The following is a 113,149-nucleotide window of genomic DNA, read 5'->3' as shown; positions in this document are numbered from 1 at the left end:
TTGCCCGGCGAGGTCGCGGGTGCGCCGCACGGTCTCCTGGCTGGTGGTGAGGGCCGGGATGAGCTCGACCAGCTGCTGCACGGGCACCGGGTTGAAGAAGTGCATGCCGATGACCTGTGCGGGGCGCTCGGTGGCGACGGCGAGGTCGACGATGGGGATCGAGGAGGTGTTGGTGGCCAGGATCGCCGCGGGGTCTTCGACCGCCTTGTCCAGGGCGCGGATGACGTCGGTCTTGATGTCGCGGTTCTCGGCGACGGCCTCGATGACGAACTGGCGGTCGGCCATGTCGCCGAGGTCGTGGGTGAACGAGAGCCCGGCGAGGGCCTGGTCGCGCTGCTCCTCGCTGAGCTTGCCGTGCCGTACGCCCCGGTCGAGGGAGGCGGTGATACGGCGGCGGCCTGCCTCGGCGGCGTCATGGGTGGACTCGGCGACGCGGACGTCGAGGCCGTTGCGGGCGGCGACTTCGGCGATGCCGGAGCCCATCAGGCCGCAGCCGATGACGCCGAGACGGGTAACGGGATCCATCTGAGGTCCTATCTGATGAAGAGCGCGGTCTTGCTTCCGGCCGGGTGAGGCACGGACGTTGCGGCGGTACCGGCCTCCGGCAACGGCCTTCGGCGGTCGGATGATGGGAAGGGACGCGGGCGGTGTCCTCGAGGCCGGCGCCCGTGGGACCGGGTACAGGTGGCGCGGAAGGCAGACTCCGGAGCGGCTGCCTGCCGAATCGAGCACGTCAAGGCCGAGGTCCGGCGGCACCCCGCTCGTGTGCGGCGGGGTGCGGACCGCAGCCGTTGGCCCGGCGTTGTCAGACGTTGCGGCGGTACTGGCCGCCGACCTCGAAGAACGCCTCGGTGACCTGCTGCAGCGAGCAGACACGGGCGGCATCCATGAGGACCTCGAAGACGTTGTCACCGTTGATCGCGGCTTCCTTGAGCCGGGCGATCGCCTTCGCGGCCTCCTCGCCGTGCGTGGTCTGGAAGTCGTGGACCCGCTTGAGCTGGGACTCCTTCTCCTCCTTGGTGGCGCGGGCGAGTTCGAGTTCCTGGGGCTCGGTGTCGCCGCCGGGCCGGCGGAAGGTGTTCACGCCGATGATGGGCAGCGTGCCGTCGTGCTTGCGCTGCTCGTAGAGCATGGACTCGTCCTGGATGCGGCCACGCTGGTAGCCGGTCTCCATGGCGCCGAGCACGCCACCGCGTTCGTTGATCCGGTCGAACTCGGCGAGCACCGCTTCCTCGACCAGATCGGTGAGCCGGTCGATGACGAACGAGCCCTGCAGCGGGTTCTCGTTCATCGCCAGGCCCCACTCCCGGTTGATGATCAGCTGGATCGCCAGCGCCCGGCGCACCGACTCCTCCGACGGGGTGGTGACGGCCTCGTCGTAGGCGTTGGTGTGCAGCGAGTTGGCGTTGTCGTAGATGGCGATGAGTGCCTGCAGGGTGGTGCGGATGTCGTTGAAGTCCATCTCCTGCGCGTGCAGGGAACGGCCGGAGGTCTGGACGTGGTACTTCAGCTTCTGGGAGCGTTCGTTGGCGCCGTACTTCTCCCGCATCGCGACGGCCCAGATCCGGCGGGCGACCCGGCCCAGGACGGAGTACTCCGGGTCCATGCCGTTGGAGAAGAAGAACGACAGGTTCGGCGCGAAGTCGTCGATGTGCATGCCCCGGGCCAGGTAGGCCTCGACGTAGGTGAAGCCGTTGGCCAGGGTGAAGGCGAGCTGGCTGATCGGGTTCGCGCCGGCCTCGGCGATGTGGTAGCCGGAGATGGACACCGAGTAGAAGTTGCGCACCTGGTGGTCGATGAACCACTCCTGGATGTCGGCCATCATCCGCAGGGAGAACTCGGTGGAGAACAGGCAGGTGTTCTGTCCCTGGTCCTCCTTGAGGATGTCGGCCTGCACGGTGCCGCGCACGTTCGCCAACGCGTGCGCGCGCAGCCCGGCCGCCTCTTCGGGCGAGGGATCGCGGCCCTCGGCGGCGCGGAACTTCTCGACCTGCTGGTCGATGACGGTGTTGAGGAAGAACGCCAGCACGGTGGGTGCCGGACCGTTGATCGTCATCGACACCGAGGTCGTCGGCGCGACCAGGTCGAAGCCGTCGTAGAGCGCCTTCATGTCCTCCAGGGTCGCGACCGACACCCCTGAGGTGCCGACCTTGCCGTAGATGTCGGGACGCTCGTCGGGGTCACGGCCGTACAGGGTGACCGAGTCGAACGCGGTGGACAGCCGGGTGGCCGGCTGGTCCTCGGAGAGCAGCTTGAACCGCCGGTTGGTGCGGAACGGATCACCCTCGCCGGCGAACATCCGGGCCGGGTCCTCGCCGTCGCGCTTGAACGGGAACACCCCGGCGGTGAACGGGAAGTAGCCGGGCAGGTTCTCCCGACGCCAGAACCCCACCAGCTCCCCGTGGTCGGTGAACGTGGGCAGCGCCACGCGGGGGACCTTGTTGCCCGACAGGGACTCGCGGGTCAGCTTGGTGCGGATCTCCCTGTCCCGGACCTTCACGACCTGCTCGTCGCCGGAGTAGGACGCCACGACGGCGGGCCAGTTCGCGATCTGCTCCGTGACCTGGTGGGGGAGCTGCTTGCGGGCCTCTTCCAGCAGCGAGGCCACGTTCCCGGCGTCGGACCCGGCCGCGACGAGCTCGCCCTGGACCAGGTCCAGGCGCTGCACCCGCCGGGCCGCCTCGGCGAGGCGTTCGGTCTCGGCGTGGTAGGTGCGGACCGTGTCGGTGATCTCGGCGAGGTAGCGCACCCGGTCCGCGGGCACCACCTGGCGGATGCCGGAGGAGTGGCGCACGGCGACCGGGGGCAGTGTGCCCTCGGACAGCGGGAGCCCCTTCTCGGCCAGGGCGGTCCTCAGGTGCTGGTAGAGCGCGGTCACCCCGTCGTCATGGAACGTGGCCGCCGAGCTGCCGAACACCGGCATGTCCTCGGGCTTCTTGCCGAACGCCTCCCGGTTGCGGACCAGCTGGCGGGCCACGTCGCGCAGCGCGTCCTTGGCACCGCGCCGCTCGAACTTGTTGATCGCGACGACGTCGGCGAAGTCGAGCATGTCGATCTTCTCCAGCTGCGAGGCGGCGCCGAACTCCGGCGTCATCACATACATCGGGATGTCGACGAACGGCACGATCGCCGCGTCGCCCTGGCCGATGCCCGGCGTCTCCACGATCACCAGGTCGAACCCGGCGGCCTTGACCACGTCGACCACATCGGACAGGTGCTCGGGCAGCTCGCGACTGCCGCGGGTGGCCAGGCTCCGGAAGAAGACCCGCTCCCCGTCCAGGGCGTTCATCCGGATCCGGTCACCGAGCAGTGCGCCGCCGCCGCGGCGGCGGGTCGGGTCGACCGCGATCACCGCGATCCGCAGTTTTTCCTGCTGGTCGACACGGAACCGGCGCACCAACTCGTCGGTCAGTGACGATTTCCCCGAGCCGCCGGTGCCGGTGATGCCGAGAACGGGCGTGACCCGTTCCGCCGCCGCGGCACGCAGCTGTGCCAGGAAGTCCGTGGGCAGCTTGCCCAGTTCCGCACCGGTGATGGCACGAGCGACCGCGAACCGGTCGCCGGCGAGCACGGCGGCGGCGTCGGCCGGCTTGCCGTCCCAGAGGTCGAAGTCGCAATCCCGGATCACCGAGTTGACCATCCCGGCCAGGCCCATCCGCTGGCCGTCCTCCGGGGAGAAGATGGTCACTCCGCTGGTGCGCAGTCGGGTGATCTCCTCGGGCACGATCACGCCGCCGCCGCCGCCCACCACGCGGATGTGCTCCGCTCCCCGCTCGCGCAGCGAGGCGACCAGGTACTCGAAGTACTCCACGTGCCCGCCCTGGTAGGACGAGACCGCCACGCCGTGTACGTCCTCCTCCAGCGCCGCGTCCACGACCTCCCGCACTGACCGGTTGTGTCCGAGGTGGATCACCTCGGCGCCCTGGGACTGGAAGATCCGTCGCATGATGTTGATCGACGCGTCGTGCCCGTCGAACAGGGCCGAGGCGGTGACCAGGCGGACCGGGTGCAGGGGACGGTGCAGATCGCTCATGGAGGCCTTCCCGGACAGGACGGGGGAGTGTGGGCTGGAGGGATACTAGGACGCCCTAGTAAATTGCAGCAGGTGATGGTGGTGTGACTGCAAGCACAGAGAGGTGGCTGGCCACTCCGGCTGTTTCGAGGGATCCCGCTGGAGTGGGTGGCTGGTGGTCCGTGAGGCCGTCACGGGCCGGAGGGCGGTTGGGACCTGGTGATAGCCGTCCGCCGCAAGGGAGTTCCTGATGACCGGGACCGTGCAGACGCACCTCGTCGAGCAGCGTCACGGAGCTGGTCGGTCCTCGCGCGGCAACGGTCCGTTCAGCGGGCCCTCATGGCCCGGGCGTCGAACCCGCCGAGCGCGTCGGCGCCGACCTCGGCGTTGTGGGCGTGCGCCATGTGGTGCAGACCGAAGACGGAGTCCATGCCGGCGCGCATGCCCTGGAGGTCCTCGGCCTGGTTGACTGCCTTCTTGGTCAGGGCCAGGCCGAAGGCCGGCATCTGCGCCATCCGCCCGGCGATGGCGAGAACCGTGCCCTCGAGCTGTTCGCGCGGCACAACGTGGTTCACCATGCCGAGCTCATGCGCCCGCGCGGCGGAGAACCGATCGCCGGTGAAGAGGAACTCCTTGGCTGCCCGGGGGTTCATCATCCAAGGGTGGGCGAAGTACTCCACCCCGGGGATGCCCATCCGGACCACGGGATCGGAGAAGAAGGCGTCGTCGGAGGCGACGATGAAGTCGCACGACCAGGCGAGCATCAGCCCGCCGGCGATGCAGGCCCCGTGAACCATGGCGATGACGGGCTTGGGAATCTCGCGCCAGCGTCGGCACATGCCGAGATAGACCTCGGACTCGCGGGCGTACCTCGCGTCGACGCCCTCGCGGTCGACGTGGTCCCAGTGGATGATGGCGCGACGGTCGAACGACTGGTGGGTATCGCGCCCCGGCGTGCCGATGTCGTGGCCGGCGCAGAAGTGCTGTCCGGCCCCGCGGAGGACGATGACTCGCGCCGAGTCGTCATTCACCGCCCGGGTGAACGCGTCGTCCAGGGCGTACGTCATCGCGGAGTTCTGGGCGTTGCGGTACTCGGGCCTGTTCAAGGTGATCAGCGCGACGGAGTCGCGTTGTTCGTACGTGATCGGGTCGGAGTCGGGGATAGCGTCTGCCATATGTGGACGCTAGCACGAGATCGCTAATTCGTCATGAGGAATAGAGGATGCCGGGGAGGGTTCCGTGTCAACGGCCCGAACTTGTGCTCGCGAGTGGTTTCAGTATGAGGTTGGGGCGAGACCCAGTCGGAAGGATGCGCCAGGTGAGTAGCAGGAACGGGAGTGGCTCGGCGGCGATCCCGATCGCCACAGGTGGGTCGGTCCTCAGGCCCCTCAAGGCCGCAGAGGTGGTTGCTCGCAACGTCGTGCGCGCGATCCGGGCGCAAGGGCTGCAGCCGGGAGACGGCCTGCCCTCGGAGGCCGAGATGGTGAAGCAGTACGGCGTGAGCCGCGAGTCGTTGCGGGAGGGGTTGAGACTCCTCGAGGTCCAGGGAATGATCACCATCCGCCGTGGGCCGGGTGGCGGGCCGCTCGTGGGAACCGTCGACTCCGCCAACCTGGGCCGGATGGAGGCGCTCTACTTCCATCTGGCGGGAGCGACCTACGGCGAGCTGTTCGATGCGTGGCTGTTCGCGGAGCCGACGCTCGCGCGCATGGCTGCCGCGAATCCGGACGCCGCTCTGCGTGAGTCCACGATGGCGCCCTACCTCTCGGGCGACGTCGAGGAGGAGGCGCACGACGATCTTGACATCTACGTGTCCGGGCACGAGGGGTTCCACGGTGCCGTCGCGGCGCTGACGGGGAACAAGGTCTTCCAGTTGACCTTCCGCGCCTACGGGCAGTTGGTGGCTCACCACCTCGCCACCGTCGCGGATGTGCGGACCATCCATCAGGCGCTGGCGCACGACCACGTCAAGCTGGCCCGGGTCATCGTCGACGGCGACACCAAGAAGGCGGAAACCATGATGCGCGCGCACCTGACGAACATCGCCAACCTGCACCGGGCCAATCTGGGCGACCTGCTCGAAGGCGACGTGGAGTGGCTCTAGCCTCCGCGTTTCAGTTGGGCCCCTCGCCAGGGCCTGCGCTCCTTGTCCTCACCGGTCGGTGAAGGAGGCGAGGAGCGCGATGGCCTCCTCACGCCCGACCGCCTCCCCTATCACGCGGGCCTCCTCCCGCCCCATCTGCTCGCGCGGCATGTGCCAGGCGCGCAACAGGCGCTTGGCCTGACCGAGGGCGAACGCCGGTCCGGACGCGAGCCTTTGACCGAGCTCGAGAGCCCGCTCCTGGAGAACCTCGTCGTCCACCACCTCGGTGACCAGCCCCCACAGGTGTGCTTCGGCAGCAGTGAGCGTACGGCCCGTCAGAGCCATCTCGAGGGCACGGACCTGACCGATGGCCCGCGGCAGGAGGTAGGAGGTGCCGCAGTCGGGGGTCAGACCGACCCCCGCGTAGGCCATGAGGAATTTCGTCGAGGCGGCTGAGACGATCACATCGCAGCTGAGCATCAGGGCCAGCCCGGCTCCCGCCACGGACCCCTGCACCGCGGCAACGACGGGCGTGGGCAGGGCGGCCAGGCGCTGCAGGGCTTGGTCAAGGGTCTCGGCCAGCTCCTCCAGGTAGCCCGATCGGTCTGCCGCGGCTGCCATCGCCGCCACATCCCCTCCGGCGCAGAACCGCCGGCCCTCGCCACAGATGAGCACTGCCCGCACGGCGGGATCGTCGGCCGCCCGGTCCACCGCCGCGCCCAAGGCGCGAGCAGTGGGCAGGTCCACCGCGTTCGCCCGGTTCGGCCGGGCCAGCGTGATGCGGGCCAGACCGTCCTGGCATGCGTAGCGGACGAGGTCCTCGGTCCGGTCGTGGTTCTGCGTCATCTGTGTGCTCCTTCCTGGTCGAGGGGGTGCGGACTGGGCGGGCAGTACCGCAGGGGTAGAAGTGGGGGAGAGCGCGGCCGAGGCATGGCCGCCGCCACGCATGGTCACCACGCCCGGCTCCGGGTAACGCCGGACGAGGTCCTTGGCGGGCCGGTCACCGCCAGGGGGCGACTGTGCTCGGTAAGGGCGCCCACGTCAACATCGGACTGATCGTCCCGCACGCACATGGCCCGGACGACGTCTACTGGAGGGCGAGGAGGAGGACCACGCTGCCCACCGCAAGGATCGCGCGTCCGCGCCGGACACTCGTTGCGGTCCGTGCGCATCCTATGGTGCTGAGTTCCCTATGTAAAGGAACTGAGTTTCATTCCTCGAGGTGGTGGTCAGCTCTCGTGGAGAGTGGATTCGATCTTGCGAACCACGTGCCATATCGGCGTCTTGCGCGTGGTGATCAGGACGACGACGTCGTCGCTCTCTCCGCTGTCGCCCGCGGTCGCGGCCCGGCCTTCCGGGCCCCAGGAGTTCTGCACGAACGCGAGAGCGGCGTCCATGCGCGCCGAGACGTCTCCCTGACCTCCGGAACGGAGCCATGCCCGAAGTGCGTTGTTGTGGGCAGCCACCACCGAGGCGGCGATGACATCGGCCCGCAGAGTTCCGTCGGATCGGCTCGCGAAGCGTCGACGCAAGTAGTCGGCGAGGGTGCGCTCGTATCGCCGCACCACGGACAACTCACGGTTGCGAAGCGCCGGCACGCTCTTGGTCAGGCGATACCGCTGGATGGCGAAGGTGGGATTGCCGGCGTACATCCGCATGACGAGGCGAGCGGCGTCACAGACCCGGGCCGCCGGTTCCACTTTCTCGCCGCTGCTGTCCTGGAGGAAGGTGGTCATCTCGGCCAGGCAGCCCTCATGATCGGGGAAGACCACGTCCTCCTTGGACGGGAAGTACCGGAAAAAAGAGCTGCGGCCCACGCCGGCGAGCCGGACGATGTCGTCGATCGTGGTCCGCTCGAAGCCGCGCTCGAGGAACAGTTGGAACGCCGCCGCGATCAGGGCGTCCCGCTTCGATCGCTTCACGGAGTTGCCGACGGCTGCCCTGCCGTGTCCCTGTGCCTCGTCCATGGGGGGAACATAACACCCGCTTGAGTCGATCCCGGCGGGCGCGCTCGGGTGTGCGCGATCGCAGAGAAGGGCTGGAAAGAATGGAACTCAGTGTGCATAATTTCGATACCGAGTTCCATCACTAGGTCATCGCCGGTTTCTGTACGCTCCGGCCGTTTTCACGGCTGGAGCAGAGTTGGGGCGTCCCTGTCATGAGTCAGGACTTCGACCTGTACCGCCCGTCCGAGGAGCACGACATGCTCCGCGACGCCGTCCGCTCGCTGGCCGAGGCGAAGATCGCGCCGTACGCCGCCGCGGTGGACGAGGACGCCCGCTTCCCGCAGGAGGCGCTCGACGCGCTGGTCGCGAACGACCTGCACGCCGTGCACGTGCCCGAACAGTACGGCGGCGCGGGCGCCGACGCGCTCGCCACGGTCATCGTGATCGAGGAGGTGGCCCGGGTCTGCGCGTCCTCCTCGCTCATCCCCGCCGTGAACAAGCTCGGCTCGCTGCCGGTGCTCCTCTCCGGTTCCGAGGCGCTGAAGAAGCAGTACCTGACCCCGCTCGCCCAGGGCGACGGCATGTTCTCCTACTGCCTCTCCGAGCCGGAGGCCGGCTCGGACGCGGCCGGCATGAAGACCCGGGCGGTCCGCGACGGCGACACCTACGTCCTGAACGGCGTCAAGCGCTGGATCACCAACGCCGGCGAGTCGGAGTACTACACGGTGATGGCGGTCACCGACCCCACCAAGCGCTCCAGGGGCATCTCCGCCTTCGTCGTGGAGAGGTCCGACGCGGGCGTCTCCTTCGGCGCCCCGGAGAGGAAGCTCGGCATCAAGGGCTCGCCCACCCGCGAGGTCTACCTCGACGACGTCCGCATCCCCGCCGACCGGATGATCGGCGAGGAGGGCACCGGCTTCGCCACCGCGATGCGGACCCTGGACCACACCCGCATCACCATCGCCGCCCAGGCCCTGGGCATCGCCCAGGGCGCCCTGGACTACGCCCAGGGCTACGTCAAGGAGCGCAAGCAGTTCGGCAAGCCGATCGCCGACTTCCAGGGCGTGCAGTTCATGCTCGCCGACATGGCCATGAAGATCGAGGCCGCCCGCCAGCTGACCTACGCGGCCGCGGCCAGGTCCGAGCGCGGTGATGCGGACCTCACCTTCCAGGGCGCCGCCGCCAAGTGCTTCGCCTCCGACGTCGCCATGGAGGTCACCACGGACGCCGTCCAGCTCCTCGGCGGCTACGGCTACACCCGCGACTACCCGGTGGAGCGGATGATGCGCGACGCGAAGATCACGCAGATCTACGAGGGCACCAACCAGGTCCAGCGGATCGTCATGGCCCGCAACCTGCCGTAGAGGCAAGGCGGCATGCCGGCCGCCTCTCGAGCCCGGCCCGCCGGGAATGACGCAGAAGTGAAGGAGAGATGTTGTGAGCTTGAGGATCGTTGTCACCGTGAAGTATGTGCCCGACGCCACCGGCGACCGGCACTTCGCCGATGACCTGACCGTCGACCGGGACGACGTGGACGGTCTGCTCTCCGAGCTGGACGAGTACGCGGTCGAGCAGGCGCTGCAGATCGCGGAGAACTCCGACGACGACGTGGAGATCACCGTGCTGACGGTGGGCCCGGAGGATGCCAAGGACGCGCTGCGCAAGGCGCTGTCCATGGGCGCGGACAAGGCGATCCACGTCGAGGACGACGACCTGCACGGCACCGACGCGATCGGCACCTCGCTGGTGCTGGCCAGGGCGATCGAGAAGGCCGGCTACGACCTGGTGATCTCCGGCATGGCCTCCACCGACGGCGTCATGGGGGTGGTGCCGGCGCTGCTCGCCGAGCGCCTGGGCGTGCCGCAGGTCACGCTGCTGTCGGAGGTGGCCCTCGAGGACGGCACCGTCAGGGGCCGCCGGGACGGCGACGCCGCGACCGAGCAGCTTCAGGCGTCCCTGCCGGCCATCGTGTCGGTCACCGACCAGTCGGGCGAGGCGCGCTACCCGTCGTTCAAGGGCATCATGGCGGCGAAGAAGAAGCCGGTGACCTCCTGGGACCTGTCCGACCTCGACCTCGAGGCCGACGAGGTCGGCCTGGCCGGCGCCTACACCGTGGTCGAGTCGGCGACCGAGCGCCCGGCCCGCAGCGCGGGCACGATCGTCAAGGACGAGGGCGAGGGCGGCAAGCAGCTCGCCGAGTTCCTCGCGAGCCAGAAGTTCGTCTGAGCCACGCGGCTCGAGCTCGCTTTTCGCCCCTCATCTTTCGCAAGCAGGAGAGAAGAAGTCCCATGGCTGAAGTTCTCGTCTACGTCGACCACGCCGGCGGCGCGGTCCGCAAGCCGACCCTGGAACTGCTGACGCTGGCCCGCCGGATCGGTGAGCCGGTCGCCGTCGCGCTGGGCGCCGGCGCCGCCGACACCGCCGCCGTGCTGGCCGAGCACGGCGCGGCGCGGGTCCTCACCCACGAGGCCGCCGAGTACGCCGACTACCTGGTGGTGCCGCAGGTGGACGCGCTGCAGGCCGCGGCCGCGCAGATCTCCCCGGCCGCCGTGCTGGTCTCCTCGTCCGCCGAGGGCAAGGAGATCGCCGCCCGCCTGGCGCTGCGCCTGGGCTCGGGCGTGATCACCGACGCCGTCGACCTGGAGGCCGGCGAGGCGGGTCCGGTGGCCGTGCAGTCGGTGTTCGCCGCCGCGTTCACCACCCGCTCCCGGGTCTCCCGGGGCACCCCGGTCATCACGGTCAAGCCGAACAGCGCGGCCGTGGAGCCGGCCCCGGCCGCCGGTGCGGTCGAGGCGCTGAACGTCACGTTCTCCGCGCAGGCCACCGGCACCAAGGTCGTCGCGCGGACGCCGCGGGAGTCGACGGGCCGTCCGGAGCTGACCGAGGCGGCGATCGTGGTCTCCGGTGGCCGCGGGGTGGGCGGCGCGGAGAACTTCGCGGTCATCGAGGCGCTGGCCGACTCGCTCGGCGCGGCGGTGGGTGCCTCGCGGGCCGCGGTGGACGCGGGCTGGTACCCGCACACCAGCCAGGTCGGCCAGACCGGCAAGAGTGTCTCGCCGCAGCTGTACGTGGCCGCCGGGATCTCCGGTGCGATCCAGCACCGGGCGGGCATGCAGACCTCGAAGACGATCGTGGCGGTCAACAAGGACGCCGAGGCCCCGATCTTCGACCTGGTCGACTACGGCGTGGTCGGCGACCTGTTCGACGTCGTCCCGCAGCTCACCGAGGAGATCAAGGCCCGCAAGGGCTGAATCCCCCCGGAGGGTCTGTTTTTCGAACGGCCCTGTCTCACATTCGGTGGTAGCGGAGGGTGATGCTCTCCGACCTCGCGTTCCGGTGCCCTTCAGCGTCCTCCCCCCCCACGCGCCGACGGGGGATTGCGTCGTGCGCTCATCGCCGGCGCACAGAGGGCAGGCCGCAGCGCATTTGCCCAGGGTGATTTAAGGTCAGTGATGGATCAGGGGGCGACAGGCGATAGCGTGGCGGGGGTTGACGGCGAGCCCGGGCTGGTTCGTGCTGGTTTTAGAGGCATAGTAGGGGTAAACGTGCAGGTCAGAGCGATTTCATGAAATTGCTGCACACTTCAGACTGGCACCTCGGCCGGTCGTTCCACCGGGTCGGCATGCTCGGTGCCCAGGCCGAGTTCATCGGCCACCTGGTGGCGACCGTGCGCGAGCACGCCGTCGACGCGGTGGTCGTGTCGGGAGACGTGTACGACCGTGCGGTGCCGCCGCTCGCCGCGGTGGAGCTGTTCGACGACGCCCTGCACCGCCTCGCCGAGCTCGGTGTGCCGACGGTGATGATCTCCGGGAACCACGACTCGGCCCGCCGTCTCGGCGTCGGCGCCGGACTCATCGGACGCGCGGGCATCCATCTGCGGACCGACCCCGCGGCGAGCGGCACCCCCGTGCTGCTGTCCGACGCGTACGGGGAGGTCGCCTTCTACGGGCTGCCCTATCTGGAACCGGCACTGGTGAAGGACGAGTTCGGAGTGGAGAAGGCAGGCCACGAGGCGGTGCTCGCGGCCGCCATGGACCGGGTCCGCGCCGACCTCGCCGCCCGCCCGCACGGCACCCGGTCCGTAGTCCTCGCGCATGCCTTCGTCACCGGCGGCGCACCGAGCGACAGTGAGCGGGACATCACCGTCGGCGGGGTCGCCGCCGTGCCCGCCGGAGTGTTCGACGGCGTCGACTACGTGGCGCTCGGCCATCTGCACGGCTGTCAGACCATCACCGAGCGGGTGCGCTACTCCGGCTCTCCGCTGCCGTACTCCTTCTCGGAGGCGGATCACCGCAAGAGCATGTGGCTCGTCGACCTGGCCGCCGACGGAACGGTCACCGCCGAGCGGCTCGACTGCCCGGTGCCGCGTGCCCTCGCCCGGATCCGCGGCACCCTGGAGGAACTGCTCGCCGACCCCGCCCTCGCGCGGCACCGGGAGGCGTGGGTCGAGGCCACGCTCACCGACCCGGTCCGCCCCGCCGACCCCATGGCCCGGCTCATCGAACGCTTCCCGCACACCCTGAGCCTCGTCTTCGCACCCGAACGCGCACCCGACGACCCGTCGGTGTCCTACGCCCGGCGTCTCGCCGGCCGCGACGACCAGCAGATCGCTGAGGACTTCGTCGCCCATGTGCGCGGCACCGGCCCCGACGAGCACGAGCGGGCCGTCCTGCGGGACACCGTCGACGCGGTCCGCGCCGCCGAGGCCGTGAACGAGGTGGCGCGATGAGGCTGCACCGGCTCGACGTCACCGCCTTCGGTCCCTTCGGCGGTTCACTGACCGTCGACTTCGACGAACTCTCCGCCGCAGGCCTCTTCCTGCTGCACGGCCCCACCGGCGCCGGCAAGACCTCGATACTCGACGCCGTCTGCTACGCGCTGTACGGCTCCGTCCCCGGGGCCCGGCAGAGCGGGCAGGGCATGGCGCTGCGCAGCGACCACGCCGCCCCCACCACCCGCACGGGGGTCACCCTCGAACTCACCGTCGCCGGCCGTCGGCTGGAAGTCACCCGGCAGCCGCCCTGGCAGCGCCCGAAGAAGCGCGGCACCGGCACGACCCTGGACAAGGCGCAGAGCCGGCTGCGCGAACACGACCCGGCGAGCCGGTCCTGGAAGGACCTCAGCCGCTCCCACCAGGAGATCGGCGAGGAGATCACCCAGCTCCTCGGCATGAGCCGGGAGCAGTTCTGCCAGGTCGTCCTGCTGCCCCAGGGCGACTTCGCACGTTTCCTGCGCGCCGACGCGGAGGCGCGCGGCAGACTGCTCGGCCGGCTCTTCGACACCCGCCGCTTCGCCGACATGGAGAAGCGCCTCGCCGAACGCCGCCGTGCCACCGAGTCCCGGGTACGGGACGGCGACGCCGAACTGCTCGCCGACGCGCACCGGATGCAGCAGGCCGCGGGCGGGGCCATGGAACCGGCAGACCTCGTGCCGGGCGAACCGGGGCTGGCCGAGAGCGTGCTGAGCGCGGCCGCCGTGGCCCGCAGCACCGCCCGCGAACAGCTCACCGTCGCTCACTGCCGCCTTGCCGCGGCCGAGTCCGCCCAGGCCGCCGCCGACCGGTCACTGGACGAGGTACGCGAACGGGACCGGCTGCAGCGGCGGTTCGCCGAGGCACGGCAGCGTGCGGCACGGCTGGCGGAGCGGGCCGACGCCAGGCAGGAGGCGCAGGCGCGCCTGGACCGGTCCCGGAAGGCCGAGACGGTCGCCCCCGCCCTGGAACTGCGGGAGTCCGCCGACGCCGAACACCGGCGGGCGGCCGACGCCGAGGCGCGTACCCGCGCCCTGCTCCCCTTGGCCCTCGGGGACGCGGGTGCGGCCGGGCTCGCGGCCGCTGCACGCCGGGCCACCGAGGAACTGGGCGGGCTGGAGGCGGCCCGCCGCGCCGAGCGGCGGCTCACGGAACTCCTCGGGGAACGGGCCGACCTGGACCGCCAGGAGCGTGCCGACGACGACGTGCTCGACGAGTCCGAGGCGTGGCTCACCGGCTGGGAGGAGACCCGCACCGGCCTCCAGACCCGTATCGAGTCCGCGCAGGAGGCCGCGACCCGGGCCGGTGAGCTCGCCGTGCAACGCGACCCCGCGCACAAGCGGTTGACCGCCGCCCGGCTGCGGGACCGGCTGGCCGAGGACACCAGGAACGCCGCCGAGCAGGCCCGCGCGGCCCGGGAACGGGCACTCGAGGCCAAACAGCACTGGCTCGACCTCAAGGAACAGCGGTTGACCGGCATCGCCGCCGAACTCGCCGCGGGCCTCACCGACGGCGACCCCTGCGCCGTCTGCGGGGCCACCGAACACCCCGCCCCCGCCCGCAAGGTCGTCGGCCATGTCGATCGCGAGGCGGAGGAGCGGGCCCTGGCCGCCCACCAGAGCGCCGAGGAGCACCGGGCCGACCAGGAAGGCCGCCTCGGTGCCGTACGTGAGGCACTGGCCGCCGCCGGAGCGGAGGCGGGGGATACACCGACCGCCCACATCGCCCAAGAAGTCGAGGAGTTGGAGCGGCGGTACGCGCAGGCCCGGGATGCCGCCTCCGTTCTGCACTCCGTCCGGGAACAGCTGCGACAGGCGGAACACGAGCGTGAACGACGCGTCGCCGCCCAGCGGGAGGCGGCGGTCCGGACCGCCGCCCGGGCGGGCCACCGGGAGCGGTTGGACCATGAACAGGCCGCGCTGGAGAAGGAGTTGACGCAGGCACGGGGCGACGCGGACAGTGTGGCCGCGCGCGCCGCGCAACTGGAGCGGCTCGCCGCACAGTTCACCGACGCCGCCGACGCCGCCCGCGTCGCCGACGACACCGCACAGCGGCTCAAGGAGGCCGACGGCCGGCTCGCCGACGCCGCCTTCCGGGCAGGCTTCGCCACCCCGCGGGCGGCGGCCGAGGCACTCCTCGACGCGGCCGCCCACCGCGAACTGCAGGACCGGCTGGAGGCCTGGCAGCAGGAGGAGGTCACCGTACGCGCGGTGCTCGCCGAACCGGGCACCGCGGCCGCCGCCCAGCAGCCCCCCGCCGACCTCACCGCCGCACAGCGCACCGCCGAGGAAGCGGACCGCGGAACGCGCGAGGCGGCCTCAGCACGCGATGCCGCCGCCCGCCGCTGCGCCGAACTCGACCGGCTCTCCGCGCGGGCCACCGCCTCGGCGCGCAGGCTGGCGCCGCTGCGCGAGGAGTACGACCGGGTGGCCCGCCTGGCAGGTCTCACCGCGGGCACCTCGGCCGACAACGAACGCAGGATGCGCCTGGAGTCCTACGTCCTGGCCGCCCGCCTGGAACAGGTCGCCGCCGCGGCGACCGCCCGGCTGCACCGCATGTCCTCCGGCCGCTACACCCTGGTGCACTCCGACGACCGCACCGGGCGCGGGCGCAGCGGCCTCGGACTGCATGTCGTGGACGCGTGGACCGGCCGGGAGCGGGACACCGCGACCCTCTCGGGCGGCGAGACCTTCTTCGCCTCGCTGGCCCTCGCGCTCGGACTCGCCGACGTCGTCACCGACGAGGCCGGCGGGGTCCGGCTGGACACCCTCTTCATCGACGAGGGCTTCGGCAGCCTCGACGACCAGACGCTCGACGAGGTCCTGGACGTCCTGGACTCCCTGCGGGAACGCGACCGCAGCGTGGGCATCGTCAGCCACGTCGCCGACCTGCGCCGCCGGATCCACGCCCAACTCGAAGTGGTGAAGGGCCGGTCGGGCTCGACGCTGCGGCAGCACGGCGTCACCTGAGCCGAACCCGCGGGTACCCCACCGGAGTCGGCCCTGTCACGTTTCACACATGCCGCGATACACGAAGCCGGGCACGGTGAAGCGGTCGGAACCGGACGGCGACCGTCATCCGTGTGCGCCGCGTCCCACAGCCGCCCATCAGGCGCCGCGCGCTTCCCCGGCGGGCGGTGGGGGATGCCCGACGACCCCGCCCGCCTCATCGCGTGGCTGGCCACGGACGAGGCGATTGGGGTCTCCCCTGCTCGAACGGAGTTGAGAGCTTGGGGAAGGATCACCGGTCAGGTCGTCAACTCCGAAGGGGGTTTCACGCGCTGACCGGGGCCGCCTACAGCGCCGACAGTTCGTCCACCAGGTCGTCCAGGCCCAACGAGCCCTGGGACAGCGCCGCCATGTGCCACGCCTTGGGGTCGAAGGCGTCGCCGTGCCGCTTGCGGGCGTTCTCCCGGCCGAGCAACCAGGCCCGCTCGCCGAGCTTGTAGCCGATGGCCTGGCCGGGGATCGTCAGATAGCGGGTCAGCTCGCTCTCCACGTAGTCCGCGGGACGGCTGCTGTGCGCCCCGAAGAACTCCTCGGCCAGCTCCGGCGTCCAGCGCTCGCCCGGGTGGAACGGCGAGTCCGCCGGGATCTCGAGCTCCAGGTGCATGCCGATGTCCACGATGACCCGGGCGGCCCGCATCATCTGCGCGTCCAGGTAGCCCAGCCGCTCCTCCGCGTCCGCGAGGAACCCGAGCTCGTCCATCAGCCGCTCCGCATACAGCGCCCAGCCCTCCGCGTTGGCGCTCACCATGCCCACGGAGGCCTGGTAGCGGGACAGGTCCTCGGCCACGTGTGCCCACTGCGCCAGCTGGAGGTGATGGCCCGGGACGCCCTCGTGGTACCAGGTCGACACCAGGTCGTAGACCGGGAAGCGGGTCAGTCCCATGGTCGGCAGCCAGGTGCGGCCCGGCCGTGAGAAGTCCTCCGACGGAGGCGTGTAGTACGGTGCCGCCGCGCTGCCCGGCGGGGCGATCCGTGACTCCACCTTCCTTACCCGCTCGGCGAGTTCGAAGTGGGTGCCGTCCAGGGACTCGATCGCCCGGTCCATCACGCCCTGGAGCCACTCGCGGACCTCGTCGACGCCCTCGATGTGCCGGCCGTGCTCGTCGAGGTGCGCGAGCGCCACCCACGGCGTCTCGGCGCCCGGCAGGACCTTCTCGGCCTCCTTCCTCATCTCGCCGAGCAGGCGGTGGTACTCGGCCCAGCCGTAGGCGTACGCCTCGTCCAGGTCGAGGTCTGTGCCGTTGAAGTACCGGGCCCAGCGGGCGTAGCGCTCCCGGCCCACTGTGTCGGGGGAGCCCTCGATCGTCGGCGCGTACACGTCGCGCATCCAGTCCCGCAGCTCCACCACGGCCGCGGTCGCGGTGCGGGCGGCCTCGTCCAGCTCGGCGCGCAGCGCGTCCGGTCCCGCCGAGGCGAAGTCCTCGAACCAGCCGCGGCCCTCGCCGGTGTCCGCCCATTCGGTGAGCTGCCCGACGAACGCGGCGGTCGGACGCGGAGCCGCGTACAGCTTGCGCTCCAGGCCGAGCGTGAGGGACTCCCGGTAGCCCGCCAGCGCGGCCGGCACCGCGCGCAGCCGCTCGGCGACCGCGGCCCAGTCCTCCTCGGTCTGCGTCGGTGTCACGGTGAACACCTCGCGCACCGAGTGGGCGACCGTGCCCAGGTTGCCGACCGAACGCAACCCCTCGTCGGCCTCGTACACGGCGATCTCCGCGGTGAGCCGCTCCCGCAGCAGCCGGGCGCAGCGGCGCTCGATGCCGCTGTCCGCGCCGGGCCGGGCCTCGGCCTCGTCGAGCCGGGCGAGCGTGGCCCGCTGGAGTTCCGCGAGCGCCGCCTGGCCCGCGGGCGAGAGATCGGGCAGACGACTGGAACTCTCCTGCACGCCGAGATACGTACCGGTGACCGGGTCGAGGGCGATGAGCTCGTCGACGTAGGCGTCGGCGACCTCGCGGGGCAGCGGGCTGTTGGTCTGTGACATGCGGACCATCCTGGTACGCGGCCCGCCGCCCGTCACCCTGTTTGAGCCGAGGGCGAAGACGGCAGCAGCGGGCCGCAGTCCCACTGCTGGAAGATCAGCCGGGTCTCCACGCGCGCGACCTCCCGCCGCGATGTGAACCCGTCCAGCACCAGCCGCTGCAGATCCGCCATGTCCGCGACCGCGACATGGATCAGATAGTCGTCCGGTCCGGTCAGATGAAAGACGGTCAGCGACTCCGGCAGCGCCCTGATCCGCTCCACGAACGGTCCCACCAGCTCCCGCCGGTGCGGTCTGACCTGCACCGACAGCAGTGCCTGGAGTCCCCGCCCCAGCTTGGCCGGGTCCAGTTTCAGCCGGTGCCCGAGGATCACGCCGGAGCGGCGCAGCCGGGTCACCCGGTCCAGGCAGGTCGACGGCGCGACCCCGACCTGCGCGGCGAGGTCCCGGTACGTCGTCCGGGCGTCGTTCTGCAGCAACCCCAGCAGACGCAGATCCACCGGATCCAGTACGACGGATTCAGCCATGGGCCGAACGTAACACGGAGATCGCCGCCGACAACCCCTCCTGTGTTCACCCTTCGGTCCATGGACTGGGACAAGGACGTACGCGCGGACACGCGCAGCACCACGAGAGCACTCGCCACCGAGGCCGTGCACGCCGGCCGGGACGACCTCGCCCGGCAGGGACTGCACGCCCCGCCGATCGACCTGTCCACCACCTATCCCTCGTACGACAGCCGCGGCGAGGCCGCCCGCATCGACGCCTTCGCCGCCACCGGCGCGGAACCGGACGGCCCGCCCGTCTACGGACGGCTCGGCAACCCGACCGTCGCCCGTTTCGAAACCGCCCTGGCCCGCCTGGAGGGCACCGAGGCCGCGGTCGCGTTCGCCAGCGGAATGGCCGCGCTCAGCGCCGTCCTGCTGGTGCGCGGCTCCATGGGGCTGCGCCACGTCGTCGCCGTGCGCCCCCTGTACGGGTGCAGCGACCACCTGCTGACCGCCGGGCTGCTCGGCTCCGAGGTGACGTGGACCGACCCGGCCGGGGTCGCCGACGCGCTGCGCCCGGACACCGGTCTGGTCCTGGTGGAGTCGCCGGCCAACCCGACCCTCGCCGAGGTCGATCTGCGGGCCGTCGCCCATGCCTGCGGCTCGGTGCCGCTGCTCGTCGACAACACCTTCGCCACCCCGGTCCTCCAGTGTCCGGCCGGGCACGGGGCGCGACTGGTGCTGCACAGCGCCACCAAGTACCTCGGCGGACACGGCGACGTACTGGCCGGCGTGGTGGCCTGCGACGAGGAGTTCGCGGGGCGGCTGCGGCAGATACGGTTCGCGACCGGCGGCGTGCTGCATCCGCTGGCGGGCTATCTGCTGCTGCGGGGCCTGTCGACGCTTCCGGTACGGGTCCGGGCCGCGTCGGCCAACGCCGCCGAACTCGCCCGCCGGCTCGCCGCCGATCCGCGCGTGGCCCGTGTGCACTACCCGCGCATCGGCGGGGCGATGGTCTCCTTCGAGGTGCACGGGGACCCGCACGAGGTGATCGGCGGGGTACGGCTGATCACCCCGGCGGTGAGCCTCGGCAGCGTGGACACCCTCATCCAGCACCCGGCGTCCATCAGCCACCGCATCGTCGACGCCGACGACCGCAGGGACGCGGGAGTGAGCGACCGGCTGCTGCGGCTGTCGGTCGGCCTGGAGGACGTCGACGACCTGTGGGCGGACCTGAACGAGGCGCTGGGGGAGCGGACCGGGGCACCGGAGGACGGCCGCACGAGTGGGGCGGCCGACCGGCCGGAGGCGCCGGCCCGGAACTGAGGCGCGGGCTGTGCCCCGCGCGGATGCCGAACGGCCCGGCGGACACCGTCGGACTGTTTTGCCCCGTGTCCCGTGCCCCGTGCCCCGTGCTCCGTGCCCCGAGCCCCGTGCCCCGTGCCCCGTGTCGCGGGGCCGGTGGCGCGGTGGTCCGCTACCGGCGGCCGGTCCGTGAGCCGTGCTCCCGCTCCTCCTGCGCGTGGCGGGCCCGTGCCGGGTCCAGGCGCGCGGTGACGACGAGGGTGCTCTCCTCGACCTGGTAGTCGAGGGGCAGGCCCAGCCCGCGCATCGCGGCGACCATCCCGGTGTTGGACGCCTGCGTCACGGCGTAGACGTGGCCGCACCCCGCCTCGGTGGCCATCGACACCAGCCGGGCCAGGAGCTCGGTGCCGATGCCCCGGCGCTGCCAGGCGTCCTCGACGAGCAGTGCCACCTCGGTCTCGTCGCCGTCCCACAGCAGATGACCGAGGCCGACGATGCGGCCGGAGGCGGTCCGTACGGCGAGCGTACGGCCGAAGCGGGGGCCGAGCAGGTGATTCAGGTAGCGGTCCGCGTCGCCGACCGGTCCGTGGTACCGCCGGCGCAGGGTCTCGGGCGAGCACCGCTCGTGCATCGCCCGCGCGGCCTCCAGGTCGCCGGTGTCCGCCCGGCCCACGGTGATGTCGCTGCCCTCGGGCAGGGTGAGGACGTCCTGGCCGCGCGGGACCCGGGGGCCGAGCCGGGCGTCCAGTTCCACCAGGGCCCGTGCTCGGGCGAACTCGGTGGGCGTGAAGGGCGGATGCGGCCGCTCCACGGTGAGCACGCCGCCCTCCGGGGCGCGCAGCCGCATCACGGTGTCCTCCAGGGTCCCCTCCACCGGGACGCCCTCCGGCGCCGGCCGCCCGCCGCCCGGGGCGGCGGGCAGTGAACGGATCGTGCACCGCCCCAGCAACTGCCTTATTGCCAAAGGAAGTTCCGCGCCGTCCAGGGCCGTGCGTGCGGCGAGTTCCAGCACCCGGGTCGGGGCGTCCACCAGATCGTGGGCGTCGGCCCGCTCAATCCAGGTGTCCGCGCCCCCGGCGCCCGTCACCGCCGTCGTGAGGCCGGTGGCGGTCAGGTCGGCCGGGGCACGCAGCAGGAACTCGTCGACCGTGGCCTCGCCCAGCGGGTGCGTCTGCAGGCTCAGGATGTCGACCCGGTGCTCGGCCAGCGCCGTGCACAGTGCGGCCAGCGCGCCCGGCGCGTCCCGTACCGTCGTCCGCATCCGCCACAGGGTGCTCTCCGGCGGCCGGCTTTCCGCGGCCCCGTCGGTATCGGGTGCGGGCGGTGCGTGACCGTGGCGGCGTGCCCACCAACTGTGGAACGCCGCCGTGAAGCGCGTGGTCGGTCCTCCCTCCGGCTGTCCCTGCGCGGGACGGCCGTGCCGGGTGTGCGTCACATCGGACATGTCTCGGCTCATGCGACCACTGTGAAGGAATCGTGTTTCGTGGCCGCCAACACGCCATGACTGACGAGTAAAGAGTTCTCATGGGGCTTATAGCCCGTTTATCGCTTCACTGGCCGACCAGTCCCGGCCGCAGTCGCTTGGTGTGGAGCACGGTGCCGTCCTGCTCCCGCAGCCGTACGGTCAGTTCTCCGCTGCCGCCGTCGATGTCGACCTCGCCGAAGAACTGGTACCCGCCGGCGGGCGAGACGTTCGACGAGGTCGGCGCCTTCACGAACACCCGCTCCGGGCCGAAGGTGCCGTCGAGAGCGCTCGCCGGGAAGGCACCCGCGTTGAGCGGGCCGGAGGCGAACTCCCAGAACGGCTCGAAATCGTCGAACGCGGCTCGTGCGGGCTGGTAGTGCTGGGCAGAGGTGTGGTGCACGTCGGCCGTCAGCCACACCGTGCCGGTGATCCGCCGGTGCTTGATGAACCGCAGCAGCTCCGCGATCTGCAGCTCGCGCCCCAGTGGAGCCCCCGGGTCGCCCTGGGCCACCGCCTCGACGTGCTGCTCGCCCTCGGTGGTGTCGGACACGATCAGGCCGAGCGGCATGTCCGCGGCGATCACCTTCCACACCGCCCGCGACCGCGCCAGTTCCCGCTTGAGCCATTGCAACTGCTCGCGCCCGAGGATGCCCTGCGGGTCCACGGTCTGGTCGCCGGGGGAGTTGGCGTTGCGGTACGTCCGCATGTCCAGCACGAACACGTCCAGCAGCGGCCCCTGCCGCAGCACCCGGTACACCCGTCCCTCGCGGGCGCCCGGTCGCGGCGTGGACATCGGGAAGTACTCACCGAACGCGCGGCGCGCCCGTGCCGCCAGTACGTCGACGCTCTTCTCCGTGTAGCGGGTGTCCGTGATCCGCTGGCCCGGGTACCAGTTGTTGCGCACCTCGTGGTCGTCCCACTGCACGACGGACGGGACCTGGGCGTTGAACCGGCGGAAGTGCTCGTCGAGCAGGTTGTGGCGGAAGTTGCCGCGGAACTCGGCCAGGGTCTCGGCGACCTTGGACTTCTCCTCCGTGGTGATGTTCCGCCAGATGCTGCCGTCCGGCAGCACCGCGGTCGCCGGGATCGGCCCGTCGGCGTAGACGGTGTCGCCGCTGAACAGGAAGAAGTCGGGGTCGAGCCGGGCCATCGACTCGAAGATCCGGTAGCCGCCGAAGTCGGGGTTGATGCCCCAGCCCTGGCCCGCCAGGTCGCCCGACCACAGGAACCGCACGCCGTCGCGCCGCCGCGCGGGCGCCGTCCTGAACGTACCGGTGACCGGCTCGCCGAAGCGGCGCGGGTCGTCGGGGTCGGCGAGCCGCACCCGGTAGTGGATCTGCTCGCCGGCCGGCAGTCCGCGCAGCCGGACTGTCCCGGTGAAGTCCGTGCCGGGTCCGAGCAGCGGGCCGTGCAGGCGGCGCGGGTGCCGGAACGACTCGGTCGCCGACGTCTCGACGATCATCCGGGCCGGGCGGTCGGAGCGCACCCACACCAGCCCGGAGTCGCGCGTCACGTCGCCGGTCTGCACGCCCCACTTCGCCTCCGGGCGCCCGGACCGGGCGAACGCGGGCGCCGCCCCGACGGCGGCGGGCAGGGCCAGGGCGGCCGGGGCCGCGAGCGAGCCGCGCAGAACGGCGCGGCGGCCGGGGAGCGAGGGAGGGGACATGGATGCGCCTCCAGGGGAAGGGAGTTCCGGCCGGTGTGCGCTGCCACACGTACTCGTGCGGCGCGGCTCGCACGCAAACCCCAAGTGAACAACTCACCGCCGCACCGCGCGGGTCGACGCACCGTCAGCACCGCGTCCCGGCACATCCCGTCACCTCACCGCCCCGGTCCGCCCGGCGCGGGGCCGGGCCGGGCGGACAGCGCCGCGCCGTTCAGCGGCTGCCGTCGAGGAGGACGCGGGCGACCAGTGCCGGGTCGTCGTTCATGGGGACGTGACCGCAGCCGGGCAGCCGGATCAGCCGCGCCCGGGGGATCACCCGCTTGGCGCGGACCCCCTGACGGGGGATGAGCAGCCGGTCGCGGGCACCCCAGGCGACGGTGACCGGGACGCCGGGCACGTCGTCGGTGAACCGCACCGCGGTGCCCGCCCGGAGCGTCTCGGTGAAGCCGGTGGCACCGGCCAGCGCGAGCGTCTCGGCGACCACCGCCTCGGGCGAACGGCGTCCCGGGCGGGCGTAGATGGTGCTGGTCAGCGCCGCTCGCCCGGCCGTCGAGCGGGCGAGCCGCTCGACCAGCGGCAGCGGCATCCGCTCCGCGACGCGCCGCATCCCGATCAGTACGCCGAAGGCGTAGCGCCGCTCGGCCTGCGTCCAGAACCCGGCGGGGGACAGCGCGGTGACGGACCGTACGAGGTTCTGGCGGCCGAGCTCCAGCGCCAGAAGTCCGCCGAGCGAGTTGCCCGCGACATGCGGCCGGTCGAGCCCCAGCTCCTCGCACAGGGCGCCCAGGGCGCCGTTGATGGTGGGCAGGTCGTGGGTGAGGCCGTCCGGCAGCGCCGGGGAGGCGCCGAAGCCGGGCAGGTCCACGGCGATCACCTCGCGCTCGGTGGCGAGGATGTCCACGACCGGGTCCCAGGCCTGACGGTGGTGACCGATGCCGTGCAGCAGGAGCAGCGGTTCGCCGCGGCCCACGCGCGCGTAGGACAGGGTCACGGTCTGCGGGCCGTGCGGAGAGGTGACCTCGAACGAGACGGTCGCGGACATGAAGGTGCTCCTCGTCTGGGACTCGCGGTGGGACGCCGCCTGACGCCGTAGACAGCTTGTCAGCAATTACTACCGACGGGTAGCCCTCGGTGGCCAGAACAGGGTTCCGGCTCCGCGACGCGCCCTGATCCGCCTGGACACGGACCGTACGGGTCGGTTGGGATGGAGAGGTGAGCACCGACACCGTGACCGATGCCTTCGAAGAGCACCGTCCCGTCCTCCAGGGGGTCGCCTACCGCATGCTCGGCCGGGTGGCCGACGCCGAGGACGTGGTTCAGGAGGCGTGGCTGCGCTGGGCGGGCGGGGACCGGTCCGATGTCCGCGAGCCGCGCGCCTACCTGGTGCGTGTCACCACCCGCCTCGCCATCGACCGGCTGCGTCAGATCAAGGCGCGGGGCGAGACGTACGTCGGCCCGTGGCTGCCCGAGCCCTGTGCCACCGATTTCGGCGACACCGCCCCGGACACCGCCGAGCAGGCGGTGCTCGCCGACTCGGTCTCGCTCGCCGTCCTGGTCGTCATGGAGTCCCTGTCCCCGCTGGAGCGCGCGGTGTTCGTCCTGCGCGAGGCGTTCGGCTACCCCTACACCGACATCGCCGCCATGCTCGACCGCGGCGAACCTGCGGTGCGCCAGCTCGCCACGCGGGCCCGCAAGCACGTCGAGGACCGGCGTCCGCGCTACGACGTCGACCCCGTCCGGCGCCGCGAACTGACCGAGCGGTTCCTGGCGGCGGCGGCCGGCGGTGATCTGGAGGAACTCCTGGAACTGCTCGCCCCCGACGTGCGTCTCGTCGGCGACAGCGGCGGCAAGGTCCCCGCCACGCTGCGCGTCCTGGAGACCGCCGACAAGGTGGGCCGCTTCGTGCTCGGCGTCGCCCGCAAGAGCCTCCGGGGCGACTTCTCGGCCCGCTTCCTGGAACTCAACGGGGGCCCCGCGGCACTGCTCCTCGCCGGCGGCACGCCCGACTCCGTCGTCCAGCTGGATGTCGCCGACGGGCGCGTCCAGGCGGTCTACATCATCCGCAACCCCGACAAACTGCGTTCGCTGGTGTCGGCCCGGTAGGGGTTCGGCCACCCGGCAACGGGGTCCGCGTCGTCCGGCGTGGCCCCCCTCGTTATGTCCGATTGGTATTGACCAAGGGTGGAGGCCGCCATATGGTCGCAGATAAGTGAAACAACCTTTAATAAACAAGGGCGCGAAAACGCCACCGGACCTGACGATCGCGGAGGACAGGGTGGGGACCACGCAGTTGGACACGGTGCCGGAACCGAAGTACTGGCACCTCAGGACCGTGCTCAGCGAGGCGCTGGACTCGGAGTTCTCCGTAGGCGAGATCCTGCCCAACGAGCGCGACCTCGCCGCCCGCTTCGGCGTGGCCCGTGCCACGCTGCGCCAGGCACTGGAGCAGCTGGAACTGGAAGGCAGGCTGGAGCGCCGCCGCGGTGTGGGCACCACCGTCGCCCCGCCGCGCATGGGTGTGGCCGTCGGTACGGCGCGGCAGGCCTGGCCGGGCGGGCCCGACGACGCCTGGCAGACCCTGGACTGCGCGCTCGAGGCGCCGCCCGCGGCCGTCGCCGAGGCCCTGGTGACCGGCCGGGACGAGCCCGTGCACACCGTTCGGCGGTCCCGAGTGTCCGAGGGCCGGCCCGTCGCCGCCGAACTGCTCCACGTCCCCGCGGCCTCGGTGCCCGGCCTCTCCGCCATCGACGCCCCCTCCGGGGCGGCACGCGCGCGTGCGGTACTGCGGGAACTGCGCCACCTGGAGCTCGAGCGGCACGAGAACGCGGTGGAGCTCGGCTCCGCCCGCGCGGACGAGGCCAGGGAGCTGGACCGCCTGCCGGGCGCGCCCGTCCTCGTCGTCACCACCCGCTTCATCGCCCGGGGCCGGGTCTCCGCGCTCTCCGTGGCCACCTACCGCGCGGACACCTGTCGGCTGACCTTCGGCGACTCCGGAGGCGTGGAGATCGACCACGGCCCCGAACGCCGCGCTTCCTGAGCACAGCGCTTCCCGGACGTTTTGGGCGCGGGGCGGGGCCGGCAGGCGAGACCCGTGGCGGGGCCGCCCGCCCGCCGCCTACCGGCGGGCCGTCACCGTGCCTTCCACGGCGAAGAGTTGCTCTTCCACATGGTCCAGAGCGAGCCGCACCGCGCCCGTCGCCACCGCCGCCTCCCCGAGACGGGACAGAGCGACCTTCGGCGGACGCAGGCAGTAGCGGGCCAGTTCACGCCGCAGCGGCTCCAGGACCCCGTCCAGCCCCGCCGCCCAGCCGCCGATCACGACGAGTTCCGGGTCGAGGGCCAGCACCAGCGCCGCCACGTCGTGGACCAGCCGCTGGATGAAACGGTCCATGGCCGCGAGGGCCCGCTTGTCGCCCTCGCGGGCCTGGGCGAAGACCTCGGCCACCGCCTGCTCGTCGAGCGGGTGCAGCGGCTCGTCCGTGGTGGACAGCAGCTTCTCGGGGGTCGCCCCGCGGCCCAGCAGATGCAGCGCCCCGATCTCGCCGGCTGCCCCGCCGTACCCCCGGTGCAGCCGCCCCCCGATCAGTGAACCGGCGCCGGGACTCAGCCCGGCCAGCACGAACACCACGTCGTCGGTCCCGGTGGCGACGCCCTTCCAGTGTTCGGCCACGACCGCCGCGTTGGCATCGTTCTCGACCAGCACCGGGCACGTGAAGGACCGGCTCAGCCGCTCGCCCAGCCCCAGCCCCGTCCACCCGGGCAGCGCCGTGCCCAGCCGTACCGTGCCGTCCGCCTCGACGATCCCGGGCGTACCCACGCCCACGGCCCGCAGCGAGTCGCGCGGCACCCCGGCCCGGCGCAGCAACTCGGCGACGGCGGCGCGCAGCCGCTCCAACCGCCCGTCGGCGTCGACCCGCTCGCCGACCTCCTTGGCCTGGGCGCCGATCACCCGGCCGTCCAGATCGGCCAGCAGTGCGGCCACCCGGTGCGGCCCGATCTCCAGGCCCAGGAGATGCCCGGCCTCGGCCCGGAACCGGAACCTCCGGGCCGGCCGCCCCTGCCGCCGCGTCGCCCCCTCCTCGGCCGCCGCCTCCACGACGAGACCCGCCGCGATCAGGCCCTCCACGACGCCCTCGACGGTGGGCCGTGACAACCCCGTCACCCTGGTGACCTCGGTCAGCGTCGCGCAGTCCGTGGCCCGCAACGCGTGCAGCACCACCGCGGAGTTGATCCTCCGCAACAGCGAGGGATCCCCGCCGGTCAGCCGACTCACCGTCCGTCCTCCCAGCTCGTGCGCGTGTGGGGCGGATCGTACTCGGCACGACCGCCCCCGGCGACCGACCGGGCGCGATACCCGACCCAGAACCGGAACCCGCCGCTCCCCGGCCCGACTTCGGTGGACCGACCTGCGCACACCCGGCTCACCCGAGCCCCACGAACCCCGACTCGTACGCCACGATCACCGCCTGCGTACGGTCCCGCGCCCCCAACTTCGCCAGCACGGCGCTCACATGCGACTTCACCGTCTCCACCCCCACCACCAGCCGACCGGCGATCTCCGCGTTCGACAGACCCCGCGCCATCAGCCGCAGCACCTCCGCCTCCCGCCCGGTCAGTCCCGCCCGGTCCAGCACGGCCCGTGCCGCACGGTTGCCGCCGCTCTCGCCGTACTCCGCGGCCAACTGCCGGGCCGACGCGGGGAACAGCAGCGACTCGCCCTCGGCGACCAGCCGCACCGCGTGCACGATCTCGGCGGGCCGCGCCCGCTTCAGTAAGAACCCGTCGGCACCCACGCGCAGCGCCTCGTACACGTACTCGTCCTGCTCGAACGTCGTCACCACGATGATCTTCGGCGGGTCCTCGACCGTCCGCAGCACGGCGCGGGTGGCCTCGATGCCGTCCATGAGCGGCATGCGCACGTCCATGGCGACCACATCCGGACGCAGTTGCCGAACCAGCGGAATCACCGCCGCCCCGTCGGCCGCCTCCCCGACCACCTCGATGTCCGGCTGAGCCTCCAACACGGCCCGCAGGCCCGCGCGTACGAGGGGTTCGTCGTCGACGAGCAGAACGGTGATCGGCATCCGGTCAGCCTAGATCAGCACGCCCCTGTGCAGCCCGCACGCCCCTGTTCAGCCCAGCGGCAGCTCGACCCGAACCCGCCAGTCGCCCTCGTCCGGGCCGGTCCGTGCCCGGCCGCCCAACAGCGCGGCGCGCTCGTGCATGCCGCGCAGCCCGCTGCCGCGGCCGGGGCCCGGTACCGCCTCGGCCAGCGGATTGCGGACCTCCAGCAGCAGTGTGCCGTCGGCGACGCACATCCTCGCCCGCACCGGAACCGGCCCCGCGTGCCGCAGCGCGTTGGTCAGGGCCTCCTGGAGGATGCGGTACCCCTCGCGCGAGACCGGACCCGGCACGGTGTCCAGGGGGCCGGTCACCTCGGCGTCGAGCTTCATCCCGGAGGCACGGGCGGACTCCAGCAGACGGTCGGCGTCCACGAGCGTCGGCAGGCTGCTCACGGGTCTCTCCGGCTCGCGCAGGATGCCGAGGACCCGGTCCAGGTCCTCCAGGGCGGTCCGGCCGGTCTCCTCGATGGCCTCCAGCGCCCGGCCGGTGAAGGCGGGGTCACCCGCGGCCCGCGCGGCGCCGGCCTGGACCACGGCGATCGTCAGGGCGTGACCGATGGAGTCGTGCAGCTCGCGCGCGATGCGGGTGCGCTCCAGGAGCTGTTCGGTCCTGGCCTCCAGGGCGGCCAGGCGTTCGGCGGGGGAGGGGCCGAGCAGACGGCGCGCGGCGGCGGTGACCAGCTTGCCGAGCCCCACCATCAGCGGCCCCGCCGCGAGCAGAGGGAGCGGCACCAGCAGGGCGTAGGCCCAGTGCGGCTGCGCATCCTCCAGAAAGGGCAATTCCTCGGGCATGTGTCCCGTGGCGCTCTCACCCAAGAGGTACGCCAGATAGAACGGCCAGACCGTGGCGTACCCCACCAGCCCCATCAGAACCATCCGCACCGCCAACCACAGCACGGTCCGCAGCCGGTCCTGCCACGTGGCCGACGGCTTCTGGGAGATCCCCGGCTCCCGTTCGCCGGGCGTCAGCATCAACTGGGCCTGCGCACCCTCGACTTTGCGCACCGAGGGAATCAGACCCAGCGGGAGCAGCACGAGCGCGGGCGCCCACGGCGCATCCGGGGAGATGAATATCCATATGCTGAACGGCAGCCAGGGCACCCACATGTGCAGCAGGCGCGAGTACGTCTCCGTCCCTGCTGATCCCGTTCATCGTCGTGTCCTTCGTGATCGGCGACGCGGCCGGTCCCGTCGTCGACTTCCTGCCCGACCGGGCCGGACAGTTGGTCTTCCAGCAGACCCACGAGGGACCGCTGGGTCCCTGGTCGGGGCTCGCGGTGACCGCGCTGTGGACCGCGGCCGCCCTGCTGGCGGGGATGTGGAGCCTGCGGCGCCGGGACGCCTGACGACCAGTGGGATGACGCGTCGTCAAGCTCCGGCGGCGGGTTCACTGGATCCACGAGCATCGCACAGCACATCGCCGTCACCGACGGGCCGTGCTCCGCCCCTCCCCGGCGGAGCGCGGCCCGTCGGGCGACGGCGATCACGGAGACGCCACCGCCCTGACGCACGACCGGCCGTGCAACCCGCGTCACATATCAGGCAGGCGGTGAGGAAGCCGGTAGCCCGTCGCAGTTGTGACTTGTAAAGAAAGAGCTGCAAAGAGGGTGATGTGATCCCTGTGAAGTTGGACAGAATGAGCATTCAAGTGTAAACATCTGTTATCTGCCTGGCAGGGCTTGAGGGCGGCCAACCGCGAATCTCGGGTATGACCGAAGATCGCCGCCGCCAGTAGAAGTTGTCGCCCTGCGGCTGGTTTGCGGGCCCAAAGGGCCCGCAGTTTTGTGAGCGCCCCCGGCTCGCGCGATGACGCGTCGGGTGGCGGGGATGGAGCACGCTCTGCGCCCACGGCGCGCGGATGTGTTTGGCATGCCCCGAGCGAGTCTTCGGGTGCCGTCGCCGGCGCCGGGCTCCGCGAGACAAAGGAGGTACGTCTGTTGGACGGCATGGAAACGGCCCAGTTCAGCGCCGTGATTGTCGTTGGCCTACTGGTCCTCTTCTACGGGGGGACCTTTCTCATCTCGACCCGGATCGGCAAGAAGGAAGAGAACGCCGACGGGTACATGACTGCTGGTAACAACATCGGATTCGGCATCTCGGCCGCCAGTATGACGGCGACGTGGATCTGGGCGGCCTCGATGTACGCCTCCGCCACGTCGGGTTACACCTACGGCATCTCGGGCCCCATCCACTACGGGCTCTGGGGCGCCCTGATGATCCTTTTCATCTACCCCTTCGGCAAGCGCATCCGCGCCGTCGCCCCCAAGGCGCACACCCTGGCGGAAGTCATGTACGCCCGCCACGGCCGTTCCAGCCAGCTGATGCTCGCGGGCTCCAATGTCGTCGGCAGCCTCATCAGCCTGATGTCGAACTTCATCGCCGGCGGTGTGCTGATCTCGCTCCTGTCGCCGTTCAACTTCATCCAGGGCGTCCTCTGCGTCGCCGCGGGCGTCCTGCTCTACACCCTGTGGTCCGGGTTCCGCGCCTCCGTCATGACCGACTTCGTGCAGGTCGTGGCGATGCTCGGCGCCGTCGCCGTGATCGTCCCGTTCATCTTCTTCGCGGCCGGCTTCCCGGCGGTCTTCGAGACCGGCGCGGCGAACCTGACCCCGCAGCAGGGGAGCTTCTTCTCCAGCGAGGCCTTCATGGGGCAGGGCGCCCCCTACATCGCCGCGGTGCTGGCCTACGCGATCGGCAACCAGACCATCGCCCAGCGCCTGTTCGCGGTGAAGGAGAGCCTGATCAAGCCCACCTTCATCACCGCGACCATCGGCTACGGCGGCATGGTGATCGGCGTCGGCATGCTCGGCGTGCTCGCCCTCTACCTGGGCTTCGAGCCGACCGGCGGCGACCTGAACAACCTCATCCCCGAGATGGCCGCCACCTATCTGCCGCCCGCGCTGCTGGCCCTCTTCTTCATCATGATCGTCGGCGCGCTGTCCTCCACCGCCGACGCCGACCTCGCCGCCCTCGCGTCGATCACGATGGCCGACATCTACGGCCGGGGCGTGGCCGGCAAGAGGAAGGCCGACCCGAAGACGATGCTGCTGGTCGGCCGGCTCACCATGGTGGTGGCCACCGCACTGGCCGTGACGTTCGCCAGTCTGCGGCTGAGCATCCTCGATCTGCTCGTCTTCGTCGGTGCGCTGTGGGGCGCGCTCGTCTTCCCGGTGCTGGCCAGCTTCTACTGGGAGAAGGTCACCAGCAAGGCGTTCACCACCTCGGTGCTCGCGGCGCTCGCGGTGTTCCTGCCCGTGCGCTTCAGCTGGATCCCCGTGGACGGTGCCTTCGGCATCGTCGTGGACGTGCTGGCCGTCCTCGGCATCGGTGTCGTGCTCGGCCTGATGGTGTTCGGCTTCCTGGGCCTCAAGGCGGCGAAGACCACCGCTGTGCTGGCCGTGCTGGTCTCCGCGCCGTTCGCGATCGGATCCCTGCACGAGTACGCGACGCTGTGCGGTTCGCTCGTCGCCTACTCGGTGAGCACCGTCATCTGCTGGGCCATGTCCGCGCGCCAGGGGAAGAGCTTCGACTTCTCCGTCATCGCGGAACGCACCGGCAACTTCGACGACGGGGGCGCCGCGGCGGTCGCCGGCGGGAACGGTGAGGGGCCCGGTGTCCCGATCCCGGCGCCGGCCCCCTCGGGTGCACCGGGCACACGCGTGCCCGAGCCCGTCGCACACACCAAGTAAGTCACACCGAGCAAGTCAAGAGGAGGCACAGTGACCGCCGCCCTGAGCGTCTACGTCCTGATGTGGCCCGTCGTCGTGGCCGTCATCCTGTTCGTGATCAGCCGTGGGTTCTTCCGGGAGTGGGCCGACGCCCGCCGCAACGGCCGTGACATGATCTGACCTCCGGTCGCGCGCGAGCCGCGTCCTTCGGCACCCCGACGGGGTGCCGAAGGACGCGGCTCGCGTGTCCCGGGCCCGCAGCCCTGGACCGGGCGGGTCAGAGGATCGCCCCCGGGGTGTAACCGGCGGCCTCCGGGTGCTGCTTGACGAGGTCGTCGACACGGCCGACGACGGCGGCGACCTGGGCGCTCGCCGCGCCCGTGAAGGACAGCTTGTCCGCCATCAGCGCGTCGAGTTCGGACCGGTCGAGCGGGAGACGCTCGTCGGCCGCGAGCTTGTCCAGCAGGTCGTTGCGCTCGGCGCCCTGCTCACGCATCGCGAGGGCCGTCGCGACGGCGTTCTCCTTGATCGCCTCGTGCGCGACCTCGCGGCCGACCCCCGCGCGCACCGCGCCCATCAGCACCTTGGTGGTGGCCAGGAACGGCAGGTAGCGGTCCAGCTCCCGGGCGACGACCGCCGGGAACGCGCCGAACTCGTCGAGCACCGTCAGGAACGTCTCCAGCAGACCGTCGAGCGCGAAGAACGCGTCGGGGAGCGCCACCCGGCGCACCACCGAGCAGGACACGTCGCCCTCGTTCCACTGGTCACCCGCCAGCTCCCCGGTCATCGAGGCGTAGCCGCGCAGGATCACCATCAGGCCGTTGACGCGCTCGCAGGAGCGGGTGTTCATCTTGTGCGGCATGGCGGACGAACCGACCTGGCCCGGCTTGAACCCCTCGGTGACCAGCTCGTGCCCGGCCATCAGCCGGATCGTCTTCGCCAGTGACGACGGCGCCGCCGCCAGCTGCACCAGCGCGGTCACCACCTCGTAGTCCAGCGACCGCGGGTAGACCTGACCGACCGAGGTGAACGCCTCCGCGAAACCCAGGTGGCCGGCGGTCCGCCGCTCCAGTTCCTCGAGCTTCGCCGCGTCGCCGCCCAGCAGGTCCAGCATGTCCTGCGCCGTACCGACAGGGCCCTTGACGCCCCGCAGCGGGTAACGGCCCAGCAGCTCCTCCAGCCGGCCGTACGCGACGAGGAGCTCGTCGGCGGCGGTGGCGAACCGCTTGCCGAGGGTGGTGGCCTGCGCCGCCACGTTGTGCGAACGGCCGGCCATGACCAGCTCGCCGTACTCACCGGCCAGCCTGCCGAGCCGGGCCAGCACCGCCACCGTACGGTCGCGCATCAGCTCCAGCGAGAGCCGGATCTGCAACTGCTCGACGTTCTCGGTCAGGTCGCGGGAGGTCATCCCCTTGTGCACGTGCTCGTGCCCGGCGAGGTCGTTGAACTCCTCGATCCGTGCCTTCACGTCATGCCGGGTGACCTTCTCGCGCTCGGCGACGGAGTCCAGGTCGACCTGGTCGAGGACACGCTCGTAGTCGGCGATCGCCGCGTCCGGCACTTCGATGCCGAGGTCCTTCTGGGCCCGCAGCACGGCGAGCCAGAGCTGCCGCTCCAGCCTCACCTTCTGTTCGGGCGACCAGAGCGTGGCGAGCTCGGCGGAGGCGTAACGTCCGGCGAGGACGTTCGGGATACGGGGCTTGGCGGGCGCAGCAGTCACGTGTACGGAGTTTACCCGGCGTCCAAGGAGACACCGAACCGTCCGCGCAGTCCGGAAAGCCCAGGTCGGACGCCTTCCGGCCTGGGCTCTCCACCGGTTCCGTGAGATGTGTGTGAGACGACGGAGGCCCGCCGGAGCACCTTCCGTTCCGGCGGAGGACGCTGATCGCGAGGTTGCGCGGGGCGGGCCGCCGGTGTCGATGACGTACCAGCCGCGCAGCCCCCGCCCGCACCCGCTGATCCAGGGGGAAGCCGGTCGGCCGCAGCACCAGCCAGGTCCACACCACGCGTCGTGTCCGGGCCCATGTGTGCACATGGGCCCGGAATGTCGCATCTTTTCGGCGCCGGCCTTTCCGGATGCCAGCCGGGGCCGGAGCGGAGGCGGCTCACGGGTCTTCCGGCTCTGTTGTCATAGCCGACCGGCATGAGTTTCTAGCCGAGCAGCCGCAGCATCGCGAATGCGGTGAGTCCCACGAGCAGGGTGGACAGCAGACCGAGCAGCAGCGCCCGGGGCCCGGTGCGCAGCAGGGCGCCGATCCGAACCGAGCACCCCAGTCCGAACAGCGCGCCCGCCAGCAGCAGTGTGGTGACGGTTCGCGATGCGTCGAGCACCGGTTCGGGCAGCACGCCCAGCGTACGCACCGCGACCATGGCCAGGAAACCCAGCACGAACAGCGGGACCAGGGGCGGGCGCCGGTCCCGCCGGGGCGGCGCGTTGCGCCGTTCCGCCAGGCTCACCCCGGCCACCATGGGCGCGAGCAGCACCACCCGGCTGAGCTTCACCACCGCGGCGGTGGCCACCGCCGCGGCTCCTGCCGGCGACGCGGCCGCGACGACCTGGGCTACCTCGTGAACGGACAGCCCCGCCCACGCGCCCTGTTCGACGCCGGTCAGTCCGAGGAGCGGCCCGCACAGCGGCACGGCCACGATCGCCAGTCCGCCGTACACGGTCACGAGTGCGATCGCCGTGGCGACGTCTTCGTCCTCACGGCGCACCACGCTCTCCATCGCCGCGATCGCCGAGGCCCCGCATATGGAGAACCCGGTGGCCACCAACACCGCGAGGCCGCGCGACACACCGAGCAGCCTGCCGAGGCCGAGCGTGCCGAGGAAGCCGATCGCCACGGTGAGCGCGACCGCGAGCACGGTGCCTGTGCCCAGGTCGAGCACGTGGTCGACGGCCAGTTGCAGGCCGAGCAGCACCACGCCTGCGCGCAGCAGCCCGCGGGTGGCCCACTGCAGGCCGGGACGCATCGCGGCGGGCAGCACCGGGAGGTTTCCGACACCGGCGCCGAGTACGACAGCCGCGGTCAGCGCACTGAGCCCGGGCAGGAGCAGGGTGACCGCGTATGCCGCGCCGGTGCCTGCGACGGCGCAGGTCAGACCGGGTAGCAGTCTGTGTGCGGCAGATGCCGGTGAGGTCGCGGTCGTCCCGCCGGGGTTCGTCATGATCCCCACCGTCGGCGATGCCCCGGATCGGCGGTAGCCGCGCACTCGGCATGACGTCATACCCTGTGGCTATGAGTGCGGTACCCGATCTGGAGTCCTTGCGACTGCTCGTGCTGATCGGTGAGCGGGGCAGTCTGGGCAAGGCGGCGGCCGAGCTGGGGATGGCCCAGCCCTCGGCGAGCAAGCGTCTGTCCACGTTGGAACGGCGGCTCGGCCTCACCCTTGTCGACCGGACCCCGCGTGGTTCCGCGCTCACCCCGGCGGGCCGGGTCGTGTGGGGGTGGGCACAGCGGGTGCTCGAGGAACTGGACGGCTTGCTGACCGGGGTCGAGGCTCTGCGCAGCGAGCGCGACGCCAAGCTGCGGGTGGGCGCGAGCATGACCATCGCCGAGCACCTGGTGCCGATGTGGATCGGCGAACTGCGCCGGTTTGAGCCGGAGCTCTACGTCGGCCTGCAGGTGACCAACTCGGAGCGGGTGGGAGAGCTGGTGCGTGACGGAGAGATCGATATCGGGTTCGTCGAGTCGCCGAACGCGCCTGCCGGGTTGTCCACCCGCAGGGTCGCGGCGGACCGGCTGCTGGTCGTGGTCGCCCCGGCTCATCCATGGGCGCGCAGACGGCGTTCACTGACCACGGCGGAGCTGGTGACCGTGCCGTTGGTGGTCAGGGAACGGGGATCGGGCACCAGGGAGACCCTGGAACGCGCGCTTCGCCGCGCCGGGGCGGGCGAGGTCATGCCGCTGGTCGAACTCGGGTCGGCGGCCGCGGTCCGGGGCGCGGTGATCGCCGGTACCGGTCCCGCCGTGATGAGCGAGCTCGCCGTGGCCGCGGACCTCGCCGAGGGCAGACTGATCGAGGTGGCGGTGGCCGGGCTGGACCTGCGCCGGATGCTGCGCGCGGTGTGGCCGGCGGGGCGCAAGCTCGTCGGCCCTGCCGCCTCCTTGCTCGCCACCGCGACCAGGGGCCGGTGAGACACGCTGAGCGCCGGTGCGGTCCGGTCGCCGGCGCAGGGGCTCCGCCCGGAAGAGAACCTGACCCGGCGTCCGTTGGGGCGTGTGCCGGCATCGTTCCCGCAGTGAAGCGGAGAAAATCACAGAAGCCGGCTCCCGAATGCCGGGCTGCCGAGGCGGATCAGGAGGTCGGTGCCTCCTGCGGAAACTCCGCTGCAGCACCGACCGCGTCACCGACATCGTGAAGACCGTTCTCGTTCTTCACCACGCGTCGGCGTGAGGTTGGAAAGCGCTCAGTCTGCTGGCGATTCGTGCAGGCCAGCGCCACGGGGTGATGCGGAGGAAGCCACGAGGCGAACCGCGGGGAACGGTGAGTGCCCCCGGTACCCCCGATGTCCTCAGGCCTTCGGTGCCCTCGGTGTCACCGGTCGGAGTACGGCAGCAGTTCGGGGCGCTTCGGCGGCAGGCCGTCGCCCGAGGAGCGGCCGGTGAGGCGGCGGCCGATCCACGGAAGCAGGTGCTGCCGTGCGAACCGGGCGTCCGCCACCCGGCGCGCCGGCCAGCTCGGCGGCAACGCGGCCTCCGGGGGCAACTGCCACTCGGGGTCCTCGGGCGGATACCCCAGCGTCTGCCACACCGCCTCGGCGACCCGGCGGTGCCCGTCGGCGGTCAGGTGCAGCCGGTCCACGTCCCACAGCCGCGGGTCGCCGAGCGAGGGTGCCCCGTACAGGTCGACGACCAGGGCGCCGTGCCGTTCGGCGAGCTCGTCGACGCAGGCGAACAGCGCCTCCATGCGAGGGCGGAAACGCTCCTGCACGGGCCCCTGGCGGGCCGGGCTGCGCATCAGTACCAGTTGCCCGCAGTGCGGGGCCAGCCGCTCCACCGCCTCGGTCAGCAGATCCCGTACCAGGCCCATGTCGCACTTGGGCCGCAAGGTGTCGTTGAGCCCGCCGACCAGGGTGACCACGTCGGCCCGCATGGCCGCCGCCGTGTCCACCTGTTCCTCGACGATCTGCCGGATCAGCTTGCCGCGCACCGCGAGGTTGGCGTACCGGAACCCGGGCGTGACGGCCGCCATCCGCGCGGCGAGGACATCGGCCCAGCCCCGGTACGTGCCGTCGGACAGCAGGTCCGACATGCCCTCGGTGAAGGAGTCGCCGACCGCGACCAGGCTGGTGTGAGTGGGGTTCGTCTGCATGGCGACAGAGATGATATCCCGTGCACATACCCGCCGGTCGGTCGGTGTCCCGCCCCGTTCCACGGTCCGTCGGGGCGGTCCGCCCGGCCCCTCCCGCTCAGGCCCGCTGTCCGAACAGCTCCTGCAGTACGTCCTCCATCGTCACCAGCCCGGCCAGCCGCCCGTCCGCCCCGAGGACGGCCGCCAGATGCGTACGGCTGCCCCGCATGGCGGTGAGGACGTCGTCCATCGTCGTGTTCTCCCGCACCCGGGCGATGGGGCGCATGTCCCGCAGCAGGAACGGCATGTCGCGCGGTGAGGCGTCCAGGGCGTCCTTCACATGCAGATAGCCGACGATCCGCCGTCCCTCGTCCACCACCGGGAAACGGGAGTACCCGGACTGTGCCGACAGCTCCTCCAGTCCCTCCGGGGTGACGCCCACGCGTGCGTAGACCACGCTCTCCAGCGGCAGCGCCACGTCCCGCACCGGTCGGCGGCCCAGCTCCAGCGCGTCGTTCAGACGCTCCTGCGCGCGGTCGTCGATCAGGCCCGCCTCGCCGGAGTCCTTCACCATCTGCGCCAGCTCCGCGTCGGAGAAGGACGCCACGACCTCGTCGCGCACCTCGACCCGCAGCAGCCTCAGCAGCGTGTTGGCGAAGGTGTTGACCGTGAAGATCACCGGGCGCAGCCCCCGGGACAGCGCCACCAGCGGCGGACCCAGTACCAGCGCACTGCGCACCGGCTCCGCGAGCGCGATGTTCTTCGGCACCATCTCGCCGAGCAGCATGTGCAGATACGTCGCGAGCGCCAGAGCGATCACGAAGGACACCGCGTGGCCCGCGCCCTGAGGCACGCCCACCGCGTGGAACACCGGCTCCAGCAGATGTGCGATGGCGGGTTCGGCGACCACGCCGAGGACCAGGGTGCACAGCGTGATGCCGAGCTGCGCCGCCGCCATCAGCGCGGACACGTGCTCGAGGCCCCACAGCACGCTCCTGGCGCGCCGCTCACCCTGTTCGGCGTACGGCTCGATCTGGCTGCGGCGCACCGAGATCAGCGCGAACTCGGCGCCCACGAAGAAGGCGTTGACGACCAGCGTCGCCAGACCGATCAGCAGCTGTACGACCGTCATCGCCGTGCCCCCTTCTCGCGCGCCTTGCCGTTAGACCGGCCGCTCACCCGGCCGTCCGGCGCGCCGGCAGCCTTCTTGTCGTCCTTGCCGATCTTGTCGGCCTTGCCGTCCTCACCGTCCGCCCTCCCGTCCGGCGGGCGCGGGTCGGCGAGTGGCGCGTGCAGCAGGACGCGCGCCGCGCGGCGGCCGCTCGCGTCCAGGACCTTCATCCGCCAGCCGACGACCTCGAGGGTGTCGCCGACGGTGGGGATCCGGCCCAGCTCGGTGGCGACCAGCCCGGCCAGGGTTTCGTACGGCCCGTCCGGCGCGCGCAGGCCGACCCGCGCGAGCTGGTCCACGCGCGCGGAGCCGTCGGCCGAGAACAGGGCGTGGCCCTCCTCGTCCGAACCGGTCTGGGCCAGGTCGGGCGTCTCGTGCGGATCGTGCTCGTCGCGGACCTCGCCGACGACCTCCTCGACGATGTCCTCCAGCGTGGCCACGCCCGCCGTACCGCCGTACTCGTCGATCACCACGGCCATGGTGCGCCCCCCGGAGAGCCGGTCCAGCAGCCGGTCGACGGTGAGCGACTCCGGGACCAGCAGCGGCTCACGCATCATCTCCGACACGGGGACCCGGGCCCGGCGCTCGGCCGGCACCGTCAGCACGTCCTTGATGTGCGCGGTCCCGACCACCGAGTCGAGGGTGCCGCGGTACACCGGGAACCGGGACAGCCCGGTCGCCCGGGTCGCGTTCGCCACGTCCTCGCAGGTCGCCTGGACCTCCAGTGCGACGACCTGCACGCGGGGGGTCATCACGTTCTCCGCGCTGAGGTCGGCGAGGTTCAGGGTGCGGACGAACAGCTCCGCGGTGTCGGCCTCCAGGGCACCCTGCTTGGCGGAGTGCCGGGCGAGAGCCGCCAGTTCCTGGGGGCCGCGCGCGGACGCAAGCTCCTCGGCGGGTTCCACACCGAAGCGGCGCACGATGCGGTTGGCCGTGTTGTTGAGGTGCGTGATGAAGGGGCGGAAGGCGGCGCTGAACCAGCGCTGCGCGTTGCCCACGTTCTTGGCGACGGCCAGCGGAGACGAGATCGCCCAGTTCTTGGGCACCAGTTCGCCGACCACCATCAGGAAGACGGTCGACAGAGCCGTGCCGATCACCAGCGCCAGGGAGCTCGCCACCGAGGCGGAGACACCGATGTCCCTCAACGGGCCGGAGATCAGCGCGGCGATCGACGGTTCGGAGAGCATACCGACCACCAGGTTGGTGACCGTGATGCCGAGCTGTGCCCCGGAGAGCTGGAAGGTCAGGTTCCGTACGGCCTTGAGCGCGCCGGCGGCGCCCCGCTCGCCGCGCTCGACCGCCCGTTCCAGCTCCGCCCGCTCGACCGTGGTGAGGGAGAACTCGGCCGCGACGAACGCGCCGCAGGCGAGGGAGAGCAGGATCGCCACCAGGAGAAGGAGCACTTCTGTCATCGGGCCGCCCCCGTCCCGTGGCCGGGCGGGAAGTGGACTACCGCGCGACGTCGCGTACGGCTCTGTCGGGGACCGCGTTGTCGCGTACTACTGGGAGGCTCGCCCATGGGCGGACGCACACAACCTTTCATGAATGACCGAGTGACCCTCCTAGCGTAAAGGGTCAGCAAAGGTGTCCCGCGGGGTCACCCGATGTCCGCCGTCATACCCGGTCCCTGCCTCCGGCCGTTTTCCTGGAGCGGTTTGACCCAGCGCCGCCAGCGTTCCTCCGGCGCGTATCCGGCGGCGTCCCACGCGCGGTGGGCGGTCTCGTTGCGCTGCAGCACCATCGCGTCCGCGCGGCGCCCGCCGAGCCGCGCGAACCGTTCCTCGGCGGCGGCCAGCAACGCGGACCCTATGCCCTGCCTGCGGTGGTCCGGATGCACCGCGAGCCGGTACAGATGGCAGCGCCAGCCGTCGAAGCCCGCGATCACGGTGCCGACCGGCTCCGTGCCCTTCTCGGCGAGGATCAGCGCCTCGGGGTCGCGCGCGACCAGCCGCTCCACGCCGGCCCGGTCGTCGCTGATGCTCGTACCTTCGGCGGCGGTCTTCCAGAAGGCCAGTACGGTGTCCAGGTCCTCGGGCGTCGCGGCCCGTATGCGCAGCTCGGTCATATGCCGATCCCAGCACGCGGCGCCGCCCGCGACACGGAATTCCACGATCCGGACGCCCGGCACGAAAGTCCCCCCGCGTGTCACTCGTGCGCGATCGCCTCCAGGACGTTCATCCGCGACGCGCGGAGGGCGGGCAGCAGCGCCGCGGCGACGCCGATCACCGCCGCACCGATGACGACCGCCACGATCGTGCCCCAGGGGATCGCGAGCGCGGTCATGCCCTGCAGTGCCAGCACCTGATGCATGCAGACGCCCCACACCAGCCCCAGCACGAGGCCCAGCACCGCGCCGAACACCGCGATCACCATCGACTCCAGCCGGATCATGCGCCGCAGCTGCCGCCGGGCCAGTCCGATGGCCCGCAGCAGCCCGATCTCCCGGGTGCGCTCCACCACCGACAGCGCCAGGGTGTTGACCACGCCGAGCACCGCGATGATGATCGCCAGCCCCAGGAGGGCGTAGACGAGGTACAGCAGGACCGCGATCTGGTCGTGCACCAAGTCCTTGTAGTCGGCCTGGTCACGTGCTTGGACCTGCGGATACGGGGCGAGAGTGGTCTCCAGCCGGTGACGGAGTTCATCCGCGCTCGTGCCGTCGGCGGCGTTCACGTACAGCGCGGAGTCCTGCCCGCCGGGCACGTACTTCTCGACCGCCGCGATACCGAGGAACAGTCCGCCCTGCACGCCGAAGCCCTCGCCGTTCTCCATGTCGGTGAGGGCGCCCACGGTCAGCTCGGTGCGCTGCCTGCCCGGGAACTCGACAGGGATCGTGCTGCCCGTCCGGACGCCGTGGTCCGCGGCGAATCCGGCGTCCATGGCGATACCGCGGTCGGCCAGTGCCGCCGCCGTGTCGCCGCTCGCGTAGGTGAGCCGGGCGACGTCGTCGATCCGGTGGTCGTACCCGGCGGCGGTCGTCTCGATCCTCTCCCCGTCCGGCAGCCGCACCGCCACCGGCGCGAACCGCTGCCGTACGACGACGCCCACGCCCTCCGTGTGCCGCACCTTGTCGGTGACCTCCTGGGAGAACGGCTGGAAGTTGGCGTTCTGGACGACGAAGTCGGCGCCCAGCGTCCTGTCGATCTGCTCGTCGAAGGACCGGGACATGGAGGTGCCGGCCACCGACATGCCGCCGACCAGGGCGATTCCCACCATCAGCGCGGCGGCGGTGGCACCCGTACGGCGGGGATTGCGCAGGGCGTTGCGCTGGCTCATCCTCCCGACCGGTCCGAACAGGGCGGGGAAGGCCCCGCCCAGCACCCGGATCACCGGCCGCACCAGCAACGGACCGGCGACGACGGCCGCGATCAGGGTCAGCACGACACCCAGCCCCAGCAGGGACGCCGCCGACCTCGTTTCGGCGGAGACGGCGCAGCCCGCCAGAGCGGCCGCGCCGAGCGCCCCGACGACGGAACCCACCACCGCGCGGGTCCGCAACGGCCGGCCCACCCCGGCGACCTCGGCGTCGGCGAGGGCGGCCATCGGGGACACCTCTGCCGCGCGGCGGGCCGGAAGGTACGCCGCCACGAAGGTGACCCCGACCCCGACCACATACGCCGTGACGGGCGTGTCCCACCCGATGACCATCTCCGCGGTGTTCAGGTTCATGCCGAAGACGCTCATCAGCCGGATCAGCCCGTGGGCGAGCCCGATACCGGCCGCCATGCCCAGCGTCGAGCCGAACAGGCCGAGCAGCACCGCCTCGGTGAGCACCGACCGGCGCACCTGGCGCCGGTCGGCGCCGATCGCCCGCAGCAGCCCGAGTTCGCGGGTGCGCTGCGCGATCAGCATCGAGAAAGTGTTGACGATCAGGAAGGTGCCGACGAGCACGGCGATTCCGGCGAAGCCGAGCATCACGTACTTGATCACGGAGAGAAACTGGCCCAGCTCGTCGGTGGCCGTCGCGGCCTGTTCGTCGGCCGTCTCCACCCGGTAGGTGCCGGCGCCGAGCGCCTCGGTGACACGGCGGTCGACCTCCTCGGCGGTCGTGCCCGGCCCCGCCTCGACGGCGATGCTCGTGGCCCGGTCCGCCGAGCCCAGCAGTTCGACGGCGGCGACCTCGGGATCGAGGAAGACGAGGGCCGAGCCCGGGTTGGGGGTGGTGAAGGCGGCGATCCCCACGATCTCGACGCGGAAGGTGCCCGGCTGAGCCTGCACCGACAGGGTGTCGCCGATCGCCAGGTCCTCGGCGTCGGCGGTGTCCGCGTCCAGCACGGCCTCTCCGGCACCGCGCGGGGCGCGTCCGGAGGCCAGCTCCACGACGCTGTGTTCGTCGGCGTACCAGGTCACCGCGCGCGCCGGTGCGCCGCTCGTCGGTCCCACCGGCGCGTTGTCGCTGTCGACGACCGTGACGTTCCCGGCCCTGACGACCGGGCGGGCGGACTCGATCCCCTCGATCCCGGCCAGCCGCTCGGCGAGCGAGGCCGGCACGGTCCGGATCTGGCCGGTGGGCACAGCCGCTTTCAGGTCGTCCGGGGGCGACACGGTCACGTCGGCGGAGGTGGAGGCGAAGAGCCGGTCGAAGGTGCGGGCGACGGTGTCGGAGAAGATCAGGCTGCCCGCGACGAACGCCACGGACAGGACGACGGCCAGCGCGGACAGCAGCAGCCGCCCCTTGTGCGAGAGGAAACTCCTGAGCGTCGCCTTCAGCACGGTCTCAGCCCTTGCCGGGGACCGACTCGTCGGACCGCACGGCCCCGTCGCCGACGAGGCCGGAGGCGAGGCCGGGAGCGGGGCCGCCGTCGTCGCTCTGGGCGCGGAGCACGTCGAACCGCTTCATCCGCTCCAGCACCGCCTCCGCCGTGGGCCGCCGCATCTCGTCGACGATCCGGCCGTCCGCCAGGAACAGCACCAGATCGGAGTGGGAGGCGGCGCCCGGGTCGTGCGTGACCATCACCACGGTCTGGTTCAGCCGGTCGACGGCCTCGCGCAGGAAGCCGAGCACCTCCAGACCGGCGCGCGAGTCGAGGTTGCCGGTCGGCTCGTCCGCGAAGATCAGCTCGGGCCGGGAGGCCAGCGCCCGCGCACAGGCCACGCGCTGCTGCTGGCCGCCGGAGAGCTGGGCCGGCCGGTGCTTCAGCCGGTTCCGCAGGCCGAGTGTGTCGATGACCTGGTCCAGCCACTTCTCGTCGGGCTTCTGGCCCGCGATGTCCATCGGGAGGGTGATGTTCTCCAGCGCGTTCAGAGTCGGGATGAGATTGAACGACTGGAACATGAACCCGACCCGGTCCCGGCGCAGACGGGTCAGCTCACGGTCCTTCAATCCGGTGATCTCGGTGTCGCCGAGCCACACCTGTCCGGCCGAAACGGTGTCGAGTCCGGCCAGACAGTGCATCAGTGTCGACTTCCCGGACCCCGAGGGCCCCATCACCGCGGTGAACCGGCCGCGCGCGATGGCCACGTCCACCGCGTCCAGGGCGAGCACGGTCGTCTCGCCGGATCCGTACGCCTTGGTCAGGCCGCGCGCGCGGGCCGCGATTCCGTCCGCCGACGCGAGGCCGGGGGAGTGCTCCGCAGCAGGTGTGGACAAGGCCGCCTCCTCCGTCTGGAGATACAGAGATGTAGAGGTGTGGAGGTGTGGAGGTGTAGAGGTGTAGAGGTGTGGAGATATGAATATGCCGATATATGGGCAGGTGGGGATCTGCTCATGCGGGCGTCGGGCCGCGCCGAGGTGCCTGCCGCGCCCGAGGCTAGTGTGACCCGCTCCACACCAAATATCCCCCGCAGGTGCAAAACCGCCCCATATCGCTGTAAGGGGCACGCTCCATGGCGGCACTTGCCGGTGCTAGCACCTCGGCGCTAGCTTCAAGACATGGCGAAGACCCAGCTGAACGTACGCGTGGACGAGGGCACCGCCCGAGCGGCGCGGGAGCGCGCACTGGCCCGCGGGATGAGCGTGAACCGCTACATCGAGGAACTGGTCCGGCAGGACGCCGGTGAGGTCGGCCACACCTTCGTGGAGGCCGCCGCCGACTTCATGAAGCAGTACGAGAGCGTCTTCGCCGAGGAGTTCGACGGGGCGTCGCCCGCGCGGGCGACGCCGAGAGCGGGGGAGAAGAACCCCGAGGGCCCGCACGAAGGTCACCGCTGATCCCTTGGACGGTCTGCGCATCGACCTCGCCTGGCTGCTGATGCTCGCCGAACAGCAGACTCCGGGGGACCCCCAGGTCACCGACTGGGGAGCCCTCGTCGCCGCCGTCGCCCGTCACGAGGCCGAGATATTCGACGTCCCCGTCTACGGCAGCCCGCAGGCCCGTGCCGCCGCGCTGCTCCAGCTGCTGCTCCACGTGCCCGCGCTGGAGCGCTCCAACGCCCTGTTCGCCTCCGCCGTCGCGTATGCCTATCTCGTCGCCAGCGGTCTGAAGGTCGTCACCTCACCGGAGCAGGTGCGCGATCTGGCCCGGCTGGTCAAGAACGGTGAGGCGTCCGTGGACGACATCGCCGCCGAGCTGCGCCGCTGGAGCGAGTGATCAGCTCCGGCCGGTCGGCGCACCGGACACCGCATCGGTCGCCGGCCGCCACGCGGTGCCCAGCACGCAGTACGACGTCGGCAGCTTCGGGCCGCGCTCCGGCATCAGCGTCCTTTGGTACGGGCCGAGTTCGAACCCCGCCTCCCGCAACGCGCCCACCGGGTCGCGCGCCACATGGCAGCCACCGGCGAGCGGCGGCCACACCGTCCGGTCCAGGGCACGCTGGGTGAGGCGCATGACCCGGCCGCCGCCCCGGCCGTGTTCGAAGAACCGCACCTCGCCGCCCGGCCGCAGCACCCGCCGGAGTTCCGCGAGCGCCCGCGGCAGGTCCCGCACACTGCACAGCACCAGGGAGACCACCGCCGCGTCGAACGCCTCGCTCTTGACCGGCAGCGCCTCCGCCGCACCCGGCGCGACATCCACCGGGACGCGGGCGCGCAGGGCGGCCTCCACGGCCAGCCGGCGCAGCACCCGTTCCGGCTCGATGGCGACGACCTCCGAGACGGTGCCCGGATAGTGCGCGAAGTTGAGGCCGTTGCCGGCACCGACCTCGATCACCCGGCCCGACAGCCCGCCGAGCAGCCTCCGGCGCACCGCGGCCATGCCCCCGCGGGTCTCCGCGGTGACACTGAGCCGGGCGTAGCAGCGGGCGAACAACGGATGGTGGACGGGATCCCGCACCACCTTCGCGGAGCCGGCGGACATGGGGCACCTCCCTGCCGTGAGGAAACCGAGAAGCCGGGGCCGGGGGCCGGGGGCCGAGGACTGTGCCCCCGGACCGGCCTTACCGCGATTCTCCCCCGCGAAGACACCTCGCATCCCTCGACCGGGGGCTCCGCTACGTCCTCCGCCCCCGGCGCGCCTCCCGCACCTGGAACGCCTCCGCGTCCCAGGTGCCGTCCAGCCGGGGTGCCAGCCAGTGCGGTGCCGAGGCCCGGAAGCCGGCCGGGGCGAGGGCGGCCGCCCCGGCCGGCACCGCGCCCAGCAGCGGGACCCCCGTCACGTCCGGCAGGTCCTGCAGGTTGCAGCGCGAGGCCAGATCGGGCTCGGCGGGCCAGCTGCCGATCACCACACCCGCCGGGGCGAGCCCGCGCGAGCGCAGGTGGCAGGCCGTCAGCTCCGCGACGTTCAGGGTGCCCAGGCCCGCCGACACCACCACCAGCACCGGCGCCGCCAGCAGTGCCGCCGCGTCCGCGAGCGTCCCGCCGGCCGCGTCGAACCGTACGAGCAGTCCGCCGGCGCCCTCCACCAGCACCAGGTCGTGCTCGGTGGCCAGCTTGGCGGCCGCCTCGGCCACGTCGTGCGGATGCACCGGCGCCCGGCCGGCCCGGCGGGCGGCGGTGGCGGGCGCCAACGGGTCCGGGTACCGGGCGATCTCGGTGGCCGCGACGGCGCCGGCGAGCCGTGTGATCTCCTCGGCGTCTCCTGGTTCGTCCGGCGCCACACCCGTCTGCGCCGCCTTCAGCACGGCCACCGACCGGCCCGCCGCCAGCGCTGTCGCGGCGACCGCCGCCGTCACCACCGTCTTGCCGACCTCGGTGCCCGTGCCCGTGATCACCAGTACCGGCATGTCATCCTTCCTGAGTGGCCGCAGCCGCAGCGCACACCGCGCGTGCGATCCGGGCCACGTCCGTGTCGCCGGTGACGTACGGCGGCATGGTGTAGATCAGATCGCGGAACGGCCGCAACCACACGCCCTCGCGCACCGCGGCCCGCGTGGCCGCCTCCATGTCCACGGCGTGATCGAGCTGGACGACGCCGATGGCGCCGAGGACCCGCACGTCACGGACGCCCGGCAGGTCCGCCGCCGGGCTCAGCCCGTCCCGCAGGCCCGACTCGATGCGCTTGACCTCCGCGCGCCAGTCCTGTCCGAGCAGCAGCTCGATCGAGGCGCAGGCCACGGCCGCCGCCAGCGGATTGCCCATGAAGGTCGGACCGTGCGCCAGCACCGGTACCTCGCCGCGCGAGATGCCGTCGGCCACCCGTGCGGTGCACAGCGTTGCCGCCATGGTCAGATAGCCGCCGGTCAGCGCCTTGCCGACACACATCACATCCGGGGTCACGGCCGCGTGCTCCGCCGCGAACAGCGCGCCGGTGCGCCCGAACCCGGTCGCGATCTCGTCGAACACCAGCAGCACGTCGTGCGCGTCACACGCCTCGCGCAGCACCCGCAGATACGCGGGGGAGTGGAAGCGCATCCCGCCCGCGCCCTGCACCACCGGCTCCACGATCACCGCGGCCAGTTCCCCGGCGTGCCGCTCGATCAGCTCCCGCAGACGGTCGGCGTAGGCCTCCTCGTACTCGGCGGGCGGGGCCTCGGCGAACACCTGCTCCGGCAGGACCCCGGTCCACAGCTCGTGCATCCCGCCCTCGGGATCGCAGACCGACATCGGCTGCCAGGTGTCGCCGTGGTAGCCGCCCCGCCAGGTCAGCAGCCGACGCTTCTCGGGCCGCCCGAGCGAACGCCAGTACTGCAGGCACATCTTGACGGCGACCTCGACGGAGACCGAGCCGGAGTCGGCGAGGAAGACATGCTCCAGCCCGTCGGGCGACATGTCGACGAGGAGCTTCGCCAGCCGGACGGCGGGTTCGTGCGTGAGCCCGCCGAACATCACATGGCTCATCCGCCCGAGCTGGTCGGTCGCGGCCTCGTTCAGCACCGGGTGGTTGTAGCCGTGGATCGCCGACCACCAGGACGCCATCCCGTCGACCAGCTCGCCCGAGCCGTCGGCGAGCCTGAGCCGCACCCCGGTCGCCGACTCCACGACCAGCGGCTCCCCGCGCCCCGGCATGGGCCCGTACGGATGCCAGACGTGCCGCCGGTCCAGCTCGAGCAACTCGGGGACGGACCGCTCAGGCATTGGGAGCGAGATCCGTTCCGGCGCCCCGGCGGCGGACCGCGACGAGATCGGTACGCGGCCCGTCGGCCCGGCCGGCCCCCTCCGCGGCCGTCTCGGCACCCGCGGGCGCCCCCGTCTCCGCACACCCGCCGGAGGACGACGTCCCCGCGCAGGCACCCGCACCCGCGGGTGCCGTGCCGCAGACCCCGCCGCCGTCGTGCGACCCGCACCCGCCCGCCCGGTGCTCGGGCAGGGTCACCTGGTCGGTGCCCTCCACCTCGAACCCGGCGTCCGCGATCATCTCCAGGTCGGCCCGTCCCGCCTGGCCCTCGCTGGTGAGGTAGTCGCCGAGGAAGATCGAGTTGGCCAGGTGCAGCGCGAGCGGCTGCATCGTGCGCAGGTGCACCTCCCGGCCGCCCGCGATCCGCACCTCGACGTCCGGGCACACGAACCGCACCATCGCCAGGATCCTGAGGCACCGCTGCGGGGTGAGGTTCCACTCCTCGGCGAGCGGCGTGCCCTCGAACGGGATCAGGAAGTTCACCGGCACCGAGTCGGGGTCCAGCTCGCGCAGCGAGAACACCACGTCGACCAGATCCGTGTCGCTCTCACCCATACCGGCGATCAGCCCGGAGCAGGCGGACAGGCCGGCCGCGTGCGCCTTGTGCACGGTGTCCACCCGGTCGGCGTACGTGTGCGTCGTGGTGATGTCCCCGTAGGTGGCCTCGGAGGTGTTCAGGTTGTGGTTGTAGGCGTCCGCCCCCGCCTCGCGCAGCCGCTCCGCCTGGCCGTCGGAGAGCAGACCGAGACAGGCGCACACCTCGACGCCCTCGTTGCCCTCCTTGATCGCCTTGATGGTGTCGGAGACCCGGTCCACGTCACGGTCGGTCGGGCCCCGGCCACTGGCCACCAGGCACACCCGCTTGGCGCCGCCCGCCAGCCCGGCCGCGGCCGCCTCCGACGCCTGCTCCGGCTTGAGCCAGGTGTACTTGAGGATGTCGGCCTTGGAACCGAGCCGCTGGGAACAGTAGGAGCAGTCCTCCGGGCACAGGCCCGACTTGAGGTTGACCAGATAGTTGAGTTTCACCCGTCGGCCGAACCAGTGCCGCCGCACCTTCCCGGCCGCGGTCACCACGTCGAGCAGGTCGTCGTCGGACGTCCCGAGGACGGCCAGCGCTTCCTCGCGGGTCGGCGTCTCGCGCCGAAGCCCCTTGTCCACCAGCGTGTTCAGCAGGTCCATCGGTCTCCTAGCGAGGGAACCACCAGCGTTGGCCGGTGGGAGAATTACTTCCTGAGTCGGTGGTAGGTTCCGTTCGTCCCGCAGGGGGGCGGTTCGGGCTGGACCGCAACCCTCCGGTCGGAAGCCCCCTCCTCAGGTGGGGAGCGGAGTCACGAGAGCCGATCCTGTCCCACGGAGTGTCCCGGGCCAAGGAGAGTCTCCACAAATCCACACGCACTGACGTGTGGATATTGCCACACCATGGGCGGTTGCCTCTGGGGCTAGGGTCTGGGCATTGCCTACGAAGCCCCGGAGGACCCATGGCGTTCGGCTGGATCGATGAGCAGGCGGAGCTGCGGCGCCGGGCCGGACTCGTGCGGGCCCTGCGCCCGCGGGCCGCCGACGCGCCGCTCCTCGATCTGGCGAGCAACGACTACCTGGGCCTGGCCCGCCATCCGGAGGTCACCGAGGGCGCGGCACGGGCCGCGCGGACCTGGGGCGGCGGGGCGACCGGGTCCCGGCTCGTCACCGGCACCACCGAACTGCACACCGCGCTGGAACGTGAACTGGCGGACTTCTGCGGCTTCGAGGCGGCCCTCGTCTTCTCCTCCGGCTACGCGGCCAACCTGGCCGCCGTCACCGCGCTGGCCCCGCACGGCTCACTGATCGTGTCCGACGCGGGCAACCACGCCTCGCTGATCGACGGCTGCCGACTGGCCCGTGGCGGGACGCGGGTCGCGGCGCACGCCGACCCGGACGCCGTGCGCAAGACGCTGGACGGGCACGACGGACCGGCCGTCGTGGTGTCCGACACGGTCTTCTCGGTCGACGGGGACGCCGCCCCGCTCACCGCGCTGGCCGAGGCGTGCCGGGAGCACGGCGCGGGACTGGTGCTCGACGACGCCCACGGCCTCGGGGTGCTCGGCGACGGTGGACGCGGCGCCCCGCAGGCGGCCGGACTCGCCGGCGCCGACGACGTCGTCGCGACGGTCACGCTGTCCAAGTCGCTCGGCAGTCAGGGCGGAGCGGTGCTCGGCCCGGCACGGGTCGTCGAACATCTCGTCAACGTGGCCCGGACGTTCATCTTCGACACGGGCCTCGCCCCCGCGGCCGCCGGTGCCGCACTGTCGGCGCTCCGGCTGCTGCGCCGGGAACCCGGGCGTGCCGCACGGGCGGGCGAGGTGGCGCGCGAACTGCACGGACGTCTGACGGCCGCGGGTCTTCGGGCGGTGCGTCCCGACGCCGCGGTCGTCTCCGTGCGTGTCCCGTCCCCGGAGCAGGCCGTGCGATGGGCGGCCGACTGCCGGGCGGCCGGCCTGTCCGTGGGCTGCTTCCGTCCTCCTTCCGTGCCCGACGGCATCTCACGGCTCAGACTGACCGCCCGCGCGGACCTGTCCGGGGCCGAGGTCGAACGCGCTGTACTGGTGGTCGGCGAGACGCGGCCGTGAGTCGGCGGGGCACGGTCGTGGGTCGCTCGACGACGGACGGTTCGGTCGGTGGTGCCGGACGGGTGGTCGGGCCGGTGGTGCTGCCGGTCAGCGGACCGCGGCCACGAACTTCGTCCAGCTCCCGGGGGAGATGAGCAGCGCGGGTCCGGACGGGTTCTTGGAATCGCGTACGGCGAGCAGCCCGGCACCTGGGCCGGTGGCCGGCCGGGCCGTCTCGACGCAGTTGTTCGCGCCAGTGCTGTAGCTGCTGCGCAGCCACCGCACACCGCGCAGGTCGGTGCTGGAGGGAAGGGTCCGAGGCGGTACGGGCATCGTGCCTCCTTACGCGCCGGCAGCTGTCCCGGCGATGAAATCCAACGAGTCCTCGGGCGAAAGGGCGTGGATCGAAAGGGCGTTGAAAGCCTCCGAGTACACCCGGAGGTCTTCTTTCCGCTCGAGATAGAGGCTACTCGTCAAGTGGTCGAGAACCACAACATCCAGATCGGAAGTGCGCGAAAATGAGAAGATTACGAAAGGGCCGGTGACGCCGATGTGCGCCCCTGCCGTGAACGGCAGGATCTGGAGCCGCACGTGGGGAAGGCGTGCCGCCTCCACGAGCCGGTTCAGCTGCCGGGTCATCACGCCGGGGCCGCCGACCTCCCGGCGCAGCACCGCCTCGTCCAGGACGGCGGCCAGCTCCAGGGGCGGCTCCGTCCGCAGCACGTCCTGCCGGGCCAGCCGCACTTCCACCAGCGTGTCCAGCCGCTCCTTCGAGGCGCCCTCCAGCGCGGCCTCGGTCACCGCCCGCGCGTACTCGGGTGTCTGCAACAGCCCGGGAACCACCGTGGTCTCCAGGGTGCGCATCGCACTGGCCTGGGACTCCAGGCTGATGAAGTCCCGGTAGGTGGGCGGCAGTACCCCCCGGTACGCGTGCCACCAGTGATGCCGTCCACCGCTGTCGTCGGACCCCGCCAACACCATCAGCAACTCACGCAACTGACGATCCGCCAGGCCGTAGGCGTCGAGCAGTAACCGCACATCGGCCGGTTTCACCCCGCTCGTGCCCGTCTCGATCCGGCTCACCTTCGACTGGTGCCAGCCCACCAGGCGGGCGGCCTCACCACTCGTGAACCCCGCCGACGTGCGCAGCGAGCGCAGTTCGGCGCCCAGTTTCCGGCGGCGTACCGCGGGACCGTGTTGCACCGTTTCCCCCTTACTCCCTATGAGCCACCCACATGCGGTCTCTCGTCGCAGAGTTCACCGATTTGAGCGACAGATATATGCATATCCTGGCCGTATCGTCGCCCGCATTCTGCGGTGATGGCAGTCTGGCGACGAAGCACCAGTGCGGGACCGTACTCGAATCAGCCGCTCCGTGCCGGACCGTGGACCCGTGGGAAAGGGAGGACGTCGCCATGGCAGACCATCTGGAAGCATCCATCACTCTGCCGAGCGATCCAGCCTCGGTTCCCGCCGCGCGCACCCATGTGGTGGACACGCTGGCGGAGTGGGGCATGCCGGCGGACACGGAAGTGTCCGACACCGTGCGGCTGATCGTGTCCGAACTGGCCACCAACGCCGTGCAGCACACCCTCGGGCAGTCACCCACGTTCACGGTGTACATCGCCCTCGACCACGACGAGCGGTTGCGCATCGGAGTCACCGACAGTCATCCGAGGTTCCCCAAGCGGCTCCCCGCCGCGGTCCAGCAGGACAACGGCCGGGGGTTGGTCATCATCCGCTGGCTGACCGCGGAACGCGGCGGCAGGATGAGGATCCGCCCCACCAGGGAGGGCGGCAAGACCGTCTTCGTCGTGCTCCCGTGGGCCGTCCCGGCCGAGCCGGTCACGGCGGTGGGACAGCAGGAGCCGTAGGGGCCACGACGGAACAGCGCAGCCCCAGCCGCGTCGGTGACTGTCCGACGGAGTGGCGGGGGCGGCGACAGGGGGGGAATGCCGCCGCCCCCGCGGATCAGCCGACCCGGCCGTACCAGACGCTGCGGGTCCAGATCTTCTGCAGGCGCACCACGTCCCCGGTCTTCGGGGCGTGCCAGATCTTGTTCTGACCCGCGTAGATGCCGACGTGGTAGATGTTTTGGCCCGAGTGGAAGAACACCAGGTCGCCCGCCTTGCGGTTGGAGGCCGCGACCTTGTTTGTCTTGTTGTACTGCTGGGCGGCGGTGCGCGGCAGCTGCTTGCCCGCTTTCTTGAACGAGTAGAGGGTCAGGCCGGAGCAGTCGAAGCGGGACGGTCCGGTGGCGCCCCACCGGTAGGGCGAACCCTTCTTGGATTCCGCGACCTGGAGAGCCTTGGCGGCCGTGCTCGCGGCCGCCGCCTCCGGGGCGGCACCGGGAACCACGAGTGAGCCGCCCACGGCGGCGAGAGTGAGGGCCGAGGCCGTGCCGGCCCGGGCCATGAGAGACGGGACACGATTGAGCGCGGACATGCGCAACCCTTCGTCAGCCGCCTGTGAAGGATGACCTGTCGGATTCGGGCTGGCGAAGTTGCCCGGCCGCACACGTGCGGCTTCACCCCAAGGGATGCTCGGAACGGGAATCCCCGCTCCGGCGACCCGTCGTGCTCGGGTCCTCCACTCCTGCCGATCCACTCCTGTCGACCGGTCATCCGGGCGGCGGCAGGACTCGGCGTCCGCCCGGATCGCCCCGCCGCGGTGGCGGGGGCTTGTCGTCAGTGAGCGATCTTGGCAATGGTTGGCCCGAAATCCCACCGGAGCCGGGGGTTTGTGTTGTTACTCACCACTCATCCGTTCGGGTGGACAGCGCTGTGTTCGGGCTGCCGTCCAGAGCGCCGAGGAGCCCCGGACCAGCATCGGAATACTTGATTCCGAAAGGGGGCGCGCGCGGTGCGCAACCTTGGCGGCCCGAAAAGAAGTCGTGCGTCTACGCCGCTTGGGGGTAAGCCATTTGGTCCGTTTCAACTCCGGTGCGGACGTGTCACCGGCGCACGCCCCGCCCGGGCCGGTAGGGGTGTCAACTGCCGCAGCCCGGCGGCAGGATGACGCGGGCCGTGCGCCGCTCGCCGTCCAGCACCCGCAACGCACGGGCCAGGGTGGCGGTGTGCAGTTCGGTCTCGCCGCGTCTGTGCATCAGGGCCAGCGCGTCGCGCAGGGCGACGGCCTTGCCGACCAGTGCCTGCGCGGCACGCAGTCCCCGGTAGGTGTCGCCGTCGCGGGCCGGGTTGATCCGGCCGAGCAGGTCGACGGCCTCGAGGTAACGGTCGATCAGCTCGGCCTCGGCGCGGGTCAGCGCGGGCAGCGGCGGCAGCTCGGGTGGCAGCATCGGCGGCTCACCCCGTGCCGGAAGTGGGCCGCCGGCCCTCGCGGACGGTCACGATCCGGTCCGCGAGGCCGTAGTCCACCGCCGCCCGGGCGTCGAGGACCGTGTTCCGCTCGATGTCCGACCGTGCCTGCTCCGGGGTGCGGCGGGTGCACCGGACCAGCATCTCCTCGATCCGGGCCCGAACGCGTGTCAGCTCCTCGGCCTGGACGGCTAGGTCGCTCGCCCTGCCCTCCACCGGCTCCGTCAGCGCGGGCTGATGAAGCACCAGTCGCGCCCCGGGCAGGACGTACCGCTTGCCCGGCGTCCCGGCGGCCAGCAGCAGCGCGGCTGTGCCTGCCGCCTGGCCCAGGCAGACCGTCTCCACCTCGCAGGCGATGTAGCGCAGGGTGTCGTGGATCGCCGACATGGCGTGGAAGGAGCCGCCGGGCGAGTTGACGTAGAGGGAGATGTCCCGGTCGGGGTCCCGGTGCTCCAGGTACATGAACTGGGCGATCACGTCGTTCGCGGAGGTCTCGTCGATCGGTGTCCCGAGGAGGACGATCCGCTCCTCCATCAGCTTCGAGTACGGATCCGTGCTCCGGCGCCCGGACACCGTGTGTTCGGTGAACTCGGGCAGGACGTGGCGGACGGACGGTCGGGTCATGGGCCCCTCCTCGTGGCGGCTGTCTGTAAAAAATGTACAGGATGTACGTGACGTTATGATGGGGGCATGGCCTACGAGATTCCGGTGACGCAAGCCAGGGCTGAACTCGCCGACCTGATCAACCGCGTGGTGTACGGCGGTGAGCGCGTTGTCGTGACCCGGCACGGAAAGCCCCTCGTCGCCCTTGTGTCCGCCGATGACCTGCGACGACTCGAGCAGCTCCAGGAACTCGACGCACGACGGGAAGCCACCGGGGATCAGGTGGTCAGCACGGTTTCCGGCGTCCACGAGGCGGCGTCCGCTTCACGCGAACAGCAGCGCTTCGGCATCGCCGCGGAACACCGCGGGACGGCCACTTTGTAAGTCGCCGAGAAGGCCCCGAAAACGGAACCGTGCACCCCGCGGCAGCGGCGGGGTGCACGGTTCCGTTTTCGGACGGGGCCGGTCAGCTCAGCGGCATCCGCGGCAGCCGGCGCTTCTCCGCCGCCTTGCGCTCGGCGTCCTCCGCCTTGGCGACGGCCGCGTACTGGTCGACGTACTCCTGCTCGGACAGGCTCAGGATGGTGTACATGATCTCGTCGGTGACGGCGCGCAGTATCGCCTTCCCGTCCTCCATGCCGGCGTAGCGCGAGAAGTCGAGGGGCTTGCCGAAGCGGATCACCACCGGGTGGATGCGGGGGACGACCTTCCCGGGCGGCTGCGCCTCGAAGGTGCCGATCATCGCGCAGGGAATCACCGGGACGCCGGCCTTGAGGGCCATCACCGCGACTCCGACCTTGCCCTTGTAGAGACGCCCGTCGTGCGACCGGGTGCCCTCCGGGTAGATACCGAGCAGTTCCCCCTTGCTCAGCACTCCGAGGCCCTCCCGGATCGCGGCCTGGCCGGCGTCCTTGCCGGAGCGGTCGACCGGGATCTGCCCCGCGCTGCGGAAGAAGAACGCCGTCAGCCGGCCCTTGATGCCGGGGCCGGTGAAGTATTCGGCCTTGGCGAGGAAGGTGATGCGCCGTTTGAGTATCGAGGGCATCAGGAAGTGGTCCGAGAACGACAGATGATTGCCGGCGACGATGGCGGCACCGGACGACGGCACATGCTCCAGGCCCTCTATTCGAGGCCGGAAGACCAGTCGCAGCAGCGGGCCCAGCAGCACGTATTTGAGCAGGTAGTAGAACAAGGGCGCGCTCCTCGACTCTGGCGGACGGATCAGCGGCGTGCTGCAGCAGGTCGACCGGCACGTCGTGGGGGTGCCAGTCTAGGTCCGGGCGAGGGCGCCCGGCACCCCGTCCGGCGGGACGGGGGCGGGGCCGGACCGGGCGGCTGAGCGCCCGTCAGCGGGGGTACCGGCGGGGACGCGTGCGACGCCCGGCCGCCGCCGGCCGCCGCACGCGCGAGTGGGCTCGCCCATGCGGATCTCCGTCTCCTCCGACATGGACGAACCCGTCGCCCGGGCCCTGCTCGCGGAACTGCGCGAGCGCGGCCACGAGGTGCGCGTACACGGTGCCCTGAGCTCCGGAGGCGAATCGCGGTGGGCGTTCTGCTCCGAGGCGGCCGCCCGCGACGTCGCCGAGGGGACCGCCGACTAGGCGGTGGTGTGCTGCTGGACCGGCACGGGTGCCTCGATCGCGGCCAACAAGGTGCCGGGCGTACGGGCCGCCCTGTGCGCGGACGCCTACACGGCGCGCGCTGCTGGAACGAAGCGAACGTGCTGGCGCTCGGCCTGCGGCTGACGGCCGAGCCGCTGCTGAAGGAGATCCTCGACGCCTGGTTCGCCGGGGGACCGGACAGGCCGCGGACGACCGGCAGAACGTGGACCGGGTGGACCGGCTCGACGACGCCCGGTCCACCGGCCGAGCCGTACCGCCGCCCCGCGGCGGATCACAGCCGGACGACGACCGGCGCGGTGTCGTCGGTGACGCCGCCGGGCGGCAGCAACTCCCGCAGCACGATGTCGGCCGGCGACTCGGGACCCCGTGTCCGGTGGCGGCGCAGCGAATAGGCGAGCCGCAGCAGCCCGGTGTCGATGTCCTCCCGGCGGCGTTCGACCAGACCGTCGGTGGAGAGCACGAGAGTCGCCCCGGGCGTGGACGTGGTCGTCGTCCCGGGTCTGCGCACCGGTTCGAGGCGGGCGTCGAGCGGAGGGCCGGTGGCCCGGCCGAGGAACTCCACCCGCCCGTCCGGGTGGACCGGCACCGGCGGGGGATGACCGGCGCTGCTGTGATCGATGGTGTGCCGGTCGAAGCCGACGACGAAGGTGGTGACCACGGTCGCCGACTCGGCGCCGTCGACCACGAGGGCGTAGCGCGCCACGACGTCCAGCGCCTCGGCGGGTCCCGCCGCGACCCGGGAGGCGGCGGTGAGCGCGCTGCGCAGCCGGCCCATGACGCCGGCCGCCTCCAGTCCGTGCCCGACCGCGTCGCCCACGGACACGCCGGTACGGTGGCCGCGCACCAGGTCGACCAGGTCGTCCCAGTCTCCGCAGACGTCGGGCGCGCCCACCGCCGGCCGACAGCGCACGGCGGCCAGGTGACCCACCTGCCGCGGTGCGGGCAGCATGGACCTCTGCGGTGCCGGTGCCACCTGACGCTCCCGGGCGGGCGCCTGGCGCAGGCGGTTGTTGAGCTCCTGCAGCTCGCGGGCGCGTGTGCGGTTCGGCCTCCAGGCCCCGGTTCTGGTCGACGCCCGCGCGGTGGCGGGCCCGCATCGGCTCGGTGACCTCCTCGACCCGGTGCACGATCAGGACCACGGAGCCGTCGCTGCCCGGCACCGGTGTGTTCACCGGGTTCCAGTAGCGCGCCTCCCACGTGCCGGGCTGTTCCGGGCTCTCGACGTCGGAGCGTTGCAGGGCCATGGTGTCGCGCTCGTCGGCCGACACGACCCGCAGCAGGGAGGCGTGCAGGTTGTGCGCGCCCGAGGTGTTCGGATCGTTCGGGTTGTCCGGGAAGACATCGAACAGGTGGCGGCCCGGCAGTTCCTCCCGGGCCTCCCGGTCCCGTGGACGAACGCCTCGTTGACATCCGCGTACACCGGATCGGGGGTGAGGAGCGCCACCATGCCGGGCAGGACCTGGTACACCACCGCGTAGTCGATCGCCGTCTGTGTCATGGCCACCGCCTCCTGACAGGAGCGTCACTCCAGAGGGAAGGCCATCTCAAGGGGAAGATCACCCGGTCCGGTCAGCGACTGCTCGGCCCAGATGACCTTCCCGTCGGGAACGAAACGGGTGCCCCACCGCTGAGCGAGCTGCGAGACCAGCAGCAGCCCGCGTCCGCCCTCGTCCATGGCGCGGGGATGGCGCAGGTGCGGTGTGGTGGCGCCGCCGTCGAACACCTCGCAGACCAGCGCGCGCTCCCGGATCAGCCGCAGGCGGACGGGGCCGACGGCGTGCCGGATGGCGTTGGTGACCAGTTCGCTGACGATCAGCTCCGTGGTGAAGACCAACTCGTCCAGCCCCCAGTGGGACAGCTGCCGGGTGGCCGTCCTGCGGGCCTCGGCCACCACGGCCGGATCCGGCGGCAGGTCCCAGGCCGCCACCTGGTCGGAGTCCAGGAGCCGGGTACGGGCCATCAGCAGTGCCACGTCGTCGTACGGGCGGACCGGTACCAGGGCGTCCACCACGGTCCGGCACCGCGTTTCCAGTGAGGGCGCGGCCCCCTGCAGTACCTGTCGCAACCGGTCCTGGCCGCCCGCGGTCGAACCGGTCGTGGTGTCGGTCAGCAGACCGTCGGTGTACAGGGCGAGTGTGCTGCTCTCGGCCAGGGACAGTTCCATCGCCTCGAACGGCGGGCCGCCCACGCCGAGCAGGGGCCCCGGCAGCAGATCGACGAAGCCGACCGTGCCGTCGGGCGCCACCAGGGCGGGCACGGGATGGCCCGCGGCGGCCATCGTGCACCGGCCGTCGACCGGGTCGTAGACGACGTACAGGCAGCCGGAGCCCACGGCCTGGCCGTAGGTCCGCTCCGGCTCGTCCGGCTCGGCGCCCTCCTCCCGCGCCGACCGCGACACCAGGTCGTCGAGATGGGCGAGCACCTCCTCGGGCGGCAGATCCTGCGCGGCCAGGGTCCGTACGGCGGTACGCAGCCGGCCCATCGCCGCGGCGGCGGCGATGCCGTGACCGGGGACCTCTCCGACGACGAGGGCGACGCGGGCACCCGACAGCGGGATCAGGTCGTACCAGTCGCCGCCCAGGCCGGTCAGCTCGTCGGCCGGGCGGTAACAGGCCGACACCTCGACGGCGTCCAGCTCCGGGAGCCGGCGGGGCAGCAGGCTGCGCTGCAGCACGAGCGTCGCGTCGCGCTCCCTGGCGTAGCGCCGGGCGTTGTCCACACAGACGGCGGCGCGGGAGACGAGGTCCTCGGCCAGGCTCAGGTCGTCCTCGCTGAAGGGGTCCCGGCGGCGCCGGAAGAACCCGGTGACACCCAGGGTGGTGCCCCGGGCGCGGATCGGCACGATCATCGCACTCTGCAGACCGAGCTCGAGGAAGGTGGCCTTCCGGCCGTCCGGGGTGCCGTCGATCCACTCCGTGGCGAGCGGGTCGAGCTGCTCCTGGCGCCAGGAGCGGCCCGTGGTCAGACAGCGGACCGGCGGTGAACCGGCCAGAAAGCTCGTCACCGCGCCCGTCTCCCGGACCTTCCGCGGCAGGTCCTCGTACAGCGACCGGTAGCCCGCGCGGCGCAGCGGCACCCCGTCCGTCTCCGCGAGCGGTCCGGGCGGCAGCTCGGCGCCCCGTACCACCGTCTCCAGCAGGTCCACGACCACGAAGTCCGCGAGTTCCGGGACGGCGACGTCCGCCAGCTCCTGGGCGGTGCGCATGACGTCCAGTGTGCGGCCGATGCGTTCGCCGGCCCGGTCGAGCAGGGCGAGCCGCTGACGGGCACGGTGCCGCTCGGTGATGTCCACGACGCTGTAGTAGACGCCCATCGGGCGGCCCCGGTCGTCGTCGAGCCGGGTGAACGACAGCATGTGCGCGGTGTCGCGCAGCGGCGCCGAACGGACCTGGCCGACGTACTCGTGGCCGACCACCGGCTCGCCGGTCTCCAGCACGTGGCGCATCTGCGCCTCGACGGACTCGGCGTCCAGGCCGGGCTGGACGTCGGCGAACCGCAGGCCCAGCCGCCGCTGGGCCGGGCCGCCGCCGAACTGCTCCAGGGCGGTGTTCGACCACACGTACCGCAGGTCCGTGTCCACGATCGCGAGCCCGATCGACGATCCGGCGACCATCTGCTCGAGCACCGCGCGGCTCAGGTCCCAGCCGGCGGAGCGGCTCATGCGCCGGCCGACGGGACCGGCCAGCTCCGACAGCAGCACCAGCAGGGACGAGCGGCCCCGCGGCTCCATGGTCCGCATGAGCCGGACCATGACGGGGACCGGCCGTCCGTCCCGGTGACGGGCCGTCATCGGACCCGCCCAGCCGTCGTCCGCCCGGCAGCGCCCGACCAGGTCCGGCACCCGCTCGGCGTCCTCGGCGGTGAGCAGCTCGGCCAGCTTCCTGCCCACCGCCTCGACCGCCGGATACCCCAGCAGCCGCTCGGCCGGACCGGTCCAGTTCGTCACGACGCCCTGCGGATCGAGCAGCAGGGGAGCGGCGTCGGCCACGTCGAACCCCTGCCGGGCAACCTCCGGCTCCTCGTGTCCGTCCTCGTGTCCGCCCACGGCCGACCTCTCTGTCGCTGAGAGTGGTCTACCACCTCTTGTTCCCATCTTCACCCGGGAACCGGGCAGGGGGCTTCCCGGGCGCCGTCCGAAAACGCCCGTTCCCACCCCCGGACAGCGGTCACGCAGGTCAGGCAGGTGGGAACGGGCCGGTGGCCGGGGTTCGGGCGGGTCAGCCGCCCTGGCCCAGCACCTTCCCCAGCGTCTCCAGGGCCTCCCGGAGCTCCTCGCCCCGGATGGTGAGCGGCGGGGCCAGCCGGATGGTGGACCCGTGGGTGTCCTTGACCAGGATTCCCTCCCGCATCAGACGCTCGCTCACCTCCCGGCCGGTACCCAGCACGGGGTCCACGTCGACGCCCGCCCACAGTCCGCGCGAGCGGAAGCCGACGACGCCCTTGCCGACCAGGGCCTCCAGCCCGCCGCGCAGCACCACGCCCAGTTCCGCCGCCCGGCGCTGGAACTCGCCCGTCTCCAGCAACTCCACCACCGCCGTACCGACGGCCGCGGCCAGCGGATTGCCGCCGAAGGTCGACCCGTGCTCCCCGGGGTGCAGCACCCCGAGCACCTCACGCCGGGCCACCACCGCCGACACCGGGACGATGCCGCCGCCCAGCGCCTTGCCGAGCAGCACCATGTCCGGGACGACCGCCTCGTGCTCCACGGCCAGCGTGCGGCCCGTACGACCGAGCCCCGACTGGATCTCGTCCGCGACGAACAGGCACCCGGCGCGGCGCGTCAGCTCCCGCACGCCCGCCAGATAGCCGTCGTCGGGGATGTTCACCCCCGCCTCGCCCTGGATCGGCTCGATCAGCACCGCGGCCGTCGTCTCGTCGACCGCCGCCTCCAGCGCCGCGAGGTCGTTGTACGGCACGATCCGGAAGCCGGGCGTGAAGGGACCGAAACCGGCGCGCGCGGTCTCGTCCGTGGAGAAACTGACGATGGTCGTCGTCCGGCCGTGGAAGTTGTCCGCCGCGACCACGATCGTCGCCCGGTCGGCCGGGACGCCCTTCACGTCGTAGGCCCACTTGCGGGCCACCTTCACCGCGCTCTCGACCGCCTCCGCGCCGGTGTTCATGGGCAGCACCATGTCCAGCCCGGTCAGCGCCGCCAGCCGCTCCGCGAACTCGGCGAGCCGGTCGTTGTGGAAGGCGCGCGAGGTGAGCGTGAGCCGGTCCAGCTGGCGGTGCGCCGCCTCGATCAGCGCGGGATGCCGGTGGCCGAAGTTGAGCGCCGAGTAGCCGGCCAGCATGTCGAGGTAGCGGCGGCCCTCCACGTCCTCCACCCACGCGCCCCGGGCGCTCGCGACGACCACGGGCAGCGGGTGGTAGTTGTGCGCGAGGACCGGCTCCTCCGCACCGATCAGCTCGGCGGACGAACGGGTGCGGATGGCAGAGGTCATGAGCGGATCTCCTGAGTGCAGCACTTGATCCCGCCGCCTGCCTTGTGGAACTCGGACAGGTCGACGGGGACGGGAACGTAGCCGCGGTCGGTGAGCCGGGCGGCGAGGCCTGTCGCCTCGGGGGAGATGAACACGTGGCGCCCGTCGGAGACGGAGTTCAGGCCGAACGCCGTCGCGTCCTCGCGGGTCGCGGTCACCGCGTCCGGATACAGCCGGGCCAGCACCTCGCGGCTCCCCGGCGAGAACGCCTCCGGGTAGTACGCGATGTTCTCCTCGTCCAGTGTGAACAGGGCCGTGTCCAGATGGTAGAAGTACGGATCCACCAGCGTCAGGCTGATCACGGGCACGCCGAAGAACTCCTGTGCCTCCCGATGCGCCTCACGGGTGGTGCGGAACCCGGTGCCGGCGAGGATCCAGCGTCCGGCGGGAACCAGGTCGCCCTCGCCCTCGCACACCGACTCGGGACGATGGACGTCGAAGCCCTCCGCCTTGAACCAGCTCTCGTACGGCACGGACTCGGGGCGCCGCTCGGGCGCCAGGAACAGGGAGCCGAGGACGCGGCCCTCGACGACGACCGCCGCGTTCGCGGCGAACACCATGTCGGGCAGGCCGGGCACGGGCCGCACGGTCTCCACGGTGTGACCGTGCGCGCGGTAGACGTCGACCAGCGTCCGCCACTGCCGCTGGGCCAGGGGGACGTCGACGGGACGGTCGGGACGCATCCAGGGGTTGATCGCGTACCGCACGGCGAAGTGCCCGGGGTCGCAGACGAGATAGCGCCGTGGGGACGGCACACGGGGACCGGTCACAGAGGGGTGCCTCCGCTTCCACGCGGTGTCATCAGGGGTGAGTCCACGGTAGAAAGCGACCGGGGCGGGCGACAAGGAACGAGAGTTGCGTGTTCACGCAGGAATACTGCGTGTTCCCACTGCTCGGCGCACGTCCGCTGCGTCCTACCCCGGGCCCTGGGGAGCCGGCTGGCTCGCCCCCGCCTCCGGACTCTCCGGGATGAGATGGGACAGCACCATCACGCTGATCGTCTTCCGGATGAACGGCTCCGCACGGATCCGCTCCAGCACCTCCTCGAAGTGCTCCACATCCCGCGCCCGCAGATGCAGCAGGGCGTCCGCGCCACCGGTCACCGTCATCGCCGCGGCGATCTCCGGGTGGTTGCGCACCACTTCCGCCAGCCGCCGGGGCGGCGCCGCCCCCTCGCAGTACACCTCGACGTACGCCTCCGTGCGCCAGCCCAGCGCCGACGGCTGCACCGTCGCCGTGAAACCGGTGATCACCCCCGTCTCGCGGAGCCGGTCCACCCGGCGCTTGACCGCCGTGGACGACAGCCCGACGGCCACGCCGATCTCGGCGAAGGACGACCGGGCGTTCGCCATCAGAGCGGTGACGATCTTCCGGTCGAGCTCGTCGAACGGTGCGGGCCTGCTGTTCATACCGGCACCGTAACGGCAGAACCGGGGCACCATGGAGGGAAACCGAACACCAGGACCATGAGGAGGGTGTCGCGATGCCCGGTTCCCACAACGGTTCGAACTCGACGAAGACCATGGGAGTGCTCACCATCGGCGGCCTCGTCGCCGTGACGGCCTACACGGTGGCGCTCGGCAGCAACGGATGGCTGTGGTTCGGCTGGGTCGTCCTGGGGCTGATCACCCTCGGAATGGTCGCCACGCGCAGCGCCTGAGCCGCCCGTGGCGTCCGGCGCTCACTTCGGCGTGAGCCGCCCCGCCAGGTGCACGCCCGGCTGGTACTTCGGCAGCCGGACGGTGACCCTCATGCCCGCGCCCACCGCGGTCTCGATGACGAGGCCGTAGTCGTCGCCGTAGACCTGGCGGAGCCGGTCGTCGACGTTGGACAGGCCGATGCCGCCCGTGTGGTCGACCTCGCGGGCGAGAACGCGCCGCAGCAGGCCGGGGTCCATTCCGGCGCCGTCGTCCTCGATCACCACGAGGGCTTCGGCGCCGGCGTCCTGCGCGGTGATCTGGATGCGGCACTTGTCGGCCTTGCCCTCGAGGCCGTGTTTGACGGCGTTCTCGACGAGCGGTTGCAGGCAGAGGAAGGGCAGCGCGACCGGCAGCACCTCGGGGGCGATCTGCAGGGTGACGGAGAGGCGGTCGCCGAAGCGGGCGCGGACCAGCGCCAGATAGTGGTCGATGGCGTGGAGTTCGTCGGCGAGGGTGGTGAAGTCGCCGTGCCGGCGGAACGAGTAACGGGTGAAGTCGGCGAACTCCAGGAGCAGTTCGCGGGCGCGCTCGGGATCGGTGCGGACGAACGAGGCGATCACGGCGAGCGAGTTGAAGATGAAGTGCGGGGAGATCTGGGCCCGCAGCGCCCTGAGTTCGGCCTCGATGAGGCGGGTGCGGGACTGGTCGAGGTCGGCCAGTTCGAGCTGGACGGAGACCCAGCGGGCCACCTCCCCGGCCGCCCGGACCAGGACCGCGGACTCACGGGGTGCGCAGGCGACGAGCGCGCCGTGCACCCGGTCGTCGACGGTGAGCGGGGCGACGACGGCCCACCGCACCGCGCAGTCGGGGGTGTCGCAGCTGAGCGGGAACGCCTCACCGCGGCCGGAATCGAGGGGCCCGGCCAGTCGTTCCATGATCTCGGTACGGTGATGGGCGCCGGCGCCGTCCCAGACGAGGACCTGCTCGCGGTCCGTGAGGCACAGGGCGTCGGTGCCGAGCAGGGAGCGCAGCTTGCGGGCGGATCTGCCGGCGGTCTCCTCGGTCAGGCCCGCCCGGAGCGGGGGCGTGGCCAGGGAGGCGGTGTGCAGGGTCTCGAAGGTGGCGTGCTCGACGGGCGTGCCGAGTCCGGCGAGACTGGCGGGCCGGGCGGTGCGCCGGCCGAGCCAGAAGCCCGCGGCCAGCAGGGGCAGCACGGCGACGCACAGGCCCGCCAGGAATCCGCTCACTTGGACACCTCCGTCCGCAGTTCCTCCGGCAGGTGGAACCGGGCGAGCACCGCCGCCGTGCCGGGCGGCACCCGGCCGGGGGTGGCCAGGGAGACCAGGACCATGGTGAGGAAGCCCAGCGGCACCGACCACAGGGCGGGCCAGGCGAGCAGCGCGTGCAGTGCGCCCCGGCCCGGGAAGCCGGCCATGGTCGCGGCGACGGCGACGAAGGCGGAGCCGCCCCCGACCAGCATGCCGGCCGCCGCCCCGGGCGGGGTGAGCCGGCGCCACCAGATACCGAGGACGAGCAGCGGGCAGAACGAGGACGCCGACACGGCGAAGGCGAGCCCGACCGCGTCGGCCACCGGCAGCCCGCCGACCAGGATGCTCGCCCCGAGCGGGACGGCCATGGCGAGCAGCGTGCCGAGCCGGAAGTGCCGTACGCCGCGTGCGGGCAGGACGTCCTGGGTGATGACGCCGGCCACGGCCATGGTCAGCCCGGACGCCGTGGACAGGAACGCGGCGAAGGCACCCCCGGCGACCAGCGCGCCGAGCAGGTCGCCGCCCACTCCTCCGATCATGCGGCCGGGCAGCAGAAGCACGGCGGCGTCCGCGCTGCCGGTGAGGGTGAGGTCGGGGGCGTACAGCCGACCGAGGGCTCCGTAGACCGGGGGCAGCAGGTAGAAGGCGCCGATCAGGCCGAGGACGGCGACGGTGGTGCGGCGGGCGGCGACGCCGTGCGGGCTGGTGTAGTAGCGGACCACCACGTGCGGCAGGCCCATGGTGCCGAGGAAGGTGGCGAGGATCAGGCCGTACGTGGCGTACAACGGGCGTTCCTCGCGGGACTCGGCCCGCGAGGGCGACAGGGCGTCGTCGGCGCCCCGCCCGGCGGCCGGGACCTCGGCTCCCTCGGCGAAGGTCAGCCGGGTGCCGCCGTCGATGCGGTGGGTGCCGGCGGGCAGGCGGAGTTCGGCGCCGGTGTGTTCGCGGCCGTCGACGGTGCCGTCCACGGTCACGGTCAGCGGCTCGGCGAGCCGCAGGTCGAGGGTGTCGTCGATGCGGACGGCACGCTGTTCGCGGAAGGCGGCGGGTTCGTCGAAGGCGTGGCTGGGCGCCCCGTCGCTCTGCCAGGCGAGGACCAGGAACAGTGCGGGCACGAGCAGGGCGGTGAGCTTGAGCCAGTACTGGAAGGCCTGCACGAAGGTGATGCTGCGCATGCCGCCGGCGGCGACGATGACGGTGACCACGACGGCGACGATCACTCCGCCGAGCCAGCCGGGGGTGCCGGTGAGCACGGTCAGGGTGAGTCCCGCGCCCTGGAGCTGGGGCAGCAGGTACAGCCAGCCGACGCCGACGACGAAGGCGCCCGCGAGCCGCCGCACCGTCTGCGAGGCGAGGCGGGCCTCGGCGAAGTCGGGCAGCGTGTAGGCGCCGGAGCGGCGCAGCGGGGCGGCGACGAACAGCAGCAGGACCAGGTAGCCGGCGGTGTAGCCGACCGGGTACCAGAGCATGTCCGGGCCCTGCACCAGGACGAGGCCCGCGATGCCCAGGAAGGAGGCGGCGGAGAGGTACTCGCCGCTGATGGCGGCGGCGTTCAGACGGGGGCCCACGGTGCGGGAGGCGACGTAGAAGTCGGAGGTGGTGCGGGAGATGCGCAGGCCGAAGGCGCCGACGAGGACGGTCGCCAGGACGACGAGCGCGACGGCGGGGACGGCGTAACTGGAGTTCACGGTGCCGGCGTTCCGTTCCCCGCCCTCAGCGGTCCTCGACGAGCCGCACGAAGTCGCGTTCGTTGCGTTCGGCGCGGCGCACGTACCAGCGGGCGAGCAGGACCAGTGGGGGGTACAGCCCGAAGCCGAGGACCGCCCACTCCAGCCGCCGGGCGTCCGGGGCCGCGGCGAAGACCAGCGGGAGCGGACCGATGAGCAGCATCAGGATCGCGAACACGATGAGACCGGTGCGCAGCTGGATGCGCATCAGGGAGCGGACGTAGGTGTGGCCGAGGGTGGTCTGCTCGTCGATCTCGGTCCGCGGGCGGTAGTAGCCGAAGGCGCGGCGGGCGCGGCGGGGCGGGCCGGTGACGACCACGCGGCGTTCGGTCGGGTCCTGGGGCACGCCGTCCCCCTAGCCCGTGGTCCGGCGCATCAGCAGGTCCCGCAGTTCACGGGTGTGCCGTCGGCTGACCTGGAGCTCCTCCGAGCCGATCAGGACGCTCACGGTACCCGCGTCGAGCCGGAGCTCCCCGATGTGGCGCAGGGCCACCAGGTGGCGGCGGTGGATACGGACGAAGCCGCGCGAGCGCCAGCGTTCCTCCAGGGTGGACAGCGGTATCCGTACGAGGTGGCTGCCGCGGTCGGTGTGCAGCCGGGCGTAGTCGCCCTGGGCCTCCACATGCGTGATGTCCTCGACGGCGACGAAGCGGGTCACACCGCCGAGCTCGACGGCTATGTGGTCCGGGTCGGGCTCGTGCACGGGGATGCGCGGGGTGCTGCCGTGCTGTGCCGCGGGCTGTGCCGCGGCGCGCGGTTCGGCGACGCGGCGGACCGCTTCGGCCAGCCGCTCCTTGCGGACGGGCTTGAGGACGTAGTCGACGGCCTTGAGGTCGAACGCCTGCACGGCGAAGTCCTCGTGGGCGGTGACGAACACGACGAGCGGCGGCCGGGCGAACCCGCCGAGCAGCCGGGCGAGGTCGAGTCCGTCGAGGCCGGGCATCTGGATGTCGAGGAAGACGACGTCGATGGCCTCGGGACCGTCGGGCCCGGACTCCAGGGCGCGGTTGATGCGGCGCAGCGCCTCGGTCGCGTCACCGGCGCCCTCGGCACTGCCGATGCGGGGGTCCGCGTTCAACAGGTAGAGCAGCTCCTCCAGCGAGGGGCGTTCGTCGTCGACGGCCAGAGCGCGCAGCATGAAGGTGGAGTCTAGGCGGGAATCCCACGTCTGGACATGTGCCGGACGTGGGCGTTCCCGCAAGATCCGGTGGTGGGGAAGCGAGGGAAGCGGAGACCGGGGACTCAGTTCCCGCGTGCGTGCAGGGAGGCCAGATAGGCGTTGTACGCCTGGAGCTCCTTGTCGCCGTCACGGTCCGCGGCGCGGTCGGTGCGCTTGGCGTGCCGCTTCTCCGAGGCGTACCACTGGAAGAGCAGCGCGATCAGCACCAGCACGGACGGGACCTCGCTGAACGCCCAGGCGATACCGCCGGCCGCGTTCTGGTCGGCGAGCGCGTCGATGCCGAGCGAGGCCGGCGGGTTCTGGAACGTGGTGACCATCGGCGTGGACGCCATCATCACCGCGATGCCGAAGAACGCGTGGAACGGCATGCCCGCGAACAGCTCCAGCATCCGCATGAGGTAGCCCGGCCGGTGCGGACCCGGGTCCACGCCCATGATCGGCCAGAAGAAGATCAGGCCGACGGCGAGGAAGTGCACCATCATCGCGATGTGCCCCACCTGGGAGCCCATCAGGAAGTCGAACAGCGGGGTGAAGTACAGCCCGTACAGGCTCGCGATGAACATCGGGATGGTGAACACCGGGTGGGTGACGATCTGGATGTAGCGGCTGTGCAGCAGCATCAGCAGCAGCTCGCGCGGCCCCTTGCGCCCGCGCCCCGCCGGCGGCAGCGCGCGCAGCGCGAGCGTGATCGGGGCGCCGAGCAGGATCAGGATGGGCGACACCATGCTGATCATCATGTGCTGCACCATGTGCACGCTGAAGATGACCATGCCGTAGTCGTTCAGCTTGGTGCACATCATGAGCATGATGCTCAGCACACCGAGGACGAACGAGACGGTCCGTCCCACCGGCCACTTGTCGCCGCGCCGCGTCAGGCGCACCACCGCCCAGCCGTACAGCGCCAGCCCCAGTAGGCAGGCGACGAGGAAGAACGGGTCCGCCGACCAGCCGAGTCCTCGCCCCAGCGTGAACGGCGGCAGATCCATGGTCATGCCGTGCCCGCTGTGATCCATCCGCCGGCTCCTGATTCGTGGGGGTTGTGCGCTGTCTGTCCGCACCAGAGTAGAACCGCCCCCCGCCGCGACTGCGACCGGGGGCGGTTCTGTTCACGGGTGTTGCGGGAGTCACCGGCCCAGGACGGCCCGGACACCGCGGGACGTCACGGGTCTACAGGACGAACTCCGCCTCCGCGTAGCGGTCCTCGGGCACCGTCTTCAACGTCTCGACGGCCTCCGCCAGCGACACCGTCACGATGTCCGTTCCGCGCAGCGCCGTCATCATCCCGAACTCCCCGCGGTGCACGGCCTCCACGGCGTGCCAGCCGAAGCGGGTGGCCAGCACCCTGTCGTACGCCGTCGGCGTCCCGCCGCGCTGGGTGTGCCCGAGGATCACCGGACGCGCCTCCTTGCCGAGTCGCGACTCCAGTTCCACGGAGAGCTGCCGCGCGATCCCGGCGAACCGCTCATGGCCGTAGACGTCCTTGCCGCCCTCGTCGAAGGCCATGGTCCCGGCCTTCGGCTTGGCACCCTCCGCGGCGACCACGATGGCGAACCGCTTGCCCGCCGAGAACCGCGCGCCGACCGTCGCGGTCAGCTCCTCGATGTCGAAGGGCCGCTCGGGCACCACGATCGCGTGGGCACCGGCCGCCATGCCGGAGTGCAGGGCGATCCAGCCGGTGTGCCGGCCCATGACCTCCACGATGAGCACCCGCTGGTGGGACTCGGCGGTCGTCTTCAGCCGGTCCAGCGCCTCGGTCGCCACCCCGACGGCCGTGTCGAAGCCGAAGGTGACGTCCGTGACGGCGATGTCGTTGTCGATGGTCTTCGGGACGCCCACTATCGGCAGCCCGTGGTCCGACAGCAGCCGGGCCGCCTTCAGCGTGCCCTCACCGCCGATCGGGATGATCGCGTCGAGGCCGAGTTCCTGGACATGGCCCCTGGCCCGCTCCACACCGTCCCGCAGATGCTCGGGACGCACCCGGGAGGAGCCGAGGATGGTGCCGCCGCGGGAGAGGATGCCGCCCACCGCGTCGAGGTCGAGCTTGAGGTAGTCGCACTCCAGGAGGCCCTTCCAGCCGTCCCGGAAACCGATGACCTCGTCGCCGTGGTCGACGACCGCGCGGTGCACTACGGACCGGATGACGGCGTTCAGACCGGGGCAGTCTCCGCCGGACGTGAGGACACCAATACGCATAGCCCGAAACAACCTTCTCGCCGTGGGCCGGGACCGGACCGCGTCGTCCGGCTCGATCCCCGCCACCCTAGCGGCATCCGGGGGTGGGTCCGCAGCGCGCGTCCGCCTACTGGACGAGCCCGCTCACCTGTGCGGACCAGCCGTCAGACGGGCCGGGGGCGCCCCTTCGGGCCCCGGCCCGCGCCCCGGTGTCCACGGGCTCGCGGACACCGGGGCGCAGGCCGGGGCGGACGTCGTGGCGTCGGCTTTACGCGGGCTGCTGCGAGGCCGCGATGCGCTCGTTGCGCAGCGCCTCGTACCAGTGGTCGTCGGTCGGCGGCAGCGCGTTGACGTCGAGCGCCAGCTTCAGCAGCAGGTCCGCGATCTGCGGGTTGCGGGCCAGTACCGGACCGTGCATGTACGTGCCGAACACGGTGTCGTTGTAGGCGCCCTCGGTACCGTCCCCCGCGCCGTTGCCGTTGCCGAAGCGCACCCGGGCGAGCGGGCGGGCCGTCGGGCCGAGGTGGGTGACGCCCTGGTGGTTCTCGAAGCCGGTCAGCGGCGGCAGGCCGAGCGGCGCGTCGATGTCCCCCAGCACGTCGCCGACGCACCGGGCGCCCTCGCCGCGCACCGAGACGACGTCGAGCAGGCCGAGGCCGGGCTCCCGCTGGCCGAGGTCGTTGATGAACTCGTGGCCGAGGATCTGGTAGCCGGCGCACACCGAGAACACGATCGCGCCGTTCTCCACCGCCCGCTGCAGTCCGCCGTCCCGGCGCAGCCGCTCGGCCGCGAGCCGCTGTGGGCGGTCCTCGCCGCCGCCGATCAGATAGATGTCGCCGGAGGTCGGGATCGGCTGGTCGCTGCGCACGTCGAGCCGGGCCACGTCGAGGCCGCGCTGCCGGGCCCGGCGCTCCACGACGAGCACGTTGCCCTGGTCGCCGTAGGTGCTGAGCAGGTCGGGGTAGATCCACACGATCCGCAGACCGTTGTCGCTCATGAAGTCACTGTCCTTGTGAGTACGTCGCGATACGTCGCCCGCGTCAGTTGCCGACGCGGCGGCGCAGGTCCTGGAACGCGGTGTAGTTGGCGATGACCTCGATCCGGCCCGGCGGGCACTGCTGCAGTGCCTGATCGAGGTCGTCGCAGACCTGGAACTGCTGGTTCGCGACCTCGAGCCGCACCGCGAGGTCCAGCTTCCGGTCGCCGAGGACGACGATCGGGTGACCGGTCAGCCGGGTGTAGTCGACGTCCCACAGCCAGGAGGTGTCGGTGCCGTCGGCGGAGCGGGCGTTCACCGAGAGGATCACCGGGGTGGGCGGCGGGTCGATGAGGGAGAACGTCTCCAGCCAGCCCGCGGGGTTCTTGGCGAGCAGCAGCCGCAGGTCACGGCCCTGGTGCTGGACGACGTCGTAGCGGCCGGCCACGGCCTGCACCTGGTACATGCGCTCCAGGGCGACCTGCGGCGGCACCCCGAACACGGCGGCGACGGCAGCGGAGCTCGCGGCGTTGGCCTTGTTGGCGCGGCCCGGCAGCTGGAGGTGGATCGGCCAGGCGGAACCGTGCGGGTCGAGGACGTGGTCGCCGGAGAGCGCCCAGGACGGGGTGGGCCGGCGGAAGCCGCACTCGCCGCAGAACCAGTCGTCGCCGGGGCGCTGCATCACACCGCCGCAGGACGGGCACGACCAGGCGTCGTCCTTCCACATCTGGCCCGCGGCGACCCAGATCACATTGGGGGAGGAGGAGGCGGCCCACACCACCAGCGGGTCGTCGCAGTTGGCGACGAGGACCGCCTTGGAACCGGCCAGGCCCTCGCGCCAGTTCTCCGCGAGCATACGGGTCTCACCGGCCCGGTCGAGCTGGTCGCGGGAGAGGTTGAGCAGGGCGATGCACTTGGGGTCGGTGTCCCGGGCGACACCGGCGAGGTACTTCTCGTCGACCTCGATGACGCCGAACTTCGACTCCGAGCCGCCCGCGAGTGCCGAGGTGATGCCGGCGGGCATGTTGGCGCCGAGGGCGTTGGACACGACCGGTCCCGCGGCGCGCAGGGCCTCCGCGATGAGCCGGGTGGTGGTGGTCTTGCCGTTGGTCGCGGAGACCAGGACGCAGTCCAGGTTCTGCGCGAGCCGGGCGAGGAGATCGGGGTCGAGTTTGAGCGCCACCCGGCCGCCGATCACCGAACCGCTGCCGCGTCCCGCGGCACGTGATGCCGCTGCGACCGCCTTGCCCGCGGTCACGGCCAGCTTGGCCCGCGGCGAGAGCGGGTCCGAGTTGCCTGCCATCAGTTCTCGATCCTCCTTGCGTACGCGCCGCGCCTGTGGCTGGCGGCCACGTGGTGTGGACCTCAGCCTATCGAGGTCCATTCGCACTCCAGAACCATGGCACCACCGATGAGACGGGCGTTGTTGAGAGGACCGTACTCTGAGGGCCATGCGACACGGTTCCATCCCGGGCGTCCACGGACGCGTCCGGCCCCTCACCCTGCTCGGCGACCCGGTGCTGCACGCACCCTGCGCGGAGGTCACCGACTTTGGTCCGGAACTGGCCCGCCTCGTGGAGGACTTGTTCGCCACGATGTACGCCGCGCAGGGTGTGGGCCTGGCCGCCAACCAGATCGGTGTGCCGCTGCGGGTGTTCGTGTACGACTGTCCGGACGACGAGGACGTCCGTCACCTGGGCCATGTGGTCAACCCGCGGCTGGTCGAGACGGACGGTGTGGTGGTGCGCGGCCCGGAGGGCTGTCTGTCCCTGCCCGGCCTGGAGGCGGGGACGGAACGTCACGACCACGCGGTCGTCGAGGGCCGCACGGTGACCGGGGAACCGGTCACCGTGCACGGCACCGGGTTCTTCGCCCGGTGCCTGCAGCACGAGTGCGACCACCTGGAGGGCCGCGTCTACGCCGACCGACTGACGGGCTGGCGCCGGCGCAGGCTCACCCGCCAGGCACGGCGGGCTTCCTGGAGCGGGCGCGGCTGAGGTTCAGAAACCGGGGCCGCCGACCCGGTCGTCGGCCGCTGCCAGCCGGCCCCACAGCAGATCGGCCAGGCTGCGCACCAACTCGGCCCGGGAGCAGGGGCGTTCGCCGAGCCACCAGTCGCCGGCCGCGTGCATCATGCCGACGATCCCGTGCCCCCAGACGCGGGCCAGCTGCTGGCTGCCCGGTCCGAGGTCCAGCCGCTCCTCGATGACCTGGGCCAGTTCCTCGCCCATGCGCCGCAGCAGCGGTGCCGAGTGCTTGCCGACGTCGAAACCCTGGTCGCCCGGTGAGCCCTCGGCCGGGTGCATCAGGAACCGGTAGACCTGAGGGCGCAGCTCGATGGCCGCGAGGTAGGTGTCGAGGGTGTTCTCGACCCGCTCGCGCCGGTCCGCCGGGGCGTCCAGTGCCTCCCGCAGTGAGGCCAGGAGAGCGTCGGTGTGCCGCTGGGCCAGGGCGGCGTACAGTCCTCCCTTGTCACCGAAGTGCCGGTAGAGGATCGGCTTGGTGATGCCGGCCTCGGCGGCGATCGCGTTCATGGAGGCGTGAGGGCCCTCGCGGAGCACCACCCGGTCGGCGGCCTCCAGCAGCTCGCGCCGGCGGCGGTCGGCGGACCGTTGCTGATCGGTCCGCTGCGTGGTGTCCATGATCTCTCCCCACCCGTGCTGATTCGGTGACGCCTGCGCAAACTAACACTGACGGCGCGCCGGGTATCGGACGGGATCCGAGGGGGCCGGGGGAGTTGACTTTCCCTACCGGCCGGTAACAGACTGCGGGTTACCGTAAGTAACATGCGCGTGCGCCGCCGCTGGAGGGGACATGGCCGAGTTCACCATGGAGCTCAACGAGGAACAGAAGGAAGTCCGTGACTGGCTCCACGGCTTCGCAGCCGATGTGATCCGCCCCGCGGCCGCCGAGTGGGACGAGCGCGAGGAGACCCCCTGGCCGGTGATCCAGGAGGCCGCCAAGGTCGGCATCTACTCCCTCGACTTCTACGCCCAGCAGTACTTCGACCCCACCGGCCTCGGCATCCCCACCGCCATGGAGGAACTGTTCTGGGGCGACGCCGGCATCGCCCTGTCGATCGTCGGCACCGGTCTCGCCGCCGTCGGCGTCCTCGCCAACGGCACCGAGGAGCAGATCGGCACCTGGATCCCGCAGATGTACGGCGACGCCGACGACGTCAAGCTCGCCGCCTTCTGCTCCTCCGAGCCCGACGCCGGCTCCGACGTGGCCTCCATGCGCACCCGCGCGGTGTACGACGAGGCCAAGGACGAGTGGGTGATCAACGGCACCAAGACCTGGGCGACCAACGGCGGCATCGCCAACGTGCACGTCGTCGTCGCGGTCGTCGACCCGGAACTCGGCTCCAAGGGGCACGCCTCGTTCATCATCCCGCCGGACACCCCCGGCTGCTCCCAGGGGCAGAAGTTCCAGAAGCACGGTATCCGCGCCTCGCACACCGCCGAGGTGATCCTGGACGACGTGCGCGTCCCCGGCTCCTGCCTGCTCGGCGGCAAGGAGAAGCTCGACGAGCGCCTCGCCCGTGCCCGGGAGCGTGCCGGGCGGAGCCGAGAGGGGGAAAGGGTGAAGAACGCCGCGATGGCCACCTTCGAGGCGTCCCGCCCGGCGGTCGGCGCCATGGCGGTGGGCACCGCCCGCGCCGCCTACGAGGTCGCCCTGGAGTACGCGCAGACCCGCGAGCAGTTCGGCCGCCCGATCATCGACAACCAGGGCGTCGCCTTCCAGCTGGCCGACATGCGCACCCGGATCGACGCCGCCCGCCTCCTGGTGTGGCGTGCCTCCTGGATGGCGGTCAACGGCAAGCAGTTCACGGCGGCCGAGGGATCGATGTCGAAGCTGTACGCCAGTGAGACGGCCAAGAAGGTCACGGCCCAGGCGATACAGATCCTCGGCGGCAACGGCTACACGCGCGAGTACCCGGTGGAGCGGATGCACCGGGACGCCGCGATCTACACCATTTTCGAGGGCACGAGCGAGATCCAGCGTCTGGTCATCGCCCGTACCCTGTCGGGCATGCCCATCCGCTGAGTCCCGGCCGCGAGGAAGGACGACGCCGGCCCGGCGGTGTGGGTCACACCGCCGGGCCGCCGTACGGCGGGGCCGTCACACCGCCGGGGCACGCCGGCTTACACGGCCCCCGTTCCTGGGAGACGATGGTGGGGGAGCCGGCCGCACGACCGACCGGCCGACCGACGCGACGGAGGCCGCGATGACGCGCACGGCCGGGGAACTGCTGGAGACGATCACGCGGGAACTGGCCCCGGACCCGCGGTCCAACCCTCTCGTGCCGCTGATCGCCCGTGGTGAGGCCGACCGGGACACCCTGGCCGCGCTCGCCCTCGAGCAGCACCGGGTGATCCCCGCGGACCGCCGGGCGTTCCGGCACCTGGCGGACAGGTCCGCGGACCAGCCGCGGGCCGCCGCGTACTTCACCGCCCTCGCCGAGGGCGAGGCGCTGGCGGCACGGCGGCTGGACGCCTTCGCCGCGGCGTGCGGCGTGGGCGGCGACCGGGCAGGGACGTACGACCCCCTGCCGGGCTGCCAGGCGTACCCCGCCTACATCGCCTGGCTGGCCCTCAACGCCGCGCCCGCCGACGCCGTACTGGCGGTGACCGCCAACTTCTCGGCGTGGGGCGGCTACTGCGCCACCATCGCCGAGGCGCTGCGCACCCACTACGGCTTCACCGACGAGGCCTGCGCGTTCTTCGACTTCTTCGCCGAACCGGCCCCGGACCTGGACCGGACGGCCACGGAAGCGGTCCAGGCCGCCCTGGACGCGGGCCGCCTCGACGAGAACCGTGCCCGGGGATACGGTCATCTGCTGCAGAGCTACGAGGCGTTGTTCTGGAGGACGCTGCTGCGACCCGTCTGACCCCGTCCGACGGGGAGCGACGGCCTCACACCGCCGTACCGTTCAGGGCGCGCTCCCGCTGCTGTGGGCGATGCAGGCCACGTCGATCCGGTCGGCCAGCTTCGCCAGCTCGATCGTGAGCGCGGCCACCGTGTCCTCGTCGAGCCGGTCCTCCCCGGCCTCCACGAGTCGCAGCCACCGCCCGCCCACCGTGCGCAGCAATTTGCTCACGTCCGCCGCGGAGACCTGCAGGGTACCGCGGTCGTCGACGATCAGAGGCAGAGTCACTTCGCGGTTCACAGTCGGGATCGTAGTCGTGGGAACGTCACGCACCGTGCCAAACCGTGGTGATGTTGCAGAACTCGCGGATTCCGTGCCCGGACAGCTCACGCCCGTACCCGGACCGCTTGACCCCGCCGAACGGGAACGCCGGATGGGACGCCGTCATCCCGTTCACGAAGACGCTGCCCGCCTCCAGATCCCGGACGAACCGGTCGACCTCGGCCTCGTCACGCGTCCAGACGTTCGAACTCAGGCCGAACAGCGAGTCATTGGCGATCAGTACCGCCTCGTCCAGGTCCGCCGCCCGGTACAGCGTGGCGACCGGGCCGAAGGCCTCCTCCCGGTGGACGCGCATCTCCCGGGTGATCCCGGTCAGAACGGTCGGCGGGTAGTACCAGCCGGGCCCGTCGGGCCGCTCACCGCCGCACAGCACGCCGGCCCCGGAACGTACGGCGTCGTCGACCAGTTCCTCCAGGTCGGCGCGGCCCTGCTCGCTGGAGAGGGGGCCGACATCCGTCTCCTCGTCCATCGGGTCGCCGGTCCGCAGGGCCCGCATGCCCGCGGTGAAGCGCTCGGCGAAGGCGTCGTAGACGTCCGTGTGCACGATGAAGCGTTTGGCGGCGATGCAGGACTGCCCGGTGTTCTGCACCCGCGCGGTGACCGCGACCTCGGCGGCCCGGTCCAGGTCTGCGGAGGGCATGACGACGAACGGGTCGCTACCGCCCAGTTCCAGCACCGTCTTCTTGATCATCTCCCCGGCGGTGGAGGCGACCGCCCGCCCCGCGGGTTCGCTGCCCGTGAGGGTGGCCGCCTTGACCCGCTCGTCCCGCAGGATCTCGTCGACCGCGGCGGAACCGATGAGCAGCGTCTGGAAGCAGCCCTCGGTGAAGCCCGCCCGGTGGAACAGGTCCTCCAGGTACAGAGCCGTCTGCGGCACGTTCGAGGCGTGCTTGAGCAGGCCCACGTTGCCGGCCATCAGCGTGGGCGCCGCGAACCGTACGACCTGCCACAGCGGGAAGTTCCACGGCATCACGGCGAGCACCGGGCCGAGCGGCCGGTAGCGCACCAGGACCCGGGAGGCGCCGGAGTCCTTCACGTCGGAGGCGTCGGGTTCCTCGTCGGCGAGGAGTTCCGCCGCGTGATCGGCGTACCAGCGCATCGCCTTGGCGCACTTGGCGGCCTCGGCGCGGGCCTGCTTGACCGGCTTGCCCATCTCGGTGGTCATCACCCGGGCGATGTTCTGCCGGTCCTCGTCGAGGAGGTCGGCGGCCCGGTGCACCAGGCGGGCACGCTCCTCGAAGGACGTCGTCCGATACGTGCGGAACGTGGCCTCCGCGAGCTGGAGCCGGCGCTCGATCTCCTCCTCATCCATGGCCTGGTACGTCTTGAGCGTCTCGCCGTTCGCCGGATTCACCGTTGCGATGGGCATGGCTGGCCTCCTCGGGACGGGCTGTGCTTCTCGACCTTCCCGCGCGGCGATGGGCGTCGCAACGCGGAAGGGCTCCTCAGGGCGAGTGCTCCGCCAAGCGGTCGAGAAACGCCGTCTGTGCCGTGACGACCAGCTCCCGGGCCCGGTCCAGGGCGAACCACTCCACCCGGTCCAGCTCGGGGAACTCCTGGATCCGCCCCGACCTCGGCGGCCACTCCATCTCGAACGTGCCGGGCACAGCAGCCGCCGGGTCGAGGTCGGCCTCGACCGCCCAGACCGTGACGGTCTTGCCGCCGGACTGCCGGACCTCACCGAGCGGTACGGCCTCCCCGTCCGGGGGCGGCAGCCCCAGCTCCTCCTGGAACTCGCGGCGGGCCGCGTCCCAGGCAGGCTCACCGGGGTCGTACTCGCCCTTCGGGACGGTCCAGGCGCCGGCCTCCCGGCGGGCGAAGAACGGGCCGCCCATATGGCCGAGCAACACCTCGAGCCCGTGATCGGTGTGTCGGAACACCAGCAGACCGGCGCTCCGGGCACCCTTCACGGCCGTACCTCGGGGTGCGCGGCGAGCAGCGTCTCCACCGTGTCCGCCTCCCGGGGAAGCTTGTCCTCGCGATAGCGGACCACGCGGGCGAAGCGGAGGGTGACACCGGCGGGGTAGCGGGGGGAACGCTGGAGTCCGTCGTAGGCGATCTCCACGACGAGTTCCGGGCGTACGGTGACGACGTACCCGCTCTCGTTCACGGCCAGCTCTCGCAGCCGCTCGGTCTGCCAGGTCAGCATCGCGTCGGTCAAGCCCTTGAACGTCTTGCCGAGCATGGCGAAACCGCCGTCGGCGGTGCGCGCGCCCAGATGCAGGTTCGACAGCTTGCCGGTGCGGCGGCCGTGGCCCCACTCGGCCGCCAGCACCACCAGGTCGAGCGTGTGCACGGGTTTGACCTTCAGCCAGGAGGTGCCGCGCCGGCCCGCACTGTAGGGGGCGTCCAGGTCCTTGATCACGACGCCCTCGTGGCCGCGCGCCAGCGTTTCGGCGAGGAACTCCTCCGCCGCGCTCAGGTCCTCGGGGCCCGACACCAGAGTGCGGCGGACCCGCATCGGCTCCGGGACCAGCCGGGCCAGCTCCGCGTGCCGCTCGGTGAACGGCAGGTCCAGCAGGTCGCGGCCGTCGACGGACAGCGCGTCGAAGAAGACGGGGGAGACGGGCACCTCCCGGGCGGCCGTCGCCACGTCCACCCGCGAGCCGACCCGCCCGGCGGTCTCCTGGAACGAGCGGGGGTGTCCGTTCTCGTCGAAGGAGATGACCTCCCCGTCCAGGATGAACCGCTCGCCCCGCAACTCCAGGGCCGCCGCCGTCACTTCCGGCAGCCGGTCCGTGATGTCGTCGCGGGTGCGGGTGTGCAGGCGCACGGTGCCGCCGTCGCGGTGGACCTGGACGCGGATGCCGTCGAGCTTCTCCTCGACCGCGCAGGCCCCCAGCTTCTCGACCGCCTCGGCGACGGAGGAGGCACTGTGCGCCAGCATGGGCAGCACCGGGCGGCCGACGGTGAGCCGGAACCGCTCCAGCGCCCCGGGGCCGTCCGCGAGCAGCGCCCCGGCCACCGACTGGAGCGAACCGGCCAGCATCACCGCCCGCCGCACATCGGCCGACGGCGCCCCCGTCGCCCGCGCCAGTCCCTCCGCCGCGACCGCGTCCAGGGCACCCTGCCGGACCTCGCCGGTGAGCAGCCCGAGCAGGAACCGCTGCTCGTCCTCGGTGGACGCGCCCAGCAGCTCGCCGACCAGCAGGGCCCGCTCGGCCTGGGAGCCCGGACCGGACACCTCGCCCAGCGTGGTGAGCAGCGCGTCGACCTCGCGCACGGTCAGGGTCGGCTCGGCGGCGGGGGCGACCGGACGGCTCAGCACCTTCCAGCCGACCCCGATGCGGCCCTGGGGCAGCCGACCCGCCAGATACGGGATGACGATCGGCACGTCGTCCGCCTCCGCCTCCCGGAACAGCTCGGCGAGCAGAGCGATTTTCCGGGACCGCGCCGAGGTGGCCGCGACCTCCTGGGACACACGGGCCAGCCGGGACAGCAGCATGCGGCCATGGTGCTACGGAGGTGGGCACTTCACACCCCGGCCGTTCGGCGGTCACTCGTGCACGGTGGCGTCCAGGCGGGACATCAGCAGGTCCCCGACGATCGCGGCCGCCGCGCGGTAGCCGCCGCTCGCCGCGTGCACCACCTGCTCGGAGAAGCCGATCGCGTTGCCCGCCGCCCAGACCCCGGGAACCGAGGTCAGACCGGTCGGGTCGACGACCGGGTACGCGCCGAACGGGGTCTCGTCCAGTTCGGCGCCCAGCCGCTCCGGCAGACCCGTCCGCGGCACCGGGCGCGGCCCGACGAAGAGCACGGAGCGGGCGTGCGTGGTGCCGTCGGCCAGCCGGACCCCGGTGAGCCGCTCGTCCTCGACCACCAGCCCCGCGACCTCACCGGGCACCACGTCGACCCCGGCGGCGGACAGTCGGCGCAGGTCCTGGTCGGACAGCTCCGCCTCGGCGACCCGGTGCAGGAAGAAGGCGACGTCCTTCGACCACTGGGACACCATCAGCGCCTGGTGCACGCTCGTCGCGCTCGACGCGAGCACCCCGAACGGCTCGTCGCGCACCTCCCAGCCGTGGCAGAACGGGCAGTGCAGCACGTCCCGCCCGAACCGCTCGGCGACCCCGGGGACGTCGGGCAGCTCGTCCTTCAGCCCGGTCGCCACGACCAGCCGCCGGGCACGCACGGCGCGCCCCGCCTCGAGTACGACGGTGAAGTGCCCCTTTGCCCCGGTGACGTCCGTGACCCGGTCCCGGCCGAGCTCCACGCCGTAGCGGGCGATCTCCTCCCGGCCGAGCGCCAGGAAATCGGCCGGTGGGATCCCGTCCCGGGACAGATAGCCCTGCATGTGGGACGAGGGCGCGTTGCGCGGCTCACCCGCGTCGACGACCAGCGTCCGCAGACGCGCCCGGCCCAGTACCAGCGCGGCGGACAGGCCCGCCGCACCGCCGCCCACGACGACCACGTCGTATTTCTCGTGGTGCTCGTGGTTCTTGTGGGTCTTGTGGTTCTCGTTCCCGTGCGTCTCGTTCATCGCGACCACCTCCACGACGACGGTCACCCAGCAGCTGCCGGATTGACAAACGAGTTTGCCGATCCTGCAATACCGGTATGACCACGGATGACGTTCTCGCGGATGTGGGCCCCCGGCTGCGGCGGATCAGGAAGGAACGGGAGGTGACGCTCGCCGCGCTGTCCGAGGCGACCGGCATCTCCGTGAGCACTCTCTCGCGGCTGGAGTCCGGACTGCGCAAACCCAGCCTGGAGCTGCTGCTGCCGATCGCCCAGGCTCATCAGGTGCCGTTGGACGAACTGGTCGGTGCGCCGCCGGTCGGTGATCCGCGCATCCGCTCCAAGCCGATCCGGCACCACGGCCGCACCCACTGGCCGCTCACCCGCCAGCCCGGCGGGCTCCAGGCGTACAAGGTGCTCGAACCGCAGCGCAGGCTCGAGCCGGAACCCCGCACCCACGAGGGCTACGAGTGGCTGTACGTGCTGTCCGGCAGGCTGCGGGTGGTGCTCGGCGAGCACGACGTGGTGCTGACGGCGGGGGAGGCGGCGGAGTTCGACACGCGCGTGCCGCACTGGTTCGGGTCGACGGGGGAGGGGCCGGTGGAGTTCCTCAGCCTGTTCGGCCCGCAGGGGGAGCGGATGCACGTACGGGCACGTCCCAGGCGGCCGTGACGTACGCGACGGTTCCCTGTAGGCAAGCGACCGCTTAGTATGCGAGGGACCCGGTCAGGCGAACACGACGTTCACAGTCCCGTGGAGGCTCCGCATGCAGGCATGGCAAGTGCACGAGATCGGCGAGCCGGGCGAGGTCATGCGCCTCGCGGACGTGGCGCGGCCGGCGCCCGGCGACGGTCAGGTCCTGCTGAAGGTGCGCGCCGCGAACATCAACTTCCCGGACGCGCTGATGTGCCGGGGCCAGTACCAGGTCAGGCCGCCGCTGCCGTTCACCCCGGGCCTGGAGATCTGCGGTGAGACCGAGGACGGACGCCGGGTGATCGCCAACCCCGCGCTGCCCTACGGCGGGTTCGCCGAGTACGCCGTCGCGGACGCCGCCGCGCTGCGGGACGCCCCGGACGCGCTGGACGACGCCGAGGCCGCCGCCCTGCACATCGGCTACCAGACCGGCTGGTTCGGGCTGCACCGCAGGGCCGGGCTGGAGGCCGGTGAGACCCTGCTCGTGCACGCCGCGGCGGGCGGTGTCGGCAGCGCGGCCGTGCAACTGGGCAAGGCTGCGGGCGCCACCGTCATCGGCGTGGTCGGCGGCGCCGCGAAGGCGGCCGTCGCCCGGGAACTGGGCTGTGACGTGGTGATCGACCGGCGTGAGCAGGACGTCATCGCCGCGGTGAAGGACGCCACCGGCGGCAGGGGCGCCGACGTGATCTACGACCCGGTCGGCGGTCAGGCCTACGCCCAGTCCGCCAAGGTCGTCGCCTTCGAGGGCCGCATCGTGATCGTCGGCTTCGCCAGTGGCACGATTCCCAGCCCGGCGCTGAACCACGCCCTGGTGAAGAACTACTCGATCCTCGGCCTGCACTGGGGCCTGTACAACACCAAGAACCCCGAGCTGGTCCAGCACTGCCACGAACAGCTCACCGACCTGGCCGCACGCGGTGCCGTCAAGCCGCTGGTGAGCGAGCGTGTGCCGCTCGCCGGCGCCGCCGAGGCCGTGCAGCGGGTCGCGGACGGCGTCACCACCGGACGCGTCGCCGTGCTGCCCGTACCGCAGAACGGAGCCGCGGCATGACCGACGCCATTGAACTGAGGCGCCGCACAAGGGAGTTGCTGGCCGCGCAGCCGCCCACCGGCACCGACCGCCTCGACTTCCTGCGCGCCCGCTTCGACGCGGGTCTCGCCTGGGTGCACTACCCCGAGGGGCTCGGCGGACTCGGCGCTCCCCGTTCCCTCCAGGCCGTGGTGGACGCCGAGCTGGAGGCCGCCGGGGCACCCGACAACGATCCGCGGCGCATCGGCATCGGCCTGGGCATGGCGGCGCCGACGATTCTCCGGTTCGGGACGGAGGAGCAGAAGCGGCGCTTCCTCCGTCCGCTGTGGACCGGCGAGGAGGTCTGGTGCCAGCTGTTCAGCGAGCCGGGCGCCGGATCCGACCTGGCCGCCCTCGGCACCCGGGCGGTCCGCACGGACGAGGGCGACTGGGTGGTCGACGGGCAGAAGGTGTGGACCTCCAGCGCCCATGTCGCCCGCTGGGCCATCCTCATCGCCCGCACCGACCCCAAGGTGCCCAAGCACCAGGGCATCACCTACTTCGTCTGCGACATGACCGACCCCGGTGTCGAGGTGCGGCCGCTGCGCCAGATCACCGGTGAGGCCGAGTTCAACGAGGTCTTCCTCACCGGTGTCCGCATCCCCGACTCCCGCCGCCTCGGCGAGGTCGGCGACGGCTGGCGGGTCGCGCAGACCACGCTCAACAACGAACGCGTCGCCATCGGCGGCACCCGGCTGCCCCGCGAGGGCGGCATGATCGGCCCGGTCGCGAGGACCTGGCGTGAACACCCCGAACTGCGCACCCACGACCTGCATCAGCGCCTGCTGGGGCTCTGGGTGGAGGCCGAGGTCGCCCGGCTCACCGGCGAACGCCTCCGTCAGCGGCTCGCTGTCGGCCAGCCCGGTCCCGAAGGCGCCGGGATGAAGCTGGGCTTCGCCCGCCTCAACCAGCAGATCAGCGGCCTGGAAGTGGAACTCCTCGGTGCAGAGGGCCTGTTGTACGACGACTGGACCATGCGCCGCCCCGAACTGGTCGACTTCACCGGCCGTGGGGCCGGCTACCGCTATCTCCGCTCCAAGGGCAACAGCATCGAGGGCGGGACGAGCGAGGTCCTGCTGAACATCGTCGCCGAACGCGTCCTGGGGCTGCCGTCCGAGCCGCGTACCGACAAGGACGTCGCGTGGAAGGACCTGACCCGATGAGCACGGCGAACACGACGCCCCTGGAGAACCCGCAGCCCGACCTGCTCTACTCGGAGGAGGAAGAGGCGCTGCGCGCCGCCGTCCGGGACCTGCTCACCGACCACTGCGACGCGGCCGGGGTGATCTCCCGCGCCGAGTCGGACACCCCGCACGACCTGGCACTGTGGAAGTCGCTCGCCGACGGCATGGGCCTGGCCGGTCTGCTGGTGCCCGAGGCCCGCGGCGGCCAGGGCGCCACCCACCGGGAGGCCGCCGTCGTACTGGAGGAGCTGGGGCGGGCCGTCGCCCCCGTGCCCTACCTGACCAGCGCCGTCGTGGCCACCGAGGCGCTGCTGGCCTGCGCGGGCGGGGAGGACGTGCTGGCCTCCCTGGCGTCCGCGCGCCGGATCGGCGCGCTCGCCGTCGGGCTGCACACCGCCCCCGGCGCGGCCTTCACCACCGCACGCGTGGCGGACGGCGTACTGCACGGCGAGCTGACCGGCATCGCCGACGCCGCCGTGGCCGACGTGCTGCTCGTACCGGCGGACGACGGCGGGCTGTACGCCGTCGAGGCCGACGCGGTCACCGTCACCATCGCCGGGCAGACGTCCCTGGACCTCACCCGTCCCGTCGCCACGGTCGTCCTCGACGGCGCCCCGGGGCGCCGGCTGGGCGACGCCGAACCCGCCGTGCGGCGGGCTCTGCGAGCCGGCGCCGGACTGCTGGCGTCGGAACAACTCGGGCTCGCCGAATGGGCGTTGACGGAGACCGTCCGCTATCTGAAGGACCGCAGGCAGTTCAACCGGCCCGTCGGCGGTTTCCAGGCGCTCAAGCACCGGCTCGCCCAGCTGTGGCTGGAGGTCGTCAACCTCCGTGCGGCGGCCCGCAACGCCGCTGCCGCCCTGTCCGCCGGCCAGGACACCGAGGTGGCTGTCGCCGTCGCGCAGGCCTACGCGGGACAGGTCGCCGTCCATGCCGCCGAGGAGGCACTGCAACTGCACGCCGGCATCGGTATGACCTGGGAACACCCGGTCCACCTGTACCTGAAGCGGGCCAAGGCCGACTCCATCGCCTACGGCACGGCGGGCGCCCATCGCGAGGCACTGGCCGAACTGGTCGACCTCCGGGCACCCTGAGGCATCGTCACAAGTCCGGTCCTGGTCGAAGGAGCCCGCCCCGCACGGGGCGGGCTCCTTCGCGTGCCCGGTCCCGGTGAGGTGAACGCGCGACGGCGGACCGGCCAACTCCCCGCACAGCACTGCTCTTCGGGTGGGTGCCGACCCCATACTCCAGTGGTCCCGTACGGCACTTCCAGGGAGGCAGAGCATGGCCCGCACCACCCGTCGCAGAGCCCTCACCACCCTCGGCGCCGCCTTCGCGGGCTCGGTGGCCCTGCCCGCCGCCGAGGCGCTGGCCGGTGAACAGAGGCACCACCCGCGCCCGTTGTGGCGCGCCCACGCCCACAACGACTACGAACACCCGCGTCCCCTCCTCGACGCACTCGACCACCGATTCGGCAGCGTCGAGGCCGACATCTTCCTCGTGGGCGGCCAACTCCTCGTCGCCCACGACCCCGAGGACCTCGACCCGTCCCGCACTCTCGAATCCCTCTACCTCGACCCGCTCACCGCCCGCGTGCGGGCCCATCGCGGCTCGGTGTACCGGGGAGACCGGGGGCCGTTCCAACTCCTCGTCGACATCAAGACCGAAGGTGCGTCCACCTACCTCGAACTCGACCGCCGCCTGCGCCGGTACCGGCATCTGTTCACCACCTGTGCCAATGGCCGAGTGCTGCCCGGACCGGTCACCGCCGTCGTCTCCGGAGATCGCGCGGCCCGCGCGCCCATGGAGGCCCAGCGGGTGCGGCGCGCCTTCTACGACGGCCGGCTGACCGACCTCGGCGGGCCGGCCCGGTCCTCTCTCATCCCGCTGATCAGCGACAACTGGACGCTCCACTTCACCTGGCGGGGTGTCGGCGCGTTCCCCGCCGCCGAGCGCCGGAAACTGCGGGACATCGTGGGCACCGCGCACGCGCGCGGCCGGCGAGTGCGCTTCTGGGCCACCCCGGACCAGCCGGGCCCCGCCCGGGACGCACTGTGGGGCGAACTGGCCGCCGCCGACGTCGACCACCTCAACACCGACGACCTCGCGGGACTGGAATCCTTCCTCGACGCGTACCGCCCGCTGTAGACACCACACGTTCGGAGGACAGGTCAGCCGCCCGGACGAACCCTCCGCTACGCCACACTTGCGGCCGAACGCCGCGAAGCGGACGTGGCGGAGGAGGTTGACGATGGCCGTTTCCATCTCTGTGGTGCTGCTGCTCGCGGTCCTGGCGGTGATCTTCCTGCGCAACGGCGGACTGAAGCTCTCCCACGCTCTGGTCTGTCTGCTGCTCGGGTTCTATCTGGCCAGTACGAGCCTCGCCCCCACCATCCACAGCGGTCTGACCGCGACGGCGGACATCGTCAGCGGCCTGCGGCCGTAAGGCCCGGGGCCCACCGGGTGATTCGGCGTTCCCAGTGTTCTCGGCGTTCCCAGTGTTCCCAGTGTTCTCGGTGTTCTCGGTGTTCTCAGTGTTCTGTCACCACGTCGCGCGGCAGCACCGTGACCCGGTGGAAATTGCACCCGGCGGTCGTCGGTGCGCAGGAGGGGAGCGGTGGGGCCTGGTGGGCTTTGAGCGCGACGCTCACCAGACTCAGCAGCAGGTCGACGTCGGTGGCGCAGTCCAGATGCACCGTCACCCAACTCGACCCCGGGGTCAGCTGGATCGCGGTCGAGGCGTTCAGGTCGTAGTGGAAGCGCTGAATGGCGCGGCGGGTCAGGTGGAGGTCGACGTCCCGTTCGGAGTGGAAGTGGACGATTTCTTCGCGAGCGGAGCGGAGGGCCGGTCCGGTACCGCAACCTGCCTTGCAGGCGGTGAGGTCGGGCCAGGTCCGAAGTAGCTCCATGGCTCGCTGCGCCGGTTTCATGGCCTCATAGTGACCCGCTCACCGTGCGGCAACCAGTGGTTGGGCGTTTCGTAATCGATCGGTGAGGCGGCGCACCCCTTACCCATGATCACATGATGACAGTCGGCCACCTCGTGACCTCACACGGCAACCGGCTCCGGTTCGTGCCCGACCACGAGACCCTCGACGAGCGGCCGGCGCGGAGCCGGCCGGCCAGGTCTGCGGGGCAGGTGGGCTCAGGATCTTCCGGCGACCGCAGCCGGGTCGTCCAGGACTCCCCGGACCACCGAGTGCGCCGCGCCCAGCAGGGGACCCTCGGGGCCCAGGGCCGATACCGAGACGGGGCAGGCCGGGCCCGCCGTGCGCCGGGCCAGTTCGGAGCGGAGCGAGGGCAGCAGCCAGGGCGCGAGCCCGGACAGCGCGCCCCCCAGCACGACACTCTCCGGGTCCAGGAGATTGACCGCCCCGGTCAGTGCGATGCCGAGCGCCGTTCCCGCGTCGTGCAGGGCACGCCGTACGGCGGGGTCGCCCTGTTCGGCGCGGCCGGCGAGCAGGCCCACGCGGTCCTCGCCCGGCTCCACACCGGCGGCGCGCAGCACCGCCCTCTCACCGGCGTACTGCTCCAGGCAGCCGCGTCCGCCGCAGCCGCACTCCGGGCCGTCGGGCCGTACCGGCACATGCCCCAACTCGCCCGCGAAGCCCCGGGTTCCGCGCAGCAGCCGCCCGTCCACGACCACGGCGGCGCCGATGCCGATCTCGGCCGACACATGGAGGAAGTCGCGTGGTGTGCCCTCACCGAGCCAGAGTTCGGCCAGCGCGCCGCAGTTGGCCTCGTTGGCCACGGTCAGCGGGAACCGTGCCGGGAGCAGGGCGCCGAGGTCGGTGTCGCGCCAGCCGAGGTTCGGCGCGCGTACGACGGTCCGCGTGTCCCGTGCCACCAGGCCCGGCACGGCCACGGTGAGTCCCGCCGGCCACAGCCCTTCGTCCTCGGCCTCGGCGACGACCCGGAGCAGGAGTCCGGTCAGCTCTTCGATCACCGGTTCGGGGGAGCGGCCGCGGTTCGGGACGTGCCGTACCGCCCGCGCCCGGACCCGTCCCCGCAGATCGACCGCGCACACCGCGAGATGGTCGACGCCGACCTCGGCACCGATTCCGGCCGGACCGCGCCCGCTGACGGCGAGCGCCGATCCCGGCCGGCCCACGCGTCCCGGTCGCTCGGGGCCCAGTTCCTCCAGCAGGCCCGAGCGGATGAGCTCGTCGACCAGGGTGGACACCGCCGCCCGGGTCAGGCCGATGCGTGAGGCGACGGCGGCCCGGGACAGCGGCCCCTCGGCGCTGACGGTGTGCATCACCCGCGAGAGGTTGCGGCGGCGCATCCCCTGCTGGGTGTCGGGCAGTGCGTGTCCCGGACCGGGCGAGGGCAGCACCCGCCCCGAGCCGGCCGGGCGGGCCTCGTGCAGCGGTGCGCTCATGCCTCCGTCAGTCCTCGGTCGGTTCTGTCATGGTGTGGCCGGGGCCGGTGTTCGCCGGCGAAGGCCTCAGTCGGTGTCCGCACCCCGCTCCAGGAGCGGGGCCGCGTCGGAGAGTACCCCGGCGATCCTGGCCAGCGTCTCCTCGTCCCGCTCCACCGGCTCCAGCACCCGCCCCGCCGCCGTGTCCCAGCGGCGGGCGACCGCGGCCGGGTCCTCCCCGGTGAGCAGGCCGGCCGCCTGCGCCGCCGCGCCGAGCGCCACCAGTTCCCGCGCCTCGGGCACCTGCACGGCCCGGCCCGAGAGCCGTCGTACGGTCTGCTGCCAGGCCGTGCCCCGGGCGCCGCCGCCGATCAGCAACAGGGGCGCCGACGGGTCTGTGCCCTCGCCGGTCTCGCCGTCCTTGTCGACGACGCGGTCGAGTGCGCCGAGCAGGGAGTGCACGGCACCGTCGTAGGCGGCCTGGAGCAGCTGACCGCCGGTCGTGTCATGGCGCAGCCCGTGCAGCAGGCCGGACGCGTTCGGGAGGTTGGGGGTGCGCTCGCCGTCGAGGAAGGGCAGGAGCGTGATGCCGTGGCCCGGTTCGACGGCCTCGCGGTCCAGGCCCAGCAGGGTCGCGACCCGGTCCACGGCGAGCGTGCAGTTGAGCGTGCAGGCGAGCGGCAGCCAGTCGCCGCGTGCGTCGGCGAAGCCCGCCACGGTACCGGTCGGATCGGCCGGCCGGCGCCGCGAGACCGCGTACACCGTGCCCGAGGTGCCGAGGCTCATCACCGGCGTGCCGGGCCGCACCCCCAGGCCGAGTGCGGCGGCCGCGTTGTCCCCGGTGCCGCACGCCACCAGGGTGCCCTTGGAGAACGGCAGCTCAGGGTGGGCGCGCACGGTCCCGGCCACCTCTTTGGGCCGCACGACACGGGGCAGCAGCGCCGGGTCGAGCCCCACATGCGCGAGGATCTCCTCGTCGTACGACTCGGTCCCGGAGGCCCACCATCCGGTGCCGGAGGCGTCGCCGCGGTCGGTGGTGCCCTGACCGGTGAGCCGCTCGGTGAGGTAGTCGTGGGGGAGCCGGACGGCCTTGGTGGCGCGGACCGCGTCCGGCTCGTGCTCCGCCAGCCAGGCCCACTTGGTGACCGTGAACGAGGCGGCCGGCACGCTTCCGGTGCGCTCGGCCCAGAACTTCGCGCCGCCCAGTTCCTCGGTCAGCCGGCGAGCCTGCGGTGCGGAGCGCACGTCGTTCCACAGCAGCGCCGGACGCACCGGCTCGCCCCGCTCGTCCAGGGCGACCAGCCCGTGCTGCTGGCCGCCGATCGACACCGCGGCGGCCTCGTGCGCCGCCTGCCCGCACTGGCGCAGCGCCTCGCACAGGGCGTCCCACCACTGACGCGGATCGCTCTCCCGGCCCGCCCCCGAGGTCACCGTGTGCGGTGCCTGGCCGCTCGCGACGACCCGTCCGGTGGCCACGTCGACGACCAGCGCCTTGGTGGACTGGGTGGATGTGTCCACGCCGACGACGAGCGGACCCTCGGCTGCTGACATCGGTTTCTCCCTCTTCCGCGGTTCAGCGGGGTGACTCTCTTCCCAGAGATGCTCCTGCATACTAATTTGTAAATCGCCATGACGAAATAGCCTCAGCGAGCAAGGAGCCACGGCATGAACTACCGGCCCACCCCCGAGGACAAGTTCACCTTCGGCCTGTGGACCGTCGGCTGGCAGGGACGCGACCCGTTCGGTGACGCCACCCGACGTGCCCTCGACCCGGTCGAGTCGGTGCGGCGCCTGGCCGAGCTGGGGGCTCACGGCGTCACCTTCCACGACGACGACCTGATCCCCTTCGGCTCGAGCGACAGCGAGCGCGAGGGACACATCAAGCGGTTCCGGCAGGCGCTGGACGCCACCGGCATGAAGGTGCCGATGGCGACGACCAACCTCTTCACCCACCCGGTGTTCAAGGACGGCGCGTTCACGGCCAACGACCGCGACGTGCGCCGGTACGCGCTGCGCAAGACCATCCGCAACATCGACCTCGCGGTCGAACTCGGTGCCCAGGTGTACGTGGCCTGGGGCGGCCGTGAAGGCGCCGAGTCCGGCGCCGCCAAGGACGTACGGGTCGCCCTGGACCGCATGAAGGAGGCCTTCGACCTGCTCGGCGAGTACGTCACCTCCCAGGGCTACGACCTCCGCTTCGCCATCGAGCCGAAGCCGAACGAGCCGCGCGGCGACATCCTGCTGCCCACCGTCGGCCACGCCCTCGCGTTCATCGAGCGCCTGGAACGCCCCGAGCTGTACGGCGTCAACCCCGAGGTCGGCCACGAGCAGATGGCCGGGCTGAACTTCCCGCACGGCATCGCACAGGCGCTGTGGGCGGACAAGCTGTTCCACATCGACCTCAACGGCCAGTCCGGCATCAAGTACGACCAGGACCTCCGGTTCGGTGCCGGTGACCTGCGTGCCGCGTTCTGGCTGGTGGACCTGCTGGAGTCGGCCGGCTACAGCGGCCCGAAGCACTTCGACTTCAAGCCGCCGCGGACCGAGGACCTCGACGGGGTGTGGGCCTCGGCGGCGGGCTGCATGCGCAACTACCTGATCCTCAAGGACCGTGCGGCGGCCTTCCGTTCCGACCCCGAGGTGCAGGAGGCGCTGCGCGCGGCCCGCCTGGACCAGCTGGCCCAGCCCACGGCGGCCGACGGCCTCCAGGCACTGCTCGGCGACCGGTCGGCCTTCGAGGACTTCGACGCCGACACCGCCGCCGCGCGCGGCATGGCCTTCGAGCACCTCGACCAGCTGGCGATGGACCACCTGCTGGGTGCCCGGGGCTGAGCCCCGGACTCCCCGGGGCTCAGGGACCCGGGACGGTGTGGGCGTGGTCGGCGCGCTGCTCCGCGCGGCGGCCACGCCCACACGGGAGCGCACGGCTCGGCCTCCGCGCGGAGCAGGCCGCGGGCCTGGGCCCGTGCCCCGGCTCCGTGTCGAATTCCGTGCGGGACGCTCGCGCCAGGAGCGCGTCCGAGGCGACCATGGCCGGTATGGCCAAGCCACCGGTACCGCCTCAGCCGCCCGGCCCGCCGGGTGACACGCCGCCCCCGGGCGGCGGCTTCGGACCACCCTCTTACGGCGGCGCACCTCCGCCGCCGAACCTGCCCCCGCCGTCCCCTCCGCCTCCGCCCTCCGATCCGCCGCAGGGTCCGCCCGGCGACGGAGGCGGAGGGGGACGAGGTCCCGGCGGGCGCCGGAACCTCCTGCTCATCGTGCTCGCGGCGATCGTGGCCGTGGCGGCCGTTTCCGTGATCGTGCTGATGGCGTCGGGAGGCGACGACGACTCGCCGGACAGAGAACCCGCAGGGAGCAGTACGGGCACCCGAGGCTCGCCCGACCCGTCCCCGGGCATCCCGTCCGAGCCGCCCAGCGGTCTGGAGAGCCTGCTGCCGTCCGGTTTCCCCACCGAGCTGCCGTCGGACTTCCCGAGCGAACTGCCCAGCGGTCTGCCGACCGAGCTGCCGAGCGGCGTGCCCAGCAATCTGCCGAGCGGGCTCGAATCGCTCCTTCCGTCCCTGGACGAGGCCGGGTTGCGCTGACCCGGGCCGGGCGCGTACGCGGCGTCTTCCGGGGAGGCTGTTTCAGGCCGTTCTCCCCGTGTGGAGCTCCGCCCTCGCCGACGCCAGGGCCGTCGCCGGGTCCTGGGCGGCGCCTCCCGCCGGGACCCAACGGCCGCGCTCCTTGCGGTACGGCCACCAGCGGCCGTCACGTCCCAGCCGCAACTGGACCGGCGCACCGACGACGGTCCAGCGGTTGGCACGGGCCCGGAACACCGGCCGTTCGTCCTCGTCGCCCTCGGCCCAGGCCGACTCGAGGGCCGCACGCGCGCGTGCGAGCGCTTCGGCGTCCACCGTCCACTCCTCGTCGAGCACGGCCAGCGCCGCCGTACCACCCTGGCGCCAGGCCCGTACGGCCACGGTCAGCCCCTCCCGGCCACGCCCCGAACCGGCGGCGAGCCGGTCCGCCACGGCGCGCGCCGGGTCACCGGCGGCCAGCCGCACCGCGTCCTGAGCCACCGTCGGATCCGGCTCCACCGACTGCCGTTCATGCCCGTCCCGGAGCGCCTCCGCGAGCAGGTGACGGGCCTGCGCGGAGGTCCGCGCGGCGAGGAACTCCAGGGCGGACGGGTCGATCCCGGCGGGTGGCGGCCCGTCCGTGTCCAGCGACGGCGGCACCCCCGGGGCCGCGGGGAGCGGGGGAGCGCCGGGCAGCCCCGGCCGGATGCCGCCCGCCGCGAACGCCTCGGCCGCGTCCACGCCCTCCGGGCGGGGCCGCTTTTCCGCGCGTGTCCCGGCATGCGACTGGAGCGCGTCCAGCAGGGCCCGTTCACCGCGCCCCCGTACCAGGAACAGGACGAACGGGTCCTGGTCCAGCAGCAGGGCCACCTGGTAGCAGAGCGCCGCCGTGTGACCGCAGTGGTCCCAGGCCCCGCAGTCGCACTCCGGCTCCAGATCGCCCAGGCCCGGCAGCAGTTCGACCCCGGCCAGCTCCGCGTCCTCCACCAGATGCGGTGGCATCTCCCGGTCGAGCAGTGCCGCCACATGTCCGGCCCGTTCGACGGCCATGTCCAGAAAACGGTCCCACTGCTCGTCGGACAGCTCCTGGAGCAGGACGTCCGCCCGGTGCGCTGTGCGGTCGCGGTCCTGCACGACGGCCGTGATGCGTCCCGGACGCACGGACACCGCGCCGACCGCTCCCGCGCGGGCGAGCCTGCGACCCGCCTTGAGCTGCTGGACGTCCAGGGCCGTGCCCTCCAGCGCCGTCAGCCAGGCCCGGCCCCACCAGGTCTGCGCGAAACCACGCCCCCGCGCGGGAGGCAGTGCGGCGAACGTCCGCTCCGTCCCGGCGGCTCCACTGCCGGCCGTACCACCGTCGGCCGCGTGACCGTCGGCGTCGTGGCCGTCGGTCTCCGCACCGTCGTACCGGTTCATCGTGCTCCCCCTCGCAGTTCCACCAGATCCGCCAGTTCGGCGTCCGTCAGTTCGGTGAGCGCCGCCTCCCCGGAGCCGAGCACCGCGTCCGCCAGTTCGCGCTTGCGGACCAGCAGTTCGGCGATGCGGTCCTCGATCGTGCCCTCGGCGATCAGCCGGTGCACCTGTACCGGCCGGGTCTGGCCGATGCGGTACGCGCGGTCCGTCGCCTGCGCCTCGACGGCGGGGTTCCACCAGCGGTCGTAGTGCACGACATGCTCGGCACGGGTGAGGTTCAGCCCCGTGCCCGCCGCCTTCAACGACAGCAGGAAGACCGGCACCTCGCCGTCCTGGAAACGCCGCACCATCGCCTCGCGCTCGGCCACCGGCGTGCCGCCGTGCAGGAACTGCGACGGCACGCCCCGCGCGGTGAGGTGGCGCTCCAGGAGACGGGCCATCCGCACGTACTGCGTGAAGACCAGCACCCCGGCCTCTTCGGCGAGCACCGTGTCGAGGAGCTCGTCCAGCAATTCCAGTTTCCCGGACCGTCCGGTGAGCACCGGACGGTCCTCCTTGAGGAACTGCGCCGGGTGGTTGCAGATCTGCTTGAGCCCGGTCAGCAGCTTCACGATCATTCCCCGTCGCGCCATGCTGTCGGTGCCGGAGATCTCGGCGAGGGCCTCCCGTACCACGGCCTCGTACAGTCCCGCCTGCTCCTGGGAGAGCGACACCGGGTGATCCGTCTCCGTCTTCGGTGGCAGCTCGGGCGCGATCCCCGGGTCCGACTTGCGGCGGCGCAGCAGGAACGGCCGTACCAGCCGGGCCAGCCGTTCCGCCGCGGCCGGGTCCTGCCCGCCCTCCACGGCGTCCGCGTACCGCCTGCGGAAGGTGCCGAGCCGACCGAGCAGGCCGGGCGTCGTCCAGTCCAGGATGGCCCACAGCTCCGAGAGGTTGTTCTCCACGGGTGTGCCGGTGAGCGCCACGCGCGCGCGTGCGCCGATGGAGCGCAGCTGCCGGGCCGTCGCCGCGTACGGGTTCTTCACGTGCTGGGCCTCGTCGGCGACGACCATTCCCCAGGACACCTCGGCGAGCCGGGGAGCGTCCAGGCGCATGGTGCCGTACGTGGTGAGGACGAACTCGCCCTCGGCCAGGTCGTCCAGCGAGCGCCGCGCACCGTGGAAGCGGCGTACCGGCGTACCGGGCGCGAACCGTTCGATCTCCCGCTGCCAGTTGCCCATCAGGGAGGTCGGGCACACCACGAGGGTGGGCCCGGCGGACGCGGGGTCGGACTGCCGGTGGAGATGCAGGGCGATCAGGGTGATGGTCTTGCCGAGGCCCATGTCGTCGGCGAGGCAGCAGCCCAGGCCCACGGACGTCATGTGGGCCAGCCAGTTCAGCCCGCGCCGCTGGTAGTCCCGCAGTGTGGCGGCGAGGGCCGCCGGCTGTGCGACGGGCTCCTGTGCCTCGGGGTCGGCGAGCCGGTCCCGCAGGGCCGCCGGCCAGCCGGTGGGCCGTACCTCGATCCGGTGGCCGTCCACCTCCACCGAGCCGGTCAGGGCGGCCCCGAGCGCGTCGATGGGCTTCACCTCGTGGTCCTGGCGTGCGCGGGCGCGGAGCACCTCCTGAGGGTCGAGCAGCACCCACTGGTCGCGCAGCCGCACGACGGGACGCTTGGTCTCCGCGAGCCGGTCCAGCTCCGCGCGGGTGAGCTGCCGGTCGCCCAGGGCGAACGACCAGTCGAAGGCGAGCAGCGCGTCGGCCGAGAGGAAGGACGGTCCCTGAGAGGCGCCCGCGACGTCGGGCCGCCCGGGGCCCCGCTCGTCGGCAGCGGGGCCGATCTCCGCGCGGGTGGTCAGTTCGCGGGTCAGCTCCCTCGGCCAGTGCACGTCGACGCCCGCGCCGGCGAGCGCCCTGGTGCCCTCTCCGAGGAGCTCGGTGACCTCCTCGTCGGCGAGTTCGACCGCGTTCGGCACGGTCGCCGACAGCAGGGGGGTGAGCGGGGCCCAGGCGCGGGCGGCGCGGCGGAGCGCGAGCAGCGTGTCCGTCCGGGCGCGCGGTCCGAAGCCGTCGTTCGAGCCGTCAGCGCCGTCTGTGCGGTCAGCGGATCCGGCCCACACGTCGGTGGCGTCCGCGACGAGCGCGGGGTCGCTCACACTGTGCACCTGGAGCACCACTCGGAACGCGGCGTTCGCGCCGTCGTCGTCCATGGTGTCGTCGTCCCAGGTGTCCGTGAGCCCCGTCAGGTCCGTGAGGCCGTGCACCTCGACGCGCAGCGACAGACGTACGCCGGCGTCGTGGCCCGCGGCGACGTCAGCGGCCCAGCCGCGCAGTTCGGGCAGGTGCCGGCGCTGCGGTACCGCATAGGCGGGGGTGCCGGTGACGAGGGGTGCGGCGGGGGAGCGGGGCAAGGTGTCGGCGACCGCGTCGAGGAAGGCGCGCAGCAGCCGTTCGGGATCGGGCAGGCGCAGCGGCCCCGGGCCTTCCACCGGCAGGGCGTGCGCCTCGGGCGGCATCGCGGCGGCCAGCCGGCGCACCGCCTCGATGTCCTCCGAGTCCAGCGGCCCCGTGCGCCAGGCGTCATGGCCGGCCGGGGACAGCCCCGGCAGCAGCAGACCACGAGCCACCAGACCCAGGGCGTGCACGGCGGCAGCGCCCCAGAACACGGCGGCAGGGTGCCCTTCGTCGCGCGTCCGTGCCCGGGTGAGGACGGGCAGCGCGGCGCGCACCGGCAGCAGCGCCGCCGGGACGCTCACCGTCTCCACCCCGGTCTCGCCGGGAACGACGACGGTCAGCTCCTCGACCGACGCAGCGTCCACGGCAGGGGGAGCCGACCCGTCGGGCCGCCAGAAGGCGACCCGGCCGGTGCGGGCCGGGTCACCGGGTACGAATACGGCTGAACAGCGGGCCAGTTCGGCGTACTGAGCGGGAGCGTGCGGCGAGGGAGGCGTCTGCGCCACGATGACGGATTCCTTGCTTCATCGATTCATCAAACTTGACTAGTGGCATCGGAGTCGCCGAGAGTACAGCACGGCCGGGGGCGACCGGGTATGCCTGGGTGGTGAACCGGGTCACCATGGATGCGCGGTCGTGCTTCGTTCCGGAACATCACTGAGTCGCCGAGTCGCCGAGTCGCCGAGCCGATGAGTCGACGCTGGCCCTCAGGGAAGCCTAGGGGTCGAACCTCAGGGACGTCTCAGGGTCGCGGTCGGAACCGCCAAAGGCGCGGGTCCGTTTTCACGACAGAGAGCGGCAACGGCCGCGAAGGAGGCGACACTCATGTCGAAGAACGCCAAGATCGCCGCAGGGGGTGTGGCGGCCGGGCTCATCCTGCTCATCTGGCTGCCCTGGTGGGCGGCGCTGCTGATAGTCCTGGGAGTTCCGGCCGCCGCGTACCTCGCCCTGGACCCTTCACAGCGGAGCCGACTGCGCCGTGTCTCGCGCAAGGAGCTGGGTCGCTGAGACCGGTGGGGCGCGTCCGGCGGGCCGGGGTGGGGTCAGGCCCCGGCCCGGCCCCGACCCTGCGCCGACCGCCTCGGGGCGCCGCCCGCGCGGCTCAGAGCGGCCGGACGGCGATCTTGTCGAGGCCCTCCAGGAGGCCCGGCAGTTCCGGCCCCCTGCCCACCGGGAGGACCTCGCCGGGTTCGTCGTCGAGCAGGACGAACGCGATGTCGTCGGTCCTGGCCACGAGCGACCAGCCGGGCCCGTCGGCACGCAGTGTGCGTGCCTCGCCCGGGGCGAAGGACGAGCGGACCCGGCCGAGCGGCGGCGGTGAGGTGAGGTAGGAGCGGGCTTCCGCCAGAACGCGCCGGACACCGCTGTGGCCCGGCCGGCCGGCCGGCGCATCGGACCCGGTGCCGTCCTTGGGCAGGTCATCCCCGGCCGGGCCGTCCCCGTCGGCCTCTCCGGCGTCGTCGGGTGTTTCTCCGGAGCCGCCCGCAGCCGGGAACTCCGTGTCGCCGACCTGCTCCCGCCAGACCGCCCACTGGAGCGCGATCTCGTCGGCGCCCAGGCGCCGCTGCGCCGGTCCCCAGGCCTCGGAATCGGGAGGCGTCAGCGCGGGCCCGCCGGTCGTGTCCGGGTCCGGATCGTGCGGCGCGGGTACGTTCGGCGCCGCGACGGCGACCGCGAGGGGCCAGCCCGGCAGCGCGGCAGCGCGGCGACGACCGTGCGCTCGTCCGGCGACAGATCGTGCTCCATGCCGCAGTCCCAGGAAGCGATCGCGACGGCGACCAGCGACACGTCGTCGACGACGACGGTCCACCGGGCGCCCTCGCCGTCCTGCCCGAGCACCAGCCCGTACCCGTCGGCGAGCGGGGCGAGGCCGAGCACCGCGCACGCCTCCGGATAGTCGTCGCCCAGCACACTCGGGAACTTCGCCGGCGTCAGCAACGCCGCCGTGAGCACGTAGAGCGCGTCGTCCGCGGCGGCGGCTTCCTCGTCCGTTCCGGCCATGGCGGCCTCCCCGTCGTCTCGTTCACCGGCGCGCACCCTAATCCGACCCCGAGCCCCTTGTCACGACCTCGACTCCCTGCCCGAAGTGGCGGCTTTCCGTCCGGACGGGGCGAATCGGCCACCCGCTGCCGCGCGGGCGCGCCCTCGGACGCCCCGGCGGACCGCCGCGACTCTCACCAGCAGTACGGAGCCCGCCACGCACAGTAGAGTTGGAGTCCGGCGGCAGAAGGGGGCGGCGCGGTGAAGCGCTTCGAGCGACTGGAACGCATCCGGCGGATGGACCCGCACCGGGACGCCGCGGAGATCTACCGCCTCAGCGCGGCCTACGAATTCCCCTGGGACTTCACCCGGTCACTCGAACTCGCCCTGTACCGCACGTACGCCGTCCCCCGCATCGGCCGTCTGCTCGCCGAGACCGCGGAGCTCACGGACCGCTCCCAGAAGCGCTACGACGACACCTCGCTCCTCCTGGACGCCGTCGTCGAGCACGGATTCGGCAGCGACCGGGGCCGGACCGCGATCCGCCGCATCAACCGGATGCACCGCAGTTACGACATCCCCAACGACGACATGCGATACGTCCTGTGCACATTCGTCGTGATGCCCAAACGGTGGATCGACGCCTACGGGTGGCGAAGGATGTCGCGGCACGAGACCGTCGCCAGTGCCGTCCACTACCGGACACTCGGGCGGCACATGGGCATCCAGGGCATCCCCGGCTCCTATGAGGAGTTCGAGAGCTGCCTCGACTCCTACGAGCAGGCCCACTTCGGCTGGGACGAGGACGCGCGCCGGGTCTCGGACGCCACGCTCGGTCTCATGACCTCCTGGTACCCGCGCCCGCTCGCCCCGCTGCTGCGCACCGCCACACTCGCCCTGCTCGACGACCCCCTCCTGCGGGCCTTCCGGTACACCCCGCCGAGCGCCGCCACACGCGCGTGCGTACGCCGCGCGGTGCGGCTGCGCGGCCGAGCGGTCCGGCTGCTGCCGCCCCGGCGCGCCCCGCACTTCGCCCGGCAGAACCGGGAGATCAAGAGCTACCCGAACGGCTACCGGCTGGAGGACCTGGGCACCCACCCGGTGCCGGGCCTCGGCGGCTGCCCGGTGCGGCACCCGGACACCACGCCCGCCGACTGAGCACCGGGCGGCCGAAGAGGTCAGTCCTCCCGGACGGCCAGCGCCAGGAACCGCGCGTCCTCGTCGGCGTACGACGTCATGCGCCAGCCCGCACCGGCCAGCAGCGGACGGAGATTGTGCTCCGCGCGGAGATCGTCCGGTGTGAGCGAGCGGCCCTGGCGGGCGGCGAGCGCGGCCCTGCCGATCGGGTGGAACAACGCGAGCATCCCACCGGGACGCACCACCCGCGCCAACTCACGGAGATTTTCGGCCGGATGGGGCAGGTGCGCGATGAGGCCCGCCGCGAACACGGCGTCGAGCGACCTCGAGCGCAGGGGCAGTGCGGCGACGTCGGTGAGCAGCAGCGTGCCGTCGCCGTCCCGCCCGGCGGCCGCGGCCTCCCGCAGCATGGCCGGCGTCAGATCCGCCCCGAGGACCGTTCCCGAGGAGCCCACCGCGGCACGCAGCGGCGGCAGGGCCCGTCCGGTGCCACAGCCCGCGTCGAGCACCCGGTCGCCCTCGCGCAGCCCGAGGTCGGCGACCGCGGCCGCGTAGGCCGGACCGTCGTCGGGGAAACGGCGGTCCCAGCCGGCGGCACGCGCGGTGAAGAACTCCTGGACGTGTGTGTGGTCGTCCGTGTGGTCGTCGCTCATGTCCCGCATGATCCCCCACCGAACGGCCCGGACCGCACCGTCCGGCGGCGGAGAGCTCGCCGGTGCGGGGTCCGTGCGAGACGAACTCGCACCGCTCTTCGTCGGTCATCTTCTGTCCCATTGGCTCCTAACCTCCTTGTCCGGAGCCCGGTCGTGGGGAAGGCTGGCCACGGCGATCTCTCCGCCAGGGGATGCACCGCACGGGGGAAGCGAACAGAAAGGCTCACGGACAGGACCACGGGAACCATCACGGGGAAGAGCAAGGGGGAGATTCGCGAAATGACGCAAAATCAGGGACTCGACTGGCTGCTGGACGACCTGACCCAGCGTGTCGAGCAGGTGCGGCACGTTCTGGTCCTGTCCAACGACGGACTGGTGACCGGTACGAGCACGGGACTGCGCCGCGAGGACGCGGAGTACTTGGCGGCCGTGTCGTCCGGACTGCACAGCCTCGCCAAGGGGTCCGGACAGCACTTCGGTGCGGGCGGAATGCGCCAGACGATGATCGAGTTCGACGACGCCATGCTCTTCGTCACCGCGGCAGGCGCCGGCAGCTGCCTGTGCGTGCTCAGTGGGGCCGAGGCCGACGTCGGACGAGTCGCCTACGAGATGACCCTGCTGGTCAACCGGGTCGGGGAGCATCTGGACGTGGACGCCCGCCGACCGGGCTCCAACGGTCTCGCAGGGAACTGACCCGCACGTTCGTCAACCCCCGCGGAGTTGTCCACAGGGCTGTCGCAGAGAGCGACGGCGTGGATACGGTTTTCTCCGGGTCGGCGCACACCGCGCCGACCGTGCACATTCCGCGGGGGAGACGAGCATGTCCGCGAACACCGCCACACACACCATCACGACGACCACGCCCGCCATGCCCGCCGCGCCCGGACCGCCCGCCGGGCCGGGCGTCGGCGGGAATCGCGCGGCAGGAACCGGTGACCGGCCCGCTGATCTACAACGCCCGGAACAGCCCCTCCTGGACGACGGACACCAGCATCCGCCCCGCACGGTCGTAGATCCGTCCGCGGGCCAGCCCCCGCCCGCCCGTGGCGATCGGTGACTCCTGGTCGTACAGGAACCACTCGTCAGCACGGAACGGGCGGTGGAACCACATGGCGTGGTCCAGCGACGCCATGTCGAAGCCCCGCGGACCCCACAGCGGTTCCACCGGGATCCGGACGGCGTCCAGCAAGGTCATGTCGCTGGCGTAGGTCAGGGCGCACGTGTGCACCAGCGGATCGTCACCGAGCGGGCCGACCGCACGCATCCACACCGCGCTGCGCGGCTCGGCGTCCTTGACGTCGTCCCGGTTCCAGCGCAGCCGGTCCACGTAGCGGATGTCGAAGGGCTGACGGCGGGCCATCAGCTCCAACTGCTCCGGCAGCGCGCCCAGATGTTCGCGGATCTCGTCCGTGACCGTCGGCAGCGACTCGGGGTCCGGGACCGCGCGGGCCGGCGGCAACTGGTGCTCGAAACTCCCCTGTTCGGGTTTGTGGAAGGAAGCGGTGAGATTGAAGATCGTGCGCCCCTGCTGCACGGCGGTGACCCGGCGGGTCGTGAACGACCGCCCGTCCCGCACCCGCTCCACCTCGTACACGATCGGCACCCCGGGGCGCCCCGGGCGCAGGAAGTACGCGTGCAGAGAGTGCACGGGGCGGTCGCCCTCGGTGGTGCGGCCCGCGGAGACCAGGGCCTGGCCGGCCACCTGGCCGCCGAAGACCCGCTGCAGCGACTCCTGCGGACTGCGGCCCCGGAAGATGTTGACCTCGATCTGCTCCAGGTCGAGCAGGTCGACGAGGCTCTCGGTCGGATTCGTCATGGGAGGAACGCTCCTGTGCTCACAGCTGGCCGACATCGGTGACCCGGACGACCGCGCGGCCCTCCGCGTCGGAGGCGGTGAGGTCGACCTGCGCGCTGATGCCCCAGTCGTGGTCGCCGTTCGGATCGTCGAAGATCTGCCGGACCCGCCACAGCCCGTCGGCCGGCACCTCCTCGATCAGCAGCAGCTTGGGACCGCGGGCGTCGGGGCCGGTGCCGAGTTCCTCGTACTCGTCCCAGTACTTGTCCATCGCCTCGCCCCAGGCATCCGCGTCCCAGCCGGCCTCGGCGTCCAGCTCGCCCAGCGCGTCGACCTGGTCCAGAGCGGCGAGCTCGACCCGGCGGAACATGGCGTTGCGGACCAGGACGCGGAAGGCACGCGCGTTCGCGGTGACCGGCTTGACCTGGTCGGCCTTCTCCTGGGCCTCCTCGGCGGTCATCTCCGCGGGGTTGGCCAGCTGCTCCCACTCGTCCAGCAGACTGGAGTCGACCTGACGCACCATCTCGCCCAGCCAGGCGATCAGGTCCTGGAGATCCTCGGACTTCAGGTCGTCCGGGACCGTGTGCTCCAGGGCCTTGTAGGCGCTGGCGAGGTACCGCAGCACGATGCCCTCGGTGCGGGCCAACTCGTAGTGGGACACCAACTCCGTGAAGGACATCGCCCGTTCGTACATGTCCCGCACCACGGACTTCGGCGACAGCGGATGGTCGCCGACCCAGGGATGGCTCTTGCGGTAGGTGTTGTACGCGTGGAAGAGCAGTTCCTCCAACGGCTTCGGGTACGTGATGTCCTGGAGGCGCTCCATGCGCTCCTCGTACTCGACGCCGTCCGCCTTCATCGCGGCGACCGCCTCGCCGCGTGCCTTGTTCTGCTGGGCGGCGAGGATCTGGCGCGGGTCGTCCAGCGTGGACTCCACCACGGACACCATGTCGAGCGCGTACGACGGAGAGTCGGGGTCCAGCAGCTCGAACGCGGCCAGCGCGAAGGTGGACAGCGGCTGGTTCAGCGCGAAGTCCTGCTGAAGATCCACGGTCAGCCGGACGATGCGGCCCTCGGCGTCCGGCGCGTCCAGCTTCTCGACGATGCCGCCGTCCAGCAGCGAGCGGTAGATGGCGATCGCCCGCCGGATGTGCCGCAACTGCTGCTTGCGTGGCTCGTGGTTGTCCTCGAGAAGGTGCCGCATCGCCGCGAAGGCGTTGCCGGGCCGGGCGATCACCGACAGCAGCATCGTGTGCGTCACCCGGAAACGGGAGGTCAGCGGCTCGGGATCGGAGCCGATGAGCTTCTCGAAGCTCTGCTCCGACCAGGCGACGAACCCCTCGGGCGCCTTCTTGCGGACGACCTTGCGACGCTTCTTCGGGTCGTCGCCCGCCTTGGCCAGCGCCTTCTCGTTCTCGACGACATGCTCGGGGGCCTGGGCGACGACGAACCCCTCGGTGTCGAAGCCGGCCCGTCCGGCGCGGCCCGCGATCTGATGGAACTCACGGGCCCGCAGCGTGCGCACCCGGTTCCCGTCGTACTTGGTCAGGGCGGTGAACAGCACCGTGCGGATCGGGACGTTGACGCCCACGCCCAGCGTGTCCGTACCGCAGATGACCTTCAGCAGACCGGCCTGCGCGAGCTTCTCCACCAGCCGCCGGTACTTGGGCAGCATGCCGGCGTGGTGCACACCGATGCCGTGCCGGACGTAGCGGGAGAGGTTGCGGCCGAACTTGGTGGTGAAGCGGAAGTTGCCGATCAGATCGGCGATCCGGTCCTTCTCCTCGCGCGTGCACATGTTGATGCTCATCAGCGCCTGGGCCCGCTCCACCGCCTGCGCCTGCGTGAAGTGCACGATGTAGACCGGAGCCTGCCGGGCCGTCAGCAGATCCGTGAGCGTCTCGGTGAGCGGCGTGTAGCGGTATTCGTAGGACAGTGGTACCGGACGGGTCGCCGAGCGGACCACCGAGGTGGGGCGGCCGGTGCGGCGGGCGAGGTCCTTCTCGAAGAAGGAGACGTCACCGAGCGTCGCCGACATCAGGACGAACTGCGCCTGCGGCAGTTCCAGCAGCGGGATCTGCCAGGCCCAGCCGCGGTCCGGCTCCGCGTAGAAGTGGAACTCGTCCATGACGACCTGGCCGACGTCGGCGTACCTGCCGTCGCGCAGCGCGATCGACGCCAGCACCTCGGCGGTGCAGCAGATGACCGGGGCGTCGGCGTTGACGGACGCGTCGCCGGTCAGCATGCCGACGTTCTCCGTGCCGAAGATCTTGCACAGCTCGAAGAACTTCTCCGACACCAGGGCTTTGATGGGGGCCGTGTAGAAGGTGACCTCGTCCCGCGCCAGCGCGGCGAAGTGGGCGGCCGCCGCGATCATGCTCTTGCCCGAGCCGGTGGGCGTCGAGACGATCACGTTCGCCCCGGAGACCACCTCGATCAGCGCCTCCTCCTGGTGGGGGTAGAGCGTGAGACCGCGTTCCTCGGCCCACGACTCGAAGGCTTCGTACAGGGCGTCGGGGTCGGCGGTCGGCGGCAGCTGATCGATAAGGGTCACACCCCCCATCTTGCCTGCCGTTCGGCCCCGGGTGGGAATCGGATTCGGGAACGAAGATCGCGAAGGCTACGCTGTGGCGCCGAGGAGCGTCAGCGCACCTGGTCAACCGGACAGCTGTACAAGAACGATGGGGCGGGCAACGGGGATGATGGGACCAGCACACTCACTGTCGGGCGCCGCGGCCTGGCTCGGTGTCGGAGCGGCGACGGCCGTCGCAGGAAAACCGATGCCCTGGCCGGTGCTCCTGGTCGGCGCTCTCATCTGTGCCGGTGCGGCCCTCGCCCCGGACCTGGACCACAAGGCGGCGACGATATCCCGCGCCTTCGGGCCCGTCTCCCGGAGACTGTGCGAGATCGTCGACAAGCTGTCGTACGCCGTCTACAAGGCCACCAAGAAGCCGGGCGACCCGCGCCGTTCCGGCGGTCACCGCACCCTCACCCACACCTGGCTGTGGGCGGTCCTGATCGGTGGGGGCGCCTCCGTTCTGGCGATCACCGGCGGCCGGTGGGCGGTGCTGGCCATCCTCTTCGTCCACATGGTGCTGGCCATCGAGGGCCTGCTGTGGCGGGCGGCCCGGGGCGCCAGCAGCGATGTACTGGTGTGGCTGCTCGCCGCGACCAGCGCGTGGATCCTCGCGGGCATTCTGGACCAGCCGGGCAACGGCGCCGCCTGGCTGTTCACGGCACCGGGCCAGGAGTACCTGTGGCTGGGGCTGCCGATCGTCCTGGGCGCGCTGGTCCACGACATCGGAGACGCACTGACCGTCTCCGGCTGCCCGATCCTGTGGCCCATACCGGTGGGCCGCAAGCGCTGGTACCCCATAGGCCCGCCGAAGGCGATGCGGTTCAGGGCGGGCAGCTGGGTGGAGCTCAAGGTGTTGATGCCGGCGTTCATGCTGCTCGGCGGAGTGGGTGGCGCGGTGGCGCTCAACGTGATCTGAGTCGGTGGTCCCCGGCCCGCCCGGGGACCTCACCCGGAGCCCTCACCGCCGTACCGGCGCTCGAAGCGGGCGACGCGCCCTTCCGTGTCCACGGTGCGGGCCTTGCCCGTGTAGAAGGGGTGGCTCTCCGAGGAGATCTCCACCTCCACCACCGGGTAGGTCTCGCCGTCGTCCCATTCGATGGTCTGCTCGCTGGTCGCGGTGGACCGGGTGAGGAAGGCGTAACCGGCGGACCGGTCGCGGAAGACGACGGGGTGGTAGTCGGGGTGCTTGTCCTGCTGCATGAAAGCTCCTCGTGCGACTCGTGCTACGTGCTCCGCCCGGGGACGGCGGACAGGGGAACGGCGGGATCACCCGGGCAGGGTGTCCTCGTCGACGACATGCATGGCGGCCTCCTCGGCCGAGGCCGCCGCGCCGTCGATACCGACGTCCGTGGCCACCAGGGCGGTCTCCTCGTCCTCGTGCGCCCCCTCGTCGGGAGCGACGAGCCGGCCGGAGCGCGCGGCACCGACCTCGTCGTCCAGGAGCTCGCCGTCGGTGCCCTCGCTGTCGCCGAGACCGTCGCCGTCGAAAGCCGCGGATTCGGGCAGCTCCTCGGCGAGCCGCTGGTCCAGCGTCTCGCCCGCGTGGCCCTCCGCCGCCGTCACACCGCGGTGCTCCACGGCCCACGGCCGCTCGGGAGGGGACCAGCCCCGGTCCAGGGGGTCGCCCACACCGTCGTCCATGAGGGTGTCCTCGGCATCGAGCAGTCCGGCGTCGTCCTGAACCTCGGACTCGTCGGGCTGGTAGACATCGTCTCCCCAACCGCCGGCACTGTTCACGGGTACCTCCCGGGGTGGCGACGGGCCCGTTCCCGCCGTGGCCCGCTGCGGGCCGCACCTGCACGGAGCACCGGCCTCACCCGCACCCCGGTCCTCCGGAGCCCCCGGATGTTCCCCGAGCCGGTGCCTGACTCCAGCCTTCCACCCAGGTTCGACTCCGCGCAACGGCAACAGGCGTCCCCCCGGGTGGGCCGCCGTGGCCTCACCCGTGCCAGGAACGCCACAGCGCCGCGTACGCGCCGTCCGCGGCGACCAGCTCGTCGTGGCTGCCCAGCTCGCTGATGCGGCCGTTCTCGACGACGGCGATGACATCCGCGTCATGGGCGGTGTGCAGGCGGTGGGCGATGGCGACGACGGTGCGACCGTCGAGGACGCGGGCCAGGGAGCGTTCCAGATGCCGCGCCGCGCGGGGATCGAGCAGCGAGGTCGCCTCGTCCAGGACCAGCGTGTGCGGGTCGGCCAGCACCAGGCGGGCCAGCGCGATCTGCTGGGCCTGGGCCGGGGTGAGCGCGAGCCCTCCCGAGCCGACCTCACTGTCGAGACCGTCGTCGAGCGCACGGGCCCAGCCGTCCGCGTCGACCGCGCCGAGCGCCGCCCACAGCCGGGCGTCCTCGGCGTCCGTACGGGCGAGCCGCAGGTTGTCGCGCAGTGAACCCACGAAGACGTGGTGCTCCTGGTTGACGAGGGCCACATGGCTACGGACCCGTTCCGCGGTCATCCGGGACAGCTCGGCACTGCCCAGGGTCACCGTGCCGTCCCGGGGCGCGTAGATCCCGGCGAGCAGCCGGCCCAGAGTGGACTTGCCGGCGCCGGAGGGGCCGACCAGCGCCAGCCGGGTGCCGGGGGCGACTTCGAGTGACACCTTGCGCAGCACGTCGACACCCTCGTGGTAGCCGAAGCGCACCTGCTCCGCGCGCACATGGCATCCGTCGGGGGCCAGGGCGGTGTCACCGGCGCCGGGCTCGATCTCCCGGACCCCGACCAGCCGGGCCAGCGACACCTGGGCCACCTGCAACTCGTCGTACCAGCGCAGGATCAGCCCGACCGGGTCGACGAGCATCTGGGCGAGCAGCGTCCCGGTCGTCAGCTGGCCGACACCGATCCAGCCCTGCAGGACGAAAACACCACCGATCATCAGCACCGAACCGAGCACGGTCACGTGAGTGATGTTGACGACCGGGAAGAGCACCGACCGAAGCCAGAGCGTGTAACGCTCCCAGGCAGTCCACTCCCGCACCCGTTGGTCCGACAGCGCCACGCGGCGTTCGCCGAGACGGTGGGCCTCCACCGTCCGTCCCGCGTCCACGGTCTCGGCGAGCGCCGCGGCCACGGCGGCGTACCCGGCGGCCTCCGAGCGGTACGCCGCCGGCGCCCGCCGGAAGTACCAGCGGCAGCCGGCCACCAGCAGCGGAACGGCCACCAGCACGGCCGGCGCCAGTTCGGGTGCCGTGACGACCAGCCCGCCCAGCAGCAACGCCGCCCACACCACACCGATGGCCAGCTGGGGCACGGCCTCGCGCATCGCGTTGCCGAGCCGGTCGATGTCGGTGGTGATCCGGGAGAGCAGATCACCGGTTCCGGCGCGTTCCAGCACTCCCGGGGGCAGTCCGACCGACCGCACCAGGAAGTCCTCGCGCAGATCGGCCAGCATCCGCTCGCCGAGTACGGCCCCGCGCAGGTTGACCTGCCGGACGAACACCGCCTGGACGATCAGTGCGAGCACGAACAGCCCGGCGGTGAGCCCCAGATGGAGCTCCCGCGTCCGGTCGGACACCCGCTCCACCAGACCGCCCAGCAGATACGGGCCGACCATCGAGGAGACCACCGCGACGGTGTTCACCGTGATCAGCAGTACGAAGGCCCGGCGGTGCCTGCGGAGCAGCTCGGCCACGTAGGCGCGGACGGTGGCGGGAGCACCCACGGGCAGGGTGCCGGCCGTGGTGGGGGCCGCCGGGTCGTAGGCCGGTGGCGCCACGCCGATCATGCCGTCTCCTCGATCTCTTCGATTTCTTCCAGACCGTTCAGACCGTTCAGACCGTTCAGGTCGTTCAGGTCGTTCAGGCTTTTCAGGTCTTCGACGTCCTTCAGGTCGTCGCGGTCCTCCCGGGCCACCACGGCCCGGTACCGGGGCTCGGTCCGCACCAGTTCGCGGTGGCCGCCCACCGCCACGACCGCCCCGTCGTGCAGGAAGACCACCTGGTCGGCCCGGTCGAGCAGCAGTGGCGACGAGGCGAAAACCACGGTGGTGCGGCCTGCCCGCAGTTCGCACAGGCCCTGTGCGACACGGGCCTCGGTGTGCGAGTCGACGGCGGAGGTCGGCTCGTCCAGTACGAGCACTTCCGGGTCGGTGACCAGCGACCGGGCCAGTGCGAGCCGCTGGCGCTGACCGCCGGAGAGGGACCGCCCGCGTTCGGTGATCAGTGTGTCCATCGGGTCCGATGCGGCGGGTGAACCCTGCACGAGTGCCGCCAGCACGTCCCCGCACTGCGCGGCCTCCAGGGCCTCGCGCGCTCCGACGGCACCGGACGCGGGTACGTCGAGCAGTTCGCGCAGCGTGCCGGACAGCAGCACCGGGTCCTTGTCCTGCACGAGGACGGCGCCGCGGGCGGAGTCCAGCGGCAGCTCGTCGAGCGGCACCCCGCCGAGCAGCACCGAACCGTCCCGCGCGGCAGGTGTCGCGTGCCCGCCGAGCCGTTCGGCCAGCCGCCCCGCCGCGTCCGGATCCCCGCACACCACGGCGGTGAGCCGACCCGCCGGGGCGAGCAGACCGGTCACCGGGTCGTACAGGTCACCGGTGGGTGTCCCGGCGGGCCGCGCGCCCGAGGTGTCCGTGGTCCGCTCCAGCGACAGCACACGCGCCGCGCGAGTGGCCGAAGGCCGTGAGAAGGAGTACGCCATGGCAATCTCCACGAAGTGCCGCAGCGGGTAGGCGAGCAGCATGACCGAGCTGTAGACGGTGATCAGTTCGCCCACCGCGATGCGCCCCTCACGGGCCAGATGGACGCCGTAGCAGACCACGGTGATCAGCAGGATTCCCTGAAGCAGCACCTGGACCGCCGCGATGAGGGACCACATCCGGGCACTGTGCACGGCCGCGTGGCGGAGGTCCTGGGACGCGCGCCGGTAGCGCTCGAGGAACAGTTCCTCGCCGCCGATGCCGCGCAGCACACGCAGTCCGGCGACGGTGTCCGAGGCGAGTTCCGTGGCCCGGCCGGCCTTCTCACGCTGGGCGTCGGCCCTCCGGGTGGCGTGCGGCAGCAGAGGCAGTACCGCGATCGCCAGCAGGGGCACCCCCACGACGACGATCACGCCGAGCGCGGGCTGGAGGACGAGCAGTCCGACACAGACCGCCACGATGGTGACCACCGCCGCGGTGAACCGCGACAGGACCTCCACGAACCAGCCGATCTTCTCGACGTCACCGGTGGATACGGCCATCACCTCGCCGGCCGCGACACGCCGGGTCAGCACGGATCCCAGGGCCGTGGTCCTGCGGGCGAGCAACTGCTGGACGCGGGCGGCCGCGGTGATCCAGTTGGTGACGGCGGCCCGGTGCAGGAAGGTGTCACCGACGGCGTTTCCCGCGCACGCCAGCGCCATGAGTCCGCCGGCCAGCGCCAGCCGGGCGCCGGAGCGGTCGACGGCGGCCTGGACCCCGACGCCCACACAGAACGGCAGCGAGGCGACGGCGATGAAATGCAGCAGTCCCCAGGCCAGGGATCTGAGCTGGCCGGAGAGTTGATTCCGGAAGAGCCACCACAGGAATCGGGGGCCCGAGCGGGCATCGGGCACGCCCGGGTCGGGATACGGAAGATCTTGGATCTGCATGACGTCCCAGTGACTCGCAAAGGCGGGGCCGTGCGTCGTCCGCGGACGACTGCGGCAGCAAACCGTGACAGGTTGACCCCGCTGAGTGTGGGAAGGCAAACGGTTTTCCACGAGACCGCACGGAACCGGCTGTCCGCGTCGCAGGGGCACGGTGCGACGGATCGGACGAGTGCCGTGCGGCCCGTCGGACGGTCACGGTGCGAGGCTCCGGACGATCGCGGCGCGCTGCCTCAGCAGGAGGCGCGCTGCCTCAGCAGGGCGGGTCGCCCTGCTGAGGTGCGGCCGCCGTTCCGTCGATCAGGGTGTCCAGCAACCCGCCGAGAGCCTCACGCTGCTCGTCCGTCAGCGGAGCCAGGATCTCCTCGGCGGCGGCCCGGCGCGCGGCGTGCAGCTCCTGCAGGGCGGTGTGCCCGTCGTCGGTGAGCTCGATCCGGATCACCCGCCGATTGGCCGGATCGGGCACCCGCCGCACCTTGCCGTTCGCCTCCAGTCCGTCGACCAGCGTCGTCACCGCTCGGGGCACCACTTCCAGCCGCTCGGCCAGGTCGGCCATGCGCGGCGGCGAGGCATAGTGGGCGAGGGTGCGCAGCAACCGGGACTGGGCCGGGGTGATGCCCAGTTCGCGCCGCACCAGATGACGCTTCTGGATGCGGTGCACCCGGCGGGTCAGCCGAAGCAGCTGCTCGGCCAGCAGGCCGTCGGGGTCGGGGGTGGTCATGCGCGGAACAATATCAGGACGCCGTTCATTGTGAGTATAGGTAACAATGAGCTAGGCTCCGCTGACCCCGGCGTGCCCGGTACCGGGCGGTTGTTCCCGGCTCCTTGTCGCTCCTTGTTGACCTTCGTCCCCTCCCGTTCCCTGCTGTCAGTTCCCGAAGGAGACCATGCATCCCGACCGCGAACCCGTCTGGAGCGCACCCGCGGGCGCCGGGGAACAGCCCCGGCAGGTGCGCCGCATCCTGAAGCTGTTCCGTCCCTACCGGGGCCGTCTCGCGATCGTCGGCCTGCTCGTCGGGGCGGCGTCCCTCGTCTCGGTCGCCACCCCGTTCCTGCTGAGGGCGATCCTCGACGTCGCGCTCCCCGAGGGCCGGACCGGACTGCTCAGCCTGCTCGCCCTCGGCATGATCCTCAGCGCCGTCCTCACCAGCGTCTTCGGAGTGCTCCAGACGCTGATCTCCACGACCGTCGGTCAACGTGTCATGCACGATCTGCGCACCGCGGTCTACGACCGGCTCCAGCGCATGTCGCTCGCCTTCTTCACGCGCACCCGCACCGGCGAGGTCCAGTCCCGCATCGCCAACGACATCGGCGGTATGCAGGCCACCGTGACCTCGACGGCGACCTCGCTGGTCTCCAACCTCACCAGCGTCGTCGCCACCGTCGTCGCGATGCTCGTCCTCGACTGGCGGCTGACCGTCGTCTCGCTGGTCCTGTTGCCGGTGTTCGTGTGGATCAGCCGCCGCGTCGGCAACGAACGCAAGAAGATCACCACCCAACGCCAGAAGCAGATGGCCTCGATGGCCGCCACGGTCACCGAGTCGCTGTCGGTCAGCGGCATCCTGCTCGGCCGCACCATGGGCCGCTCCGACTCTCTGACCAGCGCCTTCGCCGACGAGTCCGAACGTCTGGTGGACCTGGAGGTGCGGTCGAACATGGCCGGCCGCTGGCGCATGGCCGTCATCACGATCGTCATGGCCGCCATGCCCGCCGTCATCTACTGGACCGCGGGCATCGTCCTGCGGACGGGCGGGCCCGGAGTCTCCCTCGGGACGATCGTCGCCTTCGTCTCGCTTCAGCAGGGTCTGTTCCGGCCGGCGGTGAGCCTGCTGTCGACCGGTGTCCAGGTCCAGGCGTCGCTCGCACTGTTCCAGCGCATCTTCGAGTACCTCGACCTCCCCGTCGACATCACCGAACGCGCGGAGCCGGTCCGTCTCGCCCGGGTCGGCGGCGAGGTCCGGTTCGAGAACGTCACCTTCGGCTACGACGGCAAGGGTGGTCCCGTCCTCGACGGCATCGACATCACCGTCCCCGCCGGCACCAGTCTCGCCGTGGTCGGTTCGACCGGCGCCGGCAAGTCCACGCTCGGGCACCTCGTGCCACGGCTGTACGACGTCACTTCCGGCCGGGTCGCCCTCGACGGGGTGGATGTGCGCGACCTCGACTTCGACACCCTGGCGCGCGCGGTCGGCGTCGTCTCCCAGGAGACGTATCTCTTCCATGCCTCCGTCGCCGACAACCTGCGCTTCGCCAAGCCCGACGCCACTGACGAGGAACTCCACGCGGCGGCCCGCGCGGCGCAGATCCACGACCACATCGCGGCCCTGCCCGACGGGTACGACACGATCGTGGGAGAGCGCGGTCACCGATTCTCCGGTGGCGAGAAGCAGCGTCTGGCGCTCGCCCGGACCATCCTGCGCGACCCGCCGGTCCTCGTCCTCGACGAGGCGACCAGTGCGCTCGACACCCGCACCGAGGCCGCCGTCCAGCAGGCCATCGACGCGCTGTCGGCCAACCGCACCACGCTCACCATCGCCCACCGGCTGTCCACCGTCCGCGGCGCCGACCAGATCGTGGTGCTCGACGCGGGCCGGGTGGTCGAACGCGGCACGCACGAGGAGCTGCTGGAGCTGGACGGGCGCTACGCGGGTCTTGTCCGCAGGGACGCCCGACTGGAGCCGACAAGATGAAAATATGCCGGGTTTGTGGCGCCATGGGCGTTACCGTGCCCGCATGCAGAAGAACACTCCGTCACGGAACACGATCCGACTGACGCGCCGGGGCCGGCTCGCCCTTGCCGCGACCGGGGCCGTCGTGGCCGGTACCGCCGTGGCGGTGCCCCTGCTGACCCTGGGCGGCGACGACGATCCCCGCCCCACCACCCTGGTGATCCCGGAGGGCCACCGGGCGAGCCAGGTGTACGCGGCCGTCGACAAGGCCCTCCGACTGCCCGCGGGGAGCACGAAGAAGTCCCTCGCGAAGGCCGCCCGCAAACTGCCGGGCGATGCCGAGGGGAACCCGGAGGGTTATCTCTTCCCGGCGACCTATCCGCTGAAGGAGAGGACGACGCCGGAGCAACTGCTGTCGCTGATGGTCGACACCGCCAACAAGAAGTTCAACGGCGCCCCGGTCGCAGCCGGTGCGCAGCGCAACGCGATGAACGTCTACCAGGCCGTCACCATCGCGAGCATCGTCCAGGCGGAGGCGTCCACCAAGGCCGACAGGGGCAAGGTGGCCCGGGTGATCTTCAATCGGCTGGAGCGGGGGATGCCGCTGCAGATGGACTCGACGGTCGACTACGCCCTGGGCCGTTCGGCGTCGCGCACCACCGAGGCGGACCCCGAGGTCGACAGTCCCTACAACTCGTATACGCGTATGGGACTGCCGCCCACCCCGATCGGCAACCCCGGCGAGGACGCGATGCGGGCGGCGATCAACCCGACGCCGGGCGACTGGCTGTACTTCGTCACGGTCACACCGGGCGACACCCGCTTCACCGCCGACTACAAGGAACACCAGGGCAACGTCGCCGAGTTCAACGCGCAGCAGAAGAAGGAGAAGGCAGGAAAGGCAAAGGAGAAGGAGGAGGGGGAGCAGGAGGCGAGCGGCCGGCCCGGGAAATGAGCCGGCCGGCACCGGTCACCGGCACCGCCACCCGGGAGCGGCGTCAGGCTGCGACGCGCTCCTCCGCCAGCAGACGCCTGATGTCCCGTACGGCCGAGCGCCCGGCGCGGTTGGCCCCGACGGTGCTGGCCGAGGGGCCGTAGCCGACGAGGTGGACGCGGGGGTCGGCGACCGCCCGGGTGCCCTCGACGCGGATGCCGCCGCCCGGCTCCCGCAGGCGCAGCGGAGCGAGGTGGTCGATGGCGGGACGGAACCCGGTGGCCCACAGGATGACGTCGGCCGCCACTCGCCGACCTCCCCCAAGTTTTCGGCTTCTCTCGAACAGGGGAGACCCCCATGTCCACTCCACCCCCTCCGGTGTGATCCGGTCGAACATCGGCTGCCGGTCCAGGACGCCGGTGGCGAGACCCCGGCGTATCGCGTCGTTCATCGGCAGTCCCGTCACCGAGACCACGCTGCGCGGCGGCAGCCCCTGCCGCACCCGCTCCTCCACCAGCGCCACGGCCGCTCGCCCCGCCTCCTCGTCGAAGGGGCCCTCGTGGAAGACCGGGGGCCGCCGGGTCACCCAGGTGGTGGCCGCCGCGTGCGGGGCGATCTCCAGCAGATGCTGGGTGGCCGAGGCGCCTCCCCCCACCACGACCACCCGCTGACCGGCGAACGCCTCGGGGCCCGGGTACTGAGCGGTGTGCAACTGCCGTCCCAGGAAGGTCTCCTGACCCTCGTAGCGCGGCCAGAACGGCCGGTTCCAGGTGCCGGTGGCATTGATCAGCGTCCGCGTCGACCAGGTGCCCGCCGAGGTCTCCAGGAGCAGCCGCCCGCCGGTTCCCTCCCGCACCGCCCGGACCTGTACCGGCCGACGTACCCGCAGGTCGAACGTCCGCTCGTAGCGGTCGAAGTACTCCGTGATGACCTCGGAGGACGGCCGGGCCGGATCGGCGTCCGTGAGTTCCATGCCGGGCAGCGAGTGCATCCCGTGCACCTTGCCGTACGTGAGTGAGGGCCAGCGGTACCGCCAGGCGCCGCCGGGGCCGGGGTTGTGGTCGAGCACCACGAAGTCGCGGTCCGGCTCGAAGCCGGTGCGCCGCAGGTGGTGGGCGCTGGACAGTCCCGCCTGCCCGGCCCCTATGACGACTGCCTGGACCTCGGCCACCTCGGCCTCACTCATGTAGTTCATATTTCTACTAACGCCGCTAGGGGGACACATCTTCCCGCGAGCCGTTGCCGCCACTCGGAGGCCTCCTGCCTCGAAGACCCCGGCACATGGGCCAGGATGGAAGCCATGTCAGATGCCTTCACCACCCGGACCCTGAACGTCGCCACCGGCTCCGCGGAGCGGGTCGTCGACATCACCGGCGACTGCGAGTCCTTCCTGCGGGAGGTGGCAGCCGGCCGCGACGGACTGCTCAACCTCTTCGTGCCGCACGCCACGTCGTGTGACTTGCAACTGTCACGTTCCCCAGTGAACACACCCAGCGGCCC

At 71.8% G+C, this 113,149-nt stretch carries 98 protein-coding genes, 6 pseudogenes and 1 riboswitch (1 of these 105 cut by a window edge); of the genes and pseudogenes, 39 read left to right on the top strand and 65 right to left on the bottom strand.

The window, feature by feature from the left end; all coding sequences use genetic code 11:
• From ACVW19_RS00520 to ACVW19_RS00510, 3 genes are all read right to left on the bottom strand, one after another.
• Window positions 1-525, bottom strand: partial view of a 3-hydroxybutyryl-CoA dehydrogenase gene (locus ACVW19_RS00520; RefSeq protein ID WP_457455471.1) — the 5' portion only. It extends 336 nt beyond the left edge of the window; only the first 525 of its 861 coding nucleotides appear in the window; it begins with the start codon at window positions 523-525; its stop codon lies off the left edge, out of view.
• A gap of 280 nt (window positions 526-805) precedes the next feature.
• A complete protein-coding gene (gene icmF, locus ACVW19_RS00515; RefSeq protein WP_457455470.1) occupies window positions 806-4,033 on the bottom strand; it encodes a fused isobutyryl-CoA mutase/GTPase IcmF in 3,228 nt (1,075 codons plus the stop codon).
• Between the two features lie 305 nt (window positions 4,034-4,338).
• A complete protein-coding gene (locus ACVW19_RS00510) occupies window positions 4,339-5,187 on the bottom strand; it encodes an enoyl-CoA hydratase (protein ID WP_457455468.1) in 849 nt (282 codons plus the stop codon).
• Window positions 5,188-5,330: 143 nt separating this feature from the next.
• Here ACVW19_RS00510 and ACVW19_RS00505 point away from each other — a divergent pair, with 143 nt between their 5' ends.
• Window positions 5,331-6,116: a FadR/GntR family transcriptional regulator gene (locus ACVW19_RS00505; protein ID WP_457455466.1), complete on the top strand. Its 786-nt coding sequence runs from the start codon at window positions 5,331-5,333 to the stop codon at window positions 6,114-6,116.
• Between the two features lie 48 nt (window positions 6,117-6,164).
• Here ACVW19_RS00505 and ACVW19_RS00500 read toward each other — a convergent pair whose 3' ends face one another.
• Both ACVW19_RS00500 and ACVW19_RS00495 read right to left on the bottom strand, forming a co-directional pair.
• A complete protein-coding gene (locus tag ACVW19_RS00500; RefSeq protein WP_457455464.1) occupies window positions 6,165-6,941 on the bottom strand; it encodes an enoyl-CoA hydratase/isomerase family protein in 777 nt (258 codons plus the stop codon).
• Window positions 6,942-7,324: 383 nt separating this feature from the next.
• On the bottom strand, window positions 7,325-8,062 hold the full coding sequence (locus ACVW19_RS00495; RefSeq protein WP_457455463.1) for a TetR family transcriptional regulator: 738 nt from the start codon (window positions 8,060-8,062) through the stop codon (window positions 7,325-7,327).
• Window positions 8,063-8,253: 191 nt separating this feature from the next.
• Here ACVW19_RS00495 and ACVW19_RS00490 point away from each other — a divergent pair, with 191 nt between their 5' ends.
• The 5 genes from ACVW19_RS00490 (at window position 8,254) to ACVW19_RS00470 (ending at window position 15,760) form a co-directional block, all read left to right on the top strand.
• On the top strand, window positions 8,254-9,405 hold the full coding sequence (locus tag ACVW19_RS00490; RefSeq protein WP_457455461.1) for an acyl-CoA dehydrogenase: 1,152 nt from the start codon (window positions 8,254-8,256) through the stop codon (window positions 9,403-9,405).
• A 73-nt stretch (window positions 9,406-9,478) separates the two neighbouring features.
• Window positions 9,479-10,267, top strand: coding sequence for an electron transfer flavoprotein subunit beta/FixA family protein (locus ACVW19_RS00485; RefSeq protein ID WP_457455459.1), 789 nt, complete (start codon window positions 9,479-9,481; stop codon window positions 10,265-10,267).
• A 62-nt stretch (window positions 10,268-10,329) separates the two neighbouring features.
• Entirely contained in the window at window positions 10,330-11,292 is a 963-nt protein-coding gene (locus ACVW19_RS00480) for an electron transfer flavoprotein subunit alpha/FixB family protein (RefSeq protein WP_457455457.1), read from the top strand.
• Between the two features lie 314 nt (window positions 11,293-11,606).
• A complete protein-coding gene (locus ACVW19_RS00475) occupies window positions 11,607-12,770 on the top strand; it encodes an exonuclease SbcCD subunit D (RefSeq protein ID WP_457455455.1) in 1,164 nt (387 codons plus the stop codon).
• Window positions 12,767-15,760, top strand: a complete 2,994-nt coding sequence (locus ACVW19_RS00470) for an AAA family ATPase (RefSeq protein WP_457455453.1) — start codon at window positions 12,767-12,769, stop codon at window positions 15,758-15,760. The genes ACVW19_RS00475 and ACVW19_RS00470 overlap by 4 nt, the downstream gene beginning before the upstream one ends.
• Window positions 15,761-16,085: 325 nt before the next feature.
• Here the strand turns inward: ACVW19_RS00470 and ACVW19_RS00465 are convergent, their stop codons facing one another.
• Window positions 16,086-17,774, bottom strand: a complete 1,689-nt coding sequence (locus ACVW19_RS00465; protein ID WP_457455451.1) for a DUF885 domain-containing protein — start codon at window positions 17,772-17,774, stop codon at window positions 16,086-16,088.
• 32 nt (window positions 17,775-17,806) lie between these two features.
• The gene (locus tag ACVW19_RS00460) at window positions 17,807-18,298 is read right to left on the bottom strand and encodes an Lrp/AsnC family transcriptional regulator (protein ID WP_457455449.1); all 492 of its coding nucleotides are present in this window, start codon (window positions 18,296-18,298) and stop codon (window positions 17,807-17,809) included.
• Between the two features lie 60 nt (window positions 18,299-18,358).
• Between ACVW19_RS00460 and ACVW19_RS00455 the strand changes: the two genes are divergently transcribed.
• A complete protein-coding gene (locus tag ACVW19_RS00455) occupies window positions 18,359-19,585 on the top strand; it encodes a trans-sulfuration enzyme family protein (RefSeq protein WP_457455447.1) in 1,227 nt (408 codons plus the stop codon).
• Window positions 19,586-19,736: 151 nt separating this feature from the next.
• Here the strand turns inward: ACVW19_RS00455 and ACVW19_RS00450 are convergent, their stop codons facing one another.
• The 3 genes from ACVW19_RS00450 to ACVW19_RS00440 all read right to left on the bottom strand — a co-directional run bounded on the left by ACVW19_RS00450 (window position 19,737) and on the right by ACVW19_RS00440 (window position 23,737).
• Window positions 19,737-21,020 carry an N-acetyltransferase family protein gene (locus ACVW19_RS00450; RefSeq protein WP_457455445.1) on the bottom strand — a complete coding sequence of 428 codons (1,284 nt, stop codon included), beginning with the start codon at window positions 21,018-21,020 and terminating at the stop codon, window positions 19,737-19,739.
• A gap of 94 nt (window positions 21,021-21,114) precedes the next feature.
• Window positions 21,115-22,695 (bottom strand): alkaline phosphatase D family protein, encoded by a 1,581-nt coding sequence (locus ACVW19_RS00445; protein WP_457455443.1) that lies wholly within the window; start codon window positions 22,693-22,695, stop codon window positions 21,115-21,117.
• Window positions 22,696-22,906: 211 nt separating this feature from the next.
• A complete protein-coding gene (locus ACVW19_RS00440; protein WP_457455441.1) occupies window positions 22,907-23,737 on the bottom strand; it encodes an alpha/beta fold hydrolase in 831 nt (276 codons plus the stop codon).
• 170 nt (window positions 23,738-23,907) lie between these two features.
• On the opposite strand from ACVW19_RS00440, the gene ACVW19_RS00435 reads away from it, so the two are divergent.
• Together ACVW19_RS00435 and ACVW19_RS00430 are read left to right on the top strand one after the other, a co-directional pair.
• Entirely contained in the window at window positions 23,908-24,798 is an 891-nt protein-coding gene (locus ACVW19_RS00435) for an RNA polymerase sigma-70 factor (protein ID WP_457455439.1), read from the top strand.
• A gap of 172 nt (window positions 24,799-24,970) precedes the next feature.
• The gene (locus tag ACVW19_RS00430; RefSeq protein WP_457455438.1) at window positions 24,971-25,732 is read left to right on the top strand and encodes a GntR family transcriptional regulator; all 762 of its coding nucleotides are present in this window, start codon (window positions 24,971-24,973) and stop codon (window positions 25,730-25,732) included.
• Between the two features lie 78 nt (window positions 25,733-25,810).
• Here ACVW19_RS00430 and ACVW19_RS00425 read toward each other — a convergent pair whose 3' ends face one another.
• From ACVW19_RS00425 to ACVW19_RS00415, 3 genes are all read right to left on the bottom strand, one after another.
• Entirely contained in the window at window positions 25,811-26,968 is a 1,158-nt protein-coding gene (locus tag ACVW19_RS00425) for an ROK family transcriptional regulator (protein ID WP_457455436.1), read from the bottom strand.
• A gap of 148 nt (window positions 26,969-27,116) precedes the next feature.
• Window positions 27,117-27,779 (bottom strand): response regulator, encoded by a 663-nt coding sequence (locus ACVW19_RS00420; RefSeq protein WP_457455434.1) that lies wholly within the window; start codon window positions 27,777-27,779, stop codon window positions 27,117-27,119.
• Window positions 27,780-27,827: 48 nt separating this feature from the next.
• Window positions 27,828-28,925 carry a sensor histidine kinase gene (locus tag ACVW19_RS00415; RefSeq protein WP_457455432.1) on the bottom strand — a complete coding sequence of 366 codons (1,098 nt, stop codon included), beginning with the start codon at window positions 28,923-28,925 and terminating at the stop codon, window positions 27,828-27,830.
• A 26-nt stretch (window positions 28,926-28,951) separates the two neighbouring features.
• On the opposite strand from ACVW19_RS00415, the pseudogene ACVW19_RS00410 reads away from it, so the two are divergent.
• From ACVW19_RS00410 to ACVW19_RS00400, 3 genes and pseudogenes are all read left to right on the top strand, one after another.
• A pseudogene (locus ACVW19_RS00410) lies at window positions 28,952-29,164 on the top strand (ABC transporter permease); the annotation flags it as partial.
• Window positions 29,165-29,764: 600 nt separating this feature from the next.
• Window positions 29,765-31,507 carry a sodium:solute symporter family protein gene (locus tag ACVW19_RS00405; RefSeq protein WP_457456038.1) on the top strand — a complete coding sequence of 581 codons (1,743 nt, stop codon included), beginning with the start codon at window positions 29,765-29,767 and terminating at the stop codon, window positions 31,505-31,507.
• Between the two features lie 30 nt (window positions 31,508-31,537).
• On the top strand, window positions 31,538-31,666 hold the full coding sequence (locus tag ACVW19_RS00400; protein ID WP_457455430.1) for a putative transporter small subunit: 129 nt from the start codon (window positions 31,538-31,540) through the stop codon (window positions 31,664-31,666).
• A 97-nt stretch (window positions 31,667-31,763) separates the two neighbouring features.
• Here ACVW19_RS00400 and purB read toward each other — a convergent pair whose 3' ends face one another.
• Both purB and ACVW19_RS00390 read right to left on the bottom strand, forming a co-directional pair.
• Window positions 31,764-33,206, bottom strand: coding sequence for an adenylosuccinate lyase (gene purB / locus ACVW19_RS00395; RefSeq protein ID WP_457455428.1), 1,443 nt, complete (start codon window positions 33,204-33,206; stop codon window positions 31,764-31,766).
• A gap of 431 nt (window positions 33,207-33,637) precedes the next feature.
• Complete coding sequence (locus ACVW19_RS00390; RefSeq protein WP_457455426.1) at window positions 33,638-34,654, bottom strand: YeiH family protein; 1,017 nt, start codon at window positions 34,652-34,654, stop codon at window positions 33,638-33,640.
• 71 nt (window positions 34,655-34,725) lie between these two features.
• Here ACVW19_RS00390 and ACVW19_RS00385 point away from each other — a divergent pair, with 71 nt between their 5' ends.
• Window positions 34,726-35,625: a LysR family transcriptional regulator gene (locus tag ACVW19_RS00385; protein WP_457455424.1), complete on the top strand. Its 900-nt coding sequence runs from the start codon at window positions 34,726-34,728 to the stop codon at window positions 35,623-35,625.
• A 175-nt stretch (window positions 35,626-35,800) separates the two neighbouring features.
• Window positions 35,801-35,884 (top strand): annotated as a pseudogene (locus tag ACVW19_RS00380) (IS5/IS1182 family transposase); the annotation flags it as partial.
• Window positions 35,885-36,025: 141 nt separating this feature from the next.
• On the opposite strand, the gene ACVW19_RS00375 reads toward ACVW19_RS00380, so the two are convergent.
• The 6 genes from ACVW19_RS00375 to ACVW19_RS00350 all read right to left on the bottom strand — a co-directional run bounded on the left by ACVW19_RS00375 (window position 36,026) and on the right by ACVW19_RS00350 (window position 43,542).
• Window positions 36,026-36,802: an SGNH/GDSL hydrolase family protein gene (locus tag ACVW19_RS00375; RefSeq protein ID WP_457455422.1), complete on the bottom strand. Its 777-nt coding sequence runs from the start codon at window positions 36,800-36,802 to the stop codon at window positions 36,026-36,028.
• Between the two features lie 97 nt (window positions 36,803-36,899).
• Window positions 36,900-37,913, bottom strand: a complete 1,014-nt coding sequence (locus ACVW19_RS00370; RefSeq protein ID WP_457455420.1) for a hemolysin family protein — start codon at window positions 37,911-37,913, stop codon at window positions 36,900-36,902.
• A complete protein-coding gene (locus ACVW19_RS00365; RefSeq protein ID WP_457455419.1) occupies window positions 37,910-39,364 on the bottom strand; it encodes a hemolysin family protein in 1,455 nt (484 codons plus the stop codon). The genes ACVW19_RS00370 and ACVW19_RS00365 overlap by 4 nt, the downstream gene beginning before the upstream one ends.
• A gap of 185 nt (window positions 39,365-39,549) precedes the next feature.
• On the bottom strand, window positions 39,550-40,017 hold the full coding sequence (locus ACVW19_RS00360; protein WP_457455417.1) for a GNAT family N-acetyltransferase: 468 nt from the start codon (window positions 40,015-40,017) through the stop codon (window positions 39,550-39,552).
• Window positions 40,018-40,097: 80 nt separating this feature from the next.
• A complete protein-coding gene (locus tag ACVW19_RS00355; RefSeq protein WP_457455416.1) occupies window positions 40,098-42,665 on the bottom strand; it encodes an ABC transporter permease in 2,568 nt (855 codons plus the stop codon).
• Between the two features lie 4 nt (window positions 42,666-42,669).
• On the bottom strand, window positions 42,670-43,542 hold the full coding sequence (locus ACVW19_RS00350) for an ABC transporter ATP-binding protein (protein ID WP_457455414.1): 873 nt from the start codon (window positions 43,540-43,542) through the stop codon (window positions 42,670-42,672).
• A gap of 282 nt (window positions 43,543-43,824) precedes the next feature.
• On the opposite strand from ACVW19_RS00350, the gene ACVW19_RS00345 reads away from it, so the two are divergent.
• Together ACVW19_RS00345 and ACVW19_RS00340 are read left to right on the top strand one after the other, a co-directional pair.
• Complete coding sequence (locus tag ACVW19_RS00345) at window positions 43,825-44,103, top strand: toxin-antitoxin system HicB family antitoxin (protein WP_457455412.1); 279 nt, start codon at window positions 43,825-43,827, stop codon at window positions 44,101-44,103.
• A 4-nt stretch (window positions 44,104-44,107) separates the two neighbouring features.
• Complete coding sequence (locus tag ACVW19_RS00340) at window positions 44,108-44,482, top strand: fic family toxin-antitoxin system, toxin component (RefSeq protein ID WP_109380762.1); 375 nt, start codon at window positions 44,108-44,110, stop codon at window positions 44,480-44,482.
• On the opposite strand, the gene ACVW19_RS00335 is transcribed toward ACVW19_RS00340, so the two are convergent.
• From ACVW19_RS00335 to bioB, 4 genes are all read right to left on the bottom strand, one after another.
• Complete coding sequence (locus ACVW19_RS00335) at window positions 44,483-45,187, bottom strand: class I SAM-dependent methyltransferase (protein WP_457455410.1); 705 nt, start codon at window positions 45,185-45,187, stop codon at window positions 44,483-44,485. It abuts the gene before it with no gap.
• A 133-nt stretch (window positions 45,188-45,320) separates the two neighbouring features.
• Window positions 45,321-46,052 (bottom strand): dethiobiotin synthase, encoded by a 732-nt coding sequence (gene bioD, locus ACVW19_RS00330; protein WP_457455408.1) that lies wholly within the window; start codon window positions 46,050-46,052, stop codon window positions 45,321-45,323.
• A 1-nt stretch (window position 46,053) separates the two neighbouring features.
• Complete coding sequence (locus tag ACVW19_RS00325; RefSeq protein ID WP_457455406.1) at window positions 46,054-47,343, bottom strand: adenosylmethionine--8-amino-7-oxononanoate transaminase; 1,290 nt, start codon at window positions 47,341-47,343, stop codon at window positions 46,054-46,056.
• On the bottom strand, window positions 47,336-48,562 hold the full coding sequence (gene bioB, locus ACVW19_RS00320) for a biotin synthase BioB (protein ID WP_457455405.1): 1,227 nt from the start codon (window positions 48,560-48,562) through the stop codon (window positions 47,336-47,338). Before bioB ends, ACVW19_RS00325 begins: the two co-directional genes overlap by 8 nt.
• Window positions 48,563-48,861: 299 nt before the next feature.
• Between bioB and ACVW19_RS00315 the strand changes: the two genes are divergently transcribed.
• Window positions 48,862-49,989 carry an 8-amino-7-oxononanoate synthase gene (locus ACVW19_RS00315; RefSeq protein WP_457455403.1) on the top strand — a complete coding sequence of 376 codons (1,128 nt, stop codon included), beginning with the start codon at window positions 48,862-48,864 and terminating at the stop codon, window positions 49,987-49,989.
• Between the two features lie 87 nt (window positions 49,990-50,076).
• On the opposite strand, the gene ACVW19_RS00310 is transcribed toward ACVW19_RS00315, so the two are convergent.
• Together ACVW19_RS00310 and ACVW19_RS00305 are read right to left on the bottom strand one after the other, a co-directional pair.
• Window positions 50,077-50,301 carry a DUF397 domain-containing protein gene (locus ACVW19_RS00310; RefSeq protein WP_457455401.1) on the bottom strand — a complete coding sequence of 75 codons (225 nt, stop codon included), beginning with the start codon at window positions 50,299-50,301 and terminating at the stop codon, window positions 50,077-50,079.
• A 9-nt stretch (window positions 50,302-50,310) separates the two neighbouring features.
• On the bottom strand, window positions 50,311-51,171 hold the full coding sequence (locus tag ACVW19_RS00305) for a helix-turn-helix domain-containing protein (RefSeq protein WP_457455399.1): 861 nt from the start codon (window positions 51,169-51,171) through the stop codon (window positions 50,311-50,313).
• A gap of 212 nt (window positions 51,172-51,383) precedes the next feature.
• Here ACVW19_RS00305 and ACVW19_RS00300 point away from each other — a divergent pair, with 212 nt between their 5' ends.
• On the top strand, window positions 51,384-51,842 hold the full coding sequence (locus tag ACVW19_RS00300) for an ATP-binding protein (protein WP_457455397.1): 459 nt from the start codon (window positions 51,384-51,386) through the stop codon (window positions 51,840-51,842).
• A gap of 97 nt (window positions 51,843-51,939) precedes the next feature.
• Here the strand turns inward: ACVW19_RS00300 and ACVW19_RS00295 are convergent, their stop codons facing one another.
• The 3 genes from ACVW19_RS00295 to ACVW19_RS00285 form a co-directional block, all read right to left on the bottom strand.
• On the bottom strand, window positions 51,940-52,413 hold the full coding sequence (locus ACVW19_RS00295; protein WP_457455396.1) for a C40 family peptidase: 474 nt from the start codon (window positions 52,411-52,413) through the stop codon (window positions 51,940-51,942).
• Window positions 52,414-52,416: 3 nt separating this feature from the next.
• Window positions 52,417-52,547, bottom strand: a riboswitch (cyclic di-AMP (ydaO/yuaA leader).
• 410 nt (window positions 52,548-52,957) lie between these two features.
• Window positions 52,958-53,266, bottom strand: a complete 309-nt coding sequence (locus tag ACVW19_RS00290; RefSeq protein WP_457455394.1) for a hypothetical protein — start codon at window positions 53,264-53,266, stop codon at window positions 52,958-52,960.
• Between the two features lie 7 nt (window positions 53,267-53,273).
• On the bottom strand, window positions 53,274-53,909 hold the full coding sequence (locus ACVW19_RS00285) for an ATP-dependent Clp protease proteolytic subunit (protein ID WP_457455392.1): 636 nt from the start codon (window positions 53,907-53,909) through the stop codon (window positions 53,274-53,276).
• A gap of 66 nt (window positions 53,910-53,975) precedes the next feature.
• Between ACVW19_RS00285 and ACVW19_RS00280 the strand changes: the two genes are divergently transcribed.
• Window positions 53,976-54,272 carry a type II toxin-antitoxin system Phd/YefM family antitoxin gene (locus tag ACVW19_RS00280; RefSeq protein ID WP_457455390.1) on the top strand — a complete coding sequence of 99 codons (297 nt, stop codon included), beginning with the start codon at window positions 53,976-53,978 and terminating at the stop codon, window positions 54,270-54,272.
• Between the two features lie 82 nt (window positions 54,273-54,354).
• Here ACVW19_RS00280 and ACVW19_RS00275 read toward each other — a convergent pair whose 3' ends face one another.
• Complete coding sequence (locus ACVW19_RS00275; protein WP_457455388.1) at window positions 54,355-55,080, bottom strand: lysophospholipid acyltransferase family protein; 726 nt, start codon at window positions 55,078-55,080, stop codon at window positions 54,355-54,357.
• Between the two features lie 229 nt (window positions 55,081-55,309).
• Here ACVW19_RS00275 and ACVW19_RS00270 point away from each other — a divergent pair.
• A pseudogene (locus tag ACVW19_RS00270) lies at window positions 55,310-55,748 on the top strand (RpiB/LacA/LacB family sugar-phosphate isomerase); the annotation flags it as partial.
• A gap of 33 nt (window positions 55,749-55,781) precedes the next feature.
• On the opposite strand, the pseudogene ACVW19_RS00265 reads toward ACVW19_RS00270, so the two are convergent.
• From ACVW19_RS00265 to ACVW19_RS00245, 5 genes and pseudogenes are all read right to left on the bottom strand, one after another.
• Window positions 55,782-57,008, bottom strand: a pseudogene (locus ACVW19_RS00265) (PP2C family protein-serine/threonine phosphatase).
• A gap of 24 nt (window positions 57,009-57,032) precedes the next feature.
• Window positions 57,033-59,555 (bottom strand): SpoIIE family protein phosphatase, encoded by a 2,523-nt coding sequence (locus tag ACVW19_RS00260; RefSeq protein WP_457455386.1) that lies wholly within the window; start codon window positions 59,553-59,555, stop codon window positions 57,033-57,035.
• A 172-nt stretch (window positions 59,556-59,727) separates the two neighbouring features.
• Complete coding sequence (gene rocD, locus ACVW19_RS00255; RefSeq protein ID WP_457455385.1) at window positions 59,728-60,954, bottom strand: ornithine--oxo-acid transaminase; 1,227 nt, start codon at window positions 60,952-60,954, stop codon at window positions 59,728-59,730.
• Window positions 60,951-61,763 (bottom strand): dimethylargininase, encoded by an 813-nt coding sequence (gene ddaH / locus ACVW19_RS00250; protein WP_457455383.1) that lies wholly within the window; start codon window positions 61,761-61,763, stop codon window positions 60,951-60,953. Before ddaH ends, rocD begins: the two co-directional genes overlap by 4 nt.
• Before the next feature lie 144 nt (window positions 61,764-61,907).
• Window positions 61,908-62,402 carry an Lrp/AsnC family transcriptional regulator gene (locus tag ACVW19_RS00245; RefSeq protein WP_457455381.1) on the bottom strand — a complete coding sequence of 165 codons (495 nt, stop codon included), beginning with the start codon at window positions 62,400-62,402 and terminating at the stop codon, window positions 61,908-61,910.
• A 74-nt stretch (window positions 62,403-62,476) separates the two neighbouring features.
• Between ACVW19_RS00245 and ACVW19_RS00240 the strand changes: the two genes are divergently transcribed.
• A complete protein-coding gene (locus tag ACVW19_RS00240; protein WP_279337257.1) occupies window positions 62,477-62,653 on the top strand; it encodes a hypothetical protein in 177 nt (58 codons plus the stop codon).
• A gap of 21 nt (window positions 62,654-62,674) precedes the next feature.
• Here the strand turns inward: ACVW19_RS00240 and ACVW19_RS00235 are convergent, their stop codons facing one another.
• The 8 genes from ACVW19_RS00235 to ACVW19_RS00200 form a co-directional block, all read right to left on the bottom strand.
• Complete coding sequence (locus ACVW19_RS00235; protein ID WP_457455378.1) at window positions 62,675-63,880, bottom strand: sensor histidine kinase; 1,206 nt, start codon at window positions 63,878-63,880, stop codon at window positions 62,675-62,677.
• On the bottom strand, window positions 63,877-65,589 hold the full coding sequence (locus tag ACVW19_RS00230; protein ID WP_457455376.1) for a sodium/solute symporter: 1,713 nt from the start codon (window positions 65,587-65,589) through the stop codon (window positions 63,877-63,879). The genes ACVW19_RS00235 and ACVW19_RS00230 overlap by 4 nt, the downstream gene beginning before the upstream one ends.
• Window positions 65,590-65,614: 25 nt before the next feature.
• The gene (locus ACVW19_RS00225; protein ID WP_457455373.1) at window positions 65,615-65,974 is read right to left on the bottom strand and encodes a hypothetical protein; all 360 of its coding nucleotides are present in this window, start codon (window positions 65,972-65,974) and stop codon (window positions 65,615-65,617) included.
• Window positions 65,975-65,983: 9 nt separating this feature from the next.
• Window positions 65,984-66,766 (bottom strand): LytR/AlgR family response regulator transcription factor, encoded by a 783-nt coding sequence (locus ACVW19_RS00220; RefSeq protein WP_453756900.1) that lies wholly within the window; start codon window positions 66,764-66,766, stop codon window positions 65,984-65,986.
• Window positions 66,767-66,870: 104 nt separating this feature from the next.
• A complete protein-coding gene (locus ACVW19_RS00215; RefSeq protein ID WP_457455371.1) occupies window positions 66,871-67,821 on the bottom strand; it encodes a cytochrome c oxidase assembly protein in 951 nt (316 codons plus the stop codon).
• A 154-nt stretch (window positions 67,822-67,975) separates the two neighbouring features.
• Window positions 67,976-69,001: a 6-phosphofructokinase gene (locus ACVW19_RS00210; RefSeq protein ID WP_457455369.1), complete on the bottom strand. Its 1,026-nt coding sequence runs from the start codon at window positions 68,999-69,001 to the stop codon at window positions 67,976-67,978.
• Between the two features lie 247 nt (window positions 69,002-69,248).
• Window positions 69,249-69,977, bottom strand: a complete 729-nt coding sequence (locus ACVW19_RS00205) for a type 1 glutamine amidotransferase (protein ID WP_457455367.1) — start codon at window positions 69,975-69,977, stop codon at window positions 69,249-69,251.
• A 43-nt stretch (window positions 69,978-70,020) separates the two neighbouring features.
• On the bottom strand, window positions 70,021-71,259 hold the full coding sequence (locus ACVW19_RS00200; protein ID WP_457455366.1) for a MurT ligase domain-containing protein: 1,239 nt from the start codon (window positions 71,257-71,259) through the stop codon (window positions 70,021-70,023).
• 148 nt (window positions 71,260-71,407) lie between these two features.
• Between ACVW19_RS00200 and def the strand changes: the two genes are divergently transcribed.
• Window positions 71,408-71,953: a peptide deformylase gene (gene def / locus ACVW19_RS00195; protein WP_457455364.1), complete on the top strand. Its 546-nt coding sequence runs from the start codon at window positions 71,408-71,410 to the stop codon at window positions 71,951-71,953.
• A 3-nt stretch (window positions 71,954-71,956) separates the two neighbouring features.
• Here def and ACVW19_RS00190 read toward each other — a convergent pair whose 3' ends face one another.
• Entirely contained in the window at window positions 71,957-72,598 is a 642-nt protein-coding gene (locus ACVW19_RS00190; RefSeq protein WP_361458849.1) for a TetR family transcriptional regulator, read from the bottom strand.
• Between the two features lie 172 nt (window positions 72,599-72,770).
• Here ACVW19_RS00190 and ACVW19_RS00185 point away from each other — a divergent pair, with 172 nt between their 5' ends.
• Window positions 72,771-74,003: an acyl-CoA dehydrogenase family protein gene (locus ACVW19_RS00185; protein ID WP_457455362.1), complete on the top strand. Its 1,233-nt coding sequence runs from the start codon at window positions 72,771-72,773 to the stop codon at window positions 74,001-74,003.
• A 181-nt stretch (window positions 74,004-74,184) separates the two neighbouring features.
• A complete protein-coding gene (locus tag ACVW19_RS00180; RefSeq protein WP_202274598.1) occupies window positions 74,185-74,847 on the top strand; it encodes a transcriptional regulator in 663 nt (220 codons plus the stop codon).
• Window positions 74,848-74,889: 42 nt separating this feature from the next.
• Here ACVW19_RS00180 and ACVW19_RS00175 read toward each other — a convergent pair whose 3' ends face one another.
• The 5 genes from ACVW19_RS00175 to ACVW19_RS00155 form a co-directional block, all read right to left on the bottom strand.
• Window positions 74,890-75,126: a DUF6213 family protein gene (locus ACVW19_RS00175; protein WP_361458843.1), complete on the bottom strand. Its 237-nt coding sequence runs from the start codon at window positions 75,124-75,126 to the stop codon at window positions 74,890-74,892.
• A 25-nt stretch (window positions 75,127-75,151) separates the two neighbouring features.
• Complete coding sequence (locus ACVW19_RS00170; protein ID WP_457455359.1) at window positions 75,152-76,537, bottom strand: NADP-dependent succinic semialdehyde dehydrogenase; 1,386 nt, start codon at window positions 76,535-76,537, stop codon at window positions 75,152-75,154.
• 76 nt (window positions 76,538-76,613) lie between these two features.
• Complete coding sequence (locus ACVW19_RS00165; protein ID WP_457455358.1) at window positions 76,614-77,078, bottom strand: NUDIX domain-containing protein; 465 nt, start codon at window positions 77,076-77,078, stop codon at window positions 76,614-76,616.
• Window positions 77,075-78,613, bottom strand: coding sequence for an ATP-dependent DNA ligase (locus ACVW19_RS00160; RefSeq protein WP_457455356.1), 1,539 nt, complete (start codon window positions 78,611-78,613; stop codon window positions 77,075-77,077). Before ACVW19_RS00160 ends, ACVW19_RS00165 begins: the two co-directional genes overlap by 4 nt.
• Window positions 78,614-78,664: 51 nt before the next feature.
• Entirely contained in the window at window positions 78,665-79,648 is a 984-nt protein-coding gene (locus tag ACVW19_RS00155) for an NAD(P)/FAD-dependent oxidoreductase (RefSeq protein WP_457455354.1), read from the bottom strand.
• A 77-nt stretch (window positions 79,649-79,725) separates the two neighbouring features.
• Here ACVW19_RS00155 and ACVW19_RS00150 point away from each other — a divergent pair, with 77 nt between their 5' ends.
• From ACVW19_RS00150 to ACVW19_RS00125, 6 genes are all read left to right on the top strand, one after another.
• Window positions 79,726-80,298, top strand: coding sequence for a helix-turn-helix domain-containing protein (locus ACVW19_RS00150; protein WP_457455352.1), 573 nt, complete (start codon window positions 79,726-79,728; stop codon window positions 80,296-80,298).
• Window positions 80,299-80,392: 94 nt separating this feature from the next.
• Window positions 80,393-81,370 (top strand): NADPH:quinone oxidoreductase family protein, encoded by a 978-nt coding sequence (locus ACVW19_RS00145; RefSeq protein WP_457455350.1) that lies wholly within the window; start codon window positions 80,393-80,395, stop codon window positions 81,368-81,370.
• On the top strand, window positions 81,367-82,551 hold the full coding sequence (locus tag ACVW19_RS00140) for an acyl-CoA dehydrogenase family protein (protein WP_457455348.1): 1,185 nt from the start codon (window positions 81,367-81,369) through the stop codon (window positions 82,549-82,551). The genes ACVW19_RS00145 and ACVW19_RS00140 overlap by 4 nt, the downstream gene beginning before the upstream one ends.
• Entirely contained in the window at window positions 82,548-83,666 is a 1,119-nt protein-coding gene (locus tag ACVW19_RS00135; protein ID WP_457455346.1) for an acyl-CoA dehydrogenase family protein, read from the top strand. Before ACVW19_RS00140 ends, ACVW19_RS00135 begins: the two co-directional genes overlap by 4 nt.
• 190 nt (window positions 83,667-83,856) lie before the next feature.
• Window positions 83,857-84,720: a phosphatidylinositol-specific phospholipase C/glycerophosphodiester phosphodiesterase family protein gene (locus ACVW19_RS00130; RefSeq protein WP_457455344.1), complete on the top strand. Its 864-nt coding sequence runs from the start codon at window positions 83,857-83,859 to the stop codon at window positions 84,718-84,720.
• Window positions 84,721-84,823: 103 nt separating this feature from the next.
• On the top strand, window positions 84,824-85,018 hold the full coding sequence (locus ACVW19_RS00125; protein WP_457455342.1) for a hypothetical protein: 195 nt from the start codon (window positions 84,824-84,826) through the stop codon (window positions 85,016-85,018).
• Between the two features lie 85 nt (window positions 85,019-85,103).
• On the opposite strand, the gene ACVW19_RS00120 is transcribed toward ACVW19_RS00125, so the two are convergent.
• From ACVW19_RS00120 to xylB, 3 genes are all read right to left on the bottom strand, one after another.
• Entirely contained in the window at window positions 85,104-85,502 is a 399-nt protein-coding gene (locus ACVW19_RS00120) for a luciferase domain-containing protein (RefSeq protein WP_457455340.1), read from the bottom strand.
• Window positions 85,503-85,717: 215 nt separating this feature from the next.
• Complete coding sequence (locus ACVW19_RS00115; RefSeq protein ID WP_457455338.1) at window positions 85,718-86,953, bottom strand: ROK family protein; 1,236 nt, start codon at window positions 86,951-86,953, stop codon at window positions 85,718-85,720.
• Between the two features lie 66 nt (window positions 86,954-87,019).
• A complete protein-coding gene (gene xylB / locus ACVW19_RS00110) occupies window positions 87,020-88,483 on the bottom strand; it encodes a xylulokinase (protein ID WP_457455336.1) in 1,464 nt (487 codons plus the stop codon).
• 114 nt (window positions 88,484-88,597) lie between these two features.
• Between xylB and xylA the strand changes: the two genes are divergently transcribed.
• Together xylA and ACVW19_RS00100 are read left to right on the top strand one after the other, a co-directional pair.
• Window positions 88,598-89,764 (top strand): xylose isomerase, encoded by a 1,167-nt coding sequence (xylA, locus tag ACVW19_RS00105; RefSeq protein WP_457455334.1) that lies wholly within the window; start codon window positions 88,598-88,600, stop codon window positions 89,762-89,764.
• A gap of 428 nt (window positions 89,765-90,192) precedes the next feature.
• Complete coding sequence (locus ACVW19_RS00100) at window positions 90,193-90,519, top strand: hypothetical protein (protein WP_457455333.1); 327 nt, start codon at window positions 90,193-90,195, stop codon at window positions 90,517-90,519.
• 42 nt (window positions 90,520-90,561) lie between these two features.
• On the opposite strand, the gene ACVW19_RS00095 is transcribed toward ACVW19_RS00100, so the two are convergent.
• Together ACVW19_RS00095 and ACVW19_RS00090 are read right to left on the bottom strand one after the other, a co-directional pair.
• Window positions 90,562-91,911 (bottom strand): SWIM zinc finger family protein, encoded by a 1,350-nt coding sequence (locus ACVW19_RS00095; protein WP_457455331.1) that lies wholly within the window; start codon window positions 91,909-91,911, stop codon window positions 90,562-90,564.
• Window positions 91,908-94,847, bottom strand: a complete 2,940-nt coding sequence (locus ACVW19_RS00090; protein ID WP_457455329.1) for an SNF2-related protein — start codon at window positions 94,845-94,847, stop codon at window positions 91,908-91,910. The genes ACVW19_RS00095 and ACVW19_RS00090 overlap by 4 nt, the downstream gene beginning before the upstream one ends.
• Before the next feature lie 319 nt (window positions 94,848-95,166).
• On the opposite strand from ACVW19_RS00090, the gene ACVW19_RS00085 reads away from it, so the two are divergent.
• Window positions 95,167-95,349 carry a hypothetical protein gene (locus ACVW19_RS00085; protein WP_109380710.1) on the top strand — a complete coding sequence of 61 codons (183 nt, stop codon included), beginning with the start codon at window positions 95,167-95,169 and terminating at the stop codon, window positions 95,347-95,349.
• A 94-nt stretch (window positions 95,350-95,443) separates the two neighbouring features.
• Here the strand turns inward: ACVW19_RS00085 and ACVW19_RS00080 are convergent.
• Window positions 95,444-96,342 (bottom strand): annotated as a pseudogene (locus ACVW19_RS00080) (hypothetical protein).
• A gap of 240 nt (window positions 96,343-96,582) precedes the next feature.
• Here ACVW19_RS00080 and ACVW19_RS00075 point away from each other — a divergent pair.
• Window positions 96,583-97,479, top strand: coding sequence for an oxygenase MpaB family protein (locus ACVW19_RS00075; RefSeq protein ID WP_457455327.1), 897 nt, complete (start codon window positions 96,583-96,585; stop codon window positions 97,477-97,479).
• A 20-nt stretch (window positions 97,480-97,499) separates the two neighbouring features.
• Here the strand turns inward: ACVW19_RS00075 and ACVW19_RS00070 are convergent, their stop codons facing one another.
• A complete protein-coding gene (locus ACVW19_RS00070) occupies window positions 97,500-98,120 on the bottom strand; it encodes a class I SAM-dependent methyltransferase (protein WP_457455325.1) in 621 nt (206 codons plus the stop codon).
• A 270-nt stretch (window positions 98,121-98,390) separates the two neighbouring features.
• On the opposite strand from ACVW19_RS00070, the gene ACVW19_RS00065 reads away from it, so the two are divergent.
• Window positions 98,391-98,804 carry a roadblock/LC7 domain-containing protein gene (locus tag ACVW19_RS00065; protein WP_457455323.1) on the top strand — a complete coding sequence of 138 codons (414 nt, stop codon included), beginning with the start codon at window positions 98,391-98,393 and terminating at the stop codon, window positions 98,802-98,804.
• Between the two features lie 256 nt (window positions 98,805-99,060).
• Here ACVW19_RS00065 and ACVW19_RS00060 read toward each other — a convergent pair whose 3' ends face one another.
• Window positions 99,061-99,927 carry an acyl-CoA thioesterase gene (locus ACVW19_RS00060; protein WP_457455321.1) on the bottom strand — a complete coding sequence of 289 codons (867 nt, stop codon included), beginning with the start codon at window positions 99,925-99,927 and terminating at the stop codon, window positions 99,061-99,063.
• A gap of 19 nt (window positions 99,928-99,946) precedes the next feature.
• Window positions 99,947-102,460, bottom strand: a complete 2,514-nt coding sequence (locus tag ACVW19_RS00055) for a DEAD/DEAH box helicase (RefSeq protein WP_457455319.1) — start codon at window positions 102,458-102,460, stop codon at window positions 99,947-99,949.
• Between the two features lie 145 nt (window positions 102,461-102,605).
• Between ACVW19_RS00055 and ACVW19_RS00050 the strand changes: the two genes are divergently transcribed.
• Window positions 102,606-103,400, top strand: coding sequence for a metal-dependent hydrolase (locus ACVW19_RS00050; protein ID WP_457455317.1), 795 nt, complete (start codon window positions 102,606-102,608; stop codon window positions 103,398-103,400).
• 29 nt (window positions 103,401-103,429) lie between these two features.
• Here ACVW19_RS00050 and ACVW19_RS00045 read toward each other — a convergent pair whose 3' ends face one another.
• The 5 genes from ACVW19_RS00045 to ACVW19_RS00025 all read right to left on the bottom strand — a co-directional run bounded on the left by ACVW19_RS00045 (window position 103,430) and on the right by ACVW19_RS00025 (window position 108,767).
• Window positions 103,430-103,684, bottom strand: coding sequence for a type B 50S ribosomal protein L31 (locus ACVW19_RS00045; RefSeq protein ID WP_109380703.1), 255 nt, complete (start codon window positions 103,682-103,684; stop codon window positions 103,430-103,432).
• Between the two features lie 66 nt (window positions 103,685-103,750).
• Entirely contained in the window at window positions 103,751-104,221 is a 471-nt protein-coding gene (locus tag ACVW19_RS00040; RefSeq protein WP_457455315.1) for a DUF5709 domain-containing protein, read from the bottom strand.
• Window positions 104,222-104,423: 202 nt separating this feature from the next.
• On the bottom strand, window positions 104,424-106,205 hold the full coding sequence (locus tag ACVW19_RS00035; protein WP_457455313.1) for an ABC transporter ATP-binding protein: 1,782 nt from the start codon (window positions 106,203-106,205) through the stop codon (window positions 104,424-104,426).
• Window positions 106,202-108,049, bottom strand: a complete 1,848-nt coding sequence (locus tag ACVW19_RS00030) for an ABC transporter ATP-binding protein (RefSeq protein WP_457455311.1) — start codon at window positions 108,047-108,049, stop codon at window positions 106,202-106,204. Before ACVW19_RS00030 ends, ACVW19_RS00035 begins: the two co-directional genes overlap by 4 nt.
• A 250-nt stretch (window positions 108,050-108,299) precedes the next feature.
• Window positions 108,300-108,767, bottom strand: coding sequence for a MarR family winged helix-turn-helix transcriptional regulator (locus tag ACVW19_RS00025; RefSeq protein WP_457455309.1), 468 nt, complete (start codon window positions 108,765-108,767; stop codon window positions 108,300-108,302).
• A 166-nt stretch (window positions 108,768-108,933) separates the two neighbouring features.
• On the opposite strand from ACVW19_RS00025, the gene ACVW19_RS00020 reads away from it, so the two are divergent.
• Both ACVW19_RS00020 and mltG read left to right on the top strand, forming a co-directional pair.
• Window positions 108,934-110,736: an ABC transporter ATP-binding protein gene (locus ACVW19_RS00020; protein WP_457455307.1), complete on the top strand. Its 1,803-nt coding sequence runs from the start codon at window positions 108,934-108,936 to the stop codon at window positions 110,734-110,736.
• A gap of 43 nt (window positions 110,737-110,779) precedes the next feature.
• The gene (gene mltG / locus ACVW19_RS00015; protein WP_457455305.1) at window positions 110,780-111,670 is read left to right on the top strand and encodes an endolytic transglycosylase MltG; all 891 of its coding nucleotides are present in this window, start codon (window positions 110,780-110,782) and stop codon (window positions 111,668-111,670) included.
• A gap of 43 nt (window positions 111,671-111,713) precedes the next feature.
• Here mltG and ACVW19_RS00010 read toward each other — a convergent pair whose 3' ends face one another.
• Window positions 111,714-112,835, bottom strand: coding sequence for an NAD(P)-binding domain-containing protein (locus tag ACVW19_RS00010; protein WP_457456036.1), 1,122 nt, complete (start codon window positions 112,833-112,835; stop codon window positions 111,714-111,716).
• 114 nt (window positions 112,836-112,949) lie between these two features.
• Between ACVW19_RS00010 and ACVW19_RS00005 the strand changes: the two are divergent.
• Window positions 112,950-113,149, top strand: a pseudogene (locus ACVW19_RS00005) (hypothetical protein); the annotation flags it as partial.

Source organism: Streptomyces sp. TE5632 (assembly GCF_054061295.1).
Note: the sequence above shows the minus strand (reverse complement) of the source record. Positions and strands in the feature narration are given on the sequence as shown.

Excerpts from the sequence above, each read along its gene's own strand:
- def (WP_457455364.1), top strand. The coding sequence starts at position 71,408 with ATGCGACACGGTTCCATCCCGGGCGTCCACGGACGCGTCCGGCCCCTC.
- ACVW19_RS00475 (WP_457455455.1), top strand. The coding sequence starts at position 11,607 with ATGAAATTGCTGCACACTTCAGACTGGCACCTCGGCCGGTCGTTCCAC.
- bioB (WP_457455405.1), bottom strand. The coding sequence starts at position 48,562 with ATGGACCTGCTGAACACGCTGGTGGACAAGGGGCTTCGGCGCGAGACG.
- ACVW19_RS00185 (WP_457455362.1), top strand. The coding sequence starts at position 72,771 with ATGGCCGAGTTCACCATGGAGCTCAACGAGGAACAGAAGGAAGTCCGT.
- ACVW19_RS00245 (WP_457455381.1), bottom strand. The coding sequence starts at position 62,402 with ATGAACAGCAGGCCCGCACCGTTCGACGAGCTCGACCGGAAGATCGTC.
- ACVW19_RS00035 (WP_457455313.1), bottom strand. The coding sequence starts at position 106,205 with ATGATCGGCGTGGCGCCACCGGCCTACGACCCGGCGGCCCCCACCACG.
- ACVW19_RS00160 (WP_457455356.1), bottom strand. The coding sequence starts at position 78,613 with ATGCTGCTGTCCCGGCTGGCCCGTGTGTCCCAGGAGGTCGCGGCCACC.
- ACVW19_RS00470 (WP_457455453.1), top strand. The coding sequence starts at position 12,767 with ATGAGGCTGCACCGGCTCGACGTCACCGCCTTCGGTCCCTTCGGCGGT.
- xylA (WP_457455334.1), top strand. The coding sequence starts at position 88,598 with ATGAACTACCGGCCCACCCCCGAGGACAAGTTCACCTTCGGCCTGTGG.
- ACVW19_RS00155 (WP_457455354.1), bottom strand. The coding sequence starts at position 79,648 with ATGAACGAGACGCACGGGAACGAGAACCACAAGACCCACAAGAACCAC.
- mltG (WP_457455305.1), top strand. The coding sequence starts at position 110,780 with ATGCAGAAGAACACTCCGTCACGGAACACGATCCGACTGACGCGCCGG.
- ACVW19_RS00070 (WP_457455325.1), bottom strand. The coding sequence starts at position 98,120 with ATGCGGGACATGAGCGACGACCACACGGACGACCACACACACGTCCAG.
- bioD (WP_457455408.1), bottom strand. The coding sequence starts at position 46,052 with ATGCCGGTACTGGTGATCACGGGCACGGGCACCGAGGTCGGCAAGACG.
- ACVW19_RS00240 (WP_279337257.1), top strand. The coding sequence starts at position 62,477 with ATGCCCGGTTCCCACAACGGTTCGAACTCGACGAAGACCATGGGAGTG.
- ACVW19_RS00045 (WP_109380703.1), bottom strand. The coding sequence starts at position 103,684 with ATGCAGCAGGACAAGCACCCCGACTACCACCCCGTCGTCTTCCGCGAC.
- ACVW19_RS00280 (WP_457455390.1), top strand. The coding sequence starts at position 53,976 with ATGGCCTACGAGATTCCGGTGACGCAAGCCAGGGCTGAACTCGCCGAC.
- ACVW19_RS00025 (WP_457455309.1), bottom strand. The coding sequence starts at position 108,767 with ATGACCACCCCCGACCCCGACGGCCTGCTGGCCGAGCAGCTGCTTCGG.
- ACVW19_RS00220 (WP_453756900.1), bottom strand. The coding sequence starts at position 66,766 with ATGCTGCGCGCTCTGGCCGTCGACGACGAACGCCCCTCGCTGGAGGAG.
- ACVW19_RS00455 (WP_457455447.1), top strand. The coding sequence starts at position 18,359 with ATGGACTGGGACAAGGACGTACGCGCGGACACGCGCAGCACCACGAGA.
- ACVW19_RS00140 (WP_457455348.1), top strand. The coding sequence starts at position 81,367 with ATGACCGACGCCATTGAACTGAGGCGCCGCACAAGGGAGTTGCTGGCC.
- ACVW19_RS00460 (WP_457455449.1), bottom strand. The coding sequence starts at position 18,298 with ATGGCTGAATCCGTCGTACTGGATCCGGTGGATCTGCGTCTGCTGGGG.
- ACVW19_RS00415 (WP_457455432.1), bottom strand. The coding sequence starts at position 28,925 with ATGTGGGTGCCCTGGCTGCCGTTCAGCATATGGATATTCATCTCCCCG.
- ACVW19_RS00360 (WP_457455417.1), bottom strand. The coding sequence starts at position 40,017 with ATGACCGAGCTGCGCATACGGGCCGCGACGCCCGAGGACCTGGACACC.
- ACVW19_RS00310 (WP_457455401.1), bottom strand. The coding sequence starts at position 50,301 with ATGCCCGTACCGCCTCGGACCCTTCCCTCCAGCACCGACCTGCGCGGT.
- ACVW19_RS00150 (WP_457455352.1), top strand. The coding sequence starts at position 79,726 with ATGACCACGGATGACGTTCTCGCGGATGTGGGCCCCCGGCTGCGGCGG.
- ACVW19_RS00290 (WP_457455394.1), bottom strand. The coding sequence starts at position 53,266 with ATGCTGCCACCCGAGCTGCCGCCGCTGCCCGCGCTGACCCGCGCCGAG.
- ACVW19_RS00325 (WP_457455406.1), bottom strand. The coding sequence starts at position 47,343 with ATGCCTGAGCGGTCCGTCCCCGAGTTGCTCGAGCTGGACCGGCGGCAC.
- ACVW19_RS00450 (WP_457455445.1), bottom strand. The coding sequence starts at position 21,020 with ATGAGCCGAGACATGTCCGATGTGACGCACACCCGGCACGGCCGTCCC.
- ACVW19_RS00030 (WP_457455311.1), bottom strand. The coding sequence starts at position 108,049 with ATGCAGATCCAAGATCTTCCGTATCCCGACCCGGGCGTGCCCGATGCC.
- ACVW19_RS00215 (WP_457455371.1), bottom strand. The coding sequence starts at position 67,821 with ATGGATCACAGCGGGCACGGCATGACCATGGATCTGCCGCCGTTCACG.
- ACVW19_RS00010 (WP_457456036.1), bottom strand. The coding sequence starts at position 112,835 with ATGAGTGAGGCCGAGGTGGCCGAGGTCCAGGCAGTCGTCATAGGGGCC.
- ACVW19_RS00130 (WP_457455344.1), top strand. The coding sequence starts at position 83,857 with ATGGCCCGCACCACCCGTCGCAGAGCCCTCACCACCCTCGGCGCCGCC.
- ACVW19_RS00385 (WP_457455424.1), top strand. The coding sequence starts at position 34,726 with ATGAGTGCGGTACCCGATCTGGAGTCCTTGCGACTGCTCGTGCTGATC.
- ACVW19_RS00500 (WP_457455464.1), bottom strand. The coding sequence starts at position 6,941 with ATGACGCAGAACCACGACCGGACCGAGGACCTCGTCCGCTACGCATGC.
- ACVW19_RS00200 (WP_457455366.1), bottom strand. The coding sequence starts at position 71,259 with ATGGCAGGCAACTCGGACCCGCTCTCGCCGCGGGCCAAGCTGGCCGTG.
- ACVW19_RS00490 (WP_457455461.1), top strand. The coding sequence starts at position 8,254 with ATGAGTCAGGACTTCGACCTGTACCGCCCGTCCGAGGAGCACGACATG.
- ACVW19_RS00420 (WP_457455434.1), bottom strand. The coding sequence starts at position 27,779 with ATGCCGATCACCGTTCTGCTCGTCGACGACGAACCCCTCGTACGCGCG.
- ACVW19_RS00145 (WP_457455350.1), top strand. The coding sequence starts at position 80,393 with ATGCAGGCATGGCAAGTGCACGAGATCGGCGAGCCGGGCGAGGTCATG.
- ACVW19_RS00345 (WP_457455412.1), top strand. The coding sequence starts at position 43,825 with ATGGCGAAGACCCAGCTGAACGTACGCGTGGACGAGGGCACCGCCCGA.
- ACVW19_RS00125 (WP_457455342.1), top strand. The coding sequence starts at position 84,824 with ATGGCCGTTTCCATCTCTGTGGTGCTGCTGCTCGCGGTCCTGGCGGTG.
- ACVW19_RS00480 (WP_457455457.1), top strand. The coding sequence starts at position 10,330 with ATGGCTGAAGTTCTCGTCTACGTCGACCACGCCGGCGGCGCGGTCCGC.
- ACVW19_RS00315 (WP_457455403.1), top strand. The coding sequence starts at position 48,862 with ATGGCGTTCGGCTGGATCGATGAGCAGGCGGAGCTGCGGCGCCGGGCC.
- ACVW19_RS00020 (WP_457455307.1), top strand. The coding sequence starts at position 108,934 with ATGCATCCCGACCGCGAACCCGTCTGGAGCGCACCCGCGGGCGCCGGG.
- ACVW19_RS00440 (WP_457455441.1), bottom strand. The coding sequence starts at position 23,737 with ATGTCCGCGACCGTCTCGTTCGAGGTCACCTCTCCGCACGGCCCGCAG.
- ACVW19_RS00335 (WP_457455410.1), bottom strand. The coding sequence starts at position 45,187 with ATGTCCGCCGGCTCCGCGAAGGTGGTGCGGGATCCCGTCCACCATCCG.
- ACVW19_RS00085 (WP_109380710.1), top strand. The coding sequence starts at position 95,167 with ATGTCGAAGAACGCCAAGATCGCCGCAGGGGGTGTGGCGGCCGGGCTC.
- ACVW19_RS00115 (WP_457455338.1), bottom strand. The coding sequence starts at position 86,953 with ATGAGCGCACCGCTGCACGAGGCCCGCCCGGCCGGCTCGGGGCGGGTG.
- ACVW19_RS00465 (WP_457455451.1), bottom strand. The coding sequence starts at position 17,774 with ATGTCACAGACCAACAGCCCGCTGCCCCGCGAGGTCGCCGACGCCTAC.
- ACVW19_RS00375 (WP_457455422.1), bottom strand. The coding sequence starts at position 36,802 with ATGCAGACGAACCCCACTCACACCAGCCTGGTCGCGGTCGGCGACTCC.
- ACVW19_RS00495 (WP_457455463.1), bottom strand. The coding sequence starts at position 8,062 with ATGGACGAGGCACAGGGACACGGCAGGGCAGCCGTCGGCAACTCCGTG.
- ACVW19_RS00405 (WP_457456038.1), top strand. The coding sequence starts at position 29,765 with ATGGAAACGGCCCAGTTCAGCGCCGTGATTGTCGTTGGCCTACTGGTC.
- ACVW19_RS00065 (WP_457455323.1), top strand. The coding sequence starts at position 98,391 with ATGACGCAAAATCAGGGACTCGACTGGCTGCTGGACGACCTGACCCAG.
- icmF (WP_457455470.1), bottom strand. The coding sequence starts at position 4,033 with ATGAGCGATCTGCACCGTCCCCTGCACCCGGTCCGCCTGGTCACCGCC.
- ACVW19_RS00210 (WP_457455369.1), bottom strand. The coding sequence starts at position 69,001 with ATGCGTATTGGTGTCCTCACGTCCGGCGGAGACTGCCCCGGTCTGAAC.
- ACVW19_RS00050 (WP_457455317.1), top strand. The coding sequence starts at position 102,606 with ATGATGGGACCAGCACACTCACTGTCGGGCGCCGCGGCCTGGCTCGGT.
- ACVW19_RS00370 (WP_457455420.1), bottom strand. The coding sequence starts at position 37,913 with ATGACGGTCGTACAGCTGCTGATCGGTCTGGCGACGCTGGTCGTCAAC.
- ACVW19_RS00295 (WP_457455396.1), bottom strand. The coding sequence starts at position 52,413 with ATGTCCGCGCTCAATCGTGTCCCGTCTCTCATGGCCCGGGCCGGCACG.
- ACVW19_RS00365 (WP_457455419.1), bottom strand. The coding sequence starts at position 39,364 with ATGACAGAAGTGCTCCTTCTCCTGGTGGCGATCCTGCTCTCCCTCGCC.
- ACVW19_RS00060 (WP_457455321.1), bottom strand. The coding sequence starts at position 99,927 with ATGACGAATCCGACCGAGAGCCTCGTCGACCTGCTCGACCTGGAGCAG.
- xylB (WP_457455336.1), bottom strand. The coding sequence starts at position 88,483 with ATGTCAGCAGCCGAGGGTCCGCTCGTCGTCGGCGTGGACACATCCACC.
- ACVW19_RS00190 (WP_361458849.1), bottom strand. The coding sequence starts at position 72,598 with ATGGACACCACGCAGCGGACCGATCAGCAACGGTCCGCCGACCGCCGC.
- ACVW19_RS00510 (WP_457455468.1), bottom strand. The coding sequence starts at position 5,187 with ATGGCAGACGCTATCCCCGACTCCGACCCGATCACGTACGAACAACGC.
- ACVW19_RS00170 (WP_457455359.1), bottom strand. The coding sequence starts at position 76,537 with ATGCCCATCGCAACGGTGAATCCGGCGAACGGCGAGACGCTCAAGACG.
- ACVW19_RS00205 (WP_457455367.1), bottom strand. The coding sequence starts at position 69,977 with ATGAGCGACAACGGTCTGCGGATCGTGTGGATCTACCCCGACCTGCTC.
- ACVW19_RS00390 (WP_457455426.1), bottom strand. The coding sequence starts at position 34,654 with ATGACGAACCCCGGCGGGACGACCGCGACCTCACCGGCATCTGCCGCA.
- ACVW19_RS00135 (WP_457455346.1), top strand. The coding sequence starts at position 82,548 with ATGAGCACGGCGAACACGACGCCCCTGGAGAACCCGCAGCCCGACCTG.
- ACVW19_RS00285 (WP_457455392.1), bottom strand. The coding sequence starts at position 53,909 with ATGACCCGACCGTCCGTCCGCCACGTCCTGCCCGAGTTCACCGAACAC.
- ACVW19_RS00095 (WP_457455331.1), bottom strand. The coding sequence starts at position 91,911 with ATGAACCGGTACGACGGTGCGGAGACCGACGGCCACGACGCCGACGGT.
- rocD (WP_457455385.1), bottom strand. The coding sequence starts at position 60,954 with ATGACCTCTGCCATCCGCACCCGTTCGTCCGCCGAGCTGATCGGTGCG.
- ACVW19_RS00445 (WP_457455443.1), bottom strand. The coding sequence starts at position 22,695 with ATGTCCCCTCCCTCGCTCCCCGGCCGCCGCGCCGTTCTGCGCGGCTCG.
- ACVW19_RS00120 (WP_457455340.1), bottom strand. The coding sequence starts at position 85,502 with ATGAAACCGGCGCAGCGAGCCATGGAGCTACTTCGGACCTGGCCCGAC.
- ACVW19_RS00180 (WP_202274598.1), top strand. The coding sequence starts at position 74,185 with ATGACGCGCACGGCCGGGGAACTGCTGGAGACGATCACGCGGGAACTG.
- ACVW19_RS00300 (WP_457455397.1), top strand. The coding sequence starts at position 51,384 with ATGGCAGACCATCTGGAAGCATCCATCACTCTGCCGAGCGATCCAGCC.